Below are 110141 nucleotides of genomic sequence, written 5' to 3' on the forward strand. Positions count from 1 at the left end.
GCTCCGAGGTAGAGGCGGAGGACACGCACTAGCCCGTCCGCTGACCGTCGCCGACGCCCCGCCGCCCCTCGCGGGCGGCGGGGCGTCTGTCACACTGGGGCGGATGGACGAGGACGAGCACCCCGAGCTCGCGGGCTACGAGCCGCACCGCCCGCGGAGCCTGCGCAGCAAGCGCACGCTGCTCGTGATGCGGGTCGTGGTCGTGGTCGGGATCGTGAGCCTGCTGCTCCCCGGCGTCGTCACCATGGTGCGCGTGGGCGCGAGCACGGCCGACATGGCGTGCGCCGACTTCGTGGCGTACGAGCGGCCCGACTCCCCCTCCTACGAGGTGCGGTTCCAGCTGTTCGGCCCCGGCGTCGTGGGCTACGAGTGCTACACGAAGTACGCGTTCGGCGGCGACGAGCACATCACGTCGCTCGGGCTCATCCCCTCGGGGCGGGTCGCGCGCGAGGTCGTCGAGCGGAACTCCCGGGACTGATCCCGCGACCGGCGCTGGGGCCTAGGCCGCGCCGTCGAACATGCTCGTGACGGATCCGTCGTCGAAGACCTCGTGGATCGCGCGGGCCAGCAGCGGCGCGATGGGCAGCACCGTGAGCTTGTCCCAGCGCTTCTCCTCGGGGATCGGGAGCGTGTCCGTGACCACGACCGAGTCGATGTGGGGGCTGTTCAGGATCTGCGTGGCCGGGTCCGAGAAGACCGCGTGCGTGGCCGCGACGACGACGCCCGTGGCGCCGTTCTTCTTCAGCGCCTCGGCGGCGGACACGATGGTGCGGCCGGTGTCGATGAGGTCGTCCACCAGGAGGCACACGCGGCCGGAGACGTCGCCGACGATCTCGTGCACGGTGACCTGGTTGTGCACCTTCGGGTCGCGGCGCTTGTGGATGATGGCGAGCGGGGCGCCGAGCTTGTCGCTCCAGATGTCGGCGACGCGCACGCGGCCCATGTCGGGCGAGACGACCGTGAGGGTCGTGGAGTCGAGCACCGAGCGCATGTGCTCGAGGAGCACGGGCATCGCGAAGAGGTGGTCGACGGGGCCGTCGAAGAAGCCCTGGATCTGCGCGGCGTGCAGGTCGACCGACATGATGCGGTCGGCGCCGGCGGCCTTGAAGAGGTCGGCGACGAGGCGGGCGGAGATCGGCTCGCGGCCGCGGCCCTTCTTGTCCTGCCGGGCGTACGGGTAGAACGGGGCGACCACGGTGATGCGCTTGGCCGAGGCCCGCTTCATCGCGTCGACCATGATGAGCTGCTCCATGAGCCACTCGTTGATGGGCGCCGTGTGCGACTGGATGACGAACGCGTCGCTGCCGCGCACGCTCTCGTCGTACCGGATGTAGAGCTCGCCGTTGGCGAAGGTCCGCGCGTCCGTGTGCACGAGGCTCGTCTCGAGCTCCTGGGCGATCTGCTCGGCGAGCTCGGGGTGCGCGCGACCCGTGACGATCACGAGACGCTTCTCTCCGGCGGTCTTGATTGCGGACATGGGACTCCGTCTCGTCAGTGCTGCTCGGTGTGCTCGGTCCCGGACGGAACGTCCTGGTGCCCTTCGGCGGCCTCGACGGCGGCCCGAGCCTCGGGGGTGCCCGGTCGTTTCGCCTCGGTCCAGCCGACCATGTTGCGTTGCGGCGCCACCGAGATGCCGAGTGCGCCGGGCGGGACGTCCTTGCGGATGACGGCACCGGCACCCGTGTAGGAGCCGGTACCGATCCTAACCGGTGCGACGAGCACGTTCCGCGAGCCGATGTGCACGTGGTCGCCCACCTCGCTGCGGTGCTTCGTGTGCCCGTCGTAGTTCGCGAAGACCGCTCCCGCGCCGATGTTCGTGTGCGCGCCGATCGTCGCGTCGCCGACGTAGCTGAGGTGCGGGACCTTGCTGTGCTCGCCGATCTCCGCGTTCTTCGTCTCGACGTACGCGCCGATCTTGCCGTCGTCGCCGAGGCGCGTGCCGGGCCGCAGGTACGAGAACGGGCCGACCGTCGCGCGGGCGCCGATGACGGCCAGCTCGGCGTCGGTGCGGCGGACCACGGCGTCCTCGCCGACCTCGGTGTCGCGGAGGGTCGTGTCGGGGCCGACCGTGGCGCCGGCGGCGACCGTGGAGGCGCCGAGGATCTGGGTGCCCGGGAGGACGGTGACGTCGGTGGCGAGCGTGGCCTTGACGTCGATCCAGGTGGTGCGCGGATCCTGGATCGTCACGCCCGCGAGCTGCCAGCGCCGGATGATGCGCGCGTTGAGCTCGGTCGCCGCGGCCGTGAGCTGGACGCGGTCGTTGATGCCGGCGACGAGCCAGCTGTCGCGCACCGGCAGGCCCTCGATGGCGCCGCCCGCGCGACGGATCACGTCGGCCGCGTCGGTGAGGTACTTCTCGCGCTGCGCGTTGTCAGTGCCGATCGCGCCGAGGGTCTGCCGGAGCGCCTCGGCGTCGAAGACGTAGACGCCCGCGTTGACCTCGTCGATGCGGAGCTGGTCGCCGGTCGCGTCCTTCTGCTCGACGATCGCCTCGAACGCGCCGTCCTGGCCGCGGATGATGCGGCCGTTGCCGGTCGGGTCGTCGAGGCGGGCGGTGAGGAGGGTGAGGTCGTTGCGCGCCTGGCGGTGCGCGGAGACGAGCGAGCGGAGGGTCGCGGCGTCGAGCAGGGGCACGTCGCCCGAGAGCACGACGACCTGGCCCGTGAAGCCCTCGGGCAGGGCCGTGATGCCCACCTCGACCGCGCGGCCGGTGCCGGGGATCTCGTCCTGGTCGACCACGAGGGCCTCGGGCGACAGCGCGCGCACGACCTCGACCACCTGGTCACGGTCGTGGCGGACGACCGTGACGATGTGGCGCGCGCCGAGCTCCTCCGCTGTCGCGAGCACGTGGCCGACGAGCGGCAGGCCGGCGAGCGGGTGCAGGACCTTGGGGAGGCGCGAGCGCATGCGGGTGCCCTGGCCGGCGGCGAGGATCACGACCGCGATGGAGGGGCTGCGCGGCTCGCCGTCGACGTCGAGCTCGCCCGTCACGATGGGGATCTCGCGGGTCGTCGGCGTGATGTCTGAGTCGGTCATGGCGATCTCCCTGATCCTCGTACGTCTGTCCGGCGCGGCCGGCGGGCGTGGCTCCGCCCCCAGGATTCGAACCTGGACCTCACAGCTCCAAAGGCTGAAGTGCTGCCGTTACACCAAGGCGGACCGCTCACGGTCCGGCCGTGCGCACGACGAGTCTGCCAGAGGTGCCCGGACGCGGAGACCGGGACGCGGTGGGCGCTCAGGCCCCGCGCGCGCGGCGCCGGCGGAGGACGCCGCGGATCCGCAGCACCAGGAGGAGCGCGCCGCCGACCGCGAGCCCCATGGCCCCGCCGACGAGGACGCGCGCGTCGAACGCGCCCTGCTGGAACGGCCAGACCTGGCTGGCGAGGGCGGCGATCCCGAGCAGGAGCGGGGTGAGCACCGCCGCGACGACGGCCTCCTGCCACGGGACCCTGCGCTCGGCCCCGTGCCGTCGGTCGTGGATCGTGGTGCCGACGAGGGCGCCCCACATCGGCAGCACGAGACCCAGGTTCGCGACCGGGACGAGGAGGAGGGCGACGAGGAGGGCCAGCGCGGCCCCGCCCACGTACCACCACGGCATGACGGAGCGGACGGAGGGGAGGTCGGCCATGGTCCTCACGCTAGCGACCGGGCGGACGCCCCGGACCGGCATGATGGGGGGATGCCCAGCCGCGACGAGGTCGACCGCATCGTCCACGCATGGCGGCGCGAGCGGCCCGACCTCGACTTCTCCCCGCTCGAGGTGCTGTCACGCGTCGGCCGCCTGGCGCGGCTGCTGGAGCGTGCGCGGCGGTCGGCGTTCCAGGAGTCGGAGCTGGAGTCGTGGGAGTTCGACGTGCTGTCGGCGCTGCGGCGGGCGGGCGATCCGTATCAGCTCAGCCCCAAGGCCCTGCTGCAGCAGACGCTCGTCTCCTCGGGCACCATGACGAACCGCATCGACCGGCTCGTGGCGCGCGGGCTCGTGGAGCGGCGGACGGATCCGCACGACGGACGCGGCATCCTCGTGGTCATGTCGGACCCGGGGCGCACGCGCGTCGACACCGCGATCACGCGGCTCGTCGCCGAGGAGGCGACGCTCCTCGACACGATGCCGGGCACCGACCGCGACGTGCTCGCGGGGCTGCTGCGGCAGCTGATCCTCGACCTCGACGACGGGGCCTGACGCCCGCTCAGGCGTGCGCGACGCAGCGGCGCGCAGCCGGGCGGATCTCGAGCCGGCCCGCGGGGATCGCCTCGCCGCAGACCTCGCAGCGGCCGTAGGTCCCCGCGTCGAGGCGCGCGACGGCCGCGTCGACGTCCGCGAGGCGCTCGCGGGCCTCGCGGATCATCGCGTCGGACTGCGAGCGCTCGAACGCGAGGGTCGCGCCCTCGGGGTCGTGCTCGTCGTCGGAGTTGGCGTCTTGCCGGGCCTCGACGATCGCCGCCACGTCGCGGTCGAGGCCGCGGATGAGCGCGAGCGTGTCGGCCCGCAGCGCGGCGAGGGCCGCGCGCGGGTCCGCCGGAGCGGCCGCGGCGTCGTCGGCCACCGGCCGGCTACGCGGCGACGCGGACGAGCGCGTGCGCGTCCGCCATCAGCTCGACCGAGCGGAGGCGCTCGGGCGTCCGCTGCGACGCGTGGCCGACGATGACCTCGTCGACGCCCGCCTGCTCCGCGAACCGGTTCGCGTAGTCGGAGACCTCGGCGCCCGTGCCGATGCCCGTGTAGGTCATCATGCTGGCGACGTGCGCGCCGACGGGCGCCTCGAGGAGCCGGTCGAGCTCATCGTCGGTGAACGTCTGCGTGGCCGGGATCTGGCCGCTCTGGCGCAGCAGCATCAGGAGGCGGGCACGGCGGACGTCGGCGAACTGGCGCTCGGCGTCGGCCCGGTCGTCGGCCGCGATGGCGTTGATGCCGGCGATCGCGTAGGGCGCGTCGAGCTGCTCCGACGGGCGGAAGTCGCGGCGGTAGATGGCGATCGCGTCGAGCAGCATGTCGGGTGCGAAGTGCGACGCGAACGCGAACGGCAGTCCGAGGGCGGCCGCAAGCTGGGCGCCGAAGGTCGAGGATCCGAGGATGTAGAGGGGCACGCGCGTGCCGACGCCCGGCGTCGCGGACACGCCGGGCACCTGGCTCTCGCCGGCGAGGAACGCCTGCAGCTCGACGACGTCCTCGGGGAAGCGGTCGGAGGATCCGGGGTCGCGGCGGAGCGCGCGGAACGTGGCCTGGTCGCTGCCGGGGGCGCGGCCGAGGCCGAGGTCGATGCGTCCCGGGTGCAGCGTCTCGAGCGTGCCGAACTGCTCCGCGATGGTGAGCGGCGAGTGGTTCGGCAGCATGACGCCGCCAGATCCGAGCCGGATGGTCGACGTCTGGCTCGCGACGTGGGCGATGAGGACGCTCGTGGCGCTGGACGCGATCGAGGCCATGTTGTGGTGCTCGGCGTACCAGACGCGGCGGTAGCCGCTGCGCTCGGCCTGCTGGGCGAGGGCGACGGAGGCGGCGAAGCTGTCGCGGGCGGTCTCCCCGGGGGCGATGGGGGCGAGGTCGAGGATGGAGAGCGGGACGGTCATGCTCATCCCAACAGCGCGGATGCCTCGGGTGTTCCGAGCCCGGCGGAGGCGGAGGCGGGGGCGGCGGGCGCGTCCGCGGCGCTCACCGTCGCCGTGCGACGCCGACGCGCGACCGACCACGCGGCCACGACACCGGCGAGCAGCGCGCACACGACGGTGGCGACGGCGATCCGCGTCCCCTCCCCCAGCCCGGCCGGCACGAGCGGCAGCAGGATCTGCACGGCGAGCACGAGCATCACGCCGGCGATCACGGTGTCGAGCACGCGCCAGGCGGCCGGCCGGGCGAGCACGGGCGCGAAGACCCGGGCGGCGGTCGCGAGCAGCGTGAACCAGACGCAGCTCGCGACCATCGCGCCGACGCCGAAGGCCCAGCGGCCGTCGCCGTGGCCGGCCGCGACGGATCCGACGAGGAGGACGGTGTCGAGGTAGACGTGCGGGTTCAGCCAGGTGAGCGCGAGGCACGCGGCGACCACGGTGCCGAGCGCACGCGGCGCGGACACGGCGACCGCGAGACCCTGCGGCGCGACGGCCCGGAGGAGCGACAGCGCCGCGTAGCCGGCGAGGAAGCAGGCGCCGAGGATGCGGATGACGACGATCGCGACGGGCGCCGCCTCGATCAGCGCGCCGACTCCGGCCACGCCGAGGCCGATGAGGATCACGTCCGAGACCGCGCAGATGAGCACCACGACGAGCACGTGCTCGCGCCGCGTGCCCTGCCGGAGGAGGAACGCGTTCTGCGCGCCGATCGCGGCGATGAGCGAGAAGCCGAGGCCGAAGCCGGAGAGCGCGTGCGCGAGCGGGTGCATGGCCTCCACGCTAGGCACCGGGCGCGCATCAGACCCGCTCATCTTCCTGCGGCACCATTAGCATCGCTGATGATGGACATCCGCACCGAGCACCTGCGCACCCTGGCCGCCGTCATCGACACGGGCACGCTGGACGCGGCCGCCCGCGCGCTCCGGCTCACGCCCTCCGCGGTGAGCCAGCGGATCACGGCGCTCGAGCGCAGCGCCGGCCGGGTGCTCCTCCGCCGCACCCGCCCCGCGACCACGACCGAGGCGGGCGACGCCGTGCTGCGGCACGCGCGCCAGGTGCTCCTGCTCGAGCGCGACCTCGACGGGCTGCTCGGCGTGGGCGAGGGCGACGCTCCCCGCGCGGGGACGGCCGCCGTGCCCGTCGTCGTCAACGGCGACTCGCTCGCGTCCTGGCTGCTGCCCGCGTTCGCGGCGCTGGCCGCCGAGACCGGCCAGGCGATCGAGGTGCTGCGCGAGGACGAGCACCACTCCCTCGACCTGCTGCGCGACGGATCCGCGATGGCCGCCGTCACGAGCGTGAAGGACCCGGTCCAGGGCTGCACCTCCGAGCGGCTCGGCCGGATGCGGTACCGCGCGCTCGCGACGCCCGCCTACGTCGCCGCGCACCTGCCCGACGGGCCCACCCCGAGCGCGCTGGCGGTGGCGCCGCTCGTGATGTTCGACCGCAAGGACGCCATGCAGGACCGCTGGCTGCGCGGCCGGCGCGCGCCCGCCGGGCAGCCGCGGCACTACGTGCCGTCGTCGGCGGAGTTCGTCACGGCGGTCACGCTCGGCATGGGCTGGGGCATGCTGCCCGACCTGCAGAGCGAGGAGCTCGTCGCGTCGGGCGCGCTCGTGCCGCTGGACGCGGGATCCCACGTGGACGTGGCCCTGCACTGGCAGCGCTGGAGCGTCGACTCCCCCGTGCTCGGCGACCTCACCCGGCACGTGCGCGCCGCGGCCGCCTCGCTCCGGTGAGGAGCGGGCGGCCACGGCTGGCAGCGGACGCGCAGACGGATCAGCGCCGGAGCGCCACCCGGGCCATCCGGTTGCCGGCGAACTGCACCACCTGCACGAGCACGATGATGATGAGCACCGCCGCCCACGTGACGACCGGCTCGAACTGCCGGTAGCCGTAGACGATCGCGAAGTTGCCGAGGCCGCCGGCGCCGATCGCGCCCGCGACCGCCGTCATGTCGACGATGCCGACGAAGACGAACGTGTAGCCGAGGATCAGCGGCCCGAGCGCCTCCGGGATCAGCAGCGTGAAGATGATCCGCACGGGGCTCGCGCCCACGGACCGGGCCGCCTCGATCACGCCCGGCTGCACCGTGAGCAGGTTCTGCTCGACGATGCGGCTGATCGCGAAGGACGCCCCGAGCGACAGCGTGAAGATGATCGCCGGCTGCCCGATGCCGTTGCCCGTGACCAGGCGGGCGAGGGGCTGGGCGGCGACCAGGAAGATGATGAACGGGATCGGCCGGAAGGTGTTGACGACCAGGTTCAGCACCGCGAGCACGGGCCGGTTCGGGAGCAGGCTGCTCGGGCGCGTCAGGTACAGCCCGAGGCCCATGATGAGGCCGCCGAGCCCGCCGAACAGCAGCGTGAGCAGCACCATCACGAGCGTCTCGACCGCCGACTGGCCGAGGAGCGGGAGGAGCGGGTTCAGCGCGTCCATCTCAGACCACCTCCGTCACGGTGACGCCGGCGCGGTCGGCCGCGAGCACCTCGTCGATGCGCGCGGGGTCGCCCCCGAGCGCGAGGGTCAGGTTGCCGAAGGTGCGGCCCTGGATGTCGGTGATCCCGCCGTGCACGACCTCGAACGCGATGCCCGCGGCGGCGAGCGCCTGGAACACCTCGGCCTGCGTGGCGCCGCCGTCCGCGAAGGACAGCGTGACGAGGCGCCCCGGGTGCCGGCGGCGGAGGCGCTGGACCTCCTCGGTCTCGGGGACGCCCGCGACCACGGTCGACACGAAGCGGCGCGCGGCGTCGCTCGTCGGCCGGGAGAACACGTCGAAGACCGCGCCCTGCTCGATGACGCGACCGGAGTCCATGACGGCCACGCGGTGGGCGATGGACTTGATGACCTCCATCTCGTGCGTGATGACGACGATGGTGACGCCGAGCTCCTCGTTGACCCGGCGCAGGAGCGCGAGGACCTCGCTCGTGGTCTCGGGATCCAGCGCGCTCGTGGCCTCGTCGGCCAGGAGGATCGCGGGGCTCGTCGCGAGCGCGCGGGCGATGCCGACGCGCTGCTTCTGCCCGCCGGACAGCTCGTCGGTGCGGGCGTGCGCCTTGTCGGCGAGGCCGACGAAGTGCAGGAGGTCGCTGATCCGCCGCTGCTGCTGGTCCTTCGGCATGCCCGCGACCGTGAGCGGGTACGCGACGTTGCCCCACACGGTCTTCGAGGTGAAGAGGTTGAACTGCTGGAAGACCATGCCGATGCCGAGGCGCAGCTTCCGGAGCTCCCGCTCGGGTAGGCCTTGGATCTCCCGGCCGTCGACCGAGACGGTGCCGACGGTCGGCCGCTCGAGCGCGTTCACGAGCCGCACGAGCGTGCTCTTGCCTGCGCCCGAGTAGCCGATGATCCCGAACACCTCGCCGCGGCGGATGTCGAGGTCGACGTCGGCGAGCGCCTCGAGGGCCGGCTCGCCCTTCGCGCGCGGCGGATACTGCTTGCCGACGCCGCGCAGGGAGACGTGAGGGGCGTCCGTCATCGAGCCGCCTTCTTCTCGGCGACGGCCTTCTCCGTGGTGGTGAGGAGGGTCTGCAGCTCGTCGGCCGGCGTCTGCAGCGGGATGGCGGTGCCGCCCGAGTTCTCGACGACCGCGTCGACCACGGCGGGGGTGTCGCGGAAGATCTGCGCGAGCTTCAGGTAGGTCTCGTTCTGGGCGTCGGCAGCGCGGGCCGCGAAGACGTTGACGTAGGCGAGCGCCTTCGGGTCGCTGGGGTCGTCATGCGCGATCGCGTCGTCGGCGGTGAGGCCCGCGTCGGTGACGAAGTCGTTGTTGATGATGACGGCGTCCGCGTCCGGCAGCGACGTGGCGGTGAGCGCGGCGTCCACCGTGGTGACGCGGACCTTCGAGGCGGCCTGGTCGATGTCGTCGAGCGTGGAGACGCTGGATCCGCCGCCCTTCAGCGCCAGGAGGCCCTCGCGCTGGAGCAGGAGGAGGCCGCGGGCGAGGTTCGACTCGTCGTTCGGCAGGATCACGGTGCCGCCCTGCGGGATGTCGGCGACCGACCCGTGCTTCGACGAGTACAGCCCGAGCGGGTAGATCGCCGTGGCGCCGATGGGCGCGAGGTCCTCGCCCGCGCCCTCGTTGTACTGCGCGAGGTAGACGAGGTGCTGGAACTGGTCGAGGTCGATCTCGCCCTCGCTGAGGGCCGGGTTCACCTGCGGGTACTCGGTGAAGTCGACGATCTCCACGTCGATGCCCTGCTCCTTCGCCGCCTCGACGAAGAGGGGCCACTGCGGGTCGCTCGCGCCGACGACGCCGATCTTGACGGCCTTGCCGCCGCCCGAGAACGCGCCGACGGCGAAGAGGACGGCTCCGACGACCGCGAGGACGACGACGACCGCGCCGATGATGAGGCCGAGGCGGTTCCTCCGCTTCGGGGCGTCGATCAGGGGTGCCTGGGTGGTCATGGTGGTCCTCTCGGTGGTGCGGGTGCCGGTGCTGTCCGGTGGTGGTGCGGATGCGTTCGTGCGGGGAGTCGGGGATGCGGTGCCCGGCGGATGACGCGCGGGTGCGCGCGCCGACCCGGTCGAGCGGACGCGCCAGGGCCTCCGGACGGGATGCCTCACGGGAGGCGTGCACGGGACGACGTCCCCGCGTGCAGTGCGGGACGCCGACGACGGCCGATGGCCGCGTCCCTGCAGCACCTCGACGCTAGGCGGCCGGGCCGGGGCGTGTCGAACCGGGCCGTAACACGGGGACACCCCGCACCGGCCGTGCGATGTGGCAGGGTCGGCCACGGAGGTGCCCATGCACGAGGAGGACGACGACCTCTCCGCGCTCCCCGTCGAGGAGCTCCGGCGGCGTGTCTACGCGCAGGGGGCCGACGGGGGCGACTAGCGGTGGATCCGCGCGGCCGCCGAGCTCGCCCGCCGCGAGCGCGCGTCCCGGCCGGCCGCGGACGACGGCGCTCGGGGATCCGACGACGACGACCGGACGGACGCCTCGGCGTCGCCGGCGGCCGCAGCGGGCGACACGACCCCAGACGACGCCGACGCGCCTTCCGCGCCGCCCCGCCGATCCCGTCGCGTCCTCCTCGGGGTCGCCGCCGCTCTCGCGGTCGGCCTCGCCGCGGGAGGCGCGGTCGGCGCGTCGCTCGGCAGCGGATCCGCCGACACGACCTCCGCCGACGGCACGCCGCGCCCCGGCGCCGACGCGCCCCCGGCCGCAGCCGGATCCTCCCCCGCCCCCGCGGCGAGCGCCGACGGCACCGCGCTCCTCGGCCCCGACTCCACGTCCGACCAGCGCAGCCGCCCGGTCGGCACGATCTTCGACGGCCCGCAGGAGGACGGCGACCGGCCGCCCAAGGCGGTCCGCGCGGACGTCGACGCCACCTCGACCCGCGCGGTGCAGACGAGCGTCGGCCTGTACGCCGGGCTCTCCGTCACCGGCGACCTGTGCCTGCTCGTCTTCCCGAGCGGCGGCGCGGGCGTCGTCACGTGCGCGTCGCCCGACCGGGTCGCGTCCGACGGCCTCCGCATCGCGTGGACGACCGAGTTCCCGTCGCGCAACCGCGACGGCTCGACCGGCATGATCACGGGCGACGTCACGGCGACCTGGTCGGGCGACGACCTCATCACGCTCACCACGCCGGACCGCATCCTCGCGTACTGAGTCTGCCGCGCCGGACCGCGCGGGCGGTGTGGGAGGGTCGACGCGGCGAAGGGGACACCGCCATGGACGCACGCATGCCGGGATCCGGCGACGGCCTCACCGCGCTCCCGCTCGACGCGCTCCGGCAGCTCGTCTACGCGCAGGGCGCCGACGAGAACGACGAGCGGTGGATCCGCGCAGCGGCCGAGCTGACCCGCCGCGAGCGCGCGTCCTCCCCCGCGGAGGGGGGACAGCCCGGCTCCGGCGTCGCGTCGTGCGCCCCGCCCGCGCAGCTCGCCTGCTGACCGCCCGGCGGATCAGCCCTCGAGCAGCTCGCTGAGCTCCATCCAGCGGCTCTCGAGCTCCTCGACGTCGGCCTCGATGGCGCGCACGCCCTCGTTGAGCTTGCCGAGCCCGTCGTAGTCGTTCGGGTCGTGCTCGGCCATGGCGTCGAGCGCCTGGCGTCGGCGCATGTCGGCCTTCTCGAGCTTCCGCGTGATGCTCGCGAGCTCCTTCTGCGCGTTCCGCAGCTCGGCGCCCTGGAGCTGCGCGCCACCGGATACGCCCAGCGTCGCGGTGGCCTGGCCGCCGACCTCGTCGGGCCGGGCGACGGTCGCCTTCTCGGCGTTGCCGGGCTGCGAGCGGAGCTTCAGGTACTGCTCCACGCCGCCGGGGAGGTGGCGCAGGTTGCCGTTCATCACCGCGTACTGCTGGTCGGTGACGCGCTCGATGAGGTACCGGTCGTGGCTCACGACGAGGAGCGTGCCGGGGAACGAGTCGAGCAGATCCTCCATGGCGGCGAGCATGTCGGTGTCGAGGTCGTTGGTGGGCTCGTCGAGGATTAGCACGTTCGGCTCGTCGAGCACGATGAGCAGGAGCTGGAGGCGGCGCTTCTGGCCGCCCGAGAGGTCCTTCACCGGCGTGGACAGCTGCGCGCTCGTGAAGCCGAGGCGCTCGAGCAGCTGGCCGGGGGTCATCTCCTTGCCGCCGGCGACGTAGGTGGTGCGCTGGCGGCCGATGACGGTGGACACGCGGTCCTCGAGCACGTCCTTCAGCTCGTCGAGCTGCTGCGTGAGCACGGCGACCTTGATGGTCTTGCCGCGCTTGACCCTGCCGGTGGTGGGCTGGAGGGATCCGGCGACGAGCGAGAGGAGGGTGGACTTGCCCGCGCCGTTGACGCCGAGGATGCCGGTGCGCTCGCCGGGCGCGATGCGCCACTCGACGTCTTTCAGGATCTGCTTCTCGCCGTAGCTGACGGACACGTCGAGGAGGTCGACGACGTCCTTGCCGAGCCGCTGCATCGCCATCGACGCGAGCGAGACCGTGTCGCGGGCGGGCGGCTCGTCGGCGATGAGGGCGTTGGCCGCCTCGATCCGGAACTTCGGCTTGGCCGTGCGCGCGGGGGCGCCGCGACGCAGCCACGCGAGCTCCTTCTTCATGAGGTTCTGGCGCTTCGCCTCGGAGACGGCGGCGCTGCGGTCGCGCTCGACGCGCTGCAGGATGTACGCCGCGTACCCGCCCTCGAACGGCTCGATGAGGCGGTCGTGGACCTCCCACGTGGCGTTCGCGACCTCGTCGAGGAACCACCTGTCGTGGGTCACGACGATGAGGCCGCCGGAGCTCGGCGCCCAGCGGCGGCGGAGGTGGCCGGCGAGCCAGGCGATGCCCTCGACGTCGAGGTGGTTGGTGGGCTCGTCGAGGAAGAGGATGTCGTGGTCGCCGATGAGGAGCTTCGCGAGCGCGACGCGGCGGCGCTGGCCGCCCGAGAGGTTCGCGACGTCGGCGTCCCACGGCACGTCGGAGGCGAGGCCGTCGATCACGTCGCGGACGAGCGGGTTGCCCGCCCACTCGTGCTCGTCGATGCCACCGACGATGGCCTCGCCGACGGTCTGGCCGTCGGGCAGGGTGTCGCTCTGGTCGAGCACGCCGATCGTGATCCCGCGGCGGCGGGTGACGCGGCCGGAGTCCGGCTCCAGGCGTCCGGCGAGGAGGGAGAGGAGGGTCGACTTGCCGTCGCCGTTGCGTCCGACGATGCCGATGCGGTCGCCCTCGTTCACCCCGATGGTCACGTCGTCGAAGATCACGCGCGTCGGGAACTCGAGGTGGAGCGCTTCGGCTCCCAGTAGATGGGCCACCGCACGAGCCTAGGTGACCCCCGCCCGGGGAATACCTGCGGGGTGCCCGCCGTTGGTCCCCATCGTGACCCGTGAGGGCCGCGCGCTCGACGGGGAGCGACCCGCCCCGCCGCCGCGCGGGGACCAGCCCACCGCGAGGAGCGCGCATGACGACCACCGGCACCGACACCGCATCGACCCCCGTCGCGTCCGCGAGCACCGCACCTGCCGCCTCGCCGGTCCGCCGCGAGTCCGCCGCCGGCCTCCTCGTCTACGCGCTGACGCTGCTCGTGCTCGTCGCATCCGGCGCCGCGCCCTCGCCGCTCTACCCCGTGTACCAGGAGGAGTGGGCGCTGCCGCCCGTGGTGCTCACGATCGTGTTCGCCGTCTACGTCGCCGGCCTCCTCGCGACGCTGCTCACGGCCGGCCGGCTCTCCGACCACATCGGGCGTCGCCCCGTGATCCTCGGCGCCCTCGCCGTCTCCACCGCCGCGATGCTCGTGTTCGCCTTCGCGCACGACGGGTTCGCGCTCGTGATCGCCCGCATCCTCCAGGGGCTCGCCATCGGCCTGGCGACGGGCGCGCTCGGCGCGGGCATGATCGACCACCAGCCCACCCGCCGCTCCGGCCTCGCCGCGTTCCTCAACGGCGTCGTGCCGCCCGCGGCACTCACGGTGGGCGCGCTCGGCAGCGGCTTCCTCGTGGCCTACGGACCCGCGCCGGAGGAGACCGTGTTCGTCGTGCTCGCCGCGCTCATGGTCGTCGCGGGCGTCGCCGTCGCGTTCGTGCCCGAGCGCCAGCCGCGCCGCGCGGGCGCGCTCCGCTCGCTCGTGCCGTCGGTCGCCGTGCCGCGCGCGGCGCGCGCCGTGTTCACCGCGGTCGTCGGCGGCATGATCGCGAGCTGGGCGCTCGGCGGCATGTTCCTCGCCTTCATCGGATCCGTGCTCGGCACCACGTTCGGCCTGCACAGCGCCGCGCTCACGGGCACGGCGATCGCCCTGTTCACCGGCACGGGCGCGATCACCGGCATCGTGATCCGCACCCGCGACGCCCGCCGCAGCCTCATCGTCGGCGTGGTGGCGCTCGTGCTCGGGCCGGTCGGCCTCGGCGCCGCGATCTGGACCGCGTCGCTCCCCCTCTTCGGCGTCGCCGCGGTGATCGGCGGCGTCGGCTTCGGCGCGGGCTTCCAGGCCGGTCTCCGGCTCGTGCTCGCCGAGGCGCCCGTCGACCAGCGCGCGAGCCTCCTCTCCTCCGTCTACGTCGCGAGCTACCTCGCCTTCGGCGTGCCGAGCATCGTCGCGGGCGTGTTCGTCGAGGCGGACGGGCTGCCGATCGTGCTCACGGTCTACGGCGCGTTCGTCGCGGCGAGCGCCCTCGTCGCCCTCGTGCTGCAGCTCACCGGGCGCCGCACGCGCCGGGCGGAGCGCATCGCCGACGCCCTCGACGCCGCTGCCGTGTCCTGACGGCCACCCCGGGCAGGGGGCCGAACGGCGCCGCCGGGCGGGTCCGCGGGCGGGCCGGTCCGGGGTAGCATCGGGGCGCCGAGCGGCCCACTCCACCTCGTCCGCCGCCCGTGCCCTCCTGGCTGACGCCCCGTCCGGCCGCCCGCGAATCGAAGGAAGACCCTCATGGCATTCATCGTCGTCCTGCTCGTCCTCTGGCTGATCCTCACGGTGGTCGGCTTCGCCATCAAGGGCCTCATCTGGCTCGGCATCATCGGCATCATCCTGATCCTCGGCACCATCGTGCTCGGCAGCCTCCGCCGCCGCTACAACTCCGCGAAGACCCCGAAGGCGTAGCACCCGCCCGCTCCGGGGCCCCGGACGACGACGGGCTATCCTCGTCTCGGACCGCGGGACCGCCACGTGCAGGTCGCCGTCCGCAGGGGGCCCGCCGGCCGCTCCTGTCCGCACGCGCTGCACGTCCCGGAGAGACCATGATGCGAACGCCCCCGCACGCCCGCGCCCCGCGCACCGACGGCCGGCCGGACAGGGCGTCGCTCCTCGTGTTCCTCGCGGCCCTCATCGGGATCGGCGTGCTCAGCGCGCTGTGGGCGGTCACGACGCCGCTCGGCGCGAGCCCGGACGAGCCGGCGCACATGAACAAGGCGGCCTCCGTGGTCCGCGGCCAGTTCCTCGGCGACGTGACCGACGACCCGCAGGTGCGCACGGTCCAGGTGCCCGCGGGTGTCGCGTACTCGGACCCCTCGGCGTGCGCACGGCACGACGGCGACAGGACGGCGGACTGCGCGCCCGGATTCCCCGCCGGCGACGCGGCCGACCGCATCGTCTCCACCGAGACGAGCGCCGGCCTCTACGACCCCGTCTACTACCTCCTCGTCGGCTGGCCGACGCTCATCTGGGGCGGCAGCACCACGGCAGTCTTCGGGATGCGCCTCGTGAGCGCGCTCCTCTGCACCCTGCTCGCCGCGGGAGCGCTGGCGTACCTCGCGCGCCTGCCGCGCCCTGTCCTCCCCGTGCTCGCCACCTTCGCGGCGCTCACGCCCATGACGCACTCGCTGTTCGGATCCGTGAACCCCAACGCCTTCGAGATCGCGGCGACCGCGGCGTTCGCGGCCGCCTACGTCTCGGGCCTCGTGCGCGGCGGGCCCGTGGGCTGGCGCACCGCGGCCTTCCTGGCGGTCACCGGCGGGCTGCTCGTGCACGCGCGCGGCCTCTCGCCCATGTGGCTCGGCGTCGTCGTGGTGGCGGGAGCCTGCCTCGTCGGGTGGTCCCGCTCCTGGGCGTACCTCCGCCGGCCGCAGGTGCTCACGGCGGTGGGCGTCGTGGCGGCATCGACCGTGCTCGCGATCGTCTGGATCCTGCGCACCGGCTCGCTCGCGGCCGTCGGCGTCTACGAGCGCGCGGGCACCAGCTTCGGCGAGGGCCTCGTGATCATGCTCGAGCGCACCTTCGACTACGCCCGCGACATGGTCGGCAACTTCGGCTGGCTCGACACCGCCATCCCGTCGTACGCGGTCTTCCCCTACTTCGTGGGCTGGGGCGTCATCGTCGCGGCGGCCCTCATGATCCCGTCCGCGAAGGGTGGGCGACGCGCGGTCGTCGTCGCCCTCGTCGGCTTCGTGCTCCTGCCGGCGCTCGTGCAGGCGTCGTCGGTGACGAAGTCCGGGTTCGTGTGGCAGGGCCGCTACGACCTGCCCGCGTACCTGCTGCTGATCATGGTCGCGGCCGTGGTCGCCGCGCCCGCGTTCGACCGGGTCCCCGCCCTCGTGCGCCGGCGGATCCTGGTGCTCGTCGCGGTCGTCCACGCCGCGGCCGCGTTCGTGGGCCTCATGACCTTCCTGCGCCGCAACTCCGTGGGCCTCAGCGCGTCGTGGTCCGACCTGGTGCTGCGGCCCCGCTGGTCGCCGCCCGTCGTGGGCGTCGAGCCGTGGATCCTCGCCATCGCCGCGGGGTCCGTGGTCGCGGGCGCCGCGCTGCTCCTCGCCGTGCTGGCCGCCCGACGCGACGCCCCGGCCGAGGCCGCGCTCGACGCCGGACCCCGCGGGCTCCCGGGCGTGGGCCTGCCGACCGCCCCCGACCCGGGCCGCGGAATCGTGTCCGCGTCCGCCGAGGCGCGCGCCGACGCCGATCCCGTCCCGGTCCCGGAGGCGCACGCGACGACCCGCACGACCGCCGACGGGACGCGCGACGCATGAGCACCGGGATCCCCGGCCGCCTCGCGCGCTTCCGCTCCGGTCGCCTCTACGGGCCGTTCGTCTACCTCGCGGTGGGCGGAGCGGCCTTCGTCGTCGACCTCGGCCTGCTCATCGTCGGCCGCGACCTCCTCGGCTGGCCGCTGGCCGCCGCGAGCGCGACCTCGTTCTGGGCGGGCCTCGTCGTCAGCTACGTGATGCAGCGCTTCCTGACGTTCCGCGACCAGCGCTCGGACTGGCACAGCCTCTGGAAGTACGGGGTGCTCGTGGCGGTGAACTCGCTCGCGACCGTGCTGGTCATCGAGCTGTTCGACCGCATCGGCCTCGGCTACATCGTCGGCAAGTTCGTGTCGACGGCGCTCACGACCCTCTGGAACTACGCGGCCTACAGGTTCTGGGTGTTCGCGGACCGCTCGGGGGACGCGGCGGGGGTCGGCGCGTCGGGCGACGCCGGCGATGCGGACGACCCGCGCCCCTCGGATCCCGCCGCCGGCTGATCCCGCTCGGCGGGCGACGCGGGCGTCGCGTCCGCGCGGCCGGCCCGCGCCTCCTGCTCGAGGTCGCGCAGGCGCAGGTCCGTCATGGCGCTCTCCTCCGCGAGGCGGCGCACCTTGTCCTCCAGGTCCGTCAGCTCGGCGCTGAACTGCACGCAGACCAGGAAGATCACGACGATGCTCGCGAAGAACGCGAGGTTGAGCGGCTCCTGCACGCCGAGGAACCGGGCGGCGCCCGAGAGCAGCGGCGGGAAGACGCTGATGACGAGCGCGACGATGCCCGCGACCAGCCACCACACGGCATGGCGCTCCCGGAGGCGGCGCCGACGGAGGCGCTCGATCACGACGCCCACGGCGAGGAGCGCCGCGACGAGGGTGAAGACGTAGCTGGTGGGGTTCACGCGGTGACCGCCTTGACGGGTCGGCTGATGGGACGGATGAGGGCGATCACGAGCGCCATGCCCGCGCGCGCCAGGTAGATGGCGGCCTTCGCCGGGTTGTGCGAGGCGACGCCGCCGGCGCGGGGCCGCATGGAGACGGGGACCTGCTCGATGGTGAGGCCGTGACGGGCCGCGATGACCAGCGACTCGACGGTGTCGCCGAGGTACTCGGCCGGGTAGTTCTCCGCGAACAGCGCCACGGCGCGGGGGCCGGATCCGCGGTAGCCGGAGGTCGTGTCGGTGAGCGGCGTGCGCGCGATGCGGCTGAGGGTGAAGCTCAGGAACCTCATCGCCCACTTGCGCGGACCGGAGACCTCGTAGTCGCCCTCCCCGGCGAAACGCGCGCCGATGACGACGTCCTTGCGCTCGAGCGCGGCGAGCAGCTGCGGCACGCTCTCCGGGTTGTGCTGGCCGTCCGAGTCGATCTGGATGACGTTGTCGAAGCCGTGGCGCTGCGCGTAGCGGAACCCGGCGCGCATCGCGCCGCCGACGCCGAGGTTGAACGGCAGCTCGAGGACGCGGGCCCCCGCGGCCTGGGCGACCTCGACCGTGCGGTCCTTGGATCCGTCGCTCACCACCAGGCAGGCGATGCCGGGGAGCGTGTCGAGGACCTCCCGCACCACCTGGCCCACCGCCTCCTCCTCGTTGTACGCGGGCATGACGATGAGGGTCGTGCTCAGGCTGGCGGGCATGCTGAGAGGGTAGCAAGCCGCCGCCGAGCGCCGGCGCGGGATCGCCGGGTCAGCCGAGGGACGCCACCCACTCGCTCGTGCCGTCGTCGAAGGCCTGCTGCTTCCAGATGGGGACGCGCTGCTTGACCTCGTCCACCAGCAGGCCGCACGCGGCGAAGGCGTCGGCGCGGTGCGCGGAGGAGACGGCGCAGGTGAGCGCGACGTCGCCGATGCCGAGCCGGCCGATGCGGTGCTCGACCGCGATCCGCACGCCGGGGTGGCGCGCCGACACGTCGAGCGCGACCTGGCGGATCGCCTGGCGGGCGGCCGGATGCGCGGAGTAGTCGAGCCAGAGGACGCCGCGGCCGTCGTCGTGGTCGCGCACGACGCCCTCGAAGGTCACGACGGCGCCCGCGTCGTCGGCGCGCACGGCGTCGGCGCAGTCCTCGACGCGGATCGCGCCGCCCGCGATGCGCGCGAAGAGCACGCGGTCGGCGGTCACGACGCGCTCCCGGCGGCGGGTGCCGCGTCGGCGTCCGGGTCGGTCGCGGGGTGCACGGCTCCGCGGGCCTGCTCGAGCACGTGGTCGAGGATCCCGTCGAGGAGGCCGAGGCCGTCGCGCACGCCGCCCGGCGAGCCCGGGAGGTTCATGACGAAGGCGCCGCCCGCGAGCCCGGCGTGCCCGCGCGTGAGCACCGCGGTGGGCGTGTGCGCGACGCCGATGCGGCGGGCCTCCTCGATGATCCCGGGGATCTCGAGGTCGAGCAGCGGCGCCGTCGCCTCCGGCGTGCGGTCGGTGGGGGTGATGCCCGTGCCGCCCGTGGTGAGGATCACGCGCGCGCCGCCCGCGACGGCCTCGGCGAGCGCGGCCGCGACCCCGGACCCGTCGGCGCGCACGACCGGCGCGCCCACCACGAACCCGCGCTCGGCGAGCCACGCGGCGATGACGGGACCCGTGCGATCCTCGTACTCCCCCGCCGCGGCGCGCGTGGAGGCGACGATCACGACCGCCCGGCCGCGCGGATCCGCCGCGGTCATGCCCGCTCCCAGTCGCCGGACTTGCCGCCCTGCTTCTCGCGCACGAGCACGTCGGTGATCACGGCCCGCGCGTCCACCGCCTTGACCATGTCGTAGAGCGTGAGCGCGGCGACCGAGGCCGCGGTGAGCGCCTCCATCTCGACGCCCGTGACGCCCGTGGTGCTCACGTCCGCGACCACGGTGAGCCGGTCGTCGGCCCCCGTGATGTCGATCTCGATGCGGCCGAGCGGCAGCGGGTGGCACAGCGGGATGAGATCCGACGTCCGCTTCGCCGCCATGATCCCCGCGATGCGGGCCGTGCCGACCGCCTCGCCCTTGGGGAGGTCGCCCGCGATGACGGACGCGACCACGTCGGGCCGGGTCACGAGCACGGCCTGCGCGACGGCGCGGCGCTTCGTGACGGCCTTGTCGGTGACGTCGACCATGTGCGCGGATCCGTCCTGCCGCAGGTGGGTGAGGGACGGCGCGGCGGCGCTCGTGGCGGGATCAGTCATCGATGCTCCAGACGGTGACGAGCTCGCCGGCCTCGAGCCGGTCGAGACCTGCGGGGATGTGGACGAGGTGGGTGGCGGTCGCGTACGCGTGCAGGAGGTGGGATCCGGGTCCGCCGACCGCGACGACCCGGCCGTCGGCGTCGAGGCGCCCGCGCCGCACCTGGTGCTTGCCGGCGGGCGAGTCGAGCGGGGCGGCGAGCGGCGCCTCGCGCGACGGGCGGCCGGGACGCGCGTGCCCGGCGAGGGCACGCAGCACGGGACGCAGGAACAGCTCGAAGGAGACCAGCGCGCTCACGGGGTTGCCGGGGAAGGCGACCACGGGGATCCGCGCACCGCCGACCTCCGCCGTCCCGAGCCCCTGCGGCCCGCCTGGCTGCACCGCGACCGAGACGAACTCCACGCCGCCGCCCTCCAGGACGTCGCGCACGACCTCGTAGGCGCCGGCGCTGACGCCGCCCGTCGTGAGGAGGAGGTCGATCCCGGCGGCCGCGTCGCGCAGGGCGTCGCGCACCCGGTCGGCATCGTCGGAGGCGACCCGCATCGTCCGGACGTCGGCTCCGGCGGCCGTGAGGGCCGCGGCGAGCGCGTCCGAGTTGGCGTCGTGGATCTGCCCGGGCGCCAGCTCCTCGCCGGGCCCCCGCAGCTCGAGTCCGGTGGAGAGGAGGAGGGCGACCGGTCGGCGGCGCACGGCGACGGTCGCGACGCCGGCCGAGGCGAGGACGCCCCAGTGGGCCGGCAGGAGGCGCGTGCCCGCGGCGACGAGCACGGCGCCCGCGGCGAGGTCGCTGCCCTGCACCCGGACGAAGGCGCCCGGATCCACGGGGACGGCGAAGGAGACGGTCACGTCGGTCGTGGTCTCGTCGACGAAGCGGTCGGGGATCGCGGCCTCGATGGGCACGATCGCGTCGGCGCCGGGCGGGACGGGCGCGCCGGTCATGCAGGGGGCGGCGGTGCCGGGCGCGAGGGGTGCCGGGGCGACGCCGGCGGGGATCCGGGGAGCGATGCGGAGGGCGGCGGGGCGCGCGTCGGTGGCGCCGGCGAGGTCGGCTGCGCGCACCGCGTAGCCGTCCATCTGCGAGTTGCGGAAGGGCGGCAGGTCGAGGGGGCTCACGACGTCGCGGGCGAGGACGCGGTCGGCGTACCGGTGCGGATCCGCCGCCAGCGCCTCGGCGGAGACGGGCAGCTCCTCCGCGGGCAGGTCGGCGAGCGGGGCGAGGAGCGCAGACACGGCCGCGCGGTGCTCGTCGACCGTGCGTCGTCGGCGGCCAGCGGGGCGGTCGGGGGTCATCGCCCCATCATCCCCGACTCGGCCGTGTCGTCTCCGGTCGCCGCCGGATCCCGACGCTCGGTCGTCCACCGCCCCGGACGCTGGGCGTCGCCGGGGTCATCGTGTACACGGACGGTCCCGACCTCGGCCTCCTGCTGCTCGTCGCGGCGCTCGCGCTCCTCACGGCGGGCGCGGGCCTGGCCGTCTCGGCCGTGCGATCCGCCGCGGCCCGCGCGCGCTGATCCCACCGCTGCTCCTCCCCAGGCCTCGTCGACGGAGACGTGTCCGCCTCCCCGAAGCCGCCCCTGCCGCGCGGCGCCCGGCCGTCCTAGGGTCGGGTCATGACCATCGCCGCCCGCGGGCAGACCCTCATCGACCTCCACACCGCACCCGAGCTCCTGAGGGTGGTGAACGTGTGGGATGCCATCACCGCCGCCGCCATCGGGTCGCTCCCCGAGACGAAGGCGCTCGCCACCGCGAGCCATTCCATCGCCGCCACCTTCGGCTACGAGGACGGCGAGAAGATCCCGCTCGACCTCCACCTCGACATGATCGGCCGCATCGTCGCCGCCGTCGAGCAGCCCGTCTCCGCCGACCTCGAGTCGGGCTACGGGAACGCGGGCGAGACCGTGCGCCGCGCCATCGGCATGGGCGTCGTCGGCGCGAACCTGGAGGACGGCATGCGCCCCCTCGACGACTCGATCCGCGCGGTCGAGGCCGCCGTCGCCGCCGCGCATGCCGAGGGCGTGCCGTTCGCGCTGAACGCCCGCACCGACGCGTACGTGCTGGGCGGCGACCGGGACCGGTCCGACATCCTGGCCGACGCCGTCGAGCGCACGCGCGCCTACATGGCCGCCGGGGCCACGAGCGTCTTCGTGCCGGGCCCGCTCACGGAGGACGAGGTGCGCACCCTCGTCGACGCCGTCGGCCCGCAGCGCCTCACCGTCATCGGCGTCCCCGGATCGCTCTCCCCCGCGCGCTTCGAGGAGCTCGGCGTCGGGCGCATCTCCTACGGCCCGTGGACCCAGCGCGTCGCGCTCACCGCGCTGCAGGACACGGCGAAGGACCTCTACGCGGGCGGCACGCTGCCCGAGGGGACGCGGCCGCTCAACTGACCCCGTCCCGTCGACGCCGACCGGGGCGCGGTGGGCACGGTCGAGCCCGCGTCCACCGCGCCCTGGTTGACTGGGCACCCACCGAAAGGAGCACGAAGTGACCGACACCCCCGCCGCGGCGACCGCCGCATCCGCCCCGCGCGCCGACATCGGCGTCATCGGCGGATCCGGCCTGTACTCCCTGCTCGACCCCGCGACGAGCACGTCGCACCGCATCGAGACGCCGTTCGGCCCGACCTCGAGCGAGGTGACGGTCGGCGAGCTGGCCGGGCGCCGCGTCGCGTTCCTCACCCGGCACGGCGCCGACCACTCCGTGGCGCCGCACCTCATCGGCTACCGCGCCAACATCTGGGCGCTCGCGTCGCTCGGCGTCTCCGCCATCGTGTCGTCGTCGGCCGTGGGCGGCGTCTCGCCGGACTACCCGCCGGGATCGCTCGTCCTCACCGACCAGCTGCTCGACCGCACGTGGGGCCGACCCGACACGTTCTTCGACGCCGGCGTCGTCCAGCACCTCTCGGCGGCGGATCCCTTCGACCCCGACCTGCACGCGCTCGCGGCCGCCGCGCTGGTCGAGCTCGAGGGCGGCGACCGCGCCGATCCCGCCGGCCCGCTGCGCACCTCGGGCACCGTCGTCGTGATCCAGGGCCCGCGCTTCTCCACCCGCGCCGAGTCGCTCTGGTTCCGCCAGGCGGGCGCGCACATCGTGAACATGACGCAGTACCCGGAGGTGGTGCTCGCGTCGGAGCTCAACATCGGCACGGTGAACCTGTCGTTCGTCACCGACGCCGACGCCGGCCTCGCGCCGCTGCCCGGCGAGCAGGGCGACGCCGTCACCGCCGACCTGGTGTTCACGCGCCTGAAGGAGGCGCAGCCGCGCATCGTGCGGGCGATCGAGGCGGTCGTCCGGTCGATCCCCGACGACTACCGCGGGCGTCCGCTCATCGACCCGGACGCCGTGGCGTCCGTGCTCGCGCGGCCCGTCACCGGCACGACCGGCGCGCGCTCGTGAGCGACGGGATCCTCCTCGTCACGGGAGGCGCCGGGTTCATCGGCGGCGCCATCGTGCAGGCGGCGCTGGAGGAGGGCCGCCGCGTGCGCGTGCTCGACTCGCTGCGGGCCGACGTGCACGGCGGCGAGCCGGAGCTCGACCCGCGCGTGGAGCTCGTGCGCGGCGACGTCACGGATCCCGACGCCGTCGCCGGCGCGCTCGACGGCGTGGACGTCGTCTGCCACCAGGCCGCGAAGGTCGGTCTGGGCGTCGACTTCCTCGACGCGCCCGACTACGTGATGACCAACGACGGCGGCACCGCGATCCTGCTCGCCGCGATGACCCGCGCCGGCATCGACCGCCTCGTGCTCGCGAGCTCGATGGTCGTCTACGGCGAGGGCGCCTATCAGGGCGCCGACGGCCCGGTTCGCCCGCCGGCGCGCCGCGTCGCCGACCTCGACGCGGGGATGTTCGACCCGGTGGATCCCGCGACGGGCGAGCCGCTCGTCCCCACCCTCATCGGCGAGGACGTGCCGCTGGATCCGCGCAACGTCTACGCGACCACCAAGCTCGCGCAGGAGAACCTCGCGAGCTCCTGGACCCGCGCCACCGGCGGCCGGGCCGCCGCGCTGCGCTACCACAACGTCTACGGGCCGGGCATGCCGCAGAACACGCCGTACGCGGGCGTCGCGTCGCTGTTCCGCTCGGCCCTCGCGCGCGGCGAGGCGCCGCGCGTCTTCGAGGACGGTCGGCAGCGCCGCGACTTCGTGCACGTGCGCGACGTCGCCGGCGCGAACCTCGCCGCGCTCGCCTGGACCGGGACCCACGAGGCCGGGTCCTTCCGCGCCTTCAACGTCGGCAGCGGCACGGTGCACACCATCGGCGAGATGGCGGAGGCGCTCGCGCGCGAGGCCGGCGGATCCGCGCCCGTCACCACGGGCGAGTACCGGCTCGGCGATGTCCGTCACATCACGGCGTCGTCCGAGCGGCTGCGCACCGAGCTCGGCTGGGAGCCGCGGATGACCTTCGAGGAGGGCATGCGCGAGTTCGCGACGGCGCCGCTGCGGAGCGCGGCGGTGGCCTGACCCGCGGGCGGCCCGGCGGGCGATGCGGGCATCCCGCGCGCGGTACCCGGGTGCTGGTCGCGCTCCGACCCCGGCACCTGCGATGGATGAGATCCGCACGGCCCGCTCGCCACACTGGGAGCATGACCTCCGCATCGCCCCGCAACGTGAGCCGCCGCTCCGGCATCGCGCTGGCCGTCGCCGCCGCGTCGCTCGCCCTCGCGGGCTGCTCGGGAATCGCCGACGATCTCGCCGACATCTACGCGATCACCTACGAGGTGACCACAACCGGCCCGGCCGACAGCGGCCTCACCGACGTGTCGTACGCCGAGGCGTCGCACCGCGGGCGCCCGTCGATCGTCAAGGAGGTCGGCCAGGCGGCCCTCGCGCCCGGCGACGACTCGGCGACCTCGATCTGGTCGGTCGAGTCCGTCGTCACCGCCGAGGACTGGGCGTTCGTGCAGGCCACCCCGGTGGACGGGGAGGCGCTGACCTGCCGGATCCTCGTCGACGGCGTGAAGGAGATCGCGGCCTCGACCGCCGCGCCGGGCCAGCCGGTGACCTGCCAGGTCCCGACGGCGCCGTTCGGCTGACCGCGCCGACAGCGGGGACCGCGCCGACCGCCCTCGGGGCCGATGCGATCCGCACCGGTCAGTACTTCGCGGACTGCCCGCCGTCGATCGGCAGCACGGCCGCGTTCACGTACGCCGCGTCGTCCGACAGCAGGAACGCGACGACCGACGCGATCTCCTCCGCCTCGCCGTAGCGCTTCGTCGGGTTGCCCTGGATGAACTCCTCGGCGGCACCGCGCGGGTCGTCGGCGCTGATCTGCTTCATCGACTCCTCGACCATGGGGGTCCAGACGGCACCGGGCGCGATGGCGTTGACGCGGATGCCGAACTCGCCGTACTCGACGGCCTAGTTGCGCGTGAGGCCGACGACGCCGTGCTTCGCGGCCGCGTAGCCGGACTGGTTGCCGACGCCGCGGATCCCGCCGACGCTCGCCGTGTTGACGACCATGCCGGAGCCCTGCCCGCGCATGACGGCGAGCACCTTCTCGAGGCCGAGGAAGACGCCCCGGAGGTTGATCGCGACGACCCTGTCGAACTCGGCGGCCGTGAAGTCCTCGGAGAGGTTCTGGCGGCCCTCGATGCCCGCGTTGTTGAAGAAGCCGTCGATGCGGCCGAAGCGCTCGACGGTCTGGCCGACGTACACGTCGACGTCGGACTCCTGCGACACGTCGGCGAGCACGGTGAGGATCTCGGCGTCGGGCGAGGCGGCGCGGACAGCCTCGGCGGTCGCGGCGAGGCCGCCCTCGGAGATGTCGACGAGCGCGAGGCGCGCGCCCTCGGCGGCGAGGCGGACGGCGGCGGCGCGGCCGAGGCCGGATCCTCCGCCGGTGATGAGGACGACCTTGTCGGTGAAGCGGGTGGTCGTCATGGGGTCTCCTGACGAGTGGGGCGGTGGCCCGCGTCTCGTGGGCGGAGCCACCGATCCATGCGATTGCATTGACATTCCTACCGTAGGTCGGTTTTCTGGACGCGGGCTCCGCGCGGGATCCGCAGCTCGGGCGACCGCCACTCCCGTCGCCAGCGCACCCCGACGAAGACGACGCCGGCGAGCGCGAGGTGGACGAGCACCAGCGCGATCGGGCCGGGCTCCACGAACGCGACGTCCCAGCCCGACGACACCCAGCGCTGGCCGCCCAGCAGCATCCGGGTCACCGTCAGCTGCGTCCCGTGGAACGCCATCGCGATGAGGAGGGCGCCCTCCATCGGGATCCGCCGCGCGGCGACGAGCGCGAGGCCGAACAACCCGAGCTGGAGCACGTACACGATCGGGTCGTTCCCGTCGGGAATCGGCGTGAACGCGCCGGTGTCCGCCCCCGCGATCGTCAGCGCGATCCAGCGGCCGGACTCGATCACGACGCCGATCGCCGGGAAGAGGGCGGTGGTCACGAGCGTGGCGACGACGAGGCCGGTGCCGTCGCGGAGGTTCGTCCACATGTATCCGCGGCCGGCATCTGGGGCGCGGGATCAGGCCGTGGGCGCCCCCGCGGGCTCGGCCCCCGTCTCCGCCTCCGGCTCCGTGAAGTCGAACACCAGCACCCCGTGCGGGTCCGGCGCGAGCAGCGGCCCCACGAGCTCCGTGAAGGCGGCGTGCTGCGCGTCGATGCGCGACGGATCCGCGACCAGCGGCTCGCCGAGGTACAGGTTGCGGTCGCCCTCGGAGGAGAAGGTCAGCACGAAGCCGAGCTCGAAGCCGCGGCCGACGCCCTCGGGGCTCGACTGGCGGCCGGCGTGCAGCGAGCGGATGTACGGCCCCGAGCCGTCCGGGTGCGGCGAGTCGGCGAGCGCCCGGAACCGCCGCTCCACCTCGTCGCGGTCGGCGGGCGTCGCGTCGTCGCGGAGACGGAAGAGCACGACGTGGTGCACGAGCCCGGGGACGTGGTCGCGGGCCGTGAGCTGGGCGTCGGTGAGGGCGGGGCGGTCGTCGATGGTCATGTCCGGATCCTGGCCCGATCCGGCCCCGACGGCGCGGTCAGGACGTACGGCGCGGTCAGGACGTGACGAGGAGCGGGACCCCGAGCGCGAGGCCGGCGATGCCGATCGCGAGCTGCAGCCATGTGCGGCGGGCGGTCCGGCGGCCGGCGCGGCGCGCGACGACCACCACGGCCAGCGCGTCGAGGGAGACGAGGGCACCGGCGACGGTCATGATCCAGGCGATGACGGTGGTGGCCACCGGCCCAGGGTACGGGGCGTCCCGCCGTGACCCGGACGGGGCCTCGCCGTGACGGATCCGTCGCCGTAGCCTGGCGACACGCGACCACCGCCCCGGCCGCGACTGCCGGCCCTCGACGAGGAGGCCTCATGACCGACCCGCTCGACGACCCCGCTCCCGTCGCCGCGCTCGCCCGGCGCCTCCGCGACGATCCCGGGGCCGCGCGCCGCCTCGAGGAGCTGCGCCGCACCGCCTACGGCCGCGACGGATCCACCGCGCCGCTCGTCGAGGTCCCCGCCGACCTCCGCGCGCGCACCGGCTACGACGAGGCTGAGCTGCCAGCGCCGCTCGTGGCCCTGCTCGCGGAGGAGGCGCGGCTCGTCGACGAGGGCCAGGCGCTTCTCGCGGCCGAGCGGCACGCAGACGAGGCCGCGGATCCGTCGGACCACGACCGCACGACGGACGGCCTCCTCCCGGCGCCCTCCCGTCGCCGTGCGCTCCGGCCGGGTCCTCTCGCCGCGCTCGCTGCAGGCCTCCTCGTGCTCGCCGGCGTCGGCGTCGCCTCCGCCGCGGGCGTCCTCGACGTCGGCCGTCCCACCACGTCGCCCCCGTCCTCGGACGACGTCGGCTCCGCGGCGACCGCGCCCTCCACCCCGCGCGGGCAGGCGATGGGCACGCCCGATGGTCGACGCGGATCCGTCCTCCCCGACTTCACGGCCGATCCGCCCGTCCGGGTCCCGCAGACCGACGCGGAGCTCGTCGAGGGCCTGCGGGTCCGTGCCGATCGGGCCTGGGACATGGTGCTCGAGCAGCAGCCCGACGCGGTGCGGCCGGACGTGGGGACGGAGCGGGTGGTCGGCGAGGAGGACTACGTCGAGCAGCAGGTGGCCTGCCTGCGGGATGCGGGGATCACGGCGTCGGTGATCGGCCAGGACAGCTACAGCCTCACCGACGCGGATCCGGTCACCGTGTACACCTGCCAGGTGCGCTTCCCCCCGCGCGAAGCCGGCCCGCGCACCGACGCCGAGCTCGCCTACATCCACGACTACTACCTCTCCTACCTGATCCCCTGCTACGCCGCCGAGGGGAGGCCCTACGAGGGCGCCGTCCCCGCCGTCGACGACTTCATCGCCGACGTGCGCGCCGAGCGACCCTGGACCCCCTTCCCCGACGCCATGGACGAGCAGCTGGCCGCGGCGTGCCCGGTGCTCCCCGCGGCGTACCGGTGACGACTCCGGGCTCCCCCGCCGACGCCCTCCGTCGACGGCTGCGAGACGACCCGGACGCGGCCCGCAGCCTCGGCGCCCTCCGGCGCGCCGCCTACGGTCGCGAGGACGGCGACGCCCCGCACGTGGCGGTGCCCGACGGGATCCGACGGGACTCCGGGATCGAGGTCGACGCGCTCCCGGCACCGCTCGTCGCGCTACTGGTCGCAGAGCACCGCCTCGTCGGCGAGGGCCGGGAGCTGCTCTCCGCCGATGCGCGGGCGACCCCGCGCGCATCGGACGACGTCCCGACCGCGGCCGGGGACACCGTGCCTCCCGGAGCGCACCCGCTCGCCCCGCGCCGTCGCCGGATCCTCCGCCCCGGCCCGCTCGCCGCCGTGCTCGCGGGCGCGCTGCTCGTCGCCGGGCTCGGCACCGCATCCGCGTCCGGGCTCCTCACCGACGACGACAGCCGGCGCTCCCAGGAGCCGACCTCGATGCCGGGCCCGCCGAGCACGCCGGATCCCCGCGTCGGCACGCCGGTGCCCGCGTTCACGGCGGAGCCGCCGGGCGCGATGCACGCGGACCTCACCGACGTCGAGACCGTCGCGGCGCTCCGGGAGGACGCGGACGGCGAGTGGCAGCGGGTCGTCCAGGAGCGGCCGGACGCGGTGCGCCCCGACGTGCCGGTGGAGCGGGTCCTCGCGGGCGAGGAGTGGGTGCGGCAGCAGGCGGTGTGCCTCGGCGAGTCCGGCGTGCGCGTGCAGGTGATCGGGACGGGCGACGACGTGCGGCTCGGCACCGAATCCGCGGATCCGGTCGTGCGCTACGTCTGCCAGGTCCGCTTCCCGGTCGCGCCGCAGGGCCCCCTCACGGATGCCGCGCTCGGCTGGCTGCACGACCACTACGTCGAGTTCCTCCTCCCCTGCTCCGCGTCGGCGGGCGAGCCGTACGAGGGCGAGTTCCCCGACCGCGATGCGTTCATCGCCGGCATCCGCGCAGGCGGTGCAGTGCTGCCGATGGCGCCCGAGACCGTCGCGTCGCGGGAGTCCCGCTGCCCCAGCGCCCCCGCCGGCCTTCGCTGACCCGCTGCCGCGCCTGCTGAGGACGCTTCTCAGCGCGGTTAGGGTGGAGGCCGTGCGCGCCCCTCTCGGACCCCGGCCCCCGGCCACCGGTCCGCGATGACGGACCAGCCAAGCCCCTTCGGCCCGGACGACGACGGCGCATCGCCCTTCGACCGGCCCGCGCGACCGCCGCGTCCTCGCCGGGAGCGGACCCGCGTCCGGCGCGCGGAGCACGACGCGGCCGGATCCGCGCCCGCGACCGCCCCCGGCACGACGACCACGACCCTCGCCGCATCGCCGCCGCCGGCCGCACCCGCCCACGACCACCCGCACGACCACGGCACCCCGCGCCCCTCCCCCGCCGGGATCCGCACCGGCCTCGCGACGGGCCTCGCCCTCGTCCTCCTGCTCCTCGCCCTCCGCGCCGTCTCCCCGGCGCTCGGCGACAGCGTCCTGCCCGACCGGCTCCAGGACCTCGTCACCCTGAGCGTCAGCGTGATCGTCGAGTCGCTGCCGTTCGTGATCCTCGGCATCGTCCTGTCGATCGTCGTCCAGGTGTGGGTGCCGCCCGGCGTCATCGAGCGACGCCTCCCGCGGAACCCGTTCGCGCGCCGCGCCTGCATCTCGTTCCTCGGCATGGCGCTGCCCGTGTGCGAGTGCGGCAACGTGCCGCTCGCGCGCGGCCTCGTGGTGCGCGGCTTCACGGTGCCGGAGTCGATCACGTTCCTCTTGGCGGCGCCGATCCTCAACCCGATCACCATCATCACGACGCACGCCGCGTTCGGGTGGGACGGCTGGATCCTCGTGGCCCGCCTCGTCGGCGGCTTCCTCATCGCGAACGTCGTCGGCTGGCTGTTCAGCCTCCACCCCGAGCCCGACCGCCTCCTCACCGACGAGTTCCGCGCCGAGTGCGCCCTGCCCGACCCGCATGCCCACGGCGGCGCACGCGTCCGCAAGTCGGTCTCACTGTTCGGCCGCGAGGCGACCACGATCATGCCGGCGCTCGTCATCGGATCCCTGCTGGCCGGCCTCATCCAGGTCGCCGTGCCCCGCGAGGTGCTCGTCACGCTCGGCGGCAGCCCGATCCTCTCGGTGCTCGCGCTCATGCTCCTGGCGTTCGTCGTCTCCGTCTGCTCCAACGTCGACGCGTTCTTCGTGCTCTCGTTCGGATCCGTGTTCCTGCCCGGCGGCATCGTCGCCTTCCTCGTGTTCGGGCCCGTCATCGACGTGAAGATGCTCGCGCTCATGCGCACCACGTACTCGACCCGCACGCTCGTGATGATCACCTCGGTCGTCGCGCTGATCAGCCTCGCGCTGGGATGGGGTGTCAATGCCATCGCCTGACGACCGGATGCCGTCCCGCAGCCGCCGCGCCCGCCGCCGCCGCGCCGCGGGCGGCCGCGCCTCCTCAACGGTGGGCCTCGTGCTCCTCGCGGCCTGCATCGTCTCGACGCTGTGGCTCACGATCACGGGCCGGCTCGGCCTCTACATCCACCCGCGCTACTTCGTCTTCACCGGGATCATGGCGGTCATCGGCCTCGTCGCCACGGTCGCCGGCTTCGCGCTCCGCCCCGCCGAGGCCGCGGAGGAGCACGACCACGACCACGGATCCGCCGCCCTCGACGACACCGCCGCCGTGCCCGCCCGCGCCTCCGCCCGCGCCCGCGTCTCCCGCGTGGCCGTCGCCGCCGTCGTCACGATCACGGTCGTCGCCGTCCTCGTGCTCCCGCCGCGCACGCTCACCCAGAGCACCGTCACGCAGCGCGCCCTCAACTCGAGCACGGTCGCCTCCGACGCCGCGCCCGACCAGGAGCTCCTCGGCACCAGCGACTTCTCGACGCTGGGCGTGAAGGACTGGTCGCAGCTGCTCGCCCAGACCACCGATCCGACCTTCTTCACCTCCAAGTCCGTCGATATCACGGGCTTCGTGAGCGCCGACCCCGACGATCCCGACGACGTCTTCTACGTGACCCGCTTCGTCGTCACCTGCTGCGCGGTCGACGCCCAGCCCGTCGGCGTCCCCGTCTACCAGCCCGGCTGGAGGTCGACGCTCCAGACCGACGAGTGGGTGCGCGTCACCGGCCCCTTCGCGTCGAACCCGAGCGCGAAGAGCCGTCAGCCGCTCGCGGTCATGCCGCAGGGCGTCGAGCAGGTCGACCAGCCCGCCGACCCGTACGTCTACTGAGCCGCCCGTGACCGACGCCCCCGCCTCCCCGCGCGCCTTCCGCCGAGCGTTCACCGCGGTGATCCTCGTGCTCGTGCTCGCGTGCGGCGGCCTGCTCGCGGTCGCCGGCAGCCAGGGGCCGCGGCTGGTGCGCACCGACGTGGATCCGCTCGCCGTCGTGCAGCAGTCCCGGCAACGACTCGTGCTCGCCGCGAACCGGCCGATCCAGCCGGTCGACGCGTCGCGCATCCGGATGGAGCCGGGAGCCGACTTCACCGTCGACACGCAGGCCGACCGCATCATCATCGACTTCGCCCGGCCGCTGGCCTACGACGCCGACTACACGGTGTCCGTCGACGGCGTCCAGGGCGTCGGCGGCGGCCCCGCGTCGGACCTCCGCACGGCGTTCCGCACGGGCGACCCGGGCATGTACGTGCTCGTCCGCGGCGGCGAGCAGCAGGCCGACCGCATCGTGCGGCAGAGCGTCGCCGGCAGCGGCGAGGGCGCGAGCGACGTGGTCTTCCAGGCGACGAAGATCCAGGAGTACGCGGTCGTCGGGAACTCGCTCGTGGTCGCGACCCTCCAGGACGACGGCACGAACGGCCTCGTGATCGCGGCCCTCGACGGATCCGGCCAGGTCGACCTGCCGCTCCCCGGTCGCGGCACGCTCCAGGACCTCCACGCGGAGGACACCGGCACCACGATCGGCTTCCGCTTCACGAGCGCGGACGGCGGGCCGTACGCCGACACCCTCATGGTCGACGACGTCGGGGCCGGCGCCGCGCCGACGCCGGTGCTGGGGCTCGACGGGCAGCCGATCAGCGCGCAGGCCTGGGGCTTCGTGCCCGGCCGCCCGCAGCTCGTCGCGCGCGGGCAGGACGGCGACCTCTACCTCGTGACGGTCGACGGATCCTCGCCCATCGTCCCGCTCGGCCGCCACGGCACGCTCGGGCCGTTCTCCGCGGACGGCACCCGGCTCGCCGTGACGGATCCCGGCTCGACGACGGAGATCGACCTGCGCACGGCCCAGCAGACGACGCTGCCCACCGAGACCGGCGGCGCCGACCTCCAGTACGACGGCGCGATCTCGTTCGTGCCCGGCGACGACGGCGCGGTGCTCCGCGTGCGCACGGCGTTGGATCCCGCCACGGGCACCGCCACGCAGCGCCTCGTCGTGGTGCGCGACGGGACGGCGAGCGACGTCTACGTGCCCGCGAACCCGGCGACCCGCATCACTGGCCTGGCCGTCACCCCGAACGGCCGGTTCGCCCTGCTCGAGACGGTGCCGGATCCCGCCCGCGGCGCCAGCGACCGGTACCCCCGCGAGCCCCGCGACACGACCGTGATCACCCTCCTCGTCGAGCTCGCCACGGGCACGGTGACCCGCAGCGTCGCCGGCTTCGAGGTCACGATCGGCTAGCGCCGACGCGCGCAGGACGGATGAACCTGTACAGGGCGACGCACGGCCGCCTCGGCGCATCCCTCCCCTTCACATCGCGGCGCGAATTCCAGCGTGCGTCACTGCTTGCGCCAGGTCCCGCATGAGGTGGAGGTGAAGGAGTAGTCACCCGATCGGATGACCACCTCAGCACGGAGGCCGCTGCTGATGAAGTTGTTGTCGATGATCTCCCCCGCAGCGTCCGTCCGCTCCCAGTAGCAGCCGTCGAGTTCCCCCTCGGTGACGTAGGTGCCCGGCTGGACGTCCTGGCCGATGCGCTTGACTCCTGCGCCGAACGCCCTCCCCTCAGCGAGAGCGGCTTCCTCAGCAAGGGAGCTGTCGACTCGCGCTCGGACGTCTGCCGCGTTGGGGTGGTCCGGGCAGATGGTGAGGGCTCCCATGAGCTCCTTGGCCTGGCTCGCGCTGTAAGTCGCCATGTTCGCGTAGCTCCCGAAACCGAGCGAGGCGCAAATGCTCTGCAGCGTGCCGTTGCCGTCGAGACTGGTGATGGCTCCTGACGAGAGGACGGCCCTCTGCGCCTCGGTGTAGAAGGTGCCGCTCTTCGTCCCGGCCTCGCAGCGGCTCAAGGGCAGCGTGGACGCCCACACCGTCCTGAAGTCGGCGAACTCATGTGACTTGTACGCCGCGTCCGTGCAGGACATCGACCATGTGTACGGCTTCCCCACGTTCGTCATGCCGTTCTTCACGCGCATCACGGCCGAGTTGATGGCGTCGGTGTTGGTGACAGAGACGTCCTCGAGCTCCTTGACGGCCTTCGCCAGATCGGCGGTCGTGTCTTCCGGGGCATAGCTGAGATCCGTGAGGAGGAACTCACGGGCCGTAGTCAACGTCTCGTCGCGAGAGACGAGCGCGTCGGACCGTGCGTCATTCGCCAGACGGGCAGCGCGCGCCTGTTCCTCCCGAGCTATCGCCTGCTCCCTCTGCTGAGTCTCGATTCCTCCGACGACCAGGGGGATGCCCACCGCGACGGAGATCAGCAGGAAGGCGATGCCGCCGCTGATCCACTTCCCCCGGACGGAGCGGACGAACGCCAAGGCAGAGGGCAAGAAAACCCGAGCTCCAGTGGACGGGCGCGCCGGTGCGGGGTCGTGCACGGCCTCGCGCTGCCCCTCGGGCGGCAGGAGGGCGTCCGCGTCATGTGCGATGGGGACAGCGCTCGACGTCGTCCCTCGCTGCACACTGCGACGTTCGCCCGTCCACTTCGAGCCATCCCAGTAGGCCTCGAGGTCGGGATCGCTTTGATCGGGGAACCATGCAGGCGCAGTCGCGGTCACCTTGTCAGCCTGGCCGCCGTGTAAGCCTGCGCACAGACCCCGTCTGGGGGCACTTGGGACTCCGGGCGTCACGGAGGACGCCGCCGCAACCAGCCCCCGGACGCGCCGACGGCCCCGACTCCCGGAGAGGGAGACGAGGCCGTCGATGCGTTCCGCTGTGATCGCGAGGTGGTGCGTCCCGGACGTGGTCCGGGGTGGGTGCTACTTGGTGTTGACGGTGATCTTGGCGATGCCGACGACGAGCTGGTCCGTGACCGCGGTCGTGCCGAAGGTGCTGTTCAGGAGCGCGGCGGCGTCGGGGCTGACCTTGACGGTGGTGCCCTCGAGGACGGCGTTGTCGCCCTCCATCTGGAGCGGCTTCAGGGTCGTGCCGTCGAGGTTGAAGATGTAGACGTCCTTCATGACCTCGCCGTCGCCGACCTGGACCGATCCGGTGAGGCGGCTGGTGCCGGGGTCGATGACGAAGTCGGTGAGCTTCACGACCGTGGAGCCGGCGGTGAGGCTGATGCCGGAGCCGGAGTGGTCGATCTCGCCCTGGACGTAGGGGCGGTAGGACTGCTCGGGGTCGAAGTACTTCACGTTGCCGCCGGTGATGGGGAACGCGAGGGTGCCGGTGGAGCCGTCGAGGGTGGCGGTGCCGATGACGCCGGGGGTCAGGCCCAGGGTCGTGAGGGCGCCGGTGAAGCCGGAGTCGAGGGTGACCTTGGTGTCGACGCCGGTGAGGGTCGGGATGGTCGCCAGCGGCGTGGGGTTGGCCTCGGTGGTGGCGGTCGCGGCGGGCTTGGAGGAGCTCGAGGACGACGGCGTCTCGGCGGGGGTCGAGCAGGCCGCGAGGCCGACGACGAGGAAGCCCGCGGTGGCGAGGCCGAAGACGGACTTGGTGAGGTTGCGCATGGGTTTTCCTTCGCTGCGTGGACTGGGGATCCGCCCGTTCTCCCGGGCGACACAGGGACTTCGGCGCGGTCGCCGAACGGGTTGGGGCGGGTTCTCCTTTCCCAGGTGAACGCCAGGTTCGGGCGCCGATCCCCGGGTTGACGGGGATCGGCAGTTCGGACGATCGCACCCGCCTATTGACACCCGACTGTCGCCGATATATCGTCGCTACATCGCGACAGCACGCCGCGATCCCCGACATCACCTGACCGGAAGGAGCGCTCCATGCGCACCCACGACCACGACGACCACCTCTCGTCCTCCTCCACGGAGGTCCCCGCCGACCGCCACGAGCCCCGCATGCAGCACCACCGCGGCGGGCGCCCGCGCATCATGCCGGGCCACCCCCTCGCCCGCGGCTTCCGCCCCGGCGACGGCCCGGGCTTCCCCGGGTTCCCGGGCTTCCCCGGCATGGGCGGCTTCGGCGGACCCGGCTTCGGCCCGGGTCGCGGACGCGGCGGACGGGGTCGCGCCCGCCGCGGCGACGTCCGCCTCGCCATCCTCTCCCTGCTCGCCGACGCGCCCTCGAACGGCTACGGCCTCATCACCGGCATCGCGACGAAGACCGAGGGCGCCTGGCGGCCGAGCCCCGGATCCGTCTACCCGACGCTCCAGCAGCTCGTCGACGAGGACCTCATCGTCGCCGACGAGACGGGCGCGAAGAGCGTCTACTCCCTCACCGACCAGGGCCGCGCCCACGTCGAGGAGCACCAGGCGGAGATCGACGCCGCCTGGGCCGCCACCACCGACAAGTCCGAGGGCGAGGACGCGTTCCAGACGAGCCTCATGAAGCTCATGGGCGTGGTGAAGCCCCTCATGCACGACGCGACCGACGCCCAGCGCCAGGCCGCGGCGGCGAAGCTCGACGAGACGCGACGCGCGCTCTACGCGATCCTCGCCGACTGATCCGCGCGGCCTCGAGCCCCGCACGCACGACGACGGCCCCCGCCGATGCGGGGCCGTCGTCATGCGCGGGCGGATGGATCAGCGGATCGCCGCTCCCGTGTCGAGGTCGTCGCCGGCCTCGAGGTCGGGGCCGTCCGACTCGGTGATGTCGATGCCGAGGCCGCCGTCGGCGTCCTCGTCGTCGGCGACCGGGTCGTCGTCGAGCGGCACGACGCGCTCGGCGTCGATGGCCTCCGACGCGTCGCGGGCGTCGGCCCCGACGAGCTCCTCCTCGTCGACGTCGGTGTCGTCCAGGTCGCGGTCGGCGGGGTCGCGGGGGTTCTCGATGTCGCTCACGGTGCTCTCCTTCGCTCGTCGATGCGGCGCGGACGCGCCGTGCATCGACGGTACGCGCTCGGGCTCCGCGCGTGCTGGCCGGCTGCCCGCGGACGGCGGCGGGACTCCTGCCCGGCTCAGCCGACGCCGACGCTGATGCGGTGCCAGCCCGTCGCGCCGTCGGGCGCGGGCGGCGCCTCGTCGGAGGTCTGCGTCGCGCCCGTCGTGTCGGTGGCGCGCACCTCGACGCTGTGGGATCCGCTCGTCGCGTCCCACGCGTACGACCACTGCCGCCACGTGTCGGTGCCCACGCCGTCGCCGAGCGTCGCCTCGACCCAGTCGCCCTCGTCGACGCGCACCTCCACCTTCTCGATGCCGGTGTGCTGCGCCCAGGCCATGCCCGCGATCGCGGTGCGTCCCGCGTCGACGCGCGCGCCGGAGCGCGGCGTGTCGATGCGCGAGCCGGTCTTGATGGGGCCGCGCTCGGTCCAGCCGCGGGTCGACCAGTAGGCGACGTCCTCGGCGAAGGTCGTGACCTTGAGCTCCGTGACCCACTTGGTCGCCGAGACGTAGCCGTAGAGGCCGGGCACGACCATCCGCACGGGGAAGCCGTGCTGCTGCGGCAGGGGCTCGCCGTTCATGCCGACCGCGAGGATCGACGCGCGGTCAGGATCGGTGAGGGCCTCGAGCGGCGTGCTCGCGGTCCAGCCGTCCTGGCTCGTGGAGAGCACCATGTCGGCGTCCGCGGTAGGGCGCGCCCGCTCGAGCAGGAGCCGGATCGGGTAGCCGAGCCACAGCGCGTTGCCGATCAGATCCCCGCCGACCTCGTTGGAGACGCAGGTGAGCGTGGTCACGTGCTCCTCGAGGGGCAGGGCGAGCAGCTCCGCGAACGTGATCTCGACCTCCTCCTCCACCATCCCGGTGATGCGGAGCTTCCAGGAGGCCGCGTCGACCGACGGCACCTGCAGCGCGGTGTCGATCCGGTAGAAGTCGTCCGCGGGCGTGAGGAACGGCGCGAGACCCGGCACGCCGAGCTCGGCGGAGGCGGGGATCGCGGCGGCGGGCGTCGCGGCGCGCGGGAGGACGAGGGTGCGGCGGAAGTCGTCCACGCGGGCGGCGGCGGCGTTGAGGCCGCGGGCCACGGATCCGGCGACGACGGAGGTGACGCCCGCCACGACCGTCATGAGGAGGAAGGTGCGGCGCTCGACGCGGGCGGCTGCGCCCGGGGTGAGCGGGGCGCGCGCGGCCGGGCGGGTGATGCCGCGCACGGGCTCGGCCACCGCGGCGGATGAGGTCGCCGCGCGTTCGGCCGCATCCTCCCAGTCGCGGAGGCGGTCGGCGCCGCGGTGCAGGATGAAGACGCCCGCGATCATGCCGACGATCGTGGGGAGCGCCGCGGCGCCCGTGGCCCCGGCGCGCGTGGTGGCCGCGAGCACGGCGATCCCGGCGAAGAGCGCGAGCACCACCACGCCGAGCGGCGGGCGGCGCACCTGGAGGATCCCGGCGAGCGCGGCCGCGGCGAGCACCACGAGGCCGAGCACGACGAGGAGCGCGACCTTGTCGCCCGTGCCGAACAGGGCGATCACGGTGTCCTTGACGCCCGCGGGCACGAGGTCGATGACGAGCGCGCCCACCGCGAGCACCGGGCTCGCCGCCGGGGCGACGAACGCGGCGGCGATCTCGGCGACGGCCAGCACGGCGAGCGCCGCCACCACCCCGAGGAACGCGGACCACCAGCGGAGGGCCGCGCGGGTCACGAGGCGACCGGCTTGCTGTACGGGAGGATCACGTCGAAGCGGCAGCCGCCCTCGATGTTCTGGACGGTGACGTCGCCGTCGTGCGCGCGCACGATGCCGCGGACGATCGCGAGGCCGAGGCCCGCGCCGCCGCCGCCCGACGCGTAGCCGCCATCGTGCGTGCCCTCGGCCTGCAGAGCCGGATCCGGCGGCGAGGCCTCGACGGGCGCGGCCGGGAAGTCGGGGCCGAGCGCGGCCTTCTCGGCGGCGCTCTTGCCGTAGGCGCGCGGCGTGCGGGATCCGGTCGACCGCCAGCCCGCGTCGAACACGCGCGGGAGGTCGGCCTCGGGGATGCCGCCCGCGGTGTCCTCGACGGAGAGGACGGCGAGGTTGCCGGAGTCGCGGTGCGCGGAGATGACGATGCGGCCGCCCGGCAGCGACTGCTGGATGGCGTTCATGACGAGGTTGCCGACGACGCGGGAGAGCTCCCGCGGGTCGCCCTGCACCACGAGGTCGTCGTGCGCGGTCACGCCGCGGAGGTCGACCTGCCGCGCCTGGGCGACGGGCCCGAGCTCGGCCACGGTGTCGCTCACGACGTCGTAGAGGGAGACGCGCTCGACGGCGAGCTCGAGGCTGCCCGAGTTGATGCGGGACAGCTCGAACAGGTCGTCGACCATGCCGTTGAGGCGGTTCGCCTGCACGCGGATCTGCCGGAAGTAGCGGTGCTCGTCGTCGACCATGCCGTCTTCGAGGGACTCCGCCATGGCGCGGATCCCCGCGAGCGGCGTGCGCAGGTCGTGCGACATCCACGCGATGAGCTCGCGGCGGCTGCGCTCCTGCGCCTCCATCCGGTCGCGGGCGTCGGCGAGGCGGCGGTTGGCAGCGCTGAGCTCGCGGGCCAGCTGCGCGAACTCGGTGCTGGTGGGGCGGCCCGGCTCGACCGCGGCCTCCTCGCCCATGGACGCGGCGTAGCGGCCGAGCTCGCGGCTGCCGCGCACGAGGGTCATGCCGAGCATCGCGGCCATCACGAGCGAGACGAGCGCGGAGACGGCGGCCACGGAGAGGAAGGCCGTGAGGCCGGCGTCGTCGACGAGCATGCTCGCGGTGACGGCGACCGTGCCGCCCACGACCGAGAGCACGGCGGCGAGCGCGACCACGCAGATCTGCAGCACGAGCGACCGGCGGCGGAGCAGGCGCAGCAGGACGCTCGCGCCGAGGCCGACGACGGCGGCGCAGACGAGCGCCGTGAGGACGACGACGAGGAAGGAGTCGGCGGTCACGCGTCGCCCCCGGCGGGCGGGGCGGGCAGGTCGCCCTCATCGGCCGAGGCGGGCGCGGGCGTCTCCACGGGCGTCGCGGCGTCCGGGTCGAAGCGGTAGCCCACGCCCCACACGGTGCCGAGGAGCACGGGGTGCGCGGGATCCGCCTCGATCTTCTCCCGCAGGCGCCGCACGTGGACGGTGACGGTGGAGAGGTCGCCGATCTCCCAGCCCCACACCGAGCGGAGCAGGTCGTCGCGCCCGAAGACGCGGCGCGGGTTGCGCAACAGGAAGGCGAGGAGGTCGAACTCGCGGGAGGTGAGCGACAGCATGGCGCCCGCCTGGTGGATCTCGCGCGCGCCGAGGTCGAGCACGAACGGCCCCGCGACGAAGGGCGGCTCGGGCACGGGCTCGGGCACCGTCCGGCGGAGCACGGCGCGGACCCGGAGCACGAGCTCGCGCGGGGAGAAGGGCTTGGCGAGGTAGTCGTCGGCGCCGGCGTCGAGGCCGTTCACGCGGTCCTCGCCCTGGCCGAGCGCGGTCAGCATCACGACGGGGACGGGCGACTCGGGGTGGTGGGCGCGGATCCGTCGGCACACCTCGAGGCCGTCGAGGCCGGGGAGCATGCGGTCGAGCACGACGAGGTCGGGCATGCGCTCGGTGGCGACGCGCGCGGCCTCGAGGCCGTCGGCGACGGTCTCGACCTGGAAGCCGGACGCCTTGAGGTAGCGGCACACGACCTCGTTCACCGTGGGGTCGTCCTCGACCACGAGGATGCGGCGGCCGCGCAGCGGATCCGGCCGCGACGGGTCGGGCCGCGCGGGGTCGGGGCGCCCGGCGTCGGCGCGCGCGGGATCGTAGGTGGGGCTCACCCGGTCAGACTATGCGCGGTCCCTGGCGGGGACCCGCGGAGTGCCCGGCTTGCGAGCGAGCCGTCACCCCTCGGGCCCGGCGGGGCGGGTGGCGGACGGAGGCGGTCGACGCCTCCTAGGCTCGACGGATGACGCCAGCGCTCGTGGACGTGGTCCTCCCCTGCCTCGACGAGGAGGAGGCCCTGCCCTGGGTCCTCTCCCGCCTGCCCGAGGGGTACCGCGCGATCGTCGTCGACAACGGATCCACCGACCGCTCGGCCGACGTCGCGCGCGCGCACGGCGCCCTCGTCGTGACAGAGCCGCGCCGCGGGTTCGGGGCGGCGGCGCACGCGGGGCTCGAGGCGGCCACCGCGCCGCTCGTGGCGTTCTGCGACGCCGACGCGTCGATGGATCCCGCGCTCCTCCCCCGCGTGGTGGACCCGGTCCGCGACGGCGAGCGCGACCTCGTGCTCGGGCGGCGGATCCCGTCGACGCGCGGCGCCTGGCCGCTGCACGCGCGGATCGCGAACCTCGAGCTGGCCCGACGGCTCCGGCGGATCACGGGCGTGCCGCTGCACGACCTCGGCCCGATGCGCTGCGGGCGGCGCACCGAGCTGCTCGATCTCGGCATCCTCGACCGGCGCAGCGGCTATCCGCTGGAGATGCTGCTGCGGGCATCGGCGGCGAAGTGGCGCATCCTGGAGGTGGAGATGCCGTACGCGCCGCGCGTGGGGCGGTCCAAGGTGACCGGCACCCTGCGCGGGACCGTCACGGCCGTGCGCGACATGTCGCGCGTGCTGGCCGAGGCGCGAGCGGCAGCGGCCGGCGCCGACCGCACCCCGGGAGGAGACGCATGACCGCCGTCGTCGTCATCGCCAAGGAGTGCATCCCGGGCCGCGTCAAGACGCGCCTGCACCCGCCGTTCACGCTCGAGGAGGCGGCCGAGCTCGCGTCCGCCGCCCTCGCCGACACGCTCGCCGCGGTCGACGACGCCGCGCCCGCGCGCCGAGTCCTCCTCTTCGACGGCACGACCCCGCCCGCGGAGGCCGCCGGCTACGACGTGATCCCGCAGGTGGAGGGCGACCTCGACGAGCGGCTCGCCGCCATGTTCGACGCGCTCGACGGCCCCGTGCTCCTCGTCGGCATGGACACGCCGCAGCTCACCGCCGACCTCCTCCGCCCCGTGCTCGACTCCTGGGCCGACGGCGCGCGCGGCCCCGACGCCTGGTTCGGCCCCGCTGACGACGGCGGCTTCTGGGCGCTCGGCCTCCGGGATCCGGACGGCGCGCTCGTGCGCGGCGTGCCCATGTCCCGGGACGACACCGGCGCGGTCCAGCTGTCGCGCCTCATCGACGCGGGGCTCGACGTGGCGATGCTGCCCGAGCTCACCGACGTGGACACGGTCGACGACGCGCGGGAGGCCGCCGAGGCGGCGCCCGCCCATCGCTTCGCGCACGCGCTCCGAACTCTGGACACCGGCGCGCGCACCCGCGCCGCCACCACCGCACCCGCGACATCGCAGAGGGACCCCGCATGAGCCTGGCCGTCGACCACCCCGAGGACCGCGCCTCCGCGCGCGTCCGCACCTTCGGATCCGGTGGCGGCGAGCCCTACGCCCGGGCCCTCCGCGACTCCGGCGAGGTGCTCTTCCTGTCGCTCGCCTCCGACGACGACAGCGCCGAGGTCATGGACCTGGGCCGCTGGAGCGCCGACGCCGACGCCGTGGACGCGAGCCTCCTCGCCGACGCCGCCGGCCCCGTGCTCGACATCGGCTGCGGCCCGGGCCGCATGGTCCGCGCGGCCATGGACGCCGGGCTCGGCGCCCTCGGGATCGACGTCTCCCCCACCGTGGTCGAGATGGCCGCGGGCCTCGGACTCCCCGTGCTCCACCGCTCCGTCTTCGAGCGCCTGCCCCGCGAGGGCGGCTGGGGCACGCTCCTCCTCCTCGACGGCAACATCGGCATCGGCGGCGACGCGGCCGCGCTCCTCGCGCGCTGCGGCGACCTGGTCGACGACCAGGGCGCGCTCGTGGTGGAGACCCACCCGGACCCCGCCCGCGACCGCACCTTCGAGTGCACGGTCGAGGACGGCCAGGGCCGCGCGAGCGACCCGTTCCCGTGGGCGCAGGTCGGCCGCGACGCCATCGCGCGCATTGCGGGCGACGCCGGACTCGACCTCGTTCAGTGCTGGGAGACCGAGGGCCGGTCCTTCTGCCGCCTCGTGCGCGCGTAGAGCGCGGCGATCACGGCCGTCGCCACCGCGGTGGCGACCCACACGAGCGCGAGGCGCGGCGCGTAGTCGGCGATGAGGATCGTCGGGTTCTCGTTGCCGATCGCCCGGGCGCGGATCTCGGGGACGACCACCAGGGTCATCACCGCCATCACGACCACGCCGGCCTGCACGATCACGAGCGATCCGGCAGGCAGGCGTCGCCCGGCCTTCCGGATGAGGAGGCCCGCGACGAACACGACGGGCGACAGGATCGCGTCGTGCACGAGGATCGCGATCAGCAGGAACACGGCGACGCCGACGACCTGGTCGGGGCGCTGCGAGTCCAGCAGCACGAGCGCGCCGACCGCGAGGCCGACCACCCCCACCGCGATGAGCGCGACGCGGGCGACGAGGACGCCGCGGGCTGCAGGTCCGCGGGTGCCGGACATCACATGACCTCCAGGGTCGAGAGCCACTTGGTCTGCAGCACACCGGGACGCCCGGGCGCGATCATGCGCGCCGGGTAGCCGTGCTGGATGTCGAGGGGCGCGCCGTCGAGCTCGAGCGCCACCAGGGTGAGCGGGTCGCGCACGTACTCCGGGCCCATCTCGGTGCGCCGGAAGCCGCCGCTCTTCTCGAGGCTCGTGACGCGCAGGCGCGCGCCCGCATCGGCGCCGACGGCGTCCATCAGGTCCATGAGCCGGACGCCGCGCCAGGTCGCCGACTGGCTCCAGCCCTCGACGCACGAGATGGGGAGCGTCGCGGTGACGAGCCCCATGCCGCGGAGGTCGTCCATCGTGAAGGCGCGGGAGGCGGATCCGTTGGAGACGGTGAGCGTCCACCCGGCGTCCATCGCGGTCTCGGTGACGCCCGCGGCCTCGGCCGTGCGGTTGACGGGCAGCGCCTGCGGGCCGGTGCCCATGACGCGCGGGCCGAAGGCGTTGAACGGGGCGAGGATCCGGAACGACTGCCCCGCGGTGAGGCCCACGACCGCGGCGACGGACGCGCCGATCGCCACGAGGAAGCCGCGACGGGCGACCGGGGTGGGCGTGACGGGGGTGTCGTCGATCCAGGCGAGCACGCGGCCGGTGACGCCACGGGGCGCGCGGGCCGGCGCCCCCGCCGTGACGTCGGCGTCGGCAGCGTCGGCGGCGGGCGCGTCCTCCACGATGGGCGACTCGTCCGCCTGCCCGCGCCGCCAGTGCCCGACGATGGCGGGCAGCTTGACGCCGATGTGGATCGCGAGGGATCCGATCACCACGAACGCCAGCGCGAAGTGCGTCTGCCGGAAGTAGAAGGGGAACGGCACCCACTGGAACGTGTTGAGGAGGCCCATCGTCACCTCGAGCAGCGACGCCCCGACGAACACGGCGATGGACGCACGCTCGAGGAACGAGACGACCCCGGTGACGGGAGGGTACGTGAGCAGCTCGGGGAAGACGATCCAGAGCTTGGCGAGCAGGAGCGGCACGCACGCGATGCCGGCCGTGATGTGGATCCCCTGCGTCACCCGGTAGAGCGACACGGGCGCGGTCGGGAAGCGCATCCACGGCAGCGGGTCCTGCAGGAAGTGGCTGTAGAGGCCCGTCGCGAAGCAGACCAGGAAGGCGAGGCCGAGGAGGCGGCCGATCACGACAGCCAGCCGGGTCGTGCGCGCGGGCGACGCGAGCCGTCGCCGCGCCTCGTGCATCAGCGTCCGCATGGGGGTCGTCCTTCGTCCGGGAGACGGCGGGTCGGGGCCGGTCGGCGGTCGTCGAGCCGCGCGCCGCCATGATGGAGTGTGCGCACCGCCCTCACCGCCCTCGTCCTCGCCGTCATGGCCGCGCTCACCGGGTGGTCGGTGGTCGCGTTCGATCTCTTCGGCGATGCCGACGACGAGGCGTTCTTCCGTCGCGAGGGTGCCGCGCCGCTGTTCTGGCTCGTGGTCGTCATCTGGGTGGTGTTCGGAGCGGCGGTCCTCCTGGTGCGGAAGCTGCCGGCCCGATCCGCCGCTGCGCTCATCATCCTCGGATCCGTGGGCCTCGGCGCGGTCGCCATGGCCGGACCGCCGAACACCAGCACCGACTCCGCGCGCTACGCGTGGGACGGCATCGTCCAGAACGCGGGCGAGTCGCCCTACCGGTACACCCCGGCCGACCCCGAGCTGCGCGATCTCCGGCCCGACTGGCTCTATCCGAAGACCGTCGTCGGATCCGACGGGGCCGCCACCTGCGAGGGGAAGCGGATCATGGGCGTGCGCGAGGAGGAGACGCACGAGCCGATGTGCACGGCCCTCAACCGGCCCAAGGTCCCCACGATCTACCCGCCGATGGCCGAGCTGTTCTTCGCGGGCGTGCGCGTGGTCGTCCCCGTGACGGCCCAGTACTGGGCGTTCCAGGCCGCCGGGCTCCTGATCATGACGGCCGTGACGCTGCTGCTCGTCCGCGCGCTGCGGAAGCGCGGCAGGCCCGTGTGGTGGGCCGCGCTCTGGGCGTGGTGCCCGCTCGTCGCGAGCGAGGTGGTCACGAACTCGCACGTGGACGCGCTCGGGGCCCTGCTCGCGCTCGCGGCGTCGCTCCTCGTCGCTGGCGGGATGCGGTGGCGCGGCGGCATCGCGCTCGGCGCGGCCATCGCGACCAAGCTCATCCCGGTGATCGCGGCGCCCGCGCTGCTCCGTCGGCAGCCGTGGAAGGTGATGACCGCGGCCGTCGTCACGTTCGCCCTGCTCTACGTGCCGTACGTCGTGAGCACGGGGATCGCGGTGGTCGGCTACCTCCCCGGCTACCTACAGGAGGAGGGCTACGACGACGGCGGGCGGTTCCCGCTCGTGGAGCTCGTCGTGCCCGGGCAGTACGGGCTGGTCGCGGTCGGGCTGATCCTCGCGGTCACCGCCGGCCTCGTCTGGTGGAGGACGGACCCGGCGGATCCGTGGCTCGGCCAGGTCGTGATGATCGGCGTGACGCTCCTCGCCGTCAGCCCGCGCTACCCCTGGTACGCGCTGCTGCTCATCCCCTTCATCGCCATGTCCGGCCGCGGCGAGTGGTTCGCGGTGGTGGCCGCGCTCGCGCTGCGGCTCTTCGCGCCGGACCTGTGGGCGTGGCAGATCGCGCTCGTCGCGGCGCTCGTGGTCGTCGTGGTCGGCTCGCTCGTGCGCCTCGGGCCCGACGGGCGCGCGCGGCTCGTGCCGGCCCGGGTGCGGCGGCGGCTCGGGCGGGAGCGGGAGCGCGTGCCCGTCGACGGGCCCGACGCCGGCTGATCAGGCCCCGCGCGGGATCCACACCGTGAGGCGCTCGCCCGCGACCGGCCGGAGCGCGGCGAAGGACGCGGCGTCGAGCTCGGCGGTGACGTCGCCCGCGAGCGCCGACGGGTCGTCGGGGGCGAGGCGGAGCGTGACGCGGATCCGGCCGGCGACGCCCTCGATCCGGCGGACCTCGCCGGTCGCGACGTGGCCGGCGGCGGCGGACGCGGCATCGCCGTCGCGGGCGCCGTCGCGCCCCCGGGAGAGCCGTAAGTCGGCCGGCGCCGCGAGGACCACGACCGGCCGCCCGTCGGCGTCCCGCCCGGTCAGCCGGTCCATCCCCACGAGCCGCGCCACGTAGGCCGTCGCGGGCCGGGCGGCGACCTCCGCGGGCGCGCCCTCCTGCACCTCACGCCCGTCCTCGAGCACGTGGATCCGGTCGGCCAGCGCGAGCGCGTCCACGGGATCGTGCGTCACGAGCACGGCCGCGCCGCCGAACCGCCGGAGCTCGTCGGCGAGGAGCTCGCGCACGTCGAGCCGCGTGCCCGCGTCGAGCGCCGCCATGGGCTCGTCGAGGAGCAGCAGCGCGGGCTCGAGCACGAGGGCGCGGGCGAGCGCGACGCGCTGCGACTGCCCGCCCGACAGCGCGGCGGGGCGGCGGTCGGCGAGGTGCGCGATCCCGAGCCGGTCGAGCAGGGCGCGCGCCCGCTCCTCCGCGACCGCGCGCGCGACGCCGTGCGCCCGCGGCCCGAACGCGACGTTCTGGAGGGCGGACAGGTGCGGGAAGAGCAGGTGGTCCTGGAAGACGACGCCGATGCCGCGGCCCTCGGCGGGGATCCGCGCGGCGCTCCCGGCCGGATCCTCGAGCACCTGGCCGTCGAGCGCGACGCGTCCCGCCGTGAGCGGCGCGAGCCCCGCGAGCGCCCGGAGCAGCGTTGACTTGCCGGCGCCGTTCGGCCCGACGACCGCGGTCGTGGATCCGGCCGGCACGCACAGCCCGACGTCGAGCCGGAACGCGGCGCGTTCGACGACGACGCGCGCGTCCAGCCCGTCGGCCGCCGTCCCGCGGCCCGCTGGCGCGCTCACGCGTGCACCCCCGAGGCCCACCGGTCGCGCAGGCTCACGAGCACGACCACCGAGACGGCGAGGAGCACGAGGCTCAGCACGACGGCGGCGTCCGGATCCGTCTGCAGCGCCAGGTACGCCGACAGCGGCACGGTCTGCGTCACGCCCGGGAAGCTGCCCGCGAATGTGAGCGTCGCGCCGAACTCACCGAGCGCGCGGGCGAAGCACAGCACCGCGCCCGCGCCGATCCCGGGGGCGACGAGCGGGAGGGTCACGCGGCGGAGCACGGTCCAGCGGCTCGCACCGAGCGTCGCGGCGGCGTCCTCGAAGCGGCGGTCGGCGCCGCGCAGCGCGCCCTCCACCGCGAGCACGAGGAACGGCATGGCCACGAACGTCTCGGCGATCACCACGGCGGGCGTCGTGAAGGGGATGGTGATCCCGGTCAGAGCCTCGAGCGGTCCGCCGATCAGCCCGCGGCGCCCGAGCAGCAGCAGCAGGGCCACGCCGCCGATCACGGGCGGCAGCACGAGGGGCACGGTCACGAGGGCGCGGAGGATCCGCTGCACCACGGGCGGCCGGCCCGCCGCGCGCGACAGCACGAACGCGAGCGGCACCCCGAGCACGAGGCTGAGCGCGGTCGCGGCGATCGCGCTGCCGAGCGAGAGGCCGAGGGCGCGCGCGATGCCGGGATCCGCGAGCCGCTCCCCCAGCGTCACCCACGGCGCGCGCACCACGAGGGCCGCGAGCGGCAGCACGAGGAACGCGAGGGCGACGCCGGCGGGGATCCAGAGGAGGGCCGGGACCCGGTCGGCGCGGTCGGCGCGCCGCTCAGGGGGCACGGAACCCCGCCGCCTGGAACACCGCGCGGGCGTCGTCGCCGGCCACGTAGTCCGCGAACGCGGCGGCGAGAGCGGGCGACGCGGATCCGGCGAGCGGCGCCACGACGCAGTCCGTCGTGACGTTCACCTCGTCCGGCAGCGGCACGCCCTCGACCCGGTCGCCCGCGGCGCGCACATCCGTCTCGTAGACGACGGCCGCGTCCACCTCGCCGAGCTCGACGCGCGTGAGGGCGGCGCGCACGTCCTGCTCGAGCGAGTCGGGCTGCGGCGTGACGCCCGCCTCCTGGAACGCCTGCGCCGCCGCGGCGCCGCACGGCACCTCGGGCGCGCAGAGGGCGAGGGTGCGGCCGGCGTCCGCGAAGTCGGCGAGCCCGGTGATGCGGCCGGGGTTGCCGGGCGGCACCGCGATCTCGAGCGCGTTGCGGGCGAACACGCGCGGGTCCGCGGCCGTCTCCTCCGCGTCGACGACCGTCTTCATGGTCGCATCGGATGCGGACGCGAACACGTCCGCGGGCGCGCCCTGCGCGATCTGCTGCGCGAGCGTCGAGCTGCCGCCGAACGACACCGTGACGGTCACACCCGGATGCGCGGCCTCGAAGTCGCGGGCGATCTCGTCCATGCTCCCGGTGAGCGACGCGGCGGCCTGCACGACGAGGGTGCCGGCGACGGAGTCGGGGGCGGGATCGGGGACGCCGGCGGGCTCGGATCCACCGGCCGAGCACCCGGCCAGGAGCCCGGCCGCGAGGGCGCCGACGGCGGCCACGCGCGCGCGGATGGCGGCCCGGCCACCCCGGCGCATCACGCCCGCCCGCCCGTCAGCGTCTCGGGCGCGAGCAGCTCGACGCCCACGTTGGTGGCCTTCACGGTCGCGGCGGCGGGCGCGCCCACCTCGAGCCCGAGCTCGTCGGCGGCCTCGCGGCTGATGAGCGACACCATCCGGAACGGCCCCGCCTGGATTTCGACCTGCGCCATGACCCCGTCGCGCACGACGCGCGTGACGATGCCGGGCATCCGGTTCCGCGCCGAGGAGGTCGGGCGCCGGGCGCCGCCGCTCGCCGCGAGCGTGCCGTCGGCCGCGAGCTCCGTCGCGAGGTGCGCGAGCTGCGCGCCGTCGACCTGGATCAGCCGGCCCTCGCCGCGCACGAGGTCGAGGCGGCCGGCGTCGGCCCAGCGGCGGAGGGTGTCGTCGCTCACGCCGAGGAGCGCCGCGGCCTCGCTCACGCGGTAGCGGACGGGCCCGGGTGCGGGCGCGGGTGCGGGCGCGGGGGTGACGGGCTGCTCGGCATCCGCGGCGCGCGTCGAGGTGCGGTCCCTCTTCTGCGTCATGCGACGATCCTAGGCACCGCAGGCGCGGCGCGCACGAGCATGCATGATCCGCGACACGTCGGCCCCGCCCCGGCGCGCGCGTAGCCTGGACGCATGAGCACCTCGCTGGGGATGCCGGCGATGCCGCGTCCCGCCGCCGCTCCGGGCCCCGCCCGGCCCGACGATCCGGCGCTCCTCGACCCCTTCGGCCGCCGCGCGACCGACCTCCGCATCTCGCTCACCGACCGCTGCAACCTGCGCTGCACCTACTGCATGCCGGCCGAGGGCCTCCCCTTCACGCCCGACCGGCAGGCGCTGCAGCTCGCCGAGATCGAGCGGCTCGTGCGCATCGGCACGCGCGACCTCGGCGTGCGCCAGGTGCGTTTCACGGGCGGCGAGCCGCTGCTGCGCCGCGACCTCATCGAGATCATCGCGGCCTGCGCGGCGCTCCCCGACCGTCCCGAGATCTCGCTCACGACCAACGCGATCGGCCTGTCCTCGCGCGCGCAGGCGCTCACGGACGCGGGCCTCGACCGGATCAACGTCTCGCTCGACTCCGTGCACGGGGAGACGTTCCGGCTGATCACGCGCCGCCCCTTCCTCGACCGCGTGCTCGACGGCATCGACGCCGCCGCGGCCGCCGGGCTCACCCCCATCAAGATCAACGCGGTGCTCGTGCGCGGCGTCAACGACGACCAGGCGGCGGACCTCCTCGAGTGGGCGGTCGCGGGCGGCCACCAGCTGCGCTTCATCGAGCAGATGCCGCTCGACGCCGACCACGCGTGGGACCGGGCCGAGATGATCACGGCGGCCGAGATCCGCGCCCGCCTGTCGGAGCGCTTCACGCTGGTGCCCGACGAGGAGCCGCGCGACGGATCCCCCGCCGAGCTCTGGCGCGTGCACTCCCGCGAGGGCGGGGCCGGCACCGCGATGCTCGGCCGCGTCGGCGTCATCGCGAGCGTCACCGAACCGTTCTGCGCCGACTGCCGCCGCACGCGCCTCACCGCGACGGGCGGCGTGCGCAGCTGCCTGTTCTCGCACGAGGAGACCGACCTGCTCGCGCCGCTCCGCTCCGGTGCCTCCGACCAGGAGATCGCCGACCTCTGGCGCGGCGCCATGTGGGCGAAGCCGAAGGGCCACGGCATGGACGACGCCGACTTCATCCAGCCCGCCCGCTCGATGAGCGCGATCGGGGGCTGACGTGATCGTCCCCGTGGAGCTCTTCGCCGCCGCGTCCGCCGCGCTCGGCCGCACGACCGACGCGCTCGACCTGCCCGATCCCGCGACGCTCGGCGACCTGGTGGACGCGCTCGAGGCGCAGGCGTCGTTGACCGCGGATCCCGCGAACGCCGCCGCCGTCCTCGCCCGCTGCACCTACCTCGTCGAGGGCGTCGCGACCACCGAACGCGACGCGCCCCTCACCGCGGGCAGCGCGGTGGACGTGCTGCCGCCGTTCTCGGGGGGCTGATCCCCGGCGAGGACCGGCGCCCTGTCGACTCGGAGGCCCGCGCTCAGCCGACGGGCCGGGTGAACAGGTTGACCACGTTGCCGTCGGGGTCGCGGAACAGCGTCGACCGATTGCCCCACGGCATGGTGGTCGGCTCGAGGACCACGTCGTCGAGCCGGTCGCGGATGCGCGCGTACTCGGCGTCGACGTCGCCGACGAGGAACTCGATGATCACCGAGTCGTTGCGACCCGGTCGCGGGCCGCGGTCCCCCAGCATCGCGACCGTCGCCGCGCCCGCGATGGCGAGCACGCCGGTCGCCGTCGGGAACTCGGCGAAGACGGGCGCTCGGCGGACGGCGACCTCCCCCGTGACGATCTCGTAGAAGCCGGCGAGCCGGTCGACGTCGTGCGTGATGATGCGGATCGATGCGAGGTCCATGGTGCTCCCGTCCGTCGGGCGATCTGCCGCGACGGATCCATCCTCGACAGGCGTGGCGACACCGTCGTGTCGGTGTTCAGCGGAGATCCTCCGTCGGTGCCACCTGGCGCAGGAAGCCGTGGACGATGGCGATGTCCTCGGTGCGCAACGGGCGCCGGGGCGGCCTCTCCCCGGTGCACTCCGCCGAGACGATGCGGTCGCCGCGGAACGCCCGGATGCCGACCCGGAGCCGGCACCAGGCGATGAGGTACCAGTCGCCGCCCTTGCCGACGTAGCCCATGGGCTCGACGTCCCGCGCGGTGCGGGCGCCGTCTCGATCCTCGTAGACCAGGTGGAGCACCTGCCCGGTCCGCAGCGCGCCCGCCAGCGCCGGAGGCGCCATGGCCGCCCGGTCGTCGTCGAGCAGGCGGATGCGGGTGGCGAGGTCATCCGTCTCGCCTCGGCTGCGCTCGTCCATCACGGCCGCCACCTTGCGCCGCGCGGAACCGGCCGCCTCGCGGAACGGGCTCCTCTCGAGCATGGCCAGCCCGATCGTCACGGCCAGGGCCTCGTCGACCGTCAGGCCGAGGGGCGCCAGCGTGTGCGTCGGATCCAGGCAGTAGCCGCCCGTGCGCCCGGCCTCCGCGTAGATGGGGACGCCGCTGCCCTGCAGCGCCGACAGGTCGCGCTCGATGGTCCGGGAGCTGACCTCGAACCGCTCGGCGAGCCAGCGCGCGCTCCGCGGGCGGGGCGCCACCGCACGCAGCTCCTCCACGAGGGCGTAGAGCCGATCGGTGCGGGTCACACTCGACCCTAGCCGGGTGCCGCGGGCGCGATCCGGCAGGTCGGCGACAGCGCGCCGCGCTCGACCGGCCGGCCCGCGCGACGTCGCGTCCGCCGCGCTCATGGTGCTCATCGCGGCGGTCGCGCTCGCTGTCGCTGCTCGAGCTCCCGCTCGCGGAGCGCCGCGCGGCCTGACCGGCGGGCTCAGGCCGCGCGGCGCCCCGCGAGCAGCGCCTCGAGGACCGCGGCCCCGCGGTCCGCGTCCGCCACGGTGACCAGGCGCGCGCGCCCGCCGCGGAGCCGCACGACGAGGCCGCGCCCGGATCGCGTGACGTAGGCGAGGCCGCGACCCGAGACGCGGAGGCCCCAGCCGCCCCACTGCCCCGGGGACACGTCCTCCCAGCCGGCCGACTCGATGCGGGCGAGCGGGACGCGCATGATCGGGATCCGCGTGCACGCCGACACCACCCGGAACCCGCGCCGGTCGACCGTGACCTCGACGCGGCCGAGGGCGAGCATGGCGAGGCCGGCGACGACCAGCGGGATCCCGGTGAGCGCGGCCGTGCCGGCGTCCCCCGCGGGCGCGCTGGCCGCCGCGACGAGACCGAGCACCACGACGGCCGCGCCGATGCCCGCGAACCACCCGCTGCCGGTGCGCCCGCGCCAGGCGACGCGCGCCGTGGCGGGGACCTCGAGCGGCGGCACGTCGTGCGCGGGGATGGGCCCCGCGGCGCGGACGAGGACGGCCACGGGGACCGCGGCCGCCACCGCCCCCACGCCCAGCAGCAGGACGCCCCAGCCGACGGGGAAGGTGCCGTCGCCGACGGCGGCGGACGCGGCGATCGCGATCCACCCCGTGGCGAGGATGCCCGCCACGAGGTTGGCGACGAGGACCACCGTGGCCGCCGTGCGCCGGTCCCGCGCCCGCAGGGCGGCGACGGCCAGCGCCACGGCGACGAGCGCGAGGCCCGCCGCGACCGCGAGCATCACCCACGGCGCGCCCCACCCGTCGGGCGTCCCGTCGGCGGCGAAGTGCACGGCGATCCGGCCGGGGAGCGTCGGCGCGAGCAGCACGGCCGCGACGCCGAGCGCCAGGGCGATGACCGCCGCCGGGGCGACGACCGCCACGCGCGCGCCGGTCGGCAGGGGTGCTGGGGTGGTCATCGTGCTCCCTTGATCATGGTGAACAGGTCGTCCATCGGCACCCCGAGGGTGTCCGCCTGCGCGCGCAGCTCCTCGACGAGCGTCCGCAGCCGGTCGAACGAGGCGTTGCCCGAGCGGATCACCGTCGCGCCGCGACCGCGCCGCAGCTCGATGAGGCCGTCGTCCTGCAGGGCGGCGTACGCCCGGAGGACGGTGTGCATGTTGACGTCGACGGACGCCGCGAGGTCGCGCGCCGACGGCAGCCGCTCCCCGCTCGCGAGCTCGCCGCGGGCGATGGCGTGGCGGATCTGGGTGGCCACCTGCTCGGCGAGCGAGGCCTTCGCCGCGGGATCCACCGTGATGAGCATGTTCGCATTCTATGCGAACAATGGTCGCCACCACCAGGGCGACAGCCGGAGCGGCGTCCCGTCAGCGCCCGTCGTACGCCGCCTGCAGCTCGGCCACGACGAGCCGGCCCATGCCCATCATCGCGGCCATGGCGCGCGCGGCGCCCGCGGGGTCGGGCCCGCCGAGCGTGGTCGCCATGGCCTCCGGGACGACCTGCCACCAGAAGCCCCAGCGGTCACGCACCCAGCCGCACCGGCCCTCGGTCCCGCCGTCCGCGGCGAAGGCATCCCAGTAGCGGTCGACCTCCTCCTGGTCGCCGGCCGAGATCGACAGCGACACCGCCTCGGTCGCCGGCATGCCGGGTCCGCCGTTCAGCAGGCGGATCCGCTGGCCGTCGAGCTCGAGGTCGACCACGAGGGCCGTGCCACGGAGGGCCGGGTCGGGGAAGTCGTCCGGGTAGCGCGAGGTGTCGGTGATCCGCGAGCCGGGGAACAGGTCGACGTAGAACCGCGCCGCCTCCTCGATCTCCTCGCCGAACCAGAGTGTGGGGGTGATGCGCGGCATGGCTGCTCCTCGGCTCCGACGGCGGCCTCGTCGCGCGCCGTCGGGGCCACGCTAGCCACGTGGTGGCCTGCGGGCCAGGGCCCAGCGGCCTACGCCGACTCGCGCACCACCAGCTGGTGCCGCACCGTCCGGACCACATCGGGGCCCGAGCGCGGCAGGTCGCCCGCGATCATCGCGACCGCGAGGTCGAGCGCGTGGCGAGCGAGCTCGTCGAGGTCCACCGCGAGCGTCGTGAGGGTGGGCGCGAGCAGGCGGCCGAGCGACAGGCCGTCGATGCCGACCACGCGCACGTCCCCCGGCACGTCGACGCCCGCGCGACGGCAGGCGGAGAGCACGCCGAGGGCGCACACGTCGTTGAAGGCCACGATCGCGTCGGCCGTGCGCGGGCGGGCCACGACGCGCTCGGTCGCGACGGCCGCGGCCTCCGCGGTGGGCGCCGACGCGCGGACGACCGACACCTCCATCGACCGGGCCTCGAACGCGCGCACGAGCAGCGCGGCGCGCGGGCTGGGTCCCGCGGCGACGGCCGCGTCGAGCACGACCGGGTGCTGCACGCCGACGGCCTCGAGGTGGTCGGCGAGGGCCTCGATCGCCTCCGACGGGTCCAGCTGCACGGCGGCGCGCAGGGGGTCGCCGCGCGGATCCAGCTCCACGACCGGCACCGAGCCGAGCCGCGCGATCCACTCGGCGGCCCGCGATCCGAGGGTCCCGATCACGGCGTCGGTCTGCGCCCCGAGCGCCTCCACCATGCGGTCGGAGTCGGCCGCGAGGCCCACGTCGGCGAGTGACACGTTCCAGCCGCGGGCCGCCGCGATGCGCACGACCGCGGCCGCGAGCTCGGGCGACCAGGGGTTCCGCAGGTCGTCGACGACGAGGCCGAGCTGGTGGTCCCCGCCCGTCACGAGCCCGCGCCCGAACCGCGACGGCCGGTACGCGAGCTGGTCCGCGGCGTCGAGCACGCGGCGCTTCGTCTCCTCGCTGATGCCCGGCATGCCGTTCATCGCGCGCGTCACGGTCTGGCGGGACACGCCTGCGGCGGCGGCGACGTCGTGGATGGTGACGCGGCCGGCCGGGTCCCTCCCGGGCTCCCGGCCGGCCGCGCGCGACCCGCTCAGCCCCGCAGGTCCAGCCACGCCACCTGCTCCGGGGTGAGCTCGATCGACAGGCCGCGCATCGAGGAGCGGACCTCCGTGATGGTGCGGGGCCCGAACAGCGGGAAGGTCGGGAACGGCTGCGCGAGCACGTAGGCGAGCGCGATCGCCGTCGCCTGCACGCCGTGCTCCGCCGCGAGCTCCTCGGCCCGGCGGAGGCGCTCGAAGTTGTCGTCGCCGTAGTAGCAGCGCACGAGCTCCGGGTCGCTCAGGTCGTCGGGGCGGGCGCGGCCCGTGAAGAAGCCGCGTGCCTGCGACGACCACGGGAGCAGCGGGACCTGCCGCTCCTCGAGCCACGCCTTGGACGCGGGATCCGTGACGTGCACGCATCCCGCCCACGGCACGTCGTACGCCTCGGCCAGGCCGAAGTGGTCGCTCAGCGCCTGGAACCCGGCGCGGCCGTTGGCCTGCGCGTACGCCTGCGCCTCGTCGAATCGCTCGGGCGTCCAGTTGGAGACGCCGTAGGAGCGGATCCGCCCGGCGCGCTGGTGCTCGTCCATCACGTCGACGAACTCCCCCACCGGCACCTCGGCGTTGTCGCGGTGCATGAGGTAGATGTCGGCGTAGTCGGTGCCCTGGCGGTCGAGGCTCTCGAGCAGCTGCCGCGTGAGCGACTCGGGATCGCAGTGCGGGGTGTGGGCGCCCTTGGTGATGACGACCACGTCCTCGCGGATGCCGCGGTTACGGATCCACCTCCCCAACCGCCCTTCGAGCACGCCGCCGCCGTAGATGTACCCGGTGTCGAACGCGTTGCCGCCCTGCTCGACGAAGTGGTCGAAGATCGCGGACGCGTGCGCCAGGTCGGGCTGGTTGTCGACGCCCATGACCAGCCGCGACATGCGCTTGCCGACGCCGGGGATCTCGCCGTACAGCATCGGGCTGTCGTCGCGGACGCTCAAGGGCCGGCGGGAGACCGTGGGGATGTCGGCGTCCTCCGCCTCGAACGGGTAGCGCAGCTCGAGGGCGGCGCGCCAGCGGTCGAGCGTGCGGGCGGTGGCGAGCGTCTCGTCGAGGGTCATCTGCGCGGCCTCGCCGAGGCCGGCCGCGAGCGCGTCGGTCGTCGCGTCGGCCTCGATCGCGTACGGCTTCGCGCCCGTGAAGGTGAGCGTGCGCGGCTCCTCGCCGACGACGGAGACCTCGATGGTGGGCTCGTCACCGAGGTTCCACGGGTCGCTGAGGTGGATGCGGCCCCGCGAGCCCAGGATCGTGAGCGCCTGCGGCTCGTCGAGGGCGACGCCGGTGCGGAGGGTCGCGGTGATCCCGCCGCGGTAGGCCACCCGCGCGACCGACCACTCGTCGACGCCCGTCGGCCCGACGGTGCCCTCGACCTCGAGCGTGAGCGGCTCGGCGACGGCGATCCCGGTCGCGGCCTGCACGACGGCGGCCGCGGCGGTGACCGTGTAGCCGCCGACGTCGAGGATCCCGCCGCCCGCGGTCGCAGTGTCGTAGAGGCGGCCGGTGCGGGATCCGGTGCGGAAGGAGAAGGACGCGTCGACGTGGGCGACCTCGCCGATCACGCCGTCGCGCAGCAGCTCGAGGAGTGCCGCGGTCTGCGGGTGGAAGCGGTACATGTACGCCTCGACGAGCGGGAGGCCGGCCTCGCGGGCCGCGTCGACGAGCGCCATCGCGGTGCCGTGGTTGACGGCGAGCGGCTTCTCGCAGAGGACGGCCTTGCCGGCCTCGAGCGCGCGGATCACGAGGTCGGCGTGGCCGGTGTGCACGGTCGAGATGTAGACGGCGTCGACGGCGGGATCCGCGAGGACGGCGTCGTAGTCGGCGCCCGTGACGTCGGCGAAGCCGTGGTCGGCGGCCTCGGCCGCGAAGTCCGCCGCGCGCTCGGCGCTCGAGCTGCCGGCGGCGACGAGGCGCGCGCCCCGCGTGCTCGCGGGGAGCTGGGAGAGGAAGCGGCGGGCGATGGAGCCCGGGCCGAGGACCGCCCCGCCGGGTGCGGTCGAGGTGGTCGGGGTGGGGTCGGTCATGGAGGAGCCCTTCGCGGCGTTGTCGGCGTGAACGTTCACGACGACGCTACGGGGACTGATCCCCGAAGGTCAAGGAGTGCGGTCGGATGCGCGCGTGAACGTTCACGTCATCGCTGCGCCAGGCACGGCCGGGCGCCGACCGCGGGACCGCCGCGCTCAGCGGTCGGCGCCCTCCGCCTCGATCTCGGCGACGAGCCGCCCGAGCAGCCGCGTCAGCTCGGAGCGCTCCCGGGCCGACCACTCCCCCACGAGCTCGCCGAGGAGCGCGCGGGCCGTCGCGGAGTTGCGGTCGAGCACACGCTCGGCGTCGGGTGTGGGGCGCACGAGGACCGCGCGCCGATCGTCGGGGTCGGGCTCGCGGATCACGAGGCCCCGCTCCTCGAGGCGCCGCACGTGCGCCGTCATCGTCGACTTGTCGATGCCCTGCCAGTCGGCGAGCGCGCGCATCCGCGTCGCGCCGCGCTCGGCGAGGTGGGCGAGGAGCCAGGTGTCGGTCGACGAGAACGCCTCGCCCTCGTCGGCGAGCATGCGCCGGCGCACGTCGGGCCGCGTCGCCCATCGGGTGATCGCCAGGACCGCCCGCTCCATCGCCACCCCGACGGCGACGCCGTCCTCGCCTGGGAGCTCGCTCACCATTCGATCCCCGTCCCCTCCGCGCTCGCCGACCGTTGGTATACTCAAACCATATCGTCCGACCCGGACGCCACGCACGAACCGCACGATCCGAGAGGAAGCACCCCATGTCCACCCCGAGCACCGACCCCCGCGCGCACGCCGTCCCGGCCACGCCCCGCGAGGTGATCGCGAGCTACACCGAGTACGCCGACGCGCAGGCCGCCGTCGACACGCTGTCCGACCGCGAGTTCCCCGTCGCCTCCACGCAGATCGTGGGCCACGACGTCCGCACGGTCGAGACCGTGACGGGCCGGGTCACCAACGGCAGCGCCGCGGTGCGCGGTGCCGCAGGCGGCGCCTGGTTCGGCCTCATGCTGGGCCTCCTGTTCGGGATCTTCACCCCCGGCGTCGCCTGGCTCGGCGTCCTGCTCGTCGCCGTCGGCATCGGCGCGCTCTGGGGTGCGCTGTTCGGCTTCGTCGGCCACTACGCCACCCGCGGGAAGCGCGACTTCGCCTCCGTGCAGACGCTGACCGCCGGCCGCTACGACGTGCTCGTCGACAGCGCGCGGGCCGCCGAGGCGTCGCGGATCCTGTTCGACACGACCGGCGCGCCGCGCGCCTGACCCGCCGCAGCATCGCGACGCGGACGGACGGCCCGGCCGCCCGTCCGCGTCGTCACGTCCGGGGTGCGTCCTCGGGCGCCTCGAGCGTGAGCCACTCCTCGTCGACGCGGTAGCCGAGCGCGGCGCCGGCCGCCATGATCGCCGCGTTCACGCTTGACCCTCCGGTGCGGAACACGGTGACGCCCGCCTCGAGGAGCGCCAGCACGGAGGCCGCCTTCACCGCCGTGCCGAGGCCGCGACCCCGATGGGCGGCGTCGACGACCGTCACGTCGGTCTCGGCGGCGAGGCCTGTGGGATCCAGGTCGACGAACGTCATCGCGAGGAGCGCGCCGCCCGCGTCGACCGCGCCGTAGCCGCGGCGGCCGGGTGCCGGCACCCGCACGTCCTCGGGAGCGAAGGCGGCGTGCCGGGTGGCCGGGCCGCCCGGGTAGTCGGCGAGGGTGGCGGCGTCGAGCGCGAGGGTCGGCCGGGCGTCGTCCGGGCCCAGCTCGCGCAGCACGGCGGATCCGGCGACGCGGGCGACGAGCGCGCGCAGGCGGGCGGGATCCGCGTCCGCCGCGTCGAGCTGCGCGCCCCACGACCGGGTGGTCACGATCCAGCCCTCCTCCGTGAGGCGGGCCACCCGCGGGTCGTCGGATCGGGCGATGACGGGCTCGGCGCTCATCCCGCGAGCCTGACACGGCGGACGGCTCAGCCCGGGAAGCGCACCCCCGTCAGCTCCTCGGAGACCGCCCAGATGCGGCGCGCGTCGTCCGGGTCGGTGACGCGCGAGAACGGCGGCATCTCCGCGGGAGCGCCGCCGAGGTGGCCGGGGCCGCTCGGCCCGTACATGCGGCCGCCGTCGCCGTCCGCGGTCGCCGCGAGGAGGGCCGGCAGGGCGGCGGTCTCGGGCGTGCCGACCAGGATCCCGAGGCGCGACAGCCGCCGGATAACGCGCACGTCGAGCCCGTCGCGCGAGCGGCCGGTCGCCGTGCGCGCGGCGAGGAGGCTCGTCGGCGCGACGCCCGGGTGCGCGAGGTGGCTCGTGATCCCCCAGCCGCCCGCCGCGCTCCGCCGCTCGAGCTCGAGGCCGACGAGCCCCTGCGCGATCTTCGAGGAGCTGTAGGCGCGCCCGGGACGGTAGCGCCGCTCCCACTGGAGGTCGTCCCACCGCACGGCGTTCTGCGCGGCGGCGATGCTCACCTGCGAGACGACGCGCGCGGATCCCGCCCGCAGCAGCGGGAGGAGGCGACCCACGAGCGCGAAGTGGCCGAGGTGGTTGGTGCCGAGCTGCAGCTCGAAGCCGTCCTCGGTGGTGCGGCGCTCGGGCGGTGTCATGACGCCGGCGTTCGCGACGAGCAGGTGCAGGGGCGCGCCCTCGTCGGCGAGCCGGGCGGCGAGCGTCGCCACGGAGCCCAGCGAGGCGAGGTCGAGGTCGTGCAGGGCGATGCGCGCGGCCGGGTGCCGCGCGCGGATCCGGTCCACGGCGGCCTCGCCCTTCCGCCGGTCGCGCACCGGGAGCAGCACCTCGGCACCGGCGCCGGCGAGCCGGGTGGCGAGCGCGAGGCCGATGCCGTCGCTGCCTCCCGTGACGAGGGCGCGGCGGCCCGTGAGGTCGGGGACGGGGATGTCGATCGGGCGACGGGGCATGGCGGATCCTCCTGCGGACGACGACGCGGGCGTTCCGCATCGGCTGCCCCGAGCCTGGGCGCGCGCCGGCCGGGCAGCCAGTGCGCGTCGAGACGTGGATCGGCGGGTCCTGGTTGAGCGCGCCGCCGGCCGGGAGGATGGACGGGACCGAGGAGGACGCATGCGCCAGATGGATCCCGCGGGGCTCGCCGAGTTCCTCCGCCGCCGCCGCGAGGCGCTCCAGCCCGAGGACGTCGGCCTCCCCCGCACCCCGCGGCGCCGCACGAGCGGGCTCCGGCGCGAGGAGGTCGCGGCGCTGTCGAGCATGTCCGCCGACTACTACGCGCGCATCGAGCGCGGCAGCAGCCCGCAGCCGTCGGAGCAGATGCTCGCGGCGATCGCGCACGGCCTGCACCTCACGGTCGACGAGCGCGACCACCTCTTCCGGCTCGCGGGGCACCAGCCTCCCGCGCGCGGCGGATCCGGCGACCACGTCGGGCCCGGCCTCCAGCGGATCCTCGACCGGCTCGTCGACACGCCCGCCGAGGTCGTGAGCGAGCTCGGCGAGACGCTGCTGCAGACGCCGATGGGCGTCGCCCTGACGGGCGACACCGCGCACCTCACCGGGCCGGAGCGGAGCATCGGGTACCGGTGGTTCGCGGATCCGGCCAGCCGTCGCCTGTACGCCGAGGAGGACCACGACGCCCTCGGCCGCCTCTGGATCTCGGGGCTCCGCGAGGTCGCCACCCGCCGCGGACCGGGATCCCGCGCCGCCCGCTACGTGGAGCTGCTGCGGCCGCGGAGCGCCGAGTTCCGCGAGCTGTGGGCCCGGCACGAGGTGGGCCTCCGGCCGGGTGCCGTGAAGCGCTTCGAGCACCCGGAACTCGGCCGGCTGGAGCTCGCCTGCCAGACGCTGACGGATCCGGAGCAGTCGCACCACCTGCTCGTCTACACGGCCGCGCCCGGCTCGGAGAGCCACGAGAAGCTGCGGCTCCTCGGGGTGATCGGGGCGCAGTCGATGGGGTGAGGAGCCCCAATCGGGGGCGACACGGCCGGCCGCGGCGGTGGGAGGCTCGGGCCGTACCCGACCGGGCTGCCCGCCCACCCGAAGGAGTCCCCGTGGATGACGACGTCCAACTGATCAGCGACGGCGACGGCCTGGCCGTCATCGGCGAGCCGGCCGCGGTGGAGCGGTTCCTCGCGGCGAACGACCTGCCGAAGGGGCGGGACCTCGGGCTGAAGAAGCTGTTGCCGGTGATCGGCGTGGCCGCGTCGGTCATCCAGGGCGGTTCTGAAGTCGCCGCGAATCACGGTCGCTGGATCAAGTTGACCAAGGAGTCGGCAGCAGCACTCGCGAGCAACCCCGCGATGAAGGGCTCGGCCGATCACCTCAGCCGCGCGATCGTCATGCATGGCGGCAAGACCAAGAAGATCCTCGAATTCACGACCGGCCCCGGCAAGGCGCTGGCGAACCCGAACGTCGCCGCCGCCGTCGGCGCGGTCATGGCCCAGTACGCGATGCAGCAGGCCATGGACGAGATCAGCGACTACCTCGCCGTCATCGATGCGAAGGTCGACGACATCCTCCGCGGCCAGAAGGACGCCGTGCTCGCCGACATGATCGGCGTCGAGATGGTCGTCGACGAGGGCACGCTGATCCGCGCCCAGGTCGGCCGGGTCTCCGACATCACGTGGTCGAAGGTGCAGGGGACGATGCAGATCCTCGCCCGCACGCAGGGCTACGCGCTCCGGCAGCTCGACGCGCTCGCGGAGAAGATGGAGAAGACGACCAAGGTCGACGACCTCGTGCGGGTGACGAAGGACGCGGAGGCGACCGTGCGCGAGTGGCTCGCCGTGCTCGCCCGCTGCTTCCAGCTCCAGGACGCGGTCGCCGTGCTCGAGCTCGACCGCGTGCTCGATGCGTCGCCCGAGGAGCTCGACGAGCACCGCCTCGCGCTGCGCACCGTGCGGCAGAACCGGCTCGTACTCATCGGCCGCACCACCGACCGCCTGCTCGAGCGCATGGACGCCGCCGCCGGCACCGCGAACGCGAAGGTGCTGCTCAACCCGTTCGACTCGCGGGCGATCGTGGGATCCAGCAACCGAGCCGCCACGGGCGTCGTGCAGTTCAACGGCCTGCTCGGCGTCGCCGACGAACGCGAGGCGCTGGAAGCTCGGCCCTGGTTGGTCGCGGTCGGCGACACGTGGGATGCGGCGCGCGACCAGGGTGCCGAGGGCGCGGCTGCCGCCCGGCGTCTCGGCGCGGCGGCATTCGGGCGCGGACGTGCGGCCGCCGACGGCCTCCAGCTGAAGCTCGCGGAGGGTGCCCTGCGGCGCCGACGCGGCAAGGGCGACGGCGGTCAGACGCCGGACGTCTCAGAGGACGAGAGCTGACAGGCGCACCGCGGCCTGAGGCCGTCCGTCACGCCCGCCCCGCCACGCTCCGCCACGACTGGATCCCGCCGCGCAGGCTCACCGCGTCGCGCCCCGCCTCGCGCAGGGCCACCGCGGCCGCCCGCGAGCGCACACCGGAGGCGCAGTAGACGATCACGCGGTCGGTGATCGCGCCGGGCACCGCTCCCGGATCCACCGTCACGATGCGCACGGGCACCGCGACGTGGCCGGGGATGGAGTCGACCAGGCGCTCGTCGGGCTCGCGCACGTCGAGGAGGACGACCTGCTCGTCGGAGGCGAGGATCCCCTCCACCTCCTCCGCGTCCAGCTCGGTGCCGTCGGTGGCGGCGCCCACGCCGCAGAAGAGGTCGTAGTCGGCGAGCGCCGTGACCCGCTGGCGGCCCTTGGCGCGCTTCACGCCGATGGTGCGGCTGGTGCCGGCGAGCGCGTCGAGCACCACGACCCGGCCGAGCAGCGGCGTCCCCGCGCCCGTGACGAGCTTGATGACCTCCGTCGCCATGAGCGCGCCGACCGTGCCGCACACCGCGCCGAACACGCCCGCCTCCTCGCAGGAGAGCACGGCGCCGTCGGCCGGCGGCTCGGGGAAGACGTCGCGGTAGTCGATGCCGCGGCCGTCGGGCGCCGCGTCCCAGAAGACGGTGACCTGCGCGTCCCACCGGTACACGGATCCCCACACGCACGGCACGCCCACGAGGGCCGCCGCGTCGCTGATGAGGTAGCGCGTGGCGAAGTTGTCGGTGGCGTCGACGACCACGTCGTAGCCGCCGAGGATCCGGAGGGCGTTGTCGTTCGTGAGCCGCTCGGCGTGCTCGACGACCTCGATCCCGGGATCGGTGCGGCGCACCGAATCCGCCGCTGACGCGGTCTTCGGCCGGCCGACGTCGGGCGTGCCGTGGATGGTCTGGCGCTGGAGGTTCGAGAGGTCCACAGCATCGTCGTCTACGATTCCGAGGGTCCCGATCCCCGCCGCGGCCAGGTACTGCAGCACGGGGGAACCGAGGCCGCCCGCGCCGATCACGAGCACGCGCGCCTGGTCGATGCGGGACTGACCCCCCATCCCGATGCCGGGAAGGGCGAGGTGCCGGGAGTGGCGTTCGCGCCGCTCGTGCGCATCCTGCCCGGAGCCATGACCACCCAGGCCCCGCCCCCCGGGGTCGGTGCCCTCCCGATCGACGAGCGGCAGAGACGACCCCATGACAGACCTCCGTACGGACGGCGGACGCGGACCCGCGTCGACCGGTCCCAGCGTACGACGGCCCGCCGACGGTCCCCGCGGCGGTCGCCCCGGCGGCCCGCTCGGCCGCTTCCACCACCGCCGCTGGGGCGACGCCTGGCTCATCGGCCTCCTCGGCTTCCTGCTCGCGCTCCCCCTCGCCGGCGCGCCCTCGGTCTGGTACGACGAGGCCGCCACCGTCATCTCGGCCACGCGCGGCTGGGACGACCTCCTCCGCGAGCTCAGCACGGTCGACGCCGTCCACGGCCTCTACTACGCGGGCATGAAGGTGTGGTTCGAGCTGGTCGGCTACTCCCCCACGTCGCTGCGCTTCCCGAGCGCGGTGTTCATCGGCCTGGCCGCCGCGGGCGTCGTTCTGCTCACGCGCACGGTCTCCACGCGCGCCACGGGCATCGTCGCCGGGCTGGTCTTCGTCGTGATCCCCCGCTCGGCGTGGATGGGCACCGAGGGCCGCTCCTTCGCGCTCGGCACGCTCATCGCGGTGGCGCTCACGATCGTGCTGGTGCTGGCGGCCCGCCGTGCCGGATCCCGCTGGCAGGTGCAGGCCCGGTGGTGGGCGCTGTACGGGCTGCTCGCGTGGCTCGGCGCCTCCACCTTCGTGTACCTCGCGCTGCTCGTCGGCGCGCACGGCGTCGTGATCCTGTGGGCCATCGCCTCCGCGCGCGTCGGCCACCGCAGCCGCCGGCCCATGGTCGTGTCGCTGCTCGGCTGGGCGCTCGCCTCCATCACGGCCGGGCTCCTGTCGCTGCCGCTCGTGCGCGTGGTGACGGAGCAGTCGGGCCAGGTGGGGTGGATCAAGCCCATCGGCCCGAACACGATCACGCAGGTGATCTCGACGCAGCTCTTCTCCCAGAACGACGTCTTCGGCTTCCTCGCCTGGGCGCTCGCGCTCGTGGGCCTCGCGCTGCTGGTGCGCCGCGGGATCCGCCTGGTGCGCGCCCGCCGCGCCTCGCGCCTCGAGCCGGAGGGCGCCCTCGCCGAGTTCGAGTCGGCGTACCTGCACGCCGGGTGGTCGCCGACGATCCTGCAGCTCGCCGTCGTGTGGTTCGTCGTGCCGACGCTGCTGCTCATCGGCGCCTCGACCCTCATGTCGCCGCTCTACTCGCCGCGCTACATGGCGTACACGGCGCCCGCGTTCGCGATGCTCATGGCGGTCGGGATCCTCGCGCTCCGGTGGAAGCCGCTCGTCGCCGCCGTCACGACCGTGCTCGTGGCGCTGTCGGTGATGCAGCTCGTGCACGACCGCACCACCACCGTGAAGGCCGACTCCGACTGGGCCGCCATCGCGCGGATCGTCTCGGAGGAGCGCGCGCAGGAGGCGCCCGGCACGACCGAGGCCGTGATCTTCGGGCCGGTCCGCCGCCACCCGAAGGCGACCTCGCGCATCGTCGCGTACTCGTACCCGGACGCCTTCCGCGGCATGGACGACATCCTCCTACGCACCCCGCCCGGCGACACCGACGGCCTCTGGGAGGAGACCTACCCGTTGGCCGACCGGGTCGACGAGGTCGAGGGCGCCGACGTGGTGTGGCTCGTCACGAGCGACAAGCAGGACATCCGGGACGACGTGGCCGAGGCGCTCACCCCGCGCGGCTTCGCGAAGACCGACGACTGGCACGTGATGAACGCGAACGTCGAGCGCTACGAGCGGGTCGCGGCGGGCTGACCCGCTCGCCGCGTCCTCAGGCGCCCGCACGTGGTCGGACGGGTGGAGCGGCGGATCAGCGGACCGCGATGGTCCCCTCGAAGCGCGCGGTGACCGCGGTGCCGTCCGGCGTCTCGACCACGTGGTAGACGAGGCCGCGGTGGCCCGCGGCGTCCGTCGTGATGGCGGCGTTCGGGAACTCGGTGGTGAGCGACCAGTCGCCCGAGCCGTCGACGTGCACCTTCTCCGACACCACGATGAACCCGGCGACCTGGCGGTTGCGGTACAGCGGGTCCCGGACGACGGGGTACGTGACGGTGACGATCCCGTCCGGGACGCCCGTGCCGTGGAACTCCACGCACGTGGTCGAGCCGGCGCAGATGGCGCGCTGCGTGCCGTGGACGGTCAGCGGTCCCGTCCCGGTGATGCGCCGCGGGTCGGGCAGCGCGACGCGGGCGGTCGGTCCGCGTGGGCCGCCGCGGCCGTGTGCGCGTGCGCGGGAGCCGCGGCGTGTGCGGCGGCCGGGGCGATGAGCGCGAGCGGGAGGCCCGCGGTGACGGTTATTGCGACCGCGGCGGCGGCGCACGTGATGGTGTGCATGAGCTCGTTCTTCGTCGCCGGCAGCTGGCGCAATCGACGGGCGATCGCCCAGGTGCTCGACGCGCTCGACGACGTGGGCGCGCGGTCGTCCTGCTTCATCCGGTCCGTCTACGAGGCGGAGGCCGCCGCCTTCGCCGTTCCCGGCGGCGCGGACGCCGCCGACCTCGACGACCCGGGGATCCGGCGTCTGTTCGAGCAGGACCTCGCCGCGTTGCGCGCCGCCGACCGCGCGTCAGCCCGTGATGATGCGGGCGCCGTGCACGGGCCCGGTGGCGCGGATGACCTGGAGGCGGGCGGCGCTCAGCGCGATCTGCAGCTCGAGCGCGCTGTCGAGGTCGGCCGCGAGGAACGCGACCGTGGGGCCGGATCCCGAGACGATGCCCGCGAGCGCGCCGTTCTCCTCGCCGAGCTGCAGCACCTCGCCGAGGCCGGGCGCGAGGTGGAGCGCGGGCGCCTGGAGGTCGTTGTGGAGGACCTCGGCGAGCATGTGCGGATCCCCCGCCCGCAGCGCCTGCAGCACGCCCGAGTCGACCTGCGGGATCTGCTGCGCCGGGAAGATGTCCTGCGCGTGGCGCTCGCGGTGCCTGTCGAGCTCGCCGTAGACGTCGGGCGTGGAGACGCCGAACTCGGCGATGGCGAGCACCCACTGGAAGGTGCCCTTGGCGAGCGCGGGGCTGAGGCGGTCGCCGCGGCCGGTGCCGATGGCGGTGCCGCCGGCGAGCGCGAACGGCACGTCGGCGCCGAGCTCCGCGCCGAGGGCGAGCAGCTGGTCGCGCGTGCGCTCGGTGCCCCACAGGGCGTCGCAGGCGAGGAGGGTGGCCGCGGCGTCCGCGGATCCGCCGCCCATGCCGCCCGCGATGGGCACGTTCTTCTCGATGCGCAGGTGCACGCCGCCGCGGTGGCCGGTGCTCCGGGCGAGGAGCCGTGCGGCGCGGACGGCGAGGTTGTCGGCGCCGGTGGTGAGGTGGGACGTGTCGATGGATCCGCCGAACTCGACCGAGAAGCCGTCCGACCGGGTGGCCCACACATCCTCGTAGAGGCTGACCGCCTGGTACGCGGTGGCGACGTCGTGGTAGCCGTCCTCCTGGAGGGCGCCCACGGTGAGGGAGACGTTGATCTTGCCCGGGGCCCGCGCGTGCACCACGTCGGAGCTGGTGGCCGCGGAGGTCATGTGCTCCAACCTAGCGGAGGCTGGGAGGCGCTCCGTTCGCCTCGCGATCCGCCCAGGCATGGGCGACGCGGAGGTAGTCGTGCACGCTCAGCTGCTCGCCCCGCGAAGTGGGGGCGACCCCTCCGGCCTCGAGGAGCGAGGATGCGACCTCGCTCCCGCCGAGCAGCTCGGCGAGCGCCTGGCGGAGCATCTTGCGGCGCTGTTGGAAGGCCGCGTCGACGATCTTGAAGGTGCGCGTGCGCAGCTCCTCCGAGGCGAACGGCTCCGCGTGCCGCTCGAACGCGACGAGCACCGAGTCGACGTTCGGCACCGGCCAGAACACCTGGCGGCTGACCTGGCCGGCCGTGCGCCACGCGCCGTACCAGGCGGCCTTGACACTCGGGGATCCGTAGACCTTGGATCCGGGCTCCGCGGCGATGCGGTGCCCGACCTCGGCCTGCACCATCACGACGCCCGTGCGGATCGCCGGGAAGTGCTCGAGCAGGTGCAGCAGCACGGGCACGGACACGTTGTAGGGCAGGTTGGCGACGAGCGCGGTGGGATCCCCCGGCAGCTCGGCGACGCGGAGCGCGTCCTCGTGCACGATGGTGAGCGCGGCGTCCGGCTGATACAGGCCCACCGTGATCGGCAGCTGCTCGGCGAGCCGGCCGTCGATCTCCACCGCGACGACGCTCGCGCCCGTCTCGAGGAGGCCGAGCGTGAGGGATCCGAGGCCGGGCCCCACCTCCACCACGTGCGTGCCCGCCTGGACGCGCGCGACCCGCACGATGCGGCGCACGGTGTTGGCGTCGATGACGAAGTTCTGCCCGAGCTTCTTCGTGGGCGCGACGCCGAGCAGCTCGGCCAGGTCGCGGATCTCGGCGGGGCCGAGGAGCGTCGGGGCGACGGGAGCGGGCGCGGCGGCTGCCGTCTCGTCGCTCACGCGCGGCTCGCCGGGTCGATCTCGGCGGGGTCCTTCGCGGGCGACGTCACGGGCTCGTCGTCCCAGCGCCCGTAGACGAGCTCGGTGTTCGAGGAGATCTGCGCGGCGAGCATCGACACGTCGGTGCCGAGGTGCGCGGCCATCGCGCGGAGCGTGTGCGGGATGAGGTAGGGCGCGTTCGGCCGGCCGCGGAACGGCACGGGCGTGAGGAACGGCGCGTCCGTCTCCACCAACAGGAGCGAGCGCGGCGCGAAGGCGAGCGCCTCCCGCAAGTCGTGCGCGTTCTTGAAGGTGACCGTGCCGGAGAACGACATGTACCAGCCGTTCTCGGCGCAGATCCGGGCGAGGTCCTCGTCGCCGGAGAAGCAGTGGAAGACGGTGCGCTCGGGGGCGCCGACGCGCAGCAGCGTGGCGACGACCTCGTCGTGCGCATCGCGGTCGTGGATCTGGAGGGCGATGCCGCGCTCCTTCGCGATGCGGATGTGCTCCTCGAACGAGCGCTGCTGGGCCGCGCGGCCCTCCTCGCCCGTGCGGAAGAAGTCGAGGCCGGTCTCGCCGACGGCGCGCACGCGCGGGCGTCCGGCGAGCTCGTGGATCTCGGCGAGGGCGTCGTCGAGCGTGCCCGCCTCCTCGTGGGCCGGGGCCTCGTTCGGGTGGATCGCGACGGCGGCCAGCATGCGCGGCTCGTGCGCCGCGGTCTCCGCCGACCAGCGGGAGGTCTCGAGGTCGCCGCCGACCTGGATGACGCCGCGGACGCCGACCGAGCTCGCCCGGTCGAGGTGCTCGGTGAAGTCGATGGGCGACTCGCCGTCGGCGATCTCGAGGTGCGTGTGGTTGTCGTAGACGGGGACCGTGAGCGCCTCGGGCAGCGGCGGGTACGTGAGGTCGCGCGTCTGGCCGTGGACCGCGGTGGTGTCGCGCTGGCGCACGTAGCTGGATTCGGACATCGCGCTCACTCTACCGACGGGCGCGGTCGCCGCCCGGTCGGCGGGGCCGCCGCCGAGTCAGGCGGCGGGCGTCGCCGGCTCCTGCTCGATGCGCGGGAACAGCGGCGCCTCGAGCGGGGTGACGACGCCGGATCCGGTCCACTCGTCGGCGAGGTCGATGCGCTGCTGGCCGACCGTGCCGGTGCCGCCGAGCGCGGTCCAGAGCTTCGCGGTGGCGCCGGGCAGCACGGGCGCGAGCAGCACGGCGAGCGTACCGAGGCCGCGGACCGCGGTGTGCAGCACGGTCTCGAGGCGCGCGCGGTCCTCGTCCTTCTTCGCGAGGGCCCACGGCTCCTGGCTCGTGATGTAGCCGTTGAGCTCGTCGACGAGGGTCCACACGGCGGCGAGCGACTCGTGGATCGCGAGCCGCTCGATGGCGTCGTCCGCGGTGGAGGCGGCGGCGCGCGCCACGCTCTGCACGCGGAGATCCGCCTCGGTGACCTCGTTGGCCTCGGGGATCCGCCCGTCGAAGTAGCGGCCGACCATGGCGATCACGCGGGAGGAGAGGTTGCCGAACCCGTTGGCGAGCTCGGCCTGGTAGCGGGCGCTGAGGTCCTCCCAGCTGAACGAGCCGTCCTGCCCGAAGGCGAAGGCGCGCATGAAGTAGTAGCGGAACGCGTCGATGCCGAAGGTGTCGGTGATGGTCTGCGGCACGATGCCCGTGAGCTTCGACTTCGACATCTTCTCGCCGCCGACGAGCAGCCAGCCGTGGCCGAAGACGCGGCGGGGCGGCTCCTCGCCGAGCGCCATGAGCATGGCCGGCCAGATGACCGCGTGGAAGCGGAGGATGTCCTTGCCCACGAGGTGCGTGGCGGGCCAGCGGCGGCGGAACCCCTCGTCGTCGACGCCGTAGCCGATGGCCGTGACGTAGTTCATGAGCGCCTCGAACCACACGTAGACGACGTGGCTCTCGTCCCACGGGATCGGGATGCCCCAGTCGAAGCTGGAGCGGGAGATCGACAGGTCCTCGAGGCCCCGACGCACGAAGGAGAGGATCTCGTTGCGGGCGCTCTCGGGCTGGATGAAGTCGGGGCGCTCCTCGTAGAACGCGAGGAGCCGCTCGCCGAAGTCGCTCATGCGGAAGAAGTAGTTCTTCTCCTCCAGCAGCTCGACGGGCTTGGAGTGGATGGCGCAGACGAGCTGGCCCTCGAACGGCCCCGTGCCCTCGAGGAGGTCGGACGGCTGCTTGTACTCCTCGCAGCCGACGCAGTAGTAGCCCTTGTACTCGCCCGTGTAGATGAACCCGGCGTCGTGGAGGCGCTGCAGGAAGATCTTGACGCTCTCCTCGTGGCGGGCGTCCGTGGTGCGGATGAAGTCGTCGTTGGAGATGTCGACGGCCTCGAGCAGCGGCTGCCAGCTCTCGGTGACGAGGCGGTCGGCCCAGGCCTGCGGGGTCGTGTCGTGCGCCGTCGCGGTGCGCAGGATCTTCTGCCCGTGCTCGTCGGTGCCCGTGAGGAACCAGGTGTCGTCGCCGCGCTGGCGGTGCCAGCGGGCGAGCACGTCGGCGGCGACCTCGGTGTACGCGTGCCCGATGTGCGGGACGTCGTTCACGTAGAAGATCGGCGTGGTGATGTAGAAGGGCTCGCCGCGGGACATGGGCTCCATCCTAACGATCGGCGGGAGCGCTCCCGGTCGTGTGACCGGGGCGACAGCGGGGGCCCGGGGGCGGTCAGGAGAGGTGGCGCTCCGCCGGTCCGTCGTACTCCGAGAGCGGCCGGATCAGCGAGTTGGACGCCCGCTGCTCCACGATGTGCGCCGTCCAGCCGACCACGCGCGCCGCGACGAACAGCGGCGTGAAAACGCGGGTCTCGAAGCCGAGGAGCGCGTAGGCGGGGCCCGAAGGGTAGTCGAGGTTCGGCAGGATCCCGGTGCGCTCGGCCATGCCGCGCTCGAGCGCGTCGTACAGCTCCATGGTGAGGCGGGCGGACTCACCCGCCTCGCCGCCGCCGGCCACGCGCACGGCGACGAGGTCGTCGAGCGCCTGCTTCATGGTGGGCACGCGCGAGTCGCCCGCGCGGTAGACGCGGTGGCCGAAGCCCATGACCTTGCGCTTGGCGGCGAGCGCCTCCTCGAGCCACGACTCGACGCGCGACGCGTCGCCGATCTCGTCGAGCGTCTCGAGGACGGCCTCGTTGGCGCCGCCGTGCAGCGGGCCCTTGAGCGCGCCGATCGCGCCCGTGACGGCCGAGTGCAGGTCGGCGAGCGTCGAGGTGATGACCCGGGCCGTGAACGTGGAGGCGTTGAAGGAGTGCTCGGCGTAGAGGATCAGCGACACCTCCATGGCCTTCGCGTCGGCCTCCGTGGGCCGGTCGCCGTGCACCATGAGGAGGAGGTTCTCGGCGAGGCCGAGGTCGTCGCACGGCTCGACCGGGGCGAGGCCCCGGCGTCGGCGCTGGTCGTAGGCGATGAGCACGGGGATCTGCGCGAGCAGCCGCACGGAGCGCTCGAGGTCGGCCTCGGCCGATTGGTCGTCGGGCGCGGGATCCGCGGCGCCGATCGCGCTGACGGCGGTGCGCAGGACGCCCATCGGGTGCGCGTCGACGGGCAGGGCGTCGACGATCCGCAGCACCGCGTCGGACGGACGCCGCTCCGTGCGCTCCTGGCTCTCGAAGTGCGCGAGCTCCTCGTCGGTGGGCAGCTCGCCGTGCCAGAGGAGGTACGCGACCTGCTCGAAGGAGCAGTGCGCGGCGAGCTCCTGCACGGGGTACCCGCGATAGAGGAGGGAGTTGGTGGCCGGCTCGACCTTGCTGATGCGGGTCGTGTCGACGACGACCCCGGCGAGGCCCTTGCGGATGTCGGTCATGGTGCTCCTTCGCGTCATGCCGCACCCGCGTGGTCGGGCGGATCGGGTCGCCTCCGGGTGCATTCGTCACTGTATCGGGGCGGGTGGCGCGGGGGCGAGGGTCGCCGACGGTCGCGCGATGGACGGACGGCGACGGTCTGGGGAGTGACGGGCATGACGGGCGGCTCCGCTCCCGGGTCGGCGGCCGCTCCGCTCGCTAGCCTCACCAGCAGGCGCTCCCGAGGCGCCGCCCGCACCGCGGCGCCGACCCGGAGGACGCCATGCCCGAGAGCACCGACCACGCCGATCCCGCCGCAGCCGACACCGCGAGCGACGCCGCGACCGCACCCGACCGCTACGACGTCGCCGTCATCGGCGCCGGCCCCGCCGGCACCGCCGCCGCCCTCCGCGCCGCCGAGCTGGGCGCGTCCGTCGTCGTGCTGGAGGCCGGCCGCGTCGGCGGCACGTGCGTCAACACCGGGTGCGTGACCACGCGCGTGCTCGCGAAGACCGCGCGGCTCGTGCGCGAGGTGCGCTCCGCGGGCGAGAACGGGATCGGCGGGGGCGAGCCGACCCCGCACTGGCCGTCGATCGTCGCGCGCGTGCACGAGCAGGTCGACCGCGTGCGGTCGCTCAAGGACGAGGCCGCGCGGTTCGAGACGGCGGGCGTGACGCTGATCCACGAGGGCCGCGCCCGCTTCGTCGACGACCGCACGCTCCAGCTCGACAGCGGCCGGCGGATCACCGCGGGCGCGATCATCGTGTGCGTCGGCGGCCACTCGAAGCGCCTGCCCGTGCCCGGCGCCGACCTCGCGACCGTGCCCGAGGACGTGCTCGCGCTGCCGGGGATCCCCCGCCGCCTCGCCGTCATCGGCGCCGGCAACACGGGCGCGCAGCTCGTCACCGTCTTCCGCTCGTTCGGCTCCGAGGTCACGCTGCTCGACGTCGCGCCGCGCGTGCTCACTGCGTCCGACGAGGCGATCTCCGAGGCCGTCGCCGACGCGTTCACCGCGCAGGGCGTGCGCGTGCGCACGGGCATCGACACCGTGACGGGCCTGACGAAGACGGGCGACGGGTCCATCACGCTGCTCTGGCGCGACGGCGACCGCCCGCAGTCCTCCAGCTTCGACGCCGTGATCATGGCCACCGGCTGGCCCGCCGACGTCGACGACCTGGGGCTCGAGCACGCCGGGCTCGAGGTGGAGCGCTCGGCGATCCCGGTCGACCGTTACCTCCGCACGCGCGTGCCGCACATCCTCGCGGTTGGCGACGCCAACGGGAAGGACATGCTCGTGCAGGCGGCGCAGTCCGAGGGCGAGGCGGCGGCCGAGAACGCGGTGCTGGGCGTCAACCGGCCGATCCCGCCGCAGCTCCTCCCCGCAGGCGGCTTCACCGACCCGGACTACGCGGGCGTCGGCCTCACCCAGGCGGAGGCGCGCGAGCGCGACGGCGCGTGCGTGGTCGCGCGGGTGCCGTTCTCCGAGGTCGACCACGCGGTGATCGACGACCGCGAGGCCGGCTTCCTCCTCCTCATCGCCGACCGCCGCCGCGAGCTCATCCTCGGCGCGCACGCCGTGGGCGAGAACGCGGTCGAGGTGATCCAGTCGGTCACCACCGCGATGGCCGCGGGCGTCGACGTCGCGACCCTCGCGCACGTGCGGTTCGCGTACCCGACGTACAGCGCGATCATCGGGATCGCGGCCCGGCGCCTGCTGCAGGAGGACGAGCGGGCGGGCGAGCTCGACTGACGCGGCGTCCGGTCGGGCGTGGTCGGATGGGCGCATGACCGCGCTCATCGTCACGGCCCACCCGGATCCCGACTCCCTCACCCACCACGTCGCCCGGCGACTCGAGGCCGCACTCGCCGCGACAGGCGCCACGACCGCGCACCTCGCCCAGGAGGGCTTCGACCCCGTGTTCGGCATGGCCGACCAGGGCGCGTACGCGGGCGACTCCCCCGCGCCCGCGGACGTCGTCGCCGAGCAGGCGCGCCTCGACGCCGTGGACCACGTCGTGCTCGTCTTCCCGGTGTGGTGGTGGTCGATGCCGGCGCTGCTCAAGGGATGGATCGACCGCACGTTCATCGCCGGCTGGGCCTTCGCGATCGACGACGAGGGACGCATCGAGAAGCGGCTCCAGCGCCTCACCGTCCACCTCGTGCCCGTGTCCGGCACGAGCCGCGCGTCGTTCGCGCGGCACGGCTACCTGACCGCGTTCGAGACGCAGGTCGGCCACGGGATCCTCGACTACTGCGGCGCACGGCGGGGCGCGACCGCGTTCGTGCACGACTCCGAGTCGGGCGACCGGGACGCGGTCGCGGCGGAGGCGGAGCGCGCCGTCGCCGAGGTGGTCGCGGCGATCGCGCTCGCGACGGGGTCCGAGCCGGTGGATCCGCGACCCTGAGGCCGGGGCGCGTGTGCACGCTCCGGCGTCCCGAGTCCGGCTCGCGGCTAGCCTCGCCGGATGCCCGCCGCCCCCGCCGCCCGATCCGGCGGGGCGCGCGCGGTCATCCGCGCGGGGAACGTCCTCGCGTCGGTCGGCATGGGGATGCTGCTGGCCGTGCTCGCCCTCGGCCTCGCGCTCGACGGGACGCTCCACGGCCTCGACGAGCGCGACTAGGCATCACGCCCCGCCGCGGTTCCCCTGTAGCGTGAAGGTGAAGACGTCCTCGTCGAACGCGCTGTAGCCCGCGTAGTCGAGGAGCTTGTAGAGGCGGGCGCGGGTCTGTATCTCTCGGGCACATTCGACGCGAGTGTGCCCTCCTCGAGGCTGCGCTCGGCGGCGCCCATCGCGAGGCGCAGGAATGAAACGTCCTGATACTGCGGCCACCTGCCATGATCGGCATGCGATACTGCCGTTGTGTGTACTGAGATTACACTTTCGCTGAATGGCATAGATATCGACTGGGGTAAAAATCGATTTTGGAAAAACCACTACTGGCTTTTCCCGCCCACCAGCCTGACTGATATTCCCTATCTTTACGCTGACAATGAAGTTGAATGGCACCCTGGCTTCGAGACATCCCTGGATCAAGCCAGGTTTCGCCTATGTCAGCTCGGCTATTCCCTCGAGGAAGCGAAGTCGAAATTTCAGACAACAGTGAGCCACTGGAGTCGGAGAAGTTACTTCGAGCTCTCGTTTGATGCCTTTCGGGAGGCGCTAAGCGAGTTTAATTTCCATGATCGGCCAGAAGTTGAGCCTGGCCTGGGACCTTCGAGCTTCAAATCAGAATTGGCCGAGGCGCTTGCTGCTTGCAGTCCGGATGACGGTTGTCAGATGGAAGACTTTGTCTACGAGCTTGATTTTTCAATTATTCTTCGCACACTTGCGGAGCAGGAATCGAATCGTCCCCTGCCCCTCCGCTGGCACTACTATGATTTGGTCGAGAATGGATGGGCAACCATTGACGATTTGCTCGAGCTTGACCGAAACACGGCGATCATGAACCATTCATTCTTAATGGGGCGACTTCAGGATTACACTCAATTAAATACGGTCAGCGCATTCGACCGATGGTTGGCGGGGCAAGGAATTCCTCAAGAAACGCCGTATTGGCGGTCGGATACTGGAGATAAAAGACGGCTGGAAAAGCTGACCCTACCCACTGCAGTTCGCAATATGATTCACCATCCCGAGAATCTAAGCAACAGACTGCTTGACGAGGACATAAGAAAGAGCGTGGAGCTACTTCTCGAAATTACCGGAAGGCCGCCTTACCCCCTGAAGCAACTCACCCAATAAAGTTGCAATATGGCAGATGTATTTGGATCCCCAGTATTTCGACGCATTACAGCAGGTCTAGCGCTCGCGTTGCAGTGGGCGCTCGGCCGGACTCTAGGTTCCGCCTACTACAAAGCAACCTGCTAACGGACGGTATGGATAAAATCACGCCCCGCCGCGGTTCCCCTCCAGGGTGGACGTGAAGACGTCCTCGTCGAACGCGCTGTAATCGGCGTACTCGAGAAGCTCGTAGAGGCGGGCGCGGGTCTGCATCTCGGGCACCATCGACGCGAGCGTGCCCTCCTCGAGGATCGCGTCGAGGCCGCGCTCGGCTGCGCCCAACGCGAGCCGCAGGAGCGAGACCGGGTAGATCACGATGGCGACACCACCACCACGAATCGCGCGCCAACTCACCTGTCGCCCAACACCCGTTGCGCCGACCCGGTTATAAGCAGGGGAACACCCCGTAATGAATTATATGCGCGAGTACCTGTATGTACTCTTGATGCTTTTCGCAAAGTAACTCCCCACGCTCTGCGCCTGAATTAAGCCGTCGTATTCTGCTCTAGGAACGTCGAAATATTGGTAGGTGGCACCGTTTAAGAACTCTACCTCGAGCACCAAGCTCTGAGCATCGTAGCCAACGGCTGCTATATTAGAACTGCTTACCGGCGTCTTATTCATCACATATTCCTATCATCAACCATTGAAGTAAGTTCACGAATCACTTTCGAACTGATCGGAGTGAGTCGCCGCCATGCAAGCGCCACGTCGGCGTAATCTTGAGGCGCCCGTGCAACATCCCAGCCTCCAGGCAGCTCGCGCCCAATAACCTTCGGGTCAGCACTATCGGGCCGCTCGCTTTCCCTGGATTGAACAGTAACGCGTGTAGGTAGCTTGACGACCTCCCCGGTCACCAGGGCCTCGCCAGTACGTAAAACTGGCACTGCATCAAACAGACCGGCCATGTTGTCCGGTAAAGTTGAACGAACAATACCCCGATCCGTTGCGTTTGTCATCCTCATAACAAAGAAAGACCCCAGCTGTGATAGCACGGACGGCCGGATATCAGAAGGACGTTGACTGACAATCATGACTCCGACGCCGAATTTCCGACCCTCTTTGACTATTCTGTCAACAATCTCGCCTGCGCCTTGAGTGCCGTCACCAAGGTACCGATGCGCCTCCTCGAGGACCACCAAAAGGGGCCTCTCGCGCCCGCCCTCAGACAGGTTACGCGCCCATACTAGGCTCTCGTATAACAGGCGCAACAAAACACTCGTCACTCGCTGAAGCACGGCGTTAGGCACTCCTGACAAATCTGCGATTACAATCGGGGTGGCGTTACCTAACCACAGTGCCAAAAAGTCGCCTAAATCGCATTGAACGCGACCACGTAGCGGCACATCCCAGCGCCCCGGCCGAAATAAGAAATCATACCTCGGATCTCGTAGCTTCGCCCCAAGGGAATTTGTTTGCCGCCGAGCGTTCACACTCGCCTGGCTGAGGTAGACACGATCAGGGCCACTTGTCGAAATGGGTCGATACGAGGGCGGCGATACGCTCTCGATATCCCCTCGAACCTGTTCACCGTCAGGCGTCAACGCATACGCTATTGTCTCATGCGTTTGACCGGTCGAAGGCTCCGAATGAGTCGCAAATTGCAACTCATGGAGAGTCATCCACAGCTTGCGCACACTGAATGGTATTGGAGTATCGACTGTGATGTTGTTTAGATCGAGACCTAGATCGTCCTCCGTCTGCACATATTCGCGCTTCATATCTAGCACCAGAGACTGAATTACAACCGCAGAGTTCTCGTCGACTTCACCCAACGCCAAGTGCAAAAAATCCTCAAAAGGCAACGCCCAGTACGGCAAGTACATCTGTTCAGTAGCGGTATCGTGGTTACGGTTCTCAGTTGCGTCGACACGGAAGCACGTTGCTCGCGTTCCAAATGCCTGTTTGTACTCGCCGTGAACATCGATAATAAGTATTCGTGCGGACGGAAACCGTGTTTTCTCGGAAAGAGCTGCCAGCAGAGAGGACACTGTCGTTGATTTACCGCTCCCAGTACTTCCGACAACAGCAGAATGTCGATTCACCAGAGCCGAAACGTCAATTCGAGCAGGCAAATGAGGAGCGTTGGATATGTGACCCAGCTGAATAGACTTTATCCCTGCGCCGACATCGTATATGCGGTTCAAATCACTCGCCGTGACTAACAGCACGGGATCACTTATGGATGGGTACCGAGATATCCCCCGATCAAAAGATCCGTCTCTGTGAGCCTCTCCTAGTAGCTCAAGCTTCATCCACGGTCGTCCTGGAACCGTCTCTGATTCGGGATGATCTCCGACCAGGGAAGAACCGACCTGAACCACGATCGCGAAGACATCGATAAGACCGAGGGGAATTCGAACATACGCACCAACTTGCCCTACAAAATAGGCGTGACCCCTGGAGAAAGTCAATCCCGGAGCGGCCGCCGGAAGCACACTCGCCATGACAGTGTCGCCTTGAACGCTTGAGACATCTCCGATTCGCATTGGATCACTGGGCATCTGGAATGCCCTTAGTTCGTGACTCACCCGTCAAGAGCCTTAGGAACTTTCCCAACTTGGCAAAATCCCCCAGATCGGATGACACCTGCACTTCTGCGTCGCCATCCTCAATTGAAGAAGCCCACCGACCTCTGGTTGTACCTATTACTCCTTCGGTGCTGCCCATGAGGATTAAATTCGCGGTGCTTTCGGCCATACCAACAGCTTCCTGATACAAGTCAAGACTTCCAAACAGCAAACCCTGAACGGTCGAAGTGGGGTTAGCTCGTAATGACTGCTCCAAAATCTCGTTGATGTGTTGGTCTCGGAATGAGTAGCCACACGTGACAAGAATGGCACCCGGCTTTCGCATGAAAGCTTTAAGCCTGTCCATCATGGCCAGATATGGAAGACGTCGGCTTTGATCATACTTTAGGTGACTCGGATAAACGAGTGCTGACGATTCATCTCCGGGATCGGGCGCTTTCCGCACTACCTCACCATCGGGTTCTTGCGACCAGTTGATGGACCCATGAAGCTTCCATAGCAACGTCCAACGATTCGGTAGCTCGTCTTCCTCAATCGCTTCCAAATTGAAGGTCGGGTGACGTGAGCCCATAAAGCCGTCAAAGTACGCAATTCTCTGACGCTCGAACGCCTGCTCAATTAACATGTCGTAATTAGTTGTAAAGACCTGCGCCGGCGCCAGGCGTCGGACGGCTGCAACCCAGACAGCCAATGAAACGTAGGGACTATCCCCCTCCGGTAGCTCCGCGTCAACATGTTTGCGAATGCTCTTGGTAATGGCTGAATCGAGGGCGTTAAGATCCGCAATTGAGACTCCGCGGATATCAGCATCACCCGGAAGGCTCTTCATCGCCCGTATGTAGTTGAGTAGTTGTTCCAAGTTGCGCCTTTGCTCCGTTGGCAAATGCTCGATGAGAGCAGAGAGGGCAAGCGAGAGCGGCTGAGGAACTTCCTTCACAATCAAGTCTGTGAGGTCTTCAAGGCCAGGAACGAGAGGCTTACCCCCCTTCCGCATGGACATAGGGGCGCCGGCCCCTAAAAGGAATCCAACCGGCTTTTTTTCCTGCTCCAATGCAGATCGCAAGTAAGATTCGTGTTGGTGCAAGTTGTGCATCGTCATGGCATCCCTGTCTTCACGACTTGACCCTATTGCGTTTTCGAACGATGAGGTCACCCCCAGTTACGGGGTGCGTGCGAACGAATACTCTTATCCGACGCGCGTCGGATAGGATTTACTGCAGTTAGCTCTTGATGATTCTGCGCGCCGTGGAAGAGTCTGCCGAGGCATCACGCCCCGCCGCGGTTCCCCTCCAGCGTGAACGCGAAGACGTCCTCGTCGAACGCGCTGTAGCCCGCGTAGTCGAGGAGCTCGTAGAGGCGGGCGCGGGTCTGCATCTCGGGCACCTTCGACGCGAGCGTGCCCTCCTCGAGGATCGCGTCGAGGCCGCGCTCGGCGGCGCCCATCGCGAGGCGCAGCAGCGACACCGGGTAGATGACGATGTTCACGCCCACGTCGCGCAGCTGCGACGTCGTGAACAGCTCGCTCTTCCCGAACTCGGTCATGTTGGCGAGGATCGGCACGTCGACCGCGGCGCGCATCGCCTCGAACTCGGCGAGGTCCGCCATCGCCTCGGGGAAGATCGCGTCGCCACCGGCGTCCACCAGCGCCTTCGCCCGGTCGACGGCGGCGGCCATGCCGTCGACGCCGCGCACGTCGGTGCGGGCCATGACCAGCAGGTCGGGGTCGCGGCGGGCGTCGACGGCCGCGCGGATCCGCTTGAGCGCGGTCGACTCGTCGACCACCTGCTTGCCGTCGAGGTGGCCGCAGCGCTTGGGGTTCACCTGGTCCTCAATGTGGAGGCCCGCGACGCCGGCGTCCTCGAGCATCTGCACGGTGCGGGCGACGTTCATCGGCTCGCCGAAGCCCGTGTCGGCGTCGACGAGGCACGGCAGGTCGGTGACGCGCGCGATCTGCTGCGAGCGCCCGGCCACCTCGGTGAGCGTGGTGAGGCCGATGTCCGGCAGGCCGAGGTCCGCCGAGAGCACGGCGCCGGAGATGTAGACGCCGTCCATGCCCTTGTCCTGGATGAGGCGGGCCGACAGCGGGTTGAACGCGCCGGGCATGCGGAGCAGCTCGCCGGACGCGAGCCGCTCGCGGAACGCGCGGCGCTTGGCGGCGGAGGTGAGGGTGGAGTGCAGCACTAGAGGAGTCCCTTCGGGGAGCCGGCGCCGTCGAGGAGGCCCGGTCGTGCGGTGACGGTGAGGCCGGCGAGCTCGTCGGCGGTGAGCTCGGGCAGGCGTTCCACGAGGGCGAGGAAGCGGTCGACCTCGGCCTCCTCGAGCACGCCGTCGGCGAGCGTGCGCAGCTTGGCGACGTAGTCGGCGCGCGCGAACGGCCGGGCGCCGAGCGGGTGCGCGTCGGCGACGGCGATCTCGTCGACGATGGTCGAGCCGTCCGTCAGGCGGATCTCCACCCGGCCACCGAACGCCTTCTCGGCCGGGTCCATGGAGTGGTACCGGCGGGTCCACTCCGGGTCCTCGGTCGTGGTGACGCGCCGCCAGAGGTCCACCGTGTCGGGGCGGCCGGCGCGCTCGGGCGCGTACGAGTCGACGTGGTGCCAGGCGCCGTCCTGCAGCGCCACCGTGAAGATGTACGGGATCGAGTGATCGAGCGTCTCGCGGCTGGCGCGCGGGTCGTACTTCTGCGGGTCGTTCGCGCCGGAGCCGATGACCACGTGCGTGTGGTGCGACGAGTGGATGAGGACGCGGTCGATCGCGTCCGCGTCGGCGAGCACGGGGTGGGTGTTGTGCAGGCGGCGCGCGAGGTCGATCCACGCCTGCGCCTGGTACTCGGCCGAGTGCTCCTTCGTGTATGTGTCGAGGATCGCCCGCTTGGCCTCGCCCGGCGCGGGCAGCGGCACGTCGTAGGAGGCCGCGGGGCCGTCGAGCAGCCACGCGATCACGCCGTCCTCGCCCTCGTAGATGGGGGTGGGGCTGGTCTGGCCGCGCATCGCCCGGTCGATCGCCTCGACGGCCATCTTCCCGGCGAACGCGGGCGCGTGCGCCTTCCACGTGCTGATGGCGCCCTTGCGCGACTGCCGCGTGGCGGTCGTGGTGTGCAGCGCCTGGCCCACGCCCTGGAAGACGGTCTCCTGATCCAGCCCGAGCAGCGTGCCGATGCCGGCGGCGGCCGACGGGCCGAGGTGCGCGACGTGGTCGATCTTGTGCGCGTGCAGGCTGATGGCCTTCACGAGGTCCACCTGGATCTCGTAGCCGGTCGCGATGCCGCGGATCACGTCGGCGCCCGTGAGAGCGCGGCCGTCGGGGCGGCCTCCAGCTGCGGCGTGCTGGGCGGCGGCGAGGATCGGCGGGATGTTGTCGCCCGGGTGCGAGTACTCGGCGGCGAGGAACGTGTCGTGGTAGTCGAGCTCGCGCACGGCCACGCCGTTCGCCCAGGCCGCCCACTCGGCGCTCACGCGGGTGGCGGGATCCGCGCCCACGACGGTCGCGCCCGCACCGGCCGTGGACGGCCCGTGCGCGAGCGCCTGCGCGCGCGCCGCGACGACAGGCGCGCGCGTGAGCGAGGCGGTCGCGACCGCGGCGTTGTCGATGATGCGGTTGACGATCATCTCGGTGACTTCGGCGTCGACCTCGACCGGATCCGCGGCGACGGCGGCGATGCGCCCCGCCAGCTGCTCCCCGGGAGGCAGGGCCTCGTCGCTGCGGTGGACGCGGACGCGGTGGATCTGCATGCTCTTCCTCACGGTCGGGCGCCTGTCGCGGCGGGCTCGGGGCCCCGTCCGCGCGGCACCGGTCCAGCGTATCCACCGGCGGGCCCGCCCTACGCTGGAGCGTGCTCACCGTCGCCCCGGAGTCCCCCCGCGCACACGATGTGCTGCCGCTCCTGCGGCAGGCCGACGAGTTCGCGCTCGCCCTCTACCCGGCCGAGAACTACCACGCGCTCGACGTCGGCGACCTCGAGCGGCCTGGCGTCACCTTCCTCGTCGCGCGCCACGACGGCCGCGCGCTCGGCACGGCGGCGGTCGTCGACGGGGGCGACGGATCCGCGGAGCTGAAGCGCGTGTTCGTCACGGACGCGGCGCGCGGCCTCGGCGTCGGGCGCGCGCTCCTGGTCGCCGCCGAGGAGCGGTCCCGCGCGCTCGGCGCCGACGTCATGCGGCTCGAGACCGGCCTGCCGCAGACCGCCGCCATCGCGATGTACGAGCGGGGCGACTACCGGCACGTGCCGCGCTTCGGGAAGTACGCCGAGGATCCGACGAGCGTCTGCATGGAGCGCGACCTGCGCCAGGATCCCGGGCCGCTCCCCCGCTGGATCCTCCGCCCGGCGCTCCCCGACGACGCGACATGGATGGCCGAGCTCCGCGCCGTCGTCCTGCGGCCCGACCTCGAGCGGCTCGGCCGGTGGGATCCGGTGCGGGTCCGCCGCCGCTTCCTCGACGGCTGGGCGCCCGAGCGCACCTCGGTGATCCGCGTCGACGGCCGCGACGTCGGCCTCATCGCCCGCCGCGACGAGCCCGACGCGCGATGGATCGAGCACTTCTACCTCAATCCCGTGGTGCAGGGCGAGGGGATCGGCGGCGAGGTGCTGCGCGACCTCATGGTGCGGCACGACGACGGCCGCCCGTTCCGCCTCGACGTGCTCCAGGGCAGCGCCGCGCGGCGGCTGTACGAGCGGGCCGGGTTCCGGGTCGAGCGGGAGGACGCGGTGGACGTGTGGCTGGTGGCGCTCCGGGCCGACGGTCCGCGAGCCCGCCGCGGGATTTGACTCCCTCGGACGCCCCGCCGTACGTTCGTTGAACGTTCAACGAACAGAGGGGACCCCGCATGCGCACCCTGCTCCACCCGGCCCGCACGACGCCCGCCCTCCAGGACGCCGCCCTGCTCGTCGCCCGCGTCGCGATCGGCTTCATCCTCATGGCGCATGGGCTGCAGAAGTTCCTGCAGTACACCCTCGACGGGACGGCCGCCTCGTTCACGGAGATGGGCATCCCGGCCCCCGGTGCGGCGGCCGTCTTCGCCGCGACGGTCGAGACCGTCGGCGGGGCGGCCCTGATCCTCGGGCTCCTGACGCCCGTGTTCGCGGCGCTGAACATCCTCAACCTGCTCGGCGCCCTCGTCATCGTGCACGCGAGCAAGGGCGTCTTCGTCGACGGCGGGGGCTACGAGCTCGTGCTCGGGCTGATCGCCGGCCTGGTCGTCGTCGCGCTGCTGGGAGCAGGCCGCCTCAGCATGGACCACCTCGTCAGCCGCCGGCGGCAGACGGCCTGAGCGCAGGGACGCCCCGAGGAGGACGTCGGCGCCAGCTCGCCGACGGAGCCGCCCTACGCGGGATCCACATCAGAGGAGACGGGACCACGAGGTGGATCACGCAGCGCCGCGCGACGACCGGTGGGCGAACGTCGCGATCCTGATGGGCGCCGTCGCGCTCGGCGTGTACGCCGTGCTCTGGGGCGTCATGTGGATCCCCACCTACATCGACGGCACCGGACTGCTGAGCCTCCACCCGCTGTTCCTCCTCGCGGGGGTGCCCCTCGAGCTCCTGGCGCTCCTCAGCCTGGTGTTCGCGATCATCGCCCTGGCCATGCGGCGAGGCAGGACCGCCGGCACCGTCGCGATCCTGGTCGCCGACGCCGTGTTCGTCGTCCTGTCCCTCCCGACGCTCTGGTTCGGCGAGTTCCCGTGGTACGCCTTCACCCCCGGCGGAGGATGAGGAGCACGACGTGACCGCGGCCGCCGGCAGCTCCGCCTCCGCCGCCGCCCGGCTCGTCGGCCGGCGACGCCGCCGCGCGCCCCGGGGCCCAGGAGTTCACGGAAGCAGAACGTCCCGTTCATGCACAGGGTCGGGCCGCGCCCGATGATCCTCGTGCCGATCTCCCGCGCGTCTGCGCGGCCGGCCTGCGCGACCCCGCGCGCATCCCCTCCCCACAGAAGGACGAACGTGAGGATCCCCCCTGCCCGCCGTGCCGCCCCCGCGCGCAGCGGCGCCCTCACCGTGGCGGCCGCCGCGGTGGCGCTCTCCGTCGGCATCGGCGCACCCGCCGCGCACGCCGCCGCCGACCCCGCGCTCCAGCCCGCGCCCACCGCGCGCGACCACCTCATCATCGACGTGCCCGGCCTCGTCAACGGGCGCGAGCTCGGCGCGTACACCGGGGTCGACGGGCGCACGGTCGCCGCGAGCCGCCTGATCCGCACCGAGTCGCTCGACAAGATCACCGCCGCCGGCGCCGCGACGCTCGCGTCCGTGCACCACGTCGACCTCGTGATCGACCTGCGCACGCCGGGCCAGATCCAGAAGAAGCCGGACGTCCCGATCCCGGGCGCGAAGACCGTCGCGATCTCGATGTTCGGCGCCGACGGCGACTACCCGGACGACACGGTCATGTACCAGGACCTCATCGACAAGGGCTACGTCGACGCCCAGGACCCGGGCGTGATGATCAGCGCGTACCGCAGCATCCTGCAGGCCATCGCGTCGCACACCGGGAACGGCACCATCCTCATCCACTGCTCGCACGGCATGGACCGCACCGGCACCGTCGTCGACCTGCTCGACCGGATCCTCGGCGTCGGCAGCTCCGACATCCTCCACGACTACCTGCTCTCCAACACGCAGCTCGGCGTCGACTGGGCGAAGCCCGCGCTGCTCCAGGGCACGTTCGAGGCGGGCATCGCGTCGCGCTACGCGGGGATGGACTCCTACATCCGCACCACGCTCGGCGTCGACGACCAGGAGATCGCGGCCCTCCGCGCGCAGTTCCTCGTCTCGGACGACGCGGCCGCGGCCTCCATCACCGTGGGCGGCGTGACCGTGCCGCTCGGAGACGCGGCCGGATCCGCCGGGGCCGTCGTGCCCGTCGGCCTCCCCGCCCTCACGCCCGGCGACGTCCGGGTGACCGCCGCGGACGGATCCGCCACGTCGTCCGTCGCGGTCGACGGCCGCACCGTCACCGTCACCGTGACCGCGGCGGACGGGAGCACGACGCGCACGTACCGGATCACGGCCGGGCTCGCGGAGGTCGCGCTCCCCGGCGGATCCGCGCCGACCGCGGGCGGCACCGTCGCGTTCCGCGCCGCCGGCCTCACGCCGGGTGCGACCTACCGCGTGATCCTGCACTCGACGCCGACCGACGTCGGATCCGTCACCGCGGCCTCCGACGGCACCGCGTCCGGCACCGTCACGATCCCCGCGGGCACCGACCCCGGCACGCACACGCTGACCCTCGTGGACGCGCAGGGCCGGGCGGTCTCGGATCCCGCGGCCATCACGGTGAGCGCCGCGGCCGTCTCGGCCATCACGGCGACCGCGACCGGCGCGCGCCACGCGGGCCCCGCGGTTGCGACCGGCGGCACGCCCGTCGCCGCCGACCCGTGGCCGGGCCTCGCGCTCGCCGCCCTCGGCCTCGCGGGACTCGCCGCGATCGCGGGCCGCACGGTCGCGCGCCGTCGCGCCGCGCTGCGCAGGCCGTGACGACGGATCCCCTGGCGACCCGGCGGCGGCTCCTCACCGCCGCCGGGGTCGTCGTCGCGTCCGCGGCGGTCGTCGCGGGCGCGCTCGCGGCGGTGGGCGGGTGGCCGGTCGCGTCCGACCTCCCCCGCGACCTCGCGGGCGTCCCGGTGCAGGCCGACGTGCCGGCGCCCGCGGCGAGCGCGGACGGCACCACCCCGGCGGTCGACTCCGGCCTCGGCCGGTTCCGCGCGCCCTCGGTCGGGCTCGACGTGCCGCTCGGCGCGGTCGACGTGGTCGGCGGCGTCGTGGATCCCCCGGGCTTCTCCTCCGCGTACCGCGTGCGCGACCTCGGCGTCGCGCCCGAGGACGCCGCGACGGGCACGGTGTTCGTCGTCATGCACTCGGTGCGCGGCGGCGGCACGGGCCCCGGCGACCTCCTCATCGACGACCGGGCGGGAAGCGCGAGCGTCGCCCACGGCGCGGTGATCGAGGTGGCGGGCGTCGACTACGGCGGCGGATCCAGCCGCGCGGTCCCCAAGGGCCAGCTCCCGGACGACGCCGAGGTCTGGGCGGACGCCCCCGGCCGGCTCGTCGTCATCACGTGCCTCCAGCGCCCGGACGGCAGCCCGTCGCGCGACGACATGGTGATCGAGGCGACGCGCGCCTGATCGCGGCGGGGAGCGCGACGGCCGATGCGGCCCGGCGCTCCCCGCCTCGATAGCCTCGGCACATGCGGATGGACAGGGCACGGCTCGAGGTCGCGCGCGCCTGGCGCGCCTCCGTCTCCCCCGACCGGCTCCTCCTCGCCGCCAAGACCGCGCTCGCGGTCGGCATCGCGTGGGCCGTCGCGCCGTTCGTGCCCGGCGTCGCGAACGAGTACCCCTACTACGCGCCGCTCGGCGCGCTCGTGAGCATGTACCCGACGCTCATGGGCTCCGCGCGCACCGGCCTCCAGACGCTCCTCGGCCTCGCGGCGGGCATCGTGCTCGCGACCGCCGTGATCCTCACCACCGGCCCCTCGTGGTGGTCGATCCCCGTGATCGTCGGCATCGGCGTGATCCTCTCCGGCTCCGGCTGGTTCGGCGCCGGCCGCGAGTACGTGCCCATGGCGGCGCTGTTCGTGCTCATCGTCGGCGGGCAGGACGCCGACACGTACTCGCTCGGCTACCTCGTGCAGATGGCCGTCGGCGTCGTGACGGGCCTCCTCGTCAACGTGCTCATCGCGCCGCAGCTGTCGAGCGGGGCCGCGGGCGCGCGCATCAGCGCGTTCCAGCGCGAGGTGGCCGACCGGCTGCGGGACGTGGGCGACGCGGTCGAGGCCGACTCCCCGCCCGCGCACGCCGACTGGATCCGCGCGAGCGAGGACCTCGCCGGCACCGCACGGGCCGTGCGGGCCGACCTCCGCGAGGCCGACGAGAGCCGCAAGGGCAACCCGCGCGCGCTCGTGAACAAGCGCGACGTGCGCATCGACCACGCGCGGCTGGAGGCGATGGACCAGATCGTGTTCCACGTCCGCGACATCTCCGCCGCGCTCGCGGACACCATCTGGCAGGAGCGGGGCGCGCTGGGCCTCGACCGCGAGATCACCGCGCCGATCCACGACGCGTGCCACGCGGTCGCGGGCGTGCTCGACCTCGAGGATCCGGACTCCCCCGAGCGCCACCGCGCGATGGGCGAGGCGGCCAGGCAGGTGCGCCTGCTCGTGGAGGCGGTCGACCGGCGGGCGCAGGAGCTCGGCCAGGCGATGGGCCCGGGCGTGCTCACCGCCATGCACCTCAAGCGCGTGCTGCACCACCTCGAGCCGGTCGGCGCGGCGGAGTCGCCGGCGCCGTAGCGCGAGCCGCGCGCTAGGCCGACGCCGCAGCGGCCGTGCCCGCCTCGCCGCCCACCGGCAGCGCCTCCGCCCGCGCGTCGAAGCGCACGGCCACGATGCCCGCGACGATGAGCACGCCGCCCACGAGCTGCAGCGCCGTCAGCTCCTCGCCGAGCAGCAGCCACGCCCAAGCGCCAGCGGCCGCGACCTCGAGCAGGCCGACGAAGGAGGCGAGGCGGGATCCGAGCATCGCGCTCCCCGTGATCCCCGCCCCGTACGCGAGCGCCGTCGCGACCACGCCCACCACGAGCATGGGCACCCACCACGGCACGACGCTGCCGAGCATCTCGACGTCGGCGACGGATCCGGTGAACGGCAGGATCCCCGTCACGCCCACGAGCGCCAGCAGCACGGCCGCGACGAGCAGGCCCGCGGCGGCGAGCGCCACCGGCGGCAGCCCGTCCGCGCCGCGCGCCGCGATGGCGAAGTAGCCGGCGCAGCCGACCATCGCGCCGAGCGCGAAGAGGAGGCCCACGGGATCCAGCGCCCCGCCGCCCGACGGCGACACCACGAGCGCGAGCCCGCCGGCCGCGGCGACGGATCCGAGGAGCACGGGCACCGCGGGCCGCCGCCTCGTCATCGCCCACGCCACCGCCACGAGCAGCAGCGGCGCCATGAACTCGATGAGGATGGCCGTGCCGACGGGGATGCGCTCGATGGCCGCGAAGTACATGACCTGCGCGCCGGCCACGCCCACGAGCGCCATGCCGAGCACGCGCCGCCAGGCCCGGAGGACGGGCCGGAGGTCGCCCCGGAGCTGCGCGAGGGCGACCGGCGCGAGGACCGCGCCGCCGATGAGCGCGCGCAGCGCGACCGCCGCGACTGGGCTCCAGCCCGACTCCAGCAGCGGCTTCACGAACGCGCCGGACAGGCCGAAGGACGCGGCGGCGACGATCGCGAGGACCAGTCCGGTGGTGAGGTGGCGTCGGGGCATGGTGCTCTCGTCTCGTCAGGGGCCAAGCGGCCTACGGTCATGACGTTAGACTGGTACCGGATAAGGAGTCAACTTGCATTTCACCCCTGACACCGAGGACGTGCTCGTGTTCGACGCCGTCGTGCTCAACACGGCCGCGCGCGCCACGCGGTCCGGGGCGGACCTGCTGGCGACCCCCGAGCAGCTCGCCGACCTCATGACCCGCAGCGGCTTCTCCGGCCGCTTCGACCGCGACGAGCGCGAGCTCCGCGAGGTGCACCGCGCCCGCGCCCGCCTGCGCGAGATCTGGGGCCTCGACCGCGACGCCATGGTGGATCCCGTCAACGAGCTGCTGGCGCGCCACCACGCGGCACCGCGGCTCGTGCGGCACGACGCCCTCGACTGGCACCTGCACGCGACGCCGGAGGACGCTCCCCTCGCCGACCGGATCCTCGTGGAGGCCGCGATGGCGCTCGTCGACGTCATCCGCTCCGACGCCACCGACCGCCTCCGGGTGTGCGCCGCCGACGACTGCGACGGCGTGCTCGTGGACCTCTCCCGGAACGGGTCGAAGCGGTTCTGCAGCGTGCGCTGCGGCAACCGGATGAACATGGTCGCCTTCCGGGAGCGCCGCGCTCAGGATCCCGTCGGCTGACCGGCGCCGCGTGTGGACGGCGCCCACGCCCGCGCCCCCCGCGTCAATAGAGTCCCGTCCACGATGCGGGGCGCGCTCCCGCGTCCGCGCCGCGTCGCTCGACCGGCGTCCGACTCCTCGAAAGGCATCCCATGTCCCGTGCGTCCTCCCTGTCCGCGTCACACGCCTCCTCCCGTCTCCGGATCGGCCGGTCGACGACCGGCGTCGCCGTCGTCGGCCTCGTCGCCGTCATCGGATCCCTGCTGACCGCCCCTTCGGCCGCGCACGCGACGGAGGTGCCGGCGGCCGCGGCCCAGGCCGCCGTCTCCGCCTCCGTGGGAAGGGGGACGTTCGTGGAGGACGTCCTCCACGGCAGGATCACCGTCGACCAGCTCGTCGAGGTGAACGTCGCGGCCCGCTCCACCACGACCGCCGGCGCCCCGAGCCGAGCCGAGCTCACCCGTCAGGTGACCGACGAGATCGAGCGGTTCCGCGCGGCGGACTCCGCCCCCTCCCTGTCCCCCGGAGACGGCGCCGACGCCGTGGGCGCCCCCCTCGGCGAGAGCAAGCACTGGTGGAACAAGCTCATCCACTGGGGCACCATCCGGATGGACGCCTACGTCCTCGCCGCGGTCGGCAGCACGGCCGCCACCGTCACCGCGGCCATCCTGGGCATGTGCGGCTTGTACAGCGCCATCGTGTGCGCCGCCGTCGCCGCGATGGCGGCGGGCACGGCCCTCAACCTCTCCTTGACGGCGGCCGGCTGCCTGTCGGACCACCACCGGTCCATCTACATCAAGGTCCCGGACTTCTGGAAGACCCACTGCGGAGACTGACCCCGCCCCCCACGCTCCCGCGGCAGCGAGGAGCACCTCGGCCCCCGTGCGCACCCGCCGGGGGCCGAGGCACGTCCGGGACGACGCGCGAGCGCGTCACCTCGCCTGCAGAGCCGCCTGGTACAGGTCGCGCTTGCCGAGCCCGGTCGCCTCGGCGATGGTGCCGGCGGCGTCCTTGAGGCGCGCGCCGTCGGCGACGAGCTCGAGCACCTGCGCCACCCCGGCGTCGAGGTCGACCTCGAGCGCCGCGGCGCCCTCCGCGACCACGACGATCTCGCCGCGCACGCCCTCGGCGGCCCAGGCGGCGAGCTCGGCGGCGGATCCGCGGCGCACCTCCTCGTAGAGCTTCGTGAGCTCGCGGCACACGACGAGCCGGCGATCCGGGCCCCACTCGGCGACGACGTCCTCGAGCGACGCCTGCAGCCGGTTCGGCGACTCGAAGAAGACCATGGTGCGGCGCTCGCGCACCAGCTCGCGCAGCGCGCGACGCCGGTCGCCGCCCTTCCGCGGAAGGAAGCCCTCGAACGTGAAGCGGTCGGTGGGCAGCCCGGAGACGGCGAGCGCGCTGAGCACGGCGCTCGGCCCGGGGACCACCGTGACGCGCACGCCCGCCGCGGCCGCCGCCTCCACCAGGTGGAAGCCGGGGTCGGAGATCGCGGGCATGCCGGCGTCGGAGAGCACGAGCACGTCGGTCTCGCGCGCCAGCTCCACGAGGTCGGCGGAGCGCTCCTGCTCGTTGTGGTCGTGCAGCGCGATGAGGCGGGGCCGGTTCTCGACGCCGAGCGCGCCGAGCAGGCGGATGGTCGTGCGGGTGTCCTCCGCGGCGATGACGGTGGCGGAGGACAGCGCCTCCACGAGCCGCCGCGACGCATCGCCCAGGTTGCCGATGGGGGTCGCGCCGAGGATGATCACCGGTCGATCATCCCATCCGGGCGGCTCGCGTCCTCGCCCGGGAGTGCGGCCCTGTCGCCGGCATGGGGCGGGTCGTCGACCTCCTCGTCGCCCGGGTCGCTCCAGCCGCGGAGCGCATTCGCGACGCCGACGCCGATCGGCAGGAGCCCGAGCGGCACGCCGAACAGCACGAGAGTGGACCCGCGAGAGGTGGTGATCTCGCCGAGGATGCCGGCGAGACCGAGCACGGACGTCAGGCAGAGGAAGACGCCGAGGACCACGTAGCCCCAGGTCTCTCGCCCGCGGGACCGACTCCGCAGGAACACGCGTCAGCTCCCGTCGGACGCGACGGCGCCCGCGCCCACCGCGGCGAGCACCACCGAATCCGCGCACCCGCGCGCGAAGCCGTCGATGCGCCTGTCCATGTCGCGCTGCAGGATCCACGCCCCGATGCGCTCGGCGACGGGCGCGAGCCACGCGGGCCGGCACGCGAAGTTGTAGCGCCAGGTCGCGAGCGTGCTGCCCGGCTCGCCGTCCGCGGGCGCGAACCTCCACCCGCCACCCATGCGCGCAAAGAACCACGACCCCTGCGTCATCTTCATCCCCACGTTCGACGGCGGCTGGTGCGCGACGTACTCGCTCACCATGCCGAAGCCGAGGCGCGAGACCGTGAACGTGCGGACGCCCTTCGCGGGCTCGGTCGCGCCGCCCATGAGGTGCTGGTGGGCGATGAAGGAATCCCACCGCTTCCGGATCGCCCCCTGCGTCTGCGAGATCGCGAACGCCACCTCCGGCTCGACGGGGACGATGCGGCGGGACTCGACGACGGGCACGGATCCATGCTGGCACGGCGCGTGGGACGGCGACCGTCGCGCTCGGACCGTCCGGCGCGCCCTTCCCGGCGCCTCAGCCGCCGATGGAGCCCAGGTCCAGGTCCGCGAGGGCGGCGATCACGCGCTCCGGGTGCTCGGCCATCCGGTTCAGCACGTACAGCCACCACTCCGGTCCGTAGACGATGTACTCGCGGGTGGCGAAGCCCTCGCGGCGCAGCCCGTCGAGCAGCTCGGTGCCGGGGCCCTGCAGCATCTCGAACTCGACGTGCTCTCCCGTCAGCTCGCTGCCCAGCTCGTCGCGGAGCCGCTCCACGAGGCGCGGGTCGTGGGTGGCGAGGTTCACGCGGTGCCCGGAGCGCACCAGCCGGGTCGCGGCGTCGACGTAGGCGGCGGTCATCGGCGCGGAGTCCCGGGCGTGCGCGACGCCGACCGGCCCGGGGAACGCGCCCTTCACGAGGCGGATCGGCCCCGGGCGCCCCTCGAGGCGGATGAGGTCGGCGGGCGCGCGGTGCAGGCGCGCCTGGAGCGTGACGCCCGTCTCGGGGAAGGCGTCGGCGATGCGCTCGACGAGGGACAGCACGAGGTCCGTGCGGTCGGATCCCTCGGCCGAGACCATGATGTGCGTGCCCACCTCGCGCGCCGCTCGCGCGATGGCCAGGCCGTTGCGGAGGCCGACCTCGGGCGACACGACCGCGCCGACGTGGGAGAGGTCGAAGGAGACCGTCGCCGTGCGCGACGACTCCCCGATGCGGCGGGCGAGCTCGACGAGGCGCGCGGTCTCCTGATCGGCGACGCCCTCCTCGCGGACGGACTCGCCGACGAGCTCGACGCTGCCGAGGTGGCCCCGCGCGGAGTTGGCGTCGAGCAGCGCCAGGGCCGCGTCCACGTCCTCGCCGGCGATGTACCGCCGGGCCGCCCGCGCGGCCAGCGCGGCCCCGCCGGGACTCGCGAGGGTCCGCGCCTTGAGGTCCTCATCGAGGGCGAGCGCGCGGAGGGTGTCCGCGGCGCGCAGCAGGTCATGGGCGCTCGTCGTCATCCCGAGAACCCATCGGACCCCTCGAGCGCGGCAGCCCGCCGCTCGGCGCGCGCGTGGGGGACCCGCCACCCCGACCGACCGCGGTGGGCGCCGGCGACCCCGCACGCCGCCCCCGCATCCTGCGTACGCTCGTACGAGCGGCCCGCGGGCCGACGCCGCCCGGATCGGGCGCGAAGCACCACCACCCCGAGGAGCACCAGTGGACGACGCCATCGAGACGAACGCGATCCCCGAGCCGGAGCCCACGGAGATCACGTACGACGAGGAGCGCTTCCCCGCCCGCCCCGCCCGCCTCCGCGCCCGTCCGCAGCTGCGCGCCAGCGGGATCCGCCGCTCGTCGAACGACCCGCGCGCCGCCGACGCGTCGAACCCCTCCTACGTCGAGTGGCTCCGCCGCCAGTCGATGCTCGGCGACGCCGACGTGCTGAGCCGCGGCCTCTCGGGGTCGCCCAGCATGTGGTCGAACCCGTACGCCCGGCCGGACGCGCGCCGCGCCATCGACACCGCGTCCGTCTGGTTCACGGCGTACCCGATCTCGCTCATCACCAAGCCCGGCGAGTCGTACCTCGGCGCGCTCGGCGACCCGCAGCTGTGGGAGATCTTCCAGTCCATCGGGATCGAGGCCGTGCACACCGGGCCCGTGAAGCTCGCCGGCGGCATCACCGAGTGGTCGCAGACCGCGAGCGTCGACGGCCACTTCGACCGCATCAGCACCCAGATCGACGCGGCGTTCGGCACGGAGGACGAGTTCCGCCGGCTCACCGAGGTCGCCGACCAGCACGGCGGCAGCGTCATCGACGACATCGTGCCCGGCCACACCGGCAAGGGCGCCGACTTCCGCCTCGCGGAGATGGGCTACAAGGACTTCCCCGGGATCTACCACATGGTCGAGATCCCCGAGGAGGACTGGGGCCTCCTGCCCGACGTGCTGCCGGGCCGCGACGCCGTGAACCTCGACGTCGCCGCCGAGCAGGCGCTCGCCGACCAGGGCTACATCATCGGCCGCCTGCAGCGCGTGATCTTCTACGCGCCCGGCGTCAAGGAGACCAACTGGAGCGCCACCGCGCCCGTGCTCGGCGTCGACGGCCGCACCCGCCGCTGGGTGTACCTGCACTACTTCAAGCAGGGCCAGCCCTCCATCAACTGGCTCGACCCCACGTTCGCGGGCATGCGCATGGTCATCGGCGACGCGCTGCACTCGCTCGGCGACCTCGGCGCGAGCGCGCTGCGGCTCGACGCCAACGGCTTCCTCGGCGTGGAGAAGAGCGTCGAGGGCCCGGCGTGGTCCGAGGGCCACCCGCTCTCGGAGGCGGCGAACCACCTCATCGCGAGCATGGTGCGCAAGGTCGGCGGGTTCTCCTTCCAGGAGCTGAACCTCACGATGGAGGACATACGCGACACCGGCCGCGTCGGCGCCGACCTCTCCTACGACTTCATCAACCGGCCGGCGTACCAGCACGCGCTCGCGACCGGCGACACCGAGTTCCTGCGCCTCACGCTCCGCACCTCGCTCGAGGTGGGCGTGGATCCCGTCACCCTCGTGCACGCGCTCCAGAACCACGACGAGCTCACCTACGAGCTCGTGCACTGGGCGACCGAGCACTGCGCGGACGTGTTCCCGTTCCGCGGCGACGAGATGACGGGCGCCGACCTCGCGGAGACCATCCGCGGCGACCTCCTCGAGGAGCTCACGGGCGACAGCGCCGACTACAACCACGTGTTCACGACCAACGGCATCGCCTGCACCACGGCGTCCGTCATCGCAGCCGCGCAGGGCTTCACGACGCTCGACGCGATCGGCGATGGCGATGTCGCCGGGATCCGCGCCGCGCACCTCCTGCTCGCCAAGTTCAACGCGTGGCAGCCGGGCGTCTTCGCGCTCTCCGCGTGGGACCTGCTCGGCGTGCTGCCGCTGCACGCGTCGCAGGTGGCCGACCTCATCGAGGGCGGCGACACCCGCTGGGTCCACCGCGGCGGGCACGACCTGCTCGACGCGGCGCCCGAGGCGACCGGGTCCGGATCCGGCATGCCGCGCGGCCGCTCGCTGTACGGATCGCTGCCCGCGCAGGTCGGCGACCCCGCGTCGTTCGCGTCCGGGCTCCGCAGCGTGCTCGAGGTGCGCGAGCGCTTCGACGTCGCGCTCGGCACGCAGCTCGACGTCCCGGACGTCGGCCACCCCGGCATGCTCGTGATGGTGCACCGCCTCGACAACGGCGACCCGGAGGCCGACGCGCGCCTGCAGCTCACGGTGCTGAACTTCACGGGCGAGGCGATCCTCGCGACCGTCCGCTCCGAGGAGCTCCCCGCCCGCCGCGTCGTGCGCGACGCGACCTCGGGCGAGGAGATCGGCACGGTCGACGACCTGTCCAGCTTCCCCGTGCAGCTCGAGCCCTACGCGGGCCTGTTCCTGCTGCTCGACGAGGAGCCGGAGGCCGAGGAGGCCTAGGCCGTCCGGCCCCTAGGCCGTGGGATCGCCGGCCGGCGGATCAGCACCACGCCTCCAGGGCCACGTCGCGGATCCGCCGGTCGCGGATGTCCGCCCACTCCACGGCGATCCGCGGCGCGGCGATCGGGTGCCGCACGAGGTCGACGACCCGGTTCGTGAGGAGACGCGGCGTCACGCAGCCGGACGCGAGGATCCCCGTGACGGCCACGTCGGCGCCGTGCGTGCGCTCGAGCCCCGAGTGCGTGCGCACGACCCAGGCGTCGAGCGCGCGGAGGTCCGGCCGGATCGCCCCGATCCGGCCGCCGACCACGACCACGAGGTGCCGCAGCTGCGGCAGGTGCTCCGGCACGCGCACGGCGCGGAGGCAGCGCGCGGCGGCGTGCACCCCGCGGATCCCGCCGGCCTGCGCGTCGACGCCCACGACGAGCGCGCGCACGGGACGTGGATCCTCGTCGCCCCGTGCCTGGAGGGCGGCGCACAGGTCGGCGAGCGCCGGGATGGCGTCGCCCGCGAACGCCATGCGCGGGGTCCGCGAACGGCTGCCGCCGGCGGACGGGTCGAGGAGCGGCGCGCGCACGTCAGTGCCTCCGCCGACGACGCGGCGGCACGCGGCGCTCCCCCGCGCCGCGCCCGCCCAGGCGCTCGGTGCCCACGGGACGCCCGCCGAGCCGCACGTCGTGCAGGGCGGGCGATCCGCCGCACGGCACGACGACGAGGTCGCCGACCGCCAGGTCGTCGGGGAGCGCGACCGCGGCCGTCCCCGAGGTCGGCGCGGCGGCGACGATCCGCGCCACCGACCGGCCGCCGACCGGCCGGCCGAGGACGCGCGCCTCCGCCCAGCGCGCGTCCACGCCGTCGAGGTGCCCGTCGACGCAGACGACGCGCTCCCCGCCCGGCCCCGCGAGGACCGCCGTCACCGCCACGATGACGAGCGCGCCGCAACCGTCCGCGCCGTCGCGGATCCCCAGGGCCTCGCCCGAGTGGACGCACGGCGTGCCGCACACCTCCACGAGCCGCCGCATCGAGACCCCGGCCACCACGACGTCGTCGAGCGCGGCGGGTGCGGCCGGGGTGGTCGCACCCGGGCGCGGCGGCGCGACGGCCGCGATCGCGCTCATCGCCGCGCCTCCGCCGCGCGGGTGGGGACGGGACGGACGGGGACGGGAGGGACGCGGCACGGGAAGGGCATGCGCCCAGTCCACCTCCGCGCGGATCCCGCCCGCGAGCCCGCTCACGGGACTCCTACGGCCCCCGGCCGGAACCTCACGGGGTCCCGACGCGCACCGGAGCCGCGCAGCGTCCGCGACCCGGGCGCCCGCGCACCTGCGTGCGATGATGAGCCGTGCCCGACTCGCCCCACCGCCCCACCGAGCACGGGGACGACGGCACGGCCGCTCCCGTCGCCGCAGGCACCACGCCCGAGCCCTCCGACGCTCCGGACGCGACGCCGACCCGGGCGGCCCAGCGCGCCGGCGAGCGCGCGGTCACCGCCCGCGGATCCCGCCTCGACGACCTCTGGGCGCGCCTCGTCTCCACCCCCGCCCGCCGCCGCGCCTGGCACGGGGGCGGCCCCATCGCCATCACGCTGCTCGCGGCGGTCCTCCGGATCCAGAGCCTCGGCCACCCCGCGACGCTCGTCTTCGACGAGACCTTCTACGTGAAGGACGCGTGGACCCTCCTCCACCTCGGCTACGAGGGCTCGTGGCCCACGGATCCGAACCCGGCCTTCATCGCCGGGCAGACCGACGGCTATCTGCAGGCACCCGCGTTCGTGGCGCATCCGCCGCTCGGCAAGTGGATCATCGCGCTCGGCCTCGCGGTCGTCGGCGCGGCGGATCCGGTGGGCTGGCGCATCGCGACCGCCGTCGTCGGCACGCTCGCGGTGGTGCTCCTCATGCTCATCGCCCGCCGGCTCACGGGCTCCGCGGTCGTCGCGACCATCGCCGGCTTCCTCTTCGCGATCGACGGCCACGCCATCGTGATGAGCCGCATCGCGCTGCTCGACACGCACGTCATGTTCTTCGGCCTGCTCGGCTTCGGCGCGATCCTCCTCGACCGCACCTGGCACGAGCGCCGCTTCACCGCGCTGCTCGAGCGCCGTCGCGCGGCGCGCCCCGAGGACGCGCGGCCGCGGGAGTTCGGCCCGGTCGTGCTGTGGCGCCCGTGGCTCGTCGCGGCCGGCCTCGCGTTCGGCGCGACCAGCTCGGTCAAGTGGTCGGGCATCTTCTTCCTCGCGGGCTTCGGCCTCTACGTGGTGCTCGCCGACATGCTGTTGCGCCGCCGCCACGGGCTCGCCGCGTGGTTCACGGCGGGCGCCGCGGTCCAGGGTCCCGTCTCGTTCCTCCTCCTCGTGCCGCCCGCGATCGCCGCCTTCCTCGCCTCCTACGCGGGCTGGTTCGCGACCTCGAACGGGTACTTCCGGAACTGGGCGGCCGAGGGCGCGAACGCGTGGCAGGGAGGGCTGGCCTGGGTGCCGCTGTCGATCCAGAGCCTCTGGCACTACGTCGCGCAGCAGTACGCGTTCAACGTGGGGCTCGACGTGACGCACCCGTACCGGGCGGATCCGCGGCTCTGGCTGCTGCTGTACCGGCCGACCCAGTTCTACTACGAGGGCTACGGCTACGGGGAGGCCGGCTGCACGATCGACGCGTGCTCGGCGTCCATCACCTCGATCGCGAACCCCATCATCTGGTGGCTGTCCGTCGCCGCGATGCTCTATCTCGTCTACCGGCTCGTCGCCCGCCGCGAGTGGCGCGTGGGCCTCGTGCTCATGGGCATGGTCGTCGGGTACCTGCCGTGGCTGCTCTACGTGAACCGCACGGTCTTCCAGTTCTACTCGATCGCCTTCGAGCCGTACCTGATCCTGTGCCTCGCGATGGTGCTCGGCATGATCCTGGGCGACCGCGGCGATCCCCGACCCCGTCGCACGCGCGGCATCGTGATCGTCGGCGTGATCCTCGTCGTGTGCGCGCTCGTCAGCGCGTTCTTCTACCCGCTGTGGACCGGGCAGCTCGTGCCCACGTGGTTCTGGCGGCTGCACGCGTGGATCCCCTCGGGCTGGATCTGATGCCCGCCACCGCCACCCGCCTCCACCCCGCGCTCCCCGGCCTCGGCGCCGCGGCGGCGGCCGCCCTCGTCGCGTGGGGCGTGCACGCGCTCGTCCCGGCGATCCCGCTGCTCACCGTCGCGGTCGCCCTCGGCATCGTCGCCGCGCAGATCCCGGCCGCCCGACCCGCGCTCACGGGCACGCTGAAGCCCGGCCTCACGCTCGCGTCCAAGCGGCTGATGCGGATCGGCGTGGTGCTCCTCGGCCTGCAGCTCGGCCTCTCCGACATCGTCGGCCTCGGCTGGCGCGCCGTGCTGCTCGTGGTCGCGGTCGTGGTCCTCGCGTTCGCGGGCACCTACGCGATCGCCCGCGCGCTGCGCATGCCCGGCCAGCAGCCGCTGCTCCTCGCCACCGGCTTCTCGATCTGCGGCGCGAGCGCGATCGGCGCCATGGCCGGCGTCACGCGCGCGAAGCCCGCCGACCAGGGCGCGCCCGTCGCGCTCGTCACGCTCTGCGGCACCCTCGCGATCGCCGTGCTGCCGCCGCTCGCCGGCCCGCTCGGCCTCGACGACGCCGCCTTCGGCCACTGGGTGGGCGCGGGCGTGCACGACGTGGGGCAGGTGGTCGCGACCGCGCAGATCGCGGGCTCCGCCGCCCTCACCATCGCGATCGCCGTGAAGCTCACGCGCGTGCTGCTGCTCGCGCCCGTGGTCGCCGTCGCGGGCGTCGTGATGCGCCGCCGCGAGGGCCGCGTCGAGGGCGCCGCGCGCCCGCCGATCGTGCCGCTGTTCGTGCTCGGGTTCCTCGCCGCCGTGCTCGTGCGCACCTTCGTGCCGCTCCCGGTCGGCGTGCTCGACGCCGCGCAGGTCGTGCAGACCGCGCTGCTGGCGATCGCGCTCGTGGCGCTCGGATCCGCGGTGCGCCTCCGCGAGCTCGTCGGCCAGGGCGGATCCGCGCTCGCCGCCGGCGTGCTCTCCTGGGCGCTCATCGCGGGCCTCGCGCTCGTGGCGGTGCGCCTGTCCTGATCCGTCTGGCGACATCCCGTCGTCCGCATGTCGCCGCATTACGGCCCGGCCGGGGAACCGTCGGGAGCGCGGGCTAGCGTCGGGTCATGGTCGATCGCGAGTACGGGTTCAAGACGAGGGCGATCCACGCGGGCAACATCCCCGACGCCACCACGGGTGCGCGCGCCCTCCCCATCTACCAGTCGAGCGCGTTCGTCTTCGACGACACCGCCGACGCCGCCGCGCGCTTCGCGCTGCAGAAGTACGGCAACGTCTACTCGCGCCTGTCGAACCCCACCGTCGCGTCCTTCGAGGAGCGCGTCGCGAGCCTCGAGGGCGGCCTCGGCGCGGTCGCCACGGCGAGCGGGCTGAGCGCGCAGTACATCACCTTCGCCTCGCTCGCGGGCGCAGGCGACCACATCGTCGCCTCCGCGAACCTCTACGGCGGATCCATCACCCAGCTGGACGTGACCCTCCGCCGCTTCGGCGTGGAGACCACGTTCGTGCAGTCGAGCGACCCGGCCGACTACGCCGCCGCCATCACCGACCGCACCAAGCTCGTGTTCGCCGAGACCGTCGCGAACCCGTCGGGCGAGATCGCCGACATCGAGGGGCTCGCCGCCGTCGCGCACGCCGCGGGCGTCCCGCTCGTCATCGACTCCACCATCGCCACCCCGTACCTCAACCGGCCCATCGAGTGGGGCGCCGACATCGTCATCCACTCGGCCACCAAGTTCCTCGGCGGGCACGGCACCACGCTCGGCGGCGTGGTCGTCGAGTCCGGCCTCTTCGACTGGGAGAGCGCGCGCTTCCCGCTCCTCGACCAGCCCGTGCCGAGCTACGGCGGCCTCAACTGGACCGGCAACTTCGGCGAGTACGCGTTCCTCACGCGCCTCCGGGCCGAGCAGCTCCGCGACATCGGCCCCGCGCTCGCGCCGCACTCCGCGTTCCTGCTCGCGCAGGGCGTCGAGACGCTGCCGTACCGGATGCAGGCGCACATCGACAACGCGCGGGCCGTCGCCGAGTGGCTCGATGCGGATCCGCGCATCACGGCCGTCAACTGGGCCGGCCTCCCCGCGCACCCGCACCACGAGCGGGCGCGCAAGTACCTGCCGACGGGCCCCGGATCCGTGTTCACGTTCGAGGTCGCGGGCGGCCGCGCGGTGGGCCAGCGCTTCATCGAGTCGGTCGAGCTCGCGAGCCACCTCGCCAACATCGGCGACGTGAAGACCCTCGTCATCCACCCGGCGTCCACGACCCACGCGCAGCTGAGCGAGTCGCAGCTGGTCGACGCGGGCGTGCTGCCCGGCATCGTCCGCATCAGCGTCGGCATCGAGGACGTCGCCGACATCATCCACGACCTGGACCAGGCGCTGGCCGCCGCCACGGAGGGAGCGAAGTGAGCTTCGACACCGGCGGCGTGCCGCCCGAGAGGACCGGATCCACGCCCCACCCCGCGGCGGACGCCGCCGACCTCGCGCCGCTCGACCCGGCCGAGGAGGCCGCCGACCGCGCGGCCGGCGACGCGGCCGGGGCGCAGGACTCCGACGCGGACGCGGCGACCCCCGCCGAGCCCGTCGCCGACCCGGACGCCGACGGCACCCAGACCACGCAGCTCCAGAACGGCCTCACCTGCGCGATCCCCCGCTCCAGCCCGCTCGCCGCGCTCCTGCGCAGCGAGCGCACGTGGACCGGCCCGACCGCCAAGGAGCGCCAGGCGATCCTGCGCCGCGCGAAGAGCGTCGCCATCGTCGGCGCCTCGCCGAACCCGGCCCGCTCCAGCTACTTCGTCGGCACGTACCTCCAGCAGTCGAGCGACTACCGCGTGTACTTCGTGAACCCGAACGCCACCGAGATCCTCGGCCAGGAGGCGTACCCCGACCTCGCCTCGCTGCCCGAGGTGCCCGACATCGTCGACGTGTTCCGGAAGGCGAGCGACATCCCGTCCGTCGTGGACGACGTGGTCGCGATCGGCGCCCCCGTCATCTGGGTGCAGCTCGGCATCTGGAACCAGGAGGCGGCCGAGGACGCGGAGGCCCGCGGGCTCACGGTGGTCATGGACCGCTGCGTCAAGGTCGAGCACGCGCGCTTCCACGGCGGCCTGCACCTGCTCGGCTTCGACACCGGCGTGATCAGCGCGCGGAAGGCCGCGGTCTAGCGGAGGCGATCACGGCCGGGCGCACGAGGGCGCCCGCGGTTCACCAGCCGAGCGTGCCCGGCGCGCCCTTGAAGGGGCCGACCACGCGCGGCGTGATCCAGCCGCCGTAGAAGTCGCCCTCCTGCGCCTCGACCTGGATGCCGTCGACCGTGATGCGGTCCGTCGCGGAGGGGTACACGGCCACCTTGTCCGCGAGCGTCTCGTAGCCGCGCGTCGGCGACGGGTACCACCAGGCCGCGCAGTCGGCCGTCACGCCGCCGGCGGTGAGCGAGAGGTACGAGGCCTCCCCCTTGTACTCGCACCACGACCGGCCGGCGGCGGAGGCGAGCACGCCCGCGGCGAAGTCGGCGGAGGGCAGGTAGTAGACCGGCGGGTGGCTGGTCTCGAGCACGCGCACCGCGGATCGGCTGTCGAGGACGACGCGGCCGCCGAGCTCGATCACGATGCGCTCGGACGACGGCTCCACGCGCGGCGGACGCGGGTAGTCCCACACCGACTCCTGCCCCTCGCCGGGGATCTCACGGGGACGGCGGGGCGGTGGGATGCGCATGCGCCGACGGTACCGCGGCTGCCTGAGCGCCCCGGATCTCGCGTCCGGACGAGCCGCTCGGCCCCGTTCGGTAAAGCCGTATCCACTAAACGTTTTTGCACGAATGGTCCTCAGGGTGCTTGACTGGGGCACGTCCACCCGCATTCGGGTGTCACACAGCACGAAATCTTCGAGGAGTAACGCACATGGGCATCATCGGTTTTCTGGTTCTGGGTCTGATCGCCGGAGCGCTCGCCAAGCTGATCCTCCCGGGCAAGCAGGGTGGCGGAATCATCGTCACGCTGATCCTGGGCGTCGTCGGGGCCTTCCTCGGCGGCTTCATCGGCAGCGCGCTGTTCGGGAAGGGCGTCGACAGCTTCGACCTCGGCTCGCTCGCGCTCGCCATCGTCGGCGCGATCATCGTCCTGCTGGTCTACGGCGCGATCGTCGGCCGCAAGAAGGCCTAGTCCTTCTGCAGCTCGCGGAGCCCTCGTCGCCCATCCGGACCGGATCGGCGGCGGGGGCTCTCGTCATGTCGGGCTCCTGATCCCGGCGGGCCCGTCCCCGCGCCGTGCCTACGATGACGGCATGCCCGACGCCGTCGCCCCGCCATCCGCCCCTGCCCGCTCGCGCACCGCGGCCGCCCTCGTCGCCGTCGCGCTCCCGCCGCTGGCCCTCGCCGCCGCCGGCCTGTCGCACCCCAGCTCGCTGACCGACGACACCGCGATGCACTGGCGCGACCTGCACATCGCGCTCCTGCCCGTCTTCCCGCTGCTCGCGATCGCGCCGATCCTCCTCACGCGCCGCCACGACCACCGCCTCGGGGTCCTCGCCGTGGTCCTCGGCTTCGTCTACGCCGTCTGCTACCAGGCGCTCGACATCCTCGCGGGCATCGCGGCGGGCGCCCTGAAGCTCGAGGGCGGGCAGGGCGTGACCACCATGTACGCGCTCGCGGACGGGATCGTCGTCGCGGGCGTCTGGTCGTACGTCGCCGCGACCGTGCTCGCGAGCGCGCTCGTGATCCGGCACGCGGGACTCCGGGCGCTGCCCGGCGCCGTCATCGCCGTGGTCGCGGCCGTCTCCTTCGTCGACAGCCACATCTTCTTCCCGCGCGGCGTGATCACCATGCTCAGCCTCGCGATCGGCTGGACCTGGCTTGTGCTCGCCTCGCACGGGCGCGCCCGCCGGCCGTCCGGCGCATCCGCCGGCCCTGCGAGCGCCCCCGCGGCCGACCGCGCCGAGGCGGCGGCATAGTCTGACGGGATGACAGCGTACGTCTCGGCACTCGACCTCTTCTCCATCGGGATCGGGCCGTCGAGCTCGCACACCGTCGGCCCCATGCGCGCGGCCCTGCTCTTCGCCGAGGAGTGCCGGGCGTCGCCCCGGTTCACGGAGATCGCGCGCGTCACGGTGCGGCTGTTCGGCTCGCTCGGCGCCACGGGCCTCGGCCACGGGACGCCCGACGCGGTCGTCGCGGGGCTCGCCGGCCTCGCGCCCGAGACGTGCGACCCCGACGAGGTGCGTGGCCGCTGGTCCGGGCTCGGCGAGGGCGTCGACGTGCCGCTCGCCGGGATCCACCCGGTGCGGATGGTGGGCCGCGACCTCACGTTCGAGCCGTTCACGCGGCTCCCCCGCCACCCCAACGCGATGCACCTCGCGGCCCTCGACGTCGACGGCGGCACGGTGCTCGAGAGCACGTGGTTCTCGGTCGGCGGCGGGTTCGTGCTGCGCGAGGACCAGGCGCCGTCCGCCGTGCTGCCCGCCGGGCTCCCCCACTCCTTCTCCAACGCCGACGAGCTGATCGCGCTGGCCGAGAGCACCGGGCGCTCCATCGCCGACGTCGCGCGCGACACCGAGGAGTCGATCCACGGATCCCGTCGCGCGGTCGCCGGGCTGGACGCGATCTGGGACGCGATGGCTGCGTGCGTGACCGCGGGACTCGGCGGCCAGGGCACGCTGCCGGGAGGCCTCAACGTGCGGCGCCGGGCGGCGCGCGTCGCCTCGCAGCTCGCGACGATCGACGCCGAGGGCGCGCGCGACACGTCGCACGAGTGGCTGCACGCGTTCGCGCTCGCGGTCAACGAGGAGAACGCGTCCGGCGGGCGCGTGGTCACGGCGCCCACCAACGGAGCGGCCGGCATCATCCCCGCGGTCGGCTCCTACTACCTGCGGTTCGTGCCGGGCGCCGACCGCGACGGGATCCGCGACTTCCTCCTCACCGCCACCGCGATCGGCTCGCTCGTGAAGGCCAACGCGTCCATCTCGGGCGCGGAGGCGGGCTGCCAGGGCGAGGTCGGCACGGCGTGCGCGATGGCGGCGGGCGCCCTGTGCGCGGTGCTCGGCGGATCCCCGCGGCAGGTGGAGAACGCGGCCGAGATCGCGATGGAGCACCACCTCGGCCTCACGTGCGATCCCGTGGGCGGGCTCGTGCAGATCCCCTGCATCGAGCGGAACGCGATCGCCGCGTCCACCGCCGTGAACGCCGCCCGCATGGCGCTGCACGGCGACGGCACGCACCTCGTCTCCCTCGACACCGTGATCGAGACCATGCGGCAGACGGGCCTCGACATGTCCACCAAGTACAAGGAGACGTCCACGGGCGGGCTCGCGGTCAACGTCATCGAGTGCTGAGCGCCCGCCGCGCGGCCGGCCGTGTCAGGCTGGGCGCATGGGTGTCCCCGCGCTGCTGCTCGCCGTCGCGGCGCTGCTCGTCCTCGGCACCACGCAGCTCGCGGCCTGGGGGCTGTTGAAGCGGAACGGCTGGATCGGGATCCGCACGCGCCCGCTGATGGCGAGCGACGAGGCCTGGCGTGCCGGGCACGCGGCCGCGCTCCCGGCGCTCCGCAGCACATGCCTGTCCGTCGCGATCGGTGGCGTCATCGGCGGGATCGCGGCCGGCGCCGGCATGAACAGCGTCGCCAGCTGGGGCGCGCTCCTGCTCGTGGGCGGCATCGTCTGGAGCACGTTCCGGGCGGGGCGCGCGGCGAAGGCGGTCACGCGCCGGAGCGACGCCGAGCTCCACGCGTCGCGCCCGGCCCAGCGACCCGGTCCCTCCCGCCGCTAGGCGTCGCGGTCCGAGGCCGCGTCGAGCTGCGCGCGGAGGGCGTCGGCCGTCGTCACCGGGAGGCGGCAGACGAAGTCGGCGCACAGGTACGCGGTGGCGGTGGATCCGGCGGCGCGGTCGGCGAGCAGCTCGAAGCCCGCGTCGGCCCACGCGCGCGCGGCGGTCTCCGTGACGACCAGCGCCACGTCAGGCGGGCGGATGCGGCCGCGCGCGAGGCCCGCGAGCGGATCGCCCGCCACGTCGGCGCCGTCGGGCAGCACCACGACGAGCTGCCGGCCCGCCGCCTCGATCACCGCCGCCTGCTCGAGCGCGCCGCCGAACGCGATCGGCCGGGTGGCGCCGCCCGCCGTCACCGTCGCGAGCGCGGCGCGGGCCGCCCGGTCGTAGCGCGGATCCGCCGTCAGCTGACCGAGCACGCGCGCCGCCGACGCCGCCGCCGTGAGGCCCGACGGGTACGCGCCCTCGGACGGGTCGGACGCGAGGTCGAGGCCGAAGCCCGCGAGCACCGGATCCGCGCCCGTCGGCACGCGGAAGCCCGCGGCGCCCGGCTGCGGACCGGCGTCGGCGGCCGCGATCGACGCGTCCACGATCCCGCGGGCCCGCACCGCGTACGCGACCTCGCCCGTCGCGAGCGCCAGCGCGAGCAGCCCGTCGGCGAGCATCCCGTGGTCCTCGAGCGTCGCGACCGCGGGCGAGACCCGGCCGTCGATCGACGCGCGCACGAGCGAGCCGTCGGCGCGCACGTGCTCCCGCAGCAGCATGTCGGCGGCGGCGCGGGCCGCGTCGATCCACGCGGGCCGGCCGAACGCGCGGCCCGCCCGGGCGAGCGCGCCGATCGCGAGCCCGTTCCAGCCGGTGAGCACCTTGCCGTCGACGGCCGGCGGCTCCTCGGCCGCGCGCCCGGCGGCATCCAGCACGTAGTACACGCCCTCGACGCGGCGCCCGCCGACCGTGCTCTCGGAGTCCTGGGCGGACGCGAACCCGCCCGACGCGCGCCGGAGCGTGCCCGTGAGGAACGCGACGATCCCGCCAGCGACCTCCTCGTCGCCGGCGCGCGCGTAGGCGTCGAGGAGCAGGGCGTTGTCGTAGAGCATCCGCTCGTAGTGCGGCTCGGACCAGTCGCGGCGCGTGGAGTAGCGGAAGAACCCGCCCTCTACGGGATCGCGCAGGTCCGATCCGGCCATCGCGTCGAGCGTGCGGCGGACGAGCGCGCCGGTCGCCGCGGCGCGCTCGGGCGCGAGGGCCCCCGAGGTCGCGAGCGTGTCGAGCAGCAGCACGACGGGCGCGACGGGGAACTTGGGCGCGGATCCGAACCCGCCGTGCTCCGGGTCCTCGAAGCCCGCCAGGTCGGCGGCGACCCGGTCGAGGGCGGCGGCGTCGGGCAGGGGCGAGGCGACGGATCCGCGCGCCGAGGCCTCGCGGATCGCCGCGCTCAGCTGTCCCGCGCCCTGCTCGACCTGGTCGCGCCGAGCGGTCCAGGCGTCCGCCACGGCGTCGAGCACCTGCCGGAACGACGGGTGCCCGGCGCGTGGCTCGGGCGGCGAGTAGGTGCCCGCGTGGAAGGTGCGGCCCTCGGGCGTCGTGAACACGTTGAGCGGCCAGCCAAGCTGGTCGGTGAAGGCGCCGGCGGCGGTGATGAGCGCCGCATCCACCTCCGGGTGCTCCTCGCGGTCGACCTTGATCGCGACGAACCCGTCGTTGAGGCGCGAGGCGAGCGCCGGATCCTGGAACGTCTCGCGCGCCATCACGTGGCACCAGTGGCAGGTGGCGTAGCCGACCGAGACGAGCACCGGCACGTCGCGGCGGCGGGCCTCCGCGAACGCCTCCTCGCCCCACGGCCGCCAGTCGACCGGGTTGTCCGCGTGGCTGAGGAGGTACGGGCTGACGGCGTCGGCGAGGCGGTTGGGCATGCGTCCACGCTACGCGCGGGGCCGGCGGCGGGGTCGGGCGGGCGTCGGGCCGTCCGTCAGATCCAGTCGCGCTTGCGGAAGATGCCGTAGAGCACGCCGCTCACGCCGAGCATGAGCACGAGGGAGAAGGGGTACCCCCAGTCCCAGTGCAGCTCCGGCATGAGGTCGAAGTTCATGCCGTAGACGCTCGAGACGAGCGTGGGCGCGAAGAGGATGGCCGCCCAGCCGGAGATCTTGCGGGTCTCCACGCTCTGCCGGTTGCTCGACTCGCTCAGCTCCCGCATCTCCTCGTTCTGGCGTTGGCCGACGAGCGTCGAGTTCACGGTGAGGATGTCGCGCAGCAGCACGCGGAACTCCTCCACGCGCTCGTTGACGACGATGACGTGGTCGGCGACGTCGCGGAGCGCCTGCTGGAGGTCCTCGCTCACCTCGTACTTGCCGGATCCCGCCTGCAGCTGCTGGAGCATGCCGCCGAGCGGGCGCACCGCGCGCTGGAAGTCGATGACCTCGCGGCTGAGCTCGTAGATGCGGCGGGACACGGCCGGATCCCCGTCGAAGACCTGGTCCTCGATCTCGTCGATGTCGGTGGCGAGGCCCGTGACGACGGGCGCGTAGCCGTCGACGACGGCGTCGAGGATCGCGTACAGCACCGCCTGCGGCCCGTGCGAGAGGAGCTCGGGCCGCTCCTGCATGCGCGCGCGGATGGCGGAGAGGTCGGGCGACTCCGCGTGCCGGACGGTGATCACGAAGTTGCGGCCGAGGAACACGTGCAGCTCGCCAAACTCCACCTCCTCGCGCTCGTCCACGTAGCGGGCGGCGCGCAGGACCGTGAAGAGGGTGGAGCTGTACCGCTCGGTCTTGGGCCGCTGGTGGGCCTGGACCGCGTCCTCCACCGCGAGCTCGTGCAGGTCGAACTCCTCGGCGAGCGCCTGCAGCTCCTCGACCGTGGGCCGGTAGAGGCCGATCCACGCCATGGCCTCGGGCCGCTCGTCGAGCTCGCGGAAGGTGTCGGCGAGCATGGCGGGCGAGGCGACGCGGCAGCCGTCCACGTACAGGCCGTTGTCCACGAGGCTCGGGCGGCGCGCGCCCGCCGGGTCGATGCCGTCGGCCTCCCGCTCGGCCCGCGCGCGCGACGCCCCGCCGCCGGCATGCGCGCCGAGGGGCGCGACGCCCTGGGCGATCGCGGACGTGAGGCGCGAGCGGATGCGGTGCGGGGACATGACGGACACCGTACCCGGCGGAGGTGACACGCCCGTGCCGCTCGGGAGCGCCCCGGTCAGACCACCTGGTCGGGGTGGCTGCCGACGCGTCCGGCGGCCTCGAGCGCGGTGATCCCGGCCACCTCCTCGTCGGTCAGCGCGAAGTCGAAGACGTCCGCGTTCTCGATCAGCCGCTCCCGGCGCGTGGTCTTCGGGAAGACGATCGTGCCGCGCTGCACGTGCCAGCGCAGCACGACCTGCGCGTCCGTCCTCCCGTGGGCCAGGGCGGCGTCGCGCACGACCGGTGCGTCGGCGACGGCGCCGCGGGCGAGCGGGCTCCACGCCTGCACGGCGATCCCGTGCTCGGTGAGGTACGCCGTGGTCTCCCGCTGCTGGTGCCGCGGGTGCAGCTCGATCTGGTCGACCGCGGGCGCGGGCAGCCCGGCGGCATCCAGCGCCTGGAGGTGCGGCACGAGGAAGTTGGAGACGCCGATGGAGCGGGTGATCCCCTCCTCGCGGGCCTGGGCGAGCGCCTCCCACGTCTCCACGAAGAGGCCGCGCTCGGCGGCCGGCCAGTGGATGAGGATCAGGTCGACGGCGGGGAGGCCCAGCCGGTCGAGGCTGCGGCGCATCGCCTCCGCTGCCCGCGCGCGCCCTTGGTCGTCGTTCCAGACCTTGGTGGTGACGAAGAGCTCGTCGCGCGGGATGCCGGACGCGCGGATCGCCCGCCCGACGCCCTCCTCGTTGCCGTACATGGCCGCGGTGTCGATGTGCCGGTAGCCGACCTCGAGCGCCTCCGCGACGATCCGCTCGGCGTCCCCGTCGGGCACCTTGTACGTGCCGACGCCGAACTGCGGGATGGGGACGCCGTCGCCCATCGCGACCGACGGGATGGGCGTGCGGAGGACGGCGCCGCTCACGCCCCGAACCGGTCGACGAGCTCGCGCTTCAGCACCTTCCCGCTCGGCCCGAGGGGCAGCGCTTCCACGATCTCCACGCGTCGAGGGTACTTGTACGAGGCGATCCGCTCGCGCAGGAACGCGATCACCTCGGCCGGGTCCACCTCGGCGTCCCCGCGCACCACGATTGCCGCCGCCACCTCCTGGCCGTGCAGCTCGTGCGCGACGCCGAACACGGCGCACTGCGCCACGTCCGGGTGCCGGGCGAGCACCTCCTCGACCTCGCGCGGGTACACGTTGTAGCCGTTGCGCAGGATCATGTCCTTCGTCCGGTCGACCACGCGGATGCAGCCCTCGTCGTCGATGGTGCCGAGGTCGCCCGTGCGGAACCAGCCGTCGACGATCGCGCGCGCGGTGTCCTCGGGCCGGTGCAGGTAGCCGTTCATGAGGTTGTGGCCGCGGATCACGATCTCGCCGAGCACGCCGCGCTCGAGGAGCTCGACGCGGTCCTCGTGCTCGGGGTCGGCGATCTCGATCTGCACGCCCCAGATCGGCTTCCCGACGGTGCCCGGCCGGGCCGGAAGCCCCACGTGGTTGAAGGAGGCGACCGGCGAGGTCTCCGTGAGCCCGTAGCCCTCGTGGATCTCCGCGGAGAACGCCTCCCGGAACGCGTCGATCGCGGCGACCGGGAGCGCGGCGCCGCCCGAGATGGCGTAGCGCAGGGCCGGGCGCGCGGGGTTCCGGGCGGCGGCGGCCAGCAGCGCGAAGTACATGGTCGGCACGCCCATGAACACCTGCGTGTCGTGCTCGACCATGAGCGCGAGGGCCGCGTCGCCGTCGAAGCGCGGCACCATCACGATGGTCGCGCCCGCGCGGAACGACGCGTTCATGGTGCAGGTCTGCCCGAAGGTGTGGAACAGGGGCAGGCAGCCGAGGATCCGGTCGCCCGCGCGCAGGTCGAAGGTGTCGAGCAGGAGCACGTCGACCTGCATCACGAGCGCGAGGTGGCAGCCCTCGGCGCCCTTCGGCTGGCCCGTGGTTCCCGAGGTGTAGAGGATCGTCGCGGTGTCGGACGGCCGGCGCGGCACGTACGTGCGGATGGGCGTCGCGGCCCGCGCGAGCTCCTCCAGGCGCTCGGGTCCGCCCTCGGAGGAGGCGGGCACGAGCACGCTGATCACGGGCACCTCGGCGAGCGCCGCGCCCTTCGCGCCCTGCTCGAGCAGCGGTCCCGCGCACACCAGGAGCGCGGATCCCGAGTCGCGCAGCACGTACGCGATCTCCTCGCTCTTCAGCAGCGCGTGCACGGGCACGACCACGCCGCCGAGCGCGAGCACGGCGTAGTAGACGCGTGGGAAGTCCGCGACGTTCGGGATGAGCATCGCGACGCGCGTGCCCTCGCCCACCCCGAGGTGGCGGAGGGCGCCCGCGTAAGCGCGCGTCTCGTCCCAGAGCTCGCGGTAGGTGGTGGAGACGTCGCCGACGACCACGGCGACGCGGTCGGCGTGCCGGTCGGCGGACTCGGCGAGGATCGCGGCGACCGAGACGGAGGCGAACCCGCCGTGGGGCTGCTCGTGCTCGGGCTGGAGGGGCGTGTCGGAGCTCATGGACGGATCCCGTCGGTCGTCG

At 73.5% G+C, this 110141-nt stretch carries 117 protein-coding genes, 1 tRNA gene and 2 pseudogenes (1 of these 120 running past the window's edge); 51 read left to right on the top strand and 69 right to left on the bottom strand.

Annotation, left to right across the window (positions count from 1 at the left end; translation table 11 throughout):
* Together gnd and CMN_RS11105 are read left to right on the top strand one after the other, a co-directional pair.
* Positions 1-32 carry the 3' portion of an NADP-dependent phosphogluconate dehydrogenase gene (gene gnd / locus CMN_RS11100; protein ID WP_015490909.1) on the top strand. The gene continues 1423 nt to the left of window position 1, outside the view, so the window shows 32 of its 1455 coding nt (coding positions 1424-1455); its start codon lies beyond the left edge, outside the window; it ends in the stop codon at positions 30-32.
* Positions 33-103: 71 nt separating this feature from the next.
* Entirely contained in the window at positions 104-478 is a 375-nt protein-coding gene (locus CMN_RS11105) for a hypothetical protein (protein ID WP_015490910.1), read from the top strand.
* A gap of 21 nt (positions 479-499) precedes the next feature.
* On the opposite strand, the gene CMN_RS11110 is transcribed toward CMN_RS11105, so the two are convergent.
* The 4 genes from CMN_RS11110 to CMN_RS11125 all read right to left on the bottom strand — a co-directional run bounded on the left by CMN_RS11110 (position 500) and on the right by CMN_RS11125 (position 3628).
* Entirely contained in the window at positions 500-1477 is a 978-nt protein-coding gene (locus CMN_RS11110; RefSeq protein ID WP_015490911.1) for a ribose-phosphate diphosphokinase, read from the bottom strand.
* Between the two features lie 14 nt (positions 1478-1491).
* Positions 1492-3036, bottom strand: a complete 1545-nt coding sequence (gene glmU / locus CMN_RS11115; RefSeq protein ID WP_015490912.1) for a bifunctional UDP-N-acetylglucosamine diphosphorylase/glucosamine-1-phosphate N-acetyltransferase GlmU — start codon at positions 3034-3036, stop codon at positions 1492-1494.
* Positions 3037-3084: 48 nt separating this feature from the next.
* Positions 3085-3159: transfer RNA gene (locus tag CMN_RS11120), tRNA-Gln, on the bottom strand.
* Positions 3160-3235: 76 nt separating this feature from the next.
* Complete coding sequence (locus tag CMN_RS11125; protein WP_041465292.1) at positions 3236-3628, bottom strand: hypothetical protein; 393 nt, start codon at positions 3626-3628, stop codon at positions 3236-3238.
* 51 nt (positions 3629-3679) lie between these two features.
* Between CMN_RS11125 and CMN_RS11130 the strand changes: the two genes are divergently transcribed.
* Positions 3680-4180, top strand: coding sequence for a MarR family winged helix-turn-helix transcriptional regulator (locus CMN_RS11130; protein WP_015490913.1), 501 nt, complete (start codon positions 3680-3682; stop codon positions 4178-4180).
* Between the two features lie 7 nt (positions 4181-4187).
* On the opposite strand, the gene CMN_RS11135 is transcribed toward CMN_RS11130, so the two are convergent.
* The 3 genes from CMN_RS11135 to CMN_RS11145 are packed head-to-tail and all read right to left on the bottom strand — an operon-like array spanning position 4188 to position 6371.
* Positions 4188-4544 carry a TraR/DksA family transcriptional regulator gene (locus CMN_RS11135; RefSeq protein ID WP_015490914.1) on the bottom strand — a complete coding sequence of 119 codons (357 nt, stop codon included), beginning with the start codon at positions 4542-4544 and terminating at the stop codon, positions 4188-4190.
* A gap of 7 nt (positions 4545-4551) precedes the next feature.
* Positions 4552-5565 (bottom strand): LLM class flavin-dependent oxidoreductase, encoded by a 1014-nt coding sequence (locus CMN_RS11140; RefSeq protein ID WP_015490915.1) that lies wholly within the window; start codon positions 5563-5565, stop codon positions 4552-4554.
* 2 nt (positions 5566-5567) lie between these two features.
* A complete protein-coding gene (locus tag CMN_RS11145) occupies positions 5568-6371 on the bottom strand; it encodes a LysE/ArgO family amino acid transporter (protein WP_015490916.1) in 804 nt (267 codons plus the stop codon).
* A gap of 69 nt (positions 6372-6440) precedes the next feature.
* On the opposite strand from CMN_RS11145, the gene CMN_RS11150 reads away from it, so the two are divergent.
* Positions 6441-7337, top strand: coding sequence for a LysR family transcriptional regulator ArgP (locus CMN_RS11150; RefSeq protein WP_015490917.1), 897 nt, complete (start codon positions 6441-6443; stop codon positions 7335-7337).
* A 40-nt stretch (positions 7338-7377) separates the two neighbouring features.
* Here CMN_RS11150 and CMN_RS11155 read toward each other — a convergent pair whose 3' ends face one another.
* The 3 genes from CMN_RS11155 to CMN_RS11165 are packed head-to-tail and all read right to left on the bottom strand — an operon-like array spanning position 7378 to position 10005.
* On the bottom strand, positions 7378-8037 hold the full coding sequence (locus tag CMN_RS11155; RefSeq protein WP_015490918.1) for a methionine ABC transporter permease: 660 nt from the start codon (positions 8035-8037) through the stop codon (positions 7378-7380).
* A 1-nt stretch (position 8038) separates the two neighbouring features.
* Positions 8039-9076 (bottom strand): methionine ABC transporter ATP-binding protein, encoded by a 1038-nt coding sequence (locus tag CMN_RS11160; RefSeq protein WP_015490919.1) that lies wholly within the window; start codon positions 9074-9076, stop codon positions 8039-8041.
* On the bottom strand, positions 9073-10005 hold the full coding sequence (locus tag CMN_RS11165) for a MetQ/NlpA family ABC transporter substrate-binding protein (RefSeq protein WP_015490920.1): 933 nt from the start codon (positions 10003-10005) through the stop codon (positions 9073-9075). The genes CMN_RS11160 and CMN_RS11165 overlap by 4 nt, the downstream gene beginning before the upstream one ends.
* 937 nt (positions 10006-10942) lie before the next feature.
* Between CMN_RS11165 and CMN_RS15340 the strand changes: the two genes are divergently transcribed.
* A complete protein-coding gene (locus CMN_RS15340) occupies positions 10943-11209 on the top strand; it encodes a hypothetical protein (protein WP_231853748.1) in 267 nt (88 codons plus the stop codon).
* A 62-nt stretch (positions 11210-11271) separates the two neighbouring features.
* Complete coding sequence (locus CMN_RS11175) at positions 11272-11493, top strand: hypothetical protein (protein ID WP_041465293.1); 222 nt, start codon at positions 11272-11274, stop codon at positions 11491-11493.
* Positions 11494-11505: 12 nt separating this feature from the next.
* On the opposite strand, the gene CMN_RS11180 is transcribed toward CMN_RS11175, so the two are convergent.
* Positions 11506-13323 carry an ABC-F family ATP-binding cassette domain-containing protein gene (locus CMN_RS11180; RefSeq protein WP_015490921.1) on the bottom strand — a complete coding sequence of 606 codons (1818 nt, stop codon included), beginning with the start codon at positions 13321-13323 and terminating at the stop codon, positions 11506-11508.
* 146 nt (positions 13324-13469) lie between these two features.
* Between CMN_RS11180 and CMN_RS11185 the strand changes: the two genes are divergently transcribed.
* From CMN_RS11185 to CMN_RS11200, 4 genes are all read left to right on the top strand, one after another.
* Positions 13470-14765: an MFS transporter gene (locus tag CMN_RS11185; RefSeq protein WP_015490922.1), complete on the top strand. Its 1296-nt coding sequence runs from the start codon at positions 13470-13472 to the stop codon at positions 14763-14765.
* 165 nt (positions 14766-14930) lie between these two features.
* On the top strand, positions 14931-15101 hold the full coding sequence (locus CMN_RS15140; RefSeq protein ID WP_015490923.1) for a hypothetical protein: 171 nt from the start codon (positions 14931-14933) through the stop codon (positions 15099-15101).
* A 137-nt stretch (positions 15102-15238) separates the two neighbouring features.
* On the top strand, positions 15239-16960 hold the full coding sequence (locus CMN_RS11195; RefSeq protein WP_041465294.1) for a DUF2142 domain-containing protein: 1722 nt from the start codon (positions 15239-15241) through the stop codon (positions 16958-16960).
* Positions 16957-17454 (top strand): GtrA family protein, encoded by a 498-nt coding sequence (locus tag CMN_RS11200; protein ID WP_015490925.1) that lies wholly within the window; start codon positions 16957-16959, stop codon positions 17452-17454. Before CMN_RS11195 ends, CMN_RS11200 begins: the two co-directional genes overlap by 4 nt.
* On the opposite strand, the gene CMN_RS11205 is transcribed toward CMN_RS11200, so the two are convergent.
* The 6 genes from CMN_RS11205 to CMN_RS11230 are packed head-to-tail and all read right to left on the bottom strand — an operon-like array spanning position 17343 to position 21382.
* Positions 17343-17852 (bottom strand): DUF2304 domain-containing protein, encoded by a 510-nt coding sequence (locus CMN_RS11205; protein WP_015490926.1) that lies wholly within the window; start codon positions 17850-17852, stop codon positions 17343-17345. The genes CMN_RS11200 and CMN_RS11205 overlap by 112 nt on opposite strands.
* Positions 17849-18583: a glycosyltransferase family 2 protein gene (locus CMN_RS11210; protein WP_012039000.1), complete on the bottom strand. Its 735-nt coding sequence runs from the start codon at positions 18581-18583 to the stop codon at positions 17849-17851. Before CMN_RS11210 ends, CMN_RS11205 begins: the two co-directional genes overlap by 4 nt.
* A 49-nt stretch (positions 18584-18632) precedes the next feature.
* A complete protein-coding gene (locus CMN_RS11215; protein WP_015490927.1) occupies positions 18633-19064 on the bottom strand; it encodes a molybdenum cofactor biosynthesis protein MoaE in 432 nt (143 codons plus the stop codon).
* Complete coding sequence (locus tag CMN_RS11220) at positions 19061-19600, bottom strand: MogA/MoaB family molybdenum cofactor biosynthesis protein (RefSeq protein ID WP_015490928.1); 540 nt, start codon at positions 19598-19600, stop codon at positions 19061-19063. Before CMN_RS11220 ends, CMN_RS11215 begins: the two co-directional genes overlap by 4 nt.
* Positions 19597-20094, bottom strand: a complete 498-nt coding sequence (moaC, locus tag CMN_RS11225; RefSeq protein WP_015490929.1) for a cyclic pyranopterin monophosphate synthase MoaC — start codon at positions 20092-20094, stop codon at positions 19597-19599. The genes CMN_RS11220 and moaC overlap by 4 nt, the downstream gene beginning before the upstream one ends.
* Entirely contained in the window at positions 20087-21382 is a 1296-nt protein-coding gene (locus CMN_RS11230) for a molybdopterin molybdotransferase MoeA (RefSeq protein ID WP_015490930.1), read from the bottom strand. The genes moaC and CMN_RS11230 overlap by 8 nt, the downstream gene beginning before the upstream one ends.
* A 320-nt stretch (positions 21383-21702) precedes the next feature.
* On the opposite strand from CMN_RS11230, the gene CMN_RS11240 reads away from it, so the two are divergent.
* The 4 genes from CMN_RS11240 to CMN_RS11255 all read left to right on the top strand — a co-directional run bounded on the left by CMN_RS11240 (position 21703) and on the right by CMN_RS11255 (position 25121).
* The gene (locus CMN_RS11240) at positions 21703-22476 is read left to right on the top strand and encodes an isocitrate lyase/PEP mutase family protein (RefSeq protein ID WP_015490931.1); all 774 of its coding nucleotides are present in this window, start codon (positions 21703-21705) and stop codon (positions 22474-22476) included.
* 97 nt (positions 22477-22573) lie between these two features.
* A complete protein-coding gene (locus CMN_RS11245; protein WP_015490932.1) occupies positions 22574-23485 on the top strand; it encodes an MTAP family purine nucleoside phosphorylase in 912 nt (303 codons plus the stop codon).
* Positions 23482-24549 carry an NAD-dependent epimerase/dehydratase family protein gene (locus CMN_RS11250; RefSeq protein WP_015490933.1) on the top strand — a complete coding sequence of 356 codons (1068 nt, stop codon included), beginning with the start codon at positions 23482-23484 and terminating at the stop codon, positions 24547-24549. The genes CMN_RS11245 and CMN_RS11250 overlap by 4 nt, the downstream gene beginning before the upstream one ends.
* Before the next feature lie 122 nt (positions 24550-24671).
* A complete protein-coding gene (locus CMN_RS11255; protein ID WP_015490934.1) occupies positions 24672-25121 on the top strand; it encodes a hypothetical protein in 450 nt (149 codons plus the stop codon).
* Between the two features lie 58 nt (positions 25122-25179).
* On the opposite strand, the pseudogene CMN_RS11260 reads toward CMN_RS11255, so the two are convergent.
* The 4 genes and pseudogenes from CMN_RS11260 to CMN_RS11275 all read right to left on the bottom strand — a co-directional run bounded on the left by CMN_RS11260 (position 25180) and on the right by CMN_RS11275 (position 27270).
* Positions 25180-26043, bottom strand: a pseudogene (locus tag CMN_RS11260) (glucose 1-dehydrogenase).
* 2 nt (positions 26044-26045) lie between these two features.
* Positions 26046-26534, bottom strand: coding sequence for a hypothetical protein (locus CMN_RS11265; protein WP_174545010.1), 489 nt, complete (start codon positions 26532-26534; stop codon positions 26046-26048).
* Between the two features lie 30 nt (positions 26535-26564).
* Positions 26565-27032: a Dabb family protein gene (locus tag CMN_RS11270; RefSeq protein WP_015490935.1), complete on the bottom strand. Its 468-nt coding sequence runs from the start codon at positions 27030-27032 to the stop codon at positions 26565-26567.
* A 55-nt stretch (positions 27033-27087) separates the two neighbouring features.
* Positions 27088-27270: a hypothetical protein gene (locus CMN_RS11275; protein ID WP_015490936.1), complete on the bottom strand. Its 183-nt coding sequence runs from the start codon at positions 27268-27270 to the stop codon at positions 27088-27090.
* Positions 27271-27398: 128 nt separating this feature from the next.
* On the opposite strand from CMN_RS11275, the gene CMN_RS11280 reads away from it, so the two are divergent.
* The 5 genes from CMN_RS11280 (at position 27399) to CMN_RS11300 (ending at position 33102) form a co-directional block, all read left to right on the top strand.
* Positions 27399-28478 carry a hypothetical protein gene (locus tag CMN_RS11280; RefSeq protein WP_015490937.1) on the top strand — a complete coding sequence of 360 codons (1080 nt, stop codon included), beginning with the start codon at positions 27399-27401 and terminating at the stop codon, positions 28476-28478.
* Positions 28475-29539 (top strand): serine/threonine-protein kinase, encoded by a 1065-nt coding sequence (locus CMN_RS11285; protein WP_015490938.1) that lies wholly within the window; start codon positions 28475-28477, stop codon positions 29537-29539. Before CMN_RS11280 ends, CMN_RS11285 begins: the two co-directional genes overlap by 4 nt.
* A 474-nt stretch (positions 29540-30013) precedes the next feature.
* A complete protein-coding gene (locus tag CMN_RS11290; protein WP_015490939.1) occupies positions 30014-30862 on the top strand; it encodes a permease in 849 nt (282 codons plus the stop codon).
* Complete coding sequence (locus tag CMN_RS11295; protein ID WP_227077683.1) at positions 30849-31703, top strand: TIGR03943 family putative permease subunit; 855 nt, start codon at positions 30849-30851, stop codon at positions 31701-31703. Before CMN_RS11290 ends, CMN_RS11295 begins: the two co-directional genes overlap by 14 nt.
* A gap of 7 nt (positions 31704-31710) precedes the next feature.
* Positions 31711-33102 carry a hypothetical protein gene (locus tag CMN_RS11300; protein ID WP_015490941.1) on the top strand — a complete coding sequence of 464 codons (1392 nt, stop codon included), beginning with the start codon at positions 31711-31713 and terminating at the stop codon, positions 33100-33102.
* 98 nt (positions 33103-33200) lie between these two features.
* On the opposite strand, the gene CMN_RS11305 is transcribed toward CMN_RS11300, so the two are convergent.
* Positions 33201-34415, bottom strand: a complete 1215-nt coding sequence (locus CMN_RS11305) for a DUF2510 domain-containing protein (RefSeq protein ID WP_172638679.1) — start codon at positions 34413-34415, stop codon at positions 33201-33203.
* 201 nt (positions 34416-34616) lie between these two features.
* Positions 34617-35309: a hypothetical protein gene (locus tag CMN_RS11310; protein ID WP_015488871.1), complete on the bottom strand. Its 693-nt coding sequence runs from the start codon at positions 35307-35309 to the stop codon at positions 34617-34619.
* Positions 35310-35573: 264 nt separating this feature from the next.
* Between CMN_RS11310 and CMN_RS11315 the strand changes: the two genes are divergently transcribed.
* Complete coding sequence (locus CMN_RS11315; protein WP_015490943.1) at positions 35574-36254, top strand: PadR family transcriptional regulator; 681 nt, start codon at positions 35574-35576, stop codon at positions 36252-36254.
* 78 nt (positions 36255-36332) lie between these two features.
* Here the strand turns inward: CMN_RS11315 and CMN_RS11320 are convergent, their stop codons facing one another.
* The 4 genes from CMN_RS11320 to CMN_RS11335 form a co-directional block, all read right to left on the bottom strand.
* Positions 36333-36590 carry a hypothetical protein gene (locus CMN_RS11320; RefSeq protein WP_015490944.1) on the bottom strand — a complete coding sequence of 86 codons (258 nt, stop codon included), beginning with the start codon at positions 36588-36590 and terminating at the stop codon, positions 36333-36335.
* A 116-nt stretch (positions 36591-36706) separates the two neighbouring features.
* The gene (locus tag CMN_RS11325) at positions 36707-38326 is read right to left on the bottom strand and encodes a molybdopterin-dependent oxidoreductase (protein WP_015490945.1); all 1620 of its coding nucleotides are present in this window, start codon (positions 38324-38326) and stop codon (positions 36707-36709) included.
* The gene (locus CMN_RS11330; protein ID WP_015490946.1) at positions 38323-39585 is read right to left on the bottom strand and encodes a sensor histidine kinase; all 1263 of its coding nucleotides are present in this window, start codon (positions 39583-39585) and stop codon (positions 38323-38325) included. The genes CMN_RS11325 and CMN_RS11330 overlap by 4 nt, the downstream gene beginning before the upstream one ends.
* Positions 39582-40436, bottom strand: a complete 855-nt coding sequence (locus CMN_RS11335) for a response regulator transcription factor (protein WP_015490947.1) — start codon at positions 40434-40436, stop codon at positions 39582-39584. The genes CMN_RS11330 and CMN_RS11335 overlap by 4 nt, the downstream gene beginning before the upstream one ends.
* 128 nt (positions 40437-40564) lie before the next feature.
* Here CMN_RS11335 and CMN_RS11340 point away from each other — a divergent pair, with 128 nt between their 5' ends.
* The 3 genes from CMN_RS11340 to CMN_RS11350 are packed head-to-tail and all read left to right on the top strand — an operon-like array spanning position 40565 to position 42647.
* On the top strand, positions 40565-41272 hold the full coding sequence (locus tag CMN_RS11340; protein ID WP_015490948.1) for a glycosyltransferase family 2 protein: 708 nt from the start codon (positions 40565-40567) through the stop codon (positions 41270-41272).
* A complete protein-coding gene (locus CMN_RS11345; protein ID WP_015490949.1) occupies positions 41269-41952 on the top strand; it encodes a TIGR04282 family arsenosugar biosynthesis glycosyltransferase in 684 nt (227 codons plus the stop codon). The genes CMN_RS11340 and CMN_RS11345 overlap by 4 nt, the downstream gene beginning before the upstream one ends.
* Entirely contained in the window at positions 41949-42647 is a 699-nt protein-coding gene (locus CMN_RS11350) for a class I SAM-dependent methyltransferase (RefSeq protein WP_015490950.1), read from the top strand. The genes CMN_RS11345 and CMN_RS11350 overlap by 4 nt, the downstream gene beginning before the upstream one ends.
* Here CMN_RS11350 and CMN_RS11355 read toward each other — a convergent pair.
* Together CMN_RS11355 and CMN_RS11360 are read right to left on the bottom strand one after the other, a co-directional pair.
* Positions 42596-43075, bottom strand: a complete 480-nt coding sequence (locus CMN_RS11355) for a hypothetical protein (protein WP_015490951.1) — start codon at positions 43073-43075, stop codon at positions 42596-42598. The two genes, CMN_RS11350 and CMN_RS11355, sit on opposite strands and share 52 nt — an antisense overlap.
* A complete protein-coding gene (locus CMN_RS11360; RefSeq protein WP_015490952.1) occupies positions 43075-44328 on the bottom strand; it encodes a molybdopterin-dependent oxidoreductase in 1254 nt (417 codons plus the stop codon). Before CMN_RS11360 ends, CMN_RS11355 begins: the two co-directional genes overlap by 1 nt.
* A 78-nt stretch (positions 44329-44406) precedes the next feature.
* Here CMN_RS11360 and CMN_RS11365 point away from each other — a divergent pair, with 78 nt between their 5' ends.
* Positions 44407-45861: a glycosyltransferase family 87 protein gene (locus CMN_RS11365; protein WP_015490953.1), complete on the top strand. Its 1455-nt coding sequence runs from the start codon at positions 44407-44409 to the stop codon at positions 45859-45861.
* On the opposite strand, the gene CMN_RS11370 is transcribed toward CMN_RS11365, so the two are convergent.
* Genes CMN_RS11370 through CMN_RS11385 form a run of 4 tightly spaced genes read right to left on the bottom strand, consistent with a single transcriptional unit; the run spans position 45862 to position 49073 of the window.
* Positions 45862-46929 carry an ABC transporter ATP-binding protein gene (locus CMN_RS11370; protein ID WP_015490954.1) on the bottom strand — a complete coding sequence of 356 codons (1068 nt, stop codon included), beginning with the start codon at positions 46927-46929 and terminating at the stop codon, positions 45862-45864.
* Positions 46926-47747, bottom strand: coding sequence for an ABC transporter permease (locus tag CMN_RS11375; protein ID WP_015490955.1), 822 nt, complete (start codon positions 47745-47747; stop codon positions 46926-46928). Before CMN_RS11375 ends, CMN_RS11370 begins: the two co-directional genes overlap by 4 nt.
* Positions 47737-48546 (bottom strand): molybdate ABC transporter substrate-binding protein, encoded by an 810-nt coding sequence (gene modA, locus CMN_RS11380; RefSeq protein ID WP_015490956.1) that lies wholly within the window; start codon positions 48544-48546, stop codon positions 47737-47739. Before modA ends, CMN_RS11375 begins: the two co-directional genes overlap by 11 nt.
* Positions 48546-49073, bottom strand: coding sequence for a TOBE domain-containing protein (locus CMN_RS11385; protein WP_015490957.1), 528 nt, complete (start codon positions 49071-49073; stop codon positions 48546-48548). The genes modA and CMN_RS11385 overlap by 1 nt, the downstream gene beginning before the upstream one ends.
* Before the next feature lie 93 nt (positions 49074-49166).
* Between CMN_RS11385 and moaA the strand changes: the two genes are divergently transcribed.
* Both moaA and CMN_RS11395 read left to right on the top strand, forming a co-directional pair.
* On the top strand, positions 49167-50252 hold the full coding sequence (gene moaA / locus CMN_RS11390) for a GTP 3',8-cyclase MoaA (RefSeq protein WP_374058275.1): 1086 nt from the start codon (positions 49167-49169) through the stop codon (positions 50250-50252).
* Between the two features lies 1 nt (position 50253).
* Entirely contained in the window at positions 50254-50520 is a 267-nt protein-coding gene (locus tag CMN_RS11395; protein WP_015490959.1) for a MoaD/ThiS family protein, read from the top strand.
* Positions 50521-50563: 43 nt separating this feature from the next.
* On the opposite strand, the gene CMN_RS11400 is transcribed toward CMN_RS11395, so the two are convergent.
* From CMN_RS11400 to CMN_RS11435, 8 genes are all read right to left on the bottom strand, one after another.
* Positions 50564-50938: a VOC family protein gene (locus CMN_RS11400; protein ID WP_015490960.1), complete on the bottom strand. Its 375-nt coding sequence runs from the start codon at positions 50936-50938 to the stop codon at positions 50564-50566.
* 76 nt (positions 50939-51014) lie between these two features.
* A complete protein-coding gene (locus tag CMN_RS11405; protein ID WP_015490961.1) occupies positions 51015-51722 on the bottom strand; it encodes a helix-turn-helix transcriptional regulator in 708 nt (235 codons plus the stop codon).
* Positions 51723-51904: 182 nt separating this feature from the next.
* Positions 51905-52864: a DUF1648 domain-containing protein gene (locus tag CMN_RS11410; RefSeq protein ID WP_015490962.1), complete on the bottom strand. Its 960-nt coding sequence runs from the start codon at positions 52862-52864 to the stop codon at positions 51905-51907.
* Entirely contained in the window at positions 52861-53211 is a 351-nt protein-coding gene (locus CMN_RS11415) for a GntR family transcriptional regulator (RefSeq protein WP_015490963.1), read from the bottom strand. The genes CMN_RS11410 and CMN_RS11415 overlap by 4 nt, the downstream gene beginning before the upstream one ends.
* Before the next feature lie 61 nt (positions 53212-53272).
* A complete protein-coding gene (locus CMN_RS11420; RefSeq protein WP_015490964.1) occupies positions 53273-53755 on the bottom strand; it encodes a VOC family protein in 483 nt (160 codons plus the stop codon).
* 89 nt (positions 53756-53844) lie between these two features.
* The gene (locus tag CMN_RS11425) at positions 53845-54888 is read right to left on the bottom strand and encodes a LacI family DNA-binding transcriptional regulator (RefSeq protein WP_045929276.1); all 1044 of its coding nucleotides are present in this window, start codon (positions 54886-54888) and stop codon (positions 53845-53847) included.
* Positions 54867-56885 carry an aldo/keto reductase gene (locus CMN_RS11430; protein WP_015490966.1) on the bottom strand — a complete coding sequence of 673 codons (2019 nt, stop codon included), beginning with the start codon at positions 56883-56885 and terminating at the stop codon, positions 54867-54869. Before CMN_RS11430 ends, CMN_RS11425 begins: the two co-directional genes overlap by 22 nt.
* Positions 56886-57041: 156 nt before the next feature.
* The gene (locus CMN_RS11435; protein WP_015490967.1) at positions 57042-57521 is read right to left on the bottom strand and encodes a MarR family winged helix-turn-helix transcriptional regulator; all 480 of its coding nucleotides are present in this window, start codon (positions 57519-57521) and stop codon (positions 57042-57044) included.
* Positions 57522-57625: 104 nt separating this feature from the next.
* On the opposite strand from CMN_RS11435, the gene CMN_RS11440 reads away from it, so the two are divergent.
* Positions 57626-58123 (top strand): YflT domain-containing protein, encoded by a 498-nt coding sequence (locus tag CMN_RS11440; protein WP_015490968.1) that lies wholly within the window; start codon positions 57626-57628, stop codon positions 58121-58123.
* A 52-nt stretch (positions 58124-58175) separates the two neighbouring features.
* Here CMN_RS11440 and CMN_RS11445 read toward each other — a convergent pair whose 3' ends face one another.
* Both CMN_RS11445 and CMN_RS11450 read right to left on the bottom strand, forming a co-directional pair.
* Positions 58176-58787, bottom strand: a complete 612-nt coding sequence (locus CMN_RS11445) for an acetyltransferase (RefSeq protein WP_015490969.1) — start codon at positions 58785-58787, stop codon at positions 58176-58178.
* A gap of 26 nt (positions 58788-58813) precedes the next feature.
* A complete protein-coding gene (locus CMN_RS11450) occupies positions 58814-59752 on the bottom strand; it encodes an SDR family oxidoreductase (protein ID WP_015490970.1) in 939 nt (312 codons plus the stop codon).
* A 160-nt stretch (positions 59753-59912) separates the two neighbouring features.
* On the opposite strand from CMN_RS11450, the gene CMN_RS11455 reads away from it, so the two are divergent.
* Both CMN_RS11455 and CMN_RS11460 read left to right on the top strand, forming a co-directional pair.
* Positions 59913-60758 (top strand): helix-turn-helix transcriptional regulator, encoded by an 846-nt coding sequence (locus CMN_RS11455; protein ID WP_015490971.1) that lies wholly within the window; start codon positions 59913-59915, stop codon positions 60756-60758.
* A 92-nt stretch (positions 60759-60850) separates the two neighbouring features.
* Positions 60851-62125 (top strand): hypothetical protein, encoded by a 1275-nt coding sequence (locus tag CMN_RS11460; protein ID WP_015490972.1) that lies wholly within the window; start codon positions 60851-60853, stop codon positions 62123-62125.
* Between the two features lie 28 nt (positions 62126-62153).
* On the opposite strand, the gene CMN_RS11465 is transcribed toward CMN_RS11460, so the two are convergent.
* Positions 62154-63341: a ThiF family adenylyltransferase gene (locus CMN_RS11465; RefSeq protein WP_015490973.1), complete on the bottom strand. Its 1188-nt coding sequence runs from the start codon at positions 63339-63341 to the stop codon at positions 62154-62156.
* On the opposite strand from CMN_RS11465, the gene CMN_RS11470 reads away from it, so the two are divergent.
* Positions 63340-65046 carry a glycosyltransferase family 39 protein gene (locus CMN_RS11470; RefSeq protein WP_015490974.1) on the top strand — a complete coding sequence of 569 codons (1707 nt, stop codon included), beginning with the start codon at positions 63340-63342 and terminating at the stop codon, positions 65044-65046. The genes CMN_RS11465 and CMN_RS11470 overlap by 2 nt on opposite strands.
* A 55-nt stretch (positions 65047-65101) precedes the next feature.
* Here the strand turns inward: CMN_RS11470 and CMN_RS11475 are convergent, their stop codons facing one another.
* From CMN_RS11475 to CMN_RS11505, 7 genes are all read right to left on the bottom strand, one after another.
* The gene (locus CMN_RS11475) at positions 65102-65383 is read right to left on the bottom strand and encodes a hypothetical protein (RefSeq protein WP_015490975.1); all 282 of its coding nucleotides are present in this window, start codon (positions 65381-65383) and stop codon (positions 65102-65104) included.
* 47 nt (positions 65384-65430) lie between these two features.
* Positions 65431-65724, bottom strand: a complete 294-nt coding sequence (locus CMN_RS11480) for a hypothetical protein (protein WP_041465296.1) — start codon at positions 65722-65724, stop codon at positions 65431-65433.
* 133 nt (positions 65725-65857) lie between these two features.
* A complete protein-coding gene (locus tag CMN_RS11485) occupies positions 65858-66796 on the bottom strand; it encodes a 4-(cytidine 5'-diphospho)-2-C-methyl-D-erythritol kinase (RefSeq protein ID WP_015490976.1) in 939 nt (312 codons plus the stop codon).
* A gap of 10 nt (positions 66797-66806) precedes the next feature.
* On the bottom strand, positions 66807-67718 hold the full coding sequence (rsmA, locus tag CMN_RS11490; protein ID WP_015490977.1) for a 16S rRNA (adenine(1518)-N(6)/adenine(1519)-N(6))-dimethyltransferase RsmA: 912 nt from the start codon (positions 67716-67718) through the stop codon (positions 66807-66809).
* Entirely contained in the window at positions 67715-68665 is a 951-nt protein-coding gene (locus CMN_RS11495) for a TatD family hydrolase (RefSeq protein ID WP_015490978.1), read from the bottom strand. The genes rsmA and CMN_RS11495 overlap by 4 nt, the downstream gene beginning before the upstream one ends.
* Positions 68666-68722: 57 nt before the next feature.
* Positions 68723-70300 carry a methionine--tRNA ligase gene (metG, locus tag CMN_RS11500; protein WP_015490979.1) on the bottom strand — a complete coding sequence of 526 codons (1578 nt, stop codon included), beginning with the start codon at positions 70298-70300 and terminating at the stop codon, positions 68723-68725.
* Positions 70301-70373: 73 nt separating this feature from the next.
* On the bottom strand, positions 70374-71507 hold the full coding sequence (locus CMN_RS11505; RefSeq protein ID WP_015490980.1) for a bifunctional 2-methylcitrate synthase/citrate synthase: 1134 nt from the start codon (positions 71505-71507) through the stop codon (positions 70374-70376).
* Positions 71508-71767: 260 nt separating this feature from the next.
* Here CMN_RS11505 and CMN_RS11510 point away from each other — a divergent pair, with 260 nt between their 5' ends.
* From CMN_RS11510 to CMN_RS15005, 4 genes are all read left to right on the top strand, one after another.
* Positions 71768-73234, top strand: a complete 1467-nt coding sequence (locus CMN_RS11510) for a dihydrolipoyl dehydrogenase family protein (RefSeq protein ID WP_015490981.1) — start codon at positions 71768-71770, stop codon at positions 73232-73234.
* A 34-nt stretch (positions 73235-73268) separates the two neighbouring features.
* Positions 73269-73889, top strand: a complete 621-nt coding sequence (locus tag CMN_RS11515) for an NAD(P)H-dependent oxidoreductase (RefSeq protein ID WP_015490982.1) — start codon at positions 73269-73271, stop codon at positions 73887-73889.
* Positions 73890-73949: 60 nt separating this feature from the next.
* Positions 73950-74105, top strand: a complete 156-nt coding sequence (locus CMN_RS14995; protein WP_155119032.1) for a hypothetical protein — start codon at positions 73950-73952, stop codon at positions 74103-74105.
* 240 nt (positions 74106-74345) lie between these two features.
* On the top strand, positions 74346-75227 hold the full coding sequence (locus CMN_RS15005; protein WP_015490983.1) for a HEPN/Toprim-associated domain-containing protein: 882 nt from the start codon (positions 74346-74348) through the stop codon (positions 75225-75227).
* A gap of 144 nt (positions 75228-75371) precedes the next feature.
* Here CMN_RS15005 and CMN_RS11520 read toward each other — a convergent pair.
* The 6 genes and pseudogenes from CMN_RS11520 to CMN_RS11530 all read right to left on the bottom strand — a co-directional run.
* Positions 75372-75593, bottom strand: a pseudogene (locus CMN_RS11520) (methylisocitrate lyase); the annotation flags it as partial.
* An 87-nt stretch (positions 75594-75680) separates the two neighbouring features.
* The gene (locus CMN_RS15590; RefSeq protein ID WP_080606000.1) at positions 75681-75890 is read right to left on the bottom strand and encodes a KTSC domain-containing protein; all 210 of its coding nucleotides are present in this window, start codon (positions 75888-75890) and stop codon (positions 75681-75683) included.
* A complete protein-coding gene (locus CMN_RS14840) occupies positions 75890-77437 on the bottom strand; it encodes an ATP-binding protein (RefSeq protein WP_165583291.1) in 1548 nt (515 codons plus the stop codon). The genes CMN_RS15590 and CMN_RS14840 overlap by 1 nt, the downstream gene beginning before the upstream one ends.
* A gap of 322 nt (positions 77438-77759) precedes the next feature.
* Positions 77760-78896 carry an SIR2 family NAD-dependent protein deacylase gene (locus tag CMN_RS14845; protein ID WP_015490985.1) on the bottom strand — a complete coding sequence of 379 codons (1137 nt, stop codon included), beginning with the start codon at positions 78894-78896 and terminating at the stop codon, positions 77760-77762.
* A gap of 167 nt (positions 78897-79063) precedes the next feature.
* The gene (gene prpB, locus CMN_RS11525; RefSeq protein ID WP_015490986.1) at positions 79064-79978 is read right to left on the bottom strand and encodes a methylisocitrate lyase; all 915 of its coding nucleotides are present in this window, start codon (positions 79976-79978) and stop codon (positions 79064-79066) included.
* On the bottom strand, positions 79978-81528 hold the full coding sequence (locus CMN_RS11530; protein WP_015490987.1) for an MmgE/PrpD family protein: 1551 nt from the start codon (positions 81526-81528) through the stop codon (positions 79978-79980). The genes prpB and CMN_RS11530 overlap by 1 nt, the downstream gene beginning before the upstream one ends.
* A 101-nt stretch (positions 81529-81629) precedes the next feature.
* Between CMN_RS11530 and CMN_RS15500 the strand changes: the two genes are divergently transcribed.
* The 6 genes from CMN_RS15500 (at position 81630) to CMN_RS11560 (ending at position 87078) form a co-directional block, all read left to right on the top strand.
* Complete coding sequence (locus CMN_RS15500; RefSeq protein WP_015490988.1) at positions 81630-82562, top strand: GNAT family N-acetyltransferase; 933 nt, start codon at positions 81630-81632, stop codon at positions 82560-82562.
* Positions 82563-82621: 59 nt separating this feature from the next.
* The gene (locus tag CMN_RS11540) at positions 82622-83065 is read left to right on the top strand and encodes a DoxX family protein (protein ID WP_015490989.1); all 444 of its coding nucleotides are present in this window, start codon (positions 82622-82624) and stop codon (positions 83063-83065) included.
* Between the two features lie 91 nt (positions 83066-83156).
* The gene (locus tag CMN_RS11545; RefSeq protein ID WP_015490990.1) at positions 83157-83507 is read left to right on the top strand and encodes a hypothetical protein; all 351 of its coding nucleotides are present in this window, start codon (positions 83157-83159) and stop codon (positions 83505-83507) included.
* 228 nt (positions 83508-83735) lie between these two features.
* Positions 83736-85265, top strand: a complete 1530-nt coding sequence (locus CMN_RS11550) for a tyrosine-protein phosphatase (protein ID WP_015490991.1) — start codon at positions 83736-83738, stop codon at positions 85263-85265.
* Positions 85262-85912, top strand: coding sequence for a sortase family protein (locus CMN_RS11555; protein WP_015490992.1), 651 nt, complete (start codon positions 85262-85264; stop codon positions 85910-85912). Before CMN_RS11550 ends, CMN_RS11555 begins: the two co-directional genes overlap by 4 nt.
* Before the next feature lie 62 nt (positions 85913-85974).
* Positions 85975-87078 carry an FUSC family protein gene (locus CMN_RS11560; RefSeq protein WP_015490993.1) on the top strand — a complete coding sequence of 368 codons (1104 nt, stop codon included), beginning with the start codon at positions 85975-85977 and terminating at the stop codon, positions 87076-87078.
* Positions 87079-87091: 13 nt separating this feature from the next.
* Here CMN_RS11560 and CMN_RS11565 read toward each other — a convergent pair whose 3' ends face one another.
* Positions 87092-88051, bottom strand: coding sequence for an EamA family transporter (locus CMN_RS11565; RefSeq protein WP_015490994.1), 960 nt, complete (start codon positions 88049-88051; stop codon positions 87092-87094).
* Positions 88052-88124: 73 nt separating this feature from the next.
* On the opposite strand from CMN_RS11565, the gene CMN_RS11570 reads away from it, so the two are divergent.
* Positions 88125-88685 carry a CGNR zinc finger domain-containing protein gene (locus tag CMN_RS11570; protein WP_015490995.1) on the top strand — a complete coding sequence of 187 codons (561 nt, stop codon included), beginning with the start codon at positions 88125-88127 and terminating at the stop codon, positions 88683-88685.
* A 131-nt stretch (positions 88686-88816) separates the two neighbouring features.
* Entirely contained in the window at positions 88817-89500 is a 684-nt protein-coding gene (locus tag CMN_RS11575; protein WP_015490996.1) for a hypothetical protein, read from the top strand.
* A 96-nt stretch (positions 89501-89596) separates the two neighbouring features.
* Here CMN_RS11575 and rsmI read toward each other — a convergent pair whose 3' ends face one another.
* The 4 genes from rsmI to CMN_RS11595 form a co-directional block, all read right to left on the bottom strand.
* On the bottom strand, positions 89597-90412 hold the full coding sequence (gene rsmI / locus CMN_RS11580) for a 16S rRNA (cytidine(1402)-2'-O)-methyltransferase (RefSeq protein WP_015490997.1): 816 nt from the start codon (positions 90410-90412) through the stop codon (positions 89597-89599).
* Positions 90409-90717 (bottom strand): hypothetical protein, encoded by a 309-nt coding sequence (locus CMN_RS11585; protein ID WP_015490998.1) that lies wholly within the window; start codon positions 90715-90717, stop codon positions 90409-90411. Before CMN_RS11585 ends, rsmI begins: the two co-directional genes overlap by 4 nt.
* Positions 90718-90720: 3 nt before the next feature.
* Positions 90721-91224, bottom strand: a complete 504-nt coding sequence (locus CMN_RS11590) for an SRPBCC family protein (RefSeq protein ID WP_015490999.1) — start codon at positions 91222-91224, stop codon at positions 90721-90723.
* A 73-nt stretch (positions 91225-91297) separates the two neighbouring features.
* Positions 91298-92260, bottom strand: a complete 963-nt coding sequence (locus tag CMN_RS11595; protein WP_015491000.1) for a proline dehydrogenase family protein — start codon at positions 92258-92260, stop codon at positions 91298-91300.
* Positions 92261-92459: 199 nt separating this feature from the next.
* Between CMN_RS11595 and treS the strand changes: the two genes are divergently transcribed.
* Positions 92460-94706, top strand: coding sequence for a maltose alpha-D-glucosyltransferase (treS, locus tag CMN_RS11600; RefSeq protein ID WP_015491001.1), 2247 nt, complete (start codon positions 92460-92462; stop codon positions 94704-94706).
* Positions 94707-94746: 40 nt separating this feature from the next.
* On the opposite strand, the gene CMN_RS11605 is transcribed toward treS, so the two are convergent.
* Together CMN_RS11605 and CMN_RS11610 are read right to left on the bottom strand one after the other, a co-directional pair.
* Positions 94747-95283 (bottom strand): hypothetical protein, encoded by a 537-nt coding sequence (locus CMN_RS11605; protein ID WP_015491002.1) that lies wholly within the window; start codon positions 95281-95283, stop codon positions 94747-94749.
* A gap of 1 nt (position 95284) precedes the next feature.
* The gene (locus tag CMN_RS11610) at positions 95285-95824 is read right to left on the bottom strand and encodes a hypothetical protein (RefSeq protein ID WP_015491003.1); all 540 of its coding nucleotides are present in this window, start codon (positions 95822-95824) and stop codon (positions 95285-95287) included.
* 224 nt (positions 95825-96048) lie between these two features.
* Between CMN_RS11610 and CMN_RS11615 the strand changes: the two genes are divergently transcribed.
* From CMN_RS11615 to CMN_RS11630, 4 genes are all read left to right on the top strand, one after another.
* Positions 96049-97773, top strand: a complete 1725-nt coding sequence (locus tag CMN_RS11615) for a dolichyl-phosphate-mannose--protein mannosyltransferase (RefSeq protein ID WP_015491004.1) — start codon at positions 96049-96051, stop codon at positions 97771-97773.
* Positions 97773-98777 (top strand): YeiH family protein, encoded by a 1005-nt coding sequence (locus CMN_RS11620; protein WP_015491005.1) that lies wholly within the window; start codon positions 97773-97775, stop codon positions 98775-98777. Before CMN_RS11615 ends, CMN_RS11620 begins: the two co-directional genes overlap by 1 nt.
* 86 nt (positions 98778-98863) lie before the next feature.
* The gene (locus CMN_RS11625; protein ID WP_015491006.1) at positions 98864-100159 is read left to right on the top strand and encodes an O-acetylhomoserine aminocarboxypropyltransferase/cysteine synthase family protein; all 1296 of its coding nucleotides are present in this window, start codon (positions 98864-98866) and stop codon (positions 100157-100159) included.
* Positions 100160-100395: 236 nt separating this feature from the next.
* On the top strand, positions 100396-100914 hold the full coding sequence (locus CMN_RS11630; protein WP_045929287.1) for a CoA-binding protein: 519 nt from the start codon (positions 100396-100398) through the stop codon (positions 100912-100914).
* Between the two features lie 40 nt (positions 100915-100954).
* Here CMN_RS11630 and CMN_RS11635 read toward each other — a convergent pair whose 3' ends face one another.
* A complete protein-coding gene (locus CMN_RS11635; protein ID WP_015491008.1) occupies positions 100955-101464 on the bottom strand; it encodes a DUF427 domain-containing protein in 510 nt (169 codons plus the stop codon).
* A 185-nt stretch (positions 101465-101649) separates the two neighbouring features.
* Between CMN_RS11635 and CMN_RS11640 the strand changes: the two genes are divergently transcribed.
* The 4 genes from CMN_RS11640 to CMN_RS11655 all read left to right on the top strand — a co-directional run bounded on the left by CMN_RS11640 (position 101650) and on the right by CMN_RS11655 (position 104507).
* Positions 101650-101910: a GlsB/YeaQ/YmgE family stress response membrane protein gene (locus tag CMN_RS11640; protein WP_015491009.1), complete on the top strand. Its 261-nt coding sequence runs from the start codon at positions 101650-101652 to the stop codon at positions 101908-101910.
* A 121-nt stretch (positions 101911-102031) separates the two neighbouring features.
* Positions 102032-102697 (top strand): hypothetical protein, encoded by a 666-nt coding sequence (locus CMN_RS11645; RefSeq protein WP_015491010.1) that lies wholly within the window; start codon positions 102032-102034, stop codon positions 102695-102697.
* Between the two features lie 9 nt (positions 102698-102706).
* The gene (locus CMN_RS11650) at positions 102707-104074 is read left to right on the top strand and encodes an L-serine ammonia-lyase (protein WP_015491011.1); all 1368 of its coding nucleotides are present in this window, start codon (positions 102707-102709) and stop codon (positions 104072-104074) included.
* 37 nt (positions 104075-104111) lie between these two features.
* On the top strand, positions 104112-104507 hold the full coding sequence (locus tag CMN_RS11655) for an SdpI family protein (RefSeq protein WP_015491012.1): 396 nt from the start codon (positions 104112-104114) through the stop codon (positions 104505-104507).
* On the opposite strand, the gene CMN_RS11660 is transcribed toward CMN_RS11655, so the two are convergent.
* The 4 genes from CMN_RS11660 to CMN_RS11675 are packed head-to-tail and all read right to left on the bottom strand — an operon-like array spanning position 104504 to position 110119.
* Positions 104504-106417: a thioredoxin domain-containing protein gene (locus tag CMN_RS11660; protein WP_015491013.1), complete on the bottom strand. Its 1914-nt coding sequence runs from the start codon at positions 106415-106417 to the stop codon at positions 104504-104506. The two genes, CMN_RS11655 and CMN_RS11660, sit on opposite strands and share 4 nt — an antisense overlap.
* A 56-nt stretch (positions 106418-106473) precedes the next feature.
* Positions 106474-107646, bottom strand: a complete 1173-nt coding sequence (locus tag CMN_RS11665) for a magnesium and cobalt transport protein CorA (protein ID WP_080606003.1) — start codon at positions 107644-107646, stop codon at positions 106474-106476.
* 47 nt (positions 107647-107693) lie between these two features.
* Entirely contained in the window at positions 107694-108536 is an 843-nt protein-coding gene (locus CMN_RS11670; RefSeq protein WP_015491015.1) for an aldo/keto reductase, read from the bottom strand.
* Positions 108533-110119 (bottom strand): long-chain-fatty-acid--CoA ligase, encoded by a 1587-nt coding sequence (locus CMN_RS11675; RefSeq protein ID WP_015491016.1) that lies wholly within the window; start codon positions 110117-110119, stop codon positions 108533-108535. Before CMN_RS11675 ends, CMN_RS11670 begins: the two co-directional genes overlap by 4 nt.
* Positions 110120-110141 lie beyond the last annotated feature (22 nt).

The sequence above is a fragment of the Clavibacter nebraskensis NCPPB 2581 genome (assembly GCF_000355695.1).
Classification (GTDB): Bacteria; Actinomycetota; Actinomycetes; order Actinomycetales; family Microbacteriaceae; genus Clavibacter; species Clavibacter nebraskensis.

Coding starts and splice junctions, on each gene's coding strand:
- CMN_RS11105 (WP_015490910.1), top strand. CDS start 104: ATGGACGAGGACGAGCACCCCGAGCTCGCGGGCTACGAGCCGCACCGC.
- CMN_RS11110 (WP_015490911.1), bottom strand. CDS start 1,477: ATGTCCGCAATCAAGACCGCCGGAGAGAAGCGTCTCGTGATCGTCACG.
- glmU (WP_015490912.1), bottom strand. CDS start 3,036: ATGACCGACTCAGACATCACGCCGACGACCCGCGAGATCCCCATCGTG.
- CMN_RS11125 (WP_041465292.1), bottom strand. CDS start 3,628: ATGGCCGACCTCCCCTCCGTCCGCTCCGTCATGCCGTGGTGGTACGTG.
- CMN_RS11130 (WP_015490913.1), top strand. CDS start 3,680: ATGCCCAGCCGCGACGAGGTCGACCGCATCGTCCACGCATGGCGGCGC.
- CMN_RS11140 (WP_015490915.1), bottom strand. CDS start 5,565: ATGACCGTCCCGCTCTCCATCCTCGACCTCGCCCCCATCGCCCCCGGG.
- CMN_RS11145 (WP_015490916.1), bottom strand. CDS start 6,371: ATGCACCCGCTCGCGCACGCGCTCTCCGGCTTCGGCCTCGGCTTCTCG.
- CMN_RS11150 (WP_015490917.1), top strand. CDS start 6,441: ATGATGGACATCCGCACCGAGCACCTGCGCACCCTGGCCGCCGTCATC.
- CMN_RS11155 (WP_015490918.1), bottom strand. CDS start 8,037: ATGGACGCGCTGAACCCGCTCCTCCCGCTCCTCGGCCAGTCGGCGGTC.
- CMN_RS11160 (WP_015490919.1), bottom strand. CDS start 9,076: ATGACGGACGCCCCTCACGTCTCCCTGCGCGGCGTCGGCAAGCAGTAT.
- CMN_RS11165 (WP_015490920.1), bottom strand. CDS start 10,005: ATGACCACCCAGGCACCCCTGATCGACGCCCCGAAGCGGAGGAACCGC.
- CMN_RS11175 (WP_041465293.1), top strand. CDS start 11,272: ATGGACGCACGCATGCCGGGATCCGGCGACGGCCTCACCGCGCTCCCG.
- CMN_RS11185 (WP_015490922.1), top strand. CDS start 13,470: ATGACGACCACCGGCACCGACACCGCATCGACCCCCGTCGCGTCCGCG.
- CMN_RS15140 (WP_015490923.1), top strand. CDS start 14,931: ATGGCATTCATCGTCGTCCTGCTCGTCCTCTGGCTGATCCTCACGGTG.
- CMN_RS11195 (WP_041465294.1), top strand. CDS start 15,239: ATGATGCGAACGCCCCCGCACGCCCGCGCCCCGCGCACCGACGGCCGG.
- CMN_RS11200 (WP_015490925.1), top strand. CDS start 16,957: ATGAGCACCGGGATCCCCGGCCGCCTCGCGCGCTTCCGCTCCGGTCGC.
- CMN_RS11210 (WP_012039000.1), bottom strand. CDS start 18,583: ATGCCCGCCAGCCTGAGCACGACCCTCATCGTCATGCCCGCGTACAAC.
- CMN_RS11220 (WP_015490928.1), bottom strand. CDS start 19,600: ATGACCGCGGCGGATCCGCGCGGCCGGGCGGTCGTGATCGTCGCCTCC.
- moaC (WP_015490929.1), bottom strand. CDS start 20,094: ATGACTGATCCCGCCACGAGCGCCGCCGCGCCGTCCCTCACCCACCTG.
- CMN_RS11230 (WP_015490930.1), bottom strand. CDS start 21,382: ATGACCCCCGACCGCCCCGCTGGCCGCCGACGACGCACGGTCGACGAG.
- CMN_RS11240 (WP_015490931.1), top strand. CDS start 21,703: ATGACCATCGCCGCCCGCGGGCAGACCCTCATCGACCTCCACACCGCA.
- CMN_RS11255 (WP_015490934.1), top strand. CDS start 24,672: ATGACCTCCGCATCGCCCCGCAACGTGAGCCGCCGCTCCGGCATCGCG.
- CMN_RS11265 (WP_174545010.1), bottom strand. CDS start 26,534: ATGTGGACGAACCTCCGCGACGGCACCGGCCTCGTCGTCGCCACGCTC.
- CMN_RS11270 (WP_015490935.1), bottom strand. CDS start 27,032: ATGACCATCGACGACCGCCCCGCCCTCACCGACGCCCAGCTCACGGCC.
- CMN_RS11280 (WP_015490937.1), top strand. CDS start 27,399: ATGACCGACCCGCTCGACGACCCCGCTCCCGTCGCCGCGCTCGCCCGG.
- CMN_RS11295 (WP_227077683.1), top strand. CDS start 30,849: ATGCCATCGCCTGACGACCGGATGCCGTCCCGCAGCCGCCGCGCCCGC.
- CMN_RS11310 (WP_015488871.1), bottom strand. CDS start 35,309: ATGCGCAACCTCACCAAGTCCGTCTTCGGCCTCGCCACCGCGGGCTTC.
- CMN_RS11315 (WP_015490943.1), top strand. CDS start 35,574: ATGCGCACCCACGACCACGACGACCACCTCTCGTCCTCCTCCACGGAG.
- CMN_RS11340 (WP_015490948.1), top strand. CDS start 40,565: ATGACGCCAGCGCTCGTGGACGTGGTCCTCCCCTGCCTCGACGAGGAG.
- CMN_RS11345 (WP_015490949.1), top strand. CDS start 41,269: ATGACCGCCGTCGTCGTCATCGCCAAGGAGTGCATCCCGGGCCGCGTC.
- CMN_RS11350 (WP_015490950.1), top strand. CDS start 41,949: ATGAGCCTGGCCGTCGACCACCCCGAGGACCGCGCCTCCGCGCGCGTC.
- CMN_RS11355 (WP_015490951.1), bottom strand. CDS start 43,075: ATGTCCGGCACCCGCGGACCTGCAGCCCGCGGCGTCCTCGTCGCCCGC.
- CMN_RS11360 (WP_015490952.1), bottom strand. CDS start 44,328: ATGCGGACGCTGATGCACGAGGCGCGGCGACGGCTCGCGTCGCCCGCG.
- modA (WP_015490956.1), bottom strand. CDS start 48,546: ATGCGCCGGGGTGGCCGGGCCGCCATCCGCGCGCGCGTGGCCGCCGTC.
- CMN_RS11385 (WP_015490957.1), bottom strand. CDS start 49,073: ATGACGCAGAAGAGGGACCGCACCTCGACGCGCGCCGCGGATGCCGAG.
- moaA (WP_374058275.1), top strand. CDS start 49,167: ATGAGCACCTCGCTGGGGATGCCGGCGATGCCGCGTCCCGCCGCCGCT.
- CMN_RS11400 (WP_015490960.1), bottom strand. CDS start 50,938: ATGGACCTCGCATCGATCCGCATCATCACGCACGACGTCGACCGGCTC.
- CMN_RS11410 (WP_015490962.1), bottom strand. CDS start 52,864: ATGACCACCCCAGCACCCCTGCCGACCGGCGCGCGCGTGGCGGTCGTC.
- CMN_RS11415 (WP_015490963.1), bottom strand. CDS start 53,211: ATGCTCATCACGGTGGATCCCGCGGCGAAGGCCTCGCTCGCCGAGCAG.
- CMN_RS11420 (WP_015490964.1), bottom strand. CDS start 53,755: ATGCCGCGCATCACCCCCACACTCTGGTTCGGCGAGGAGATCGAGGAG.
- CMN_RS11430 (WP_015490966.1), bottom strand. CDS start 56,885: ATGACCGACCCCACCCCGACCACCTCGACCGCACCCGGCGGGGCGGTC.
- CMN_RS11435 (WP_015490967.1), bottom strand. CDS start 57,521: ATGGTGAGCGAGCTCCCAGGCGAGGACGGCGTCGCCGTCGGGGTGGCG.
- CMN_RS11440 (WP_015490968.1), top strand. CDS start 57,626: ATGTCCACCCCGAGCACCGACCCCCGCGCGCACGCCGTCCCGGCCACG.
- CMN_RS11445 (WP_015490969.1), bottom strand. CDS start 58,787: ATGAGCGCCGAGCCCGTCATCGCCCGATCCGACGACCCGCGGGTGGCC.
- CMN_RS11450 (WP_015490970.1), bottom strand. CDS start 59,752: ATGCCCCGTCGCCCGATCGACATCCCCGTCCCCGACCTCACGGGCCGC.
- CMN_RS11455 (WP_015490971.1), top strand. CDS start 59,913: ATGCGCCAGATGGATCCCGCGGGGCTCGCCGAGTTCCTCCGCCGCCGC.
- CMN_RS11470 (WP_015490974.1), top strand. CDS start 63,340: ATGACAGACCTCCGTACGGACGGCGGACGCGGACCCGCGTCGACCGGT.
- CMN_RS11465 (WP_015490973.1), bottom strand. CDS start 63,341: ATGGGGTCGTCTCTGCCGCTCGTCGATCGGGAGGGCACCGACCCCGGG.
- CMN_RS11480 (WP_041465296.1), bottom strand. CDS start 65,724: ATGAAGCAGGACGACCGCGCGCCCACGTCGTCGAGCGCGTCGAGCACC.
- CMN_RS11485 (WP_015490976.1), bottom strand. CDS start 66,796: ATGACCTCCGCGGCCACCAGCTCCGACGTGGTGCACGCGCGGGCCCCG.
- CMN_RS11495 (WP_015490978.1), bottom strand. CDS start 68,665: ATGTCCGAATCCAGCTACGTGCGCCAGCGCGACACCACCGCGGTCCAC.
- metG (WP_015490979.1), bottom strand. CDS start 70,300: ATGTCCCGCGGCGAGCCCTTCTACATCACCACGCCGATCTTCTACGTG.
- CMN_RS11505 (WP_015490980.1), bottom strand. CDS start 71,507: ATGACCGACATCCGCAAGGGCCTCGCCGGGGTCGTCGTCGACACGACC.
- CMN_RS11510 (WP_015490981.1), top strand. CDS start 71,768: ATGCCCGAGAGCACCGACCACGCCGATCCCGCCGCAGCCGACACCGCG.
- CMN_RS11515 (WP_015490982.1), top strand. CDS start 73,269: ATGACCGCGCTCATCGTCACGGCCCACCCGGATCCCGACTCCCTCACC.
- CMN_RS14995 (WP_155119032.1), top strand. CDS start 73,950: ATGCCCGCCGCCCCCGCCGCCCGATCCGGCGGGGCGCGCGCGGTCATC.
- CMN_RS15590 (WP_080606000.1), bottom strand. CDS start 75,890: ATGAATAAGACGCCGGTAAGCAGTTCTAATATAGCAGCCGTTGGCTAC.
- CMN_RS14845 (WP_015490985.1), bottom strand. CDS start 78,896: ATGACGATGCACAACTTGCACCAACACGAATCTTACTTGCGATCTGCA.
- CMN_RS11530 (WP_015490987.1), bottom strand. CDS start 81,528: ATGCAGATCCACCGCGTCCGCGTCCACCGCAGCGACGAGGCCCTGCCT.
- CMN_RS11540 (WP_015490989.1), top strand. CDS start 82,622: ATGCGCACCCTGCTCCACCCGGCCCGCACGACGCCCGCCCTCCAGGAC.
- CMN_RS11560 (WP_015490993.1), top strand. CDS start 85,975: ATGCGGATGGACAGGGCACGGCTCGAGGTCGCGCGCGCCTGGCGCGCC.
- CMN_RS11565 (WP_015490994.1), bottom strand. CDS start 88,051: ATGCCCCGACGCCACCTCACCACCGGACTGGTCCTCGCGATCGTCGCC.
- CMN_RS11575 (WP_015490996.1), top strand. CDS start 88,817: ATGTCCCGTGCGTCCTCCCTGTCCGCGTCACACGCCTCCTCCCGTCTC.
- CMN_RS11595 (WP_015491000.1), bottom strand. CDS start 92,260: ATGACGACGAGCGCCCATGACCTGCTGCGCGCCGCGGACACCCTCCGC.
- CMN_RS11610 (WP_015491003.1), bottom strand. CDS start 95,824: ATGAGCGCGATCGCGGCCGTCGCGCCGCCGCGCCCGGGTGCGACCACC.
- CMN_RS11620 (WP_015491005.1), top strand. CDS start 97,773: ATGCCCGCCACCGCCACCCGCCTCCACCCCGCGCTCCCCGGCCTCGGC.
- CMN_RS11625 (WP_015491006.1), top strand. CDS start 98,864: ATGGTCGATCGCGAGTACGGGTTCAAGACGAGGGCGATCCACGCGGGC.
- CMN_RS11635 (WP_015491008.1), bottom strand. CDS start 101,464: ATGCGCATCCCACCGCCCCGCCGTCCCCGTGAGATCCCCGGCGAGGGG.
- CMN_RS11640 (WP_015491009.1), top strand. CDS start 101,650: ATGGGCATCATCGGTTTTCTGGTTCTGGGTCTGATCGCCGGAGCGCTC.
- CMN_RS11645 (WP_015491010.1), top strand. CDS start 102,032: ATGCCCGACGCCGTCGCCCCGCCATCCGCCCCTGCCCGCTCGCGCACC.
- CMN_RS11650 (WP_015491011.1), top strand. CDS start 102,707: ATGACAGCGTACGTCTCGGCACTCGACCTCTTCTCCATCGGGATCGGG.
- CMN_RS11655 (WP_015491012.1), top strand. CDS start 104,112: ATGGGTGTCCCCGCGCTGCTGCTCGCCGTCGCGGCGCTGCTCGTCCTC.
- CMN_RS11660 (WP_015491013.1), bottom strand. CDS start 106,417: ATGCCCAACCGCCTCGCCGACGCCGTCAGCCCGTACCTCCTCAGCCAC.
- CMN_RS11675 (WP_015491016.1), bottom strand. CDS start 110,119: ATGAGCTCCGACACGCCCCTCCAGCCCGAGCACGAGCAGCCCCACGGC.